This window comes from Halosimplex marinum, assembly GCF_051414075.1.
GTDB classification, from domain to species: Archaea; Halobacteriota; Halobacteria; order Halobacteriales; family Haloarculaceae; genus Halosimplex; species Halosimplex marinum.
Genome location: NZ_JBLKNY010000004.1, coordinates 392329 through 507671 on the forward strand (window position 1 = coordinate 392329; position 115343 = coordinate 507671).

Below are 115343 nucleotides of genomic sequence, written 5' to 3' on the forward strand. Positions count from 1 at the left end.
TCGAGCGACTGCTGTCGGAGTACGTCGCCCGCCTCGTCGACGACCAGCGAGCGGACGAGGAGAACCGCCTCCCGGAGAACCAGCTCAAGGCGCAGTTCGCGCAACTGGAAGCCCTCGCGCGTGCAGAGCGCCTCACGACCGACGAGAGGGCTTCGAATCTCGAACCACTGATACAGATGCCACCGCATACACAGACGGCCGACGACCTCGACGACGAGATCCCCCCCGAGGACCGGGCCGAACTCGAGGGCGAACCCCGGGCACGGTACCGCGAGTACCGGCTCAACCGATTCCTCGCCGAACGGCCGGCGCTCGACCCCGAGACCAACCCGACCCGAAGCGCCGCGTTCCTCGCGGGCGTGTTCGTCGGACAGATCGGGTACTACCAGGCTGACACGCGCGACATGAACCGAACCGCTCTCCAGCAGTACCCGACCGAACAGATGACCGGGCGCCGGATCGACCGTCTGGTGCCCGAGCTCGTCGACAAGGCGAACGCGTACGCGATGGAGAACGAGCACAAGGGCGCGTCGCTGTTCCCGGAACTCGAGGACCTGCTCTCGACGACGCTCACCGCCGTCAACGGGGACTGGGACATCGGTACCGACGACCTGCGCTTTCACTACGCGCTCGGACAGCTCTACGGCAAGCGCGCCGGCTACCGCGCGTATCAACTCAAACAGCGACTCGAACAGGACGTAGCGACCGAGGCCGCCGATTCCGACCAATGACAGACACTACCGACACCGTCACGAACCGCTCCGAGATCGTGTTCATCACCGACGCACAGGACTGCAACCCCAACGGGAACCCGCTGGGCGAGGACCGTCCCCGACGCGACCCGGTGACCGACCAGGGCGTCGTCACGGACGTTCGGCTCAAGCGGTATCTCCGCGACCAGCTCGTCGACGACGGCCACGGGGTGTTCGTGAAAAAGACCGGCGACGGCACGAGCGGCAGCCGCGCGGCGCTCGCGCTCGACGTACTCGGCGACGTGAGCAGCGAGGAAGACCTCGAAGCGATGGACGACATCGCGGGCGAGTTCCTCGCCAACGCGCTCGACGTGCGGTATTTCGGCGCGACGCTCAGTTTCAATCGCGATCCCGAAAACGACGTACACGCGGCGCTCGTCGAGCACTTCGACGGCGGGAACTACACGGGCCCGGTACAGTTCAGCCCCGCGCGCTCGCTGAACGCCGTCGAGATGAACGAGGAGTCGAACTCGCTGACCAGCGTCATCTCCACGACCGACGACAACGAGACCGGCGGGTTCGGCCTCGACGACCACCGGATCAAGTACGGTCTCTTCCCGTTTCACGGGCTCGTCGACGAGCACGGCGCGGCCGAGACCGGCCTCACCGACGCCGACATCGAGCGTCTCGACACGCTCTGTTGGCGCGCGCTGAAAAACCAGACGATCAGCCGTTCGAAGGTGGGCCAGGAGCCCCGGCTCTACCTCCGCGTGGAGTACGACACGGAGGGCTTCCACGACGGCGGGCTCCACAACGCGGTCGAGCTGGACCGCGAGCTGGCGAGCGACACCGACGAGCCGATGAGCGACGACGAACTCCGGAACGTCTCGGACGTCTGTCTCGACGTGACGGTGTTGTGTGACCGTCTGGAGGAGCTCGCCGACCGCATCGAGACGGTGACGGTCGTCGGGAGTCCGTACCTCACGGTGAGCTACGACGGGGAGGTACTCGGCGGAGCCGACGACCTGCCGGCAGAACTCGACCGTCGCGGCGTGCCGGTTCGCACGGTGGACGTGTACGAGGAGTTCGAGGCGACCCTCCCGGACGCCTAATGGCTCGTCGAGATAGCGAGGGTGCGTACCGGGGTGACACGGTCACCGCGACGGACCCACCGGAGGTCACCGAGGGCGTCCCCTCGAAGTGTCTGACCTTCACGCTCAGCGGCGACTGGGGGCACTTCCGGCGCATCGACCGAACGGTGACCAAACAGACCTATCGCGTTCCGCCCCGGACGACCCTCGCGGGCCTGTTGGCCGCCGTCGTCGGCGTCGGTCGCGACGGCTACTACGACATCTTCGAGCGAGAGTCGTCCGCCATCGCCGTCGAACTGCTGAACAGGCCGCGAACCGCGACGCTTCCGACGCTGGGACTGGGGACGAACCCGAGCGAGACCTTCGATAGCGCCGGTGGAACCGGTAACAAGACCGTGAAGGCGCGCTATCCGGACAGCACGGACGCTCGGCAGTTGCACAGCTACCACTACCTGGTCGACCCGGCGTATCGGATCTCCGTCGCCGTGGAGGACCCGACGTTCTACGGAACGCTCCGGGACCGGCTGGAGACCGGTCGGTCGTACTACCCGCCAACCCTCGGGCTCTCCGAGTTGCACGCGACACTCGGATACGGGGACGACCGACACACCGGTGAATTCGACGTGGCGCGCGCCGCCGTCGGCGGTGAAACGACCGTCGACGGCATCGTCCCCGACGGTATCGACGCGATCCGTCCCGGTTCCGGGGTGACCTACGCCGTCGAGCGCGTCCCGGGGACCATGACTGCTGACGAGACGGCACGGACGACCACCTCCTACGTCGACTACGCCTTCCGGGAAGATACCGAGGGCCTCACCGTCGACGGGTCGAAGCTCCCGGTTGCCGACGTTGACGGCCGACGGCTGGTGTTCGCCTGAATGTACGACACCGTCGTCTCTCGCCTCGGTGAGGACGGGGTGGAAGAACTCCGAGACCACGGGGAAGCTGTCGGCACGTTCGCGCCGACCCTCGCCGGGGACGGAATCGGGTCGGTCCTGTCGACTGCCGGCTGGCTCCACGACCTGGGGAAAGCGACGACCTATTTCCAGCGGTACATCCGCCCCGACGGCTACGTCGAGCACAAGACCTACACGTACCACGCTCGGCTCGGCGCCTTCGCCGCGTTTCACGTCCTCACGGTCCGCAACGTGAGTGACCGCGACCGCCTCGCCGGCCTCCTCGCCGTCTTGAGCCACCACGGACAGCTGCCCGACACGGCCGAGAAGCTAGTCGACGTTATCACCTCCGAACGGCGCGGGACAGCGAACGCGTACGTCGGTGCCCAGTGCGAGGATATCCGGGAGTACGCCGCTGGGAGGTCAGTCGCGGACGCGCTACTGCGCCGCGCGTCGGGGGGCGAAACCGACTGGGCGACGTTCGAGTCGGCGCTCGAAGGCGGCGCTCTCTACGACGAACTGCTCGACCTGACGACCTCGGTCGAGAACGAGGCGCTCACGCTCGACAGCGACGTCGGCGACCCCGACCCGGATCAGTTACCCGAGCGTCTCTACGACAGAGCGCTACGGGTCTGGAGCGGGCTGACCCTCGCGGACAAGACTTGCGCGGCCGGACTCGAAGACGACGAGCGGTTGCGTCCCGAGTCGCTCCAGCTGTCGGATCTCGAGGCGTGGATCGAAACCGAGCGAGACGACGCCGGGTTGACCGACGACCCCGAGATCACCGACACCGATTCCCTGGACGTCGACGTCACCGACGAGGCGTCGCTCAATCAGCTCCGCGAGGGTCTACGACGCCGCGTCCGGGAAAACGCGGGAGCGCTGACCCGCTCGGAGGCGAACGTGGCGACGCTCACACTCCCGACGGGACTCGGGAAGACGTTCACCGGACTCACCGCGGCCTACACCGTCCGCGAGGAGCTCGAACGCGAGGCCTCCGGTGAGGCGGCCCAGCCCCGGGTCGTGTACGCGCTCCCCTACACGTCGATCATCGAACAGATACGCGGCGAGTTCGAGGCGGTGTTCGATGCCGACCCCCGCGGCCGCGCGCTCACCGTCCATCACTACCTGACGGATACCGTCATCTACCCCACGGTCGAAGGCGACCGCGGGGACGACACGCTCGACGACGGCAGTCATTTCGACGCGAGCCACTTCGGCGAAGCGTGGCGATCCGGGACCGTCCTGACGACGTTCGTCCAGTTGTTCGAGAGCCTGACGGGACCGACGAACGCCCAGGGACTCAAGCTGCCGGCTCTGGAGGACGCCATCGTGATCCTCGACGAACCGCAGACGCTCCCGACGGAATGGTGGCCGGCGATCCGATACCTCACTCGGTTGCTCGTGACGGAGTACGACGCACACGTCGTCTCGATGACGGCCACCCAACCGTCGCTGTTCACGGACGCGGAGTTCGAGACCGCGTCGCTTCTCTCGGATTCGGGGACCGAAACCACCGAACTCACGCGTGCGTGTTTCGAGGCGGTCGAACGAACGCGGTACCGGATCGACCCGTCGCTTCGAGAGTACCCCGACGAGGACCGCCTCGTCCCACACGCGCGGGCCGGCCGGCGACTGGCCGAGGCGGTCACCGGAGACGCCGCGGACCACACCTCGACGCTCGCCGTCTGTAACACCATCGCCAGCGCGGTCGAACTCGCCACGGAGACGAGAGACGCGCTGGAATCCGACGGCGTCGCCGTCGATCACCTGGGCGAGCGCTATCGCGAGGTGTTGCACGAACGAGGCCACGGGGCCTCGTTCGAAGACCGGCCGACGACGGACGAACTCGCTCGGGAGCTGTTGAACCGACTGGGGTTCGAGGTCGGCGAGTACGATCCGGAGACGCCGCTCGTCGAACAGGACTGGACGCGAGCGGACGGCTCAGAAGCGATACTCGTCGGCGAGTTCTCCTCGCGGTATCGTCCCCGCGACCGCCGAGTGCTCGTGACGGTCGCCACGATCCTCGCTCGGCGCGACCACCCGTTCGTCCTCGTTTCGACGCAGGCGGTCGAGGCCGGCGTCGACATCAGCTTCGGCTCCGTCTACCGGTCCGTCGCCCCGATCGACAGCGTCGTGCAGGCGGCGGGGCGCTGTAACCGGTCGTTCGAATGGGGCGAGCGAGGCGGAGACGTGACCGTGTGGGCGCTGGCTCCGACAGAGGGTGCCGAGACGTGTCCCGCACGGCAGGTGTATCGACCCGCGACGCGGCTCGAAACGGCGACGACGATCTTGACGGATCTCGCCGCCGAGAGCGAGACGGACTGGGTACCCGACAGCACTATCGCGACCGAAGCGGTCCCGGCGTACTTCGAGTGGATCGAGGGCGCCGATCTGGGGGGCCGCGACCTCGTTCGGGCACTCCGCGACTGCGACGGGGACGAGCTACGCGACGCCAGTTTGATCGACGACAGCTACGATACGTGCGACGTTATCGTCGCGCACACGCCAGCCGAGAACGCGGAGGTACAACGAGTGTCGGACCTCCTGTCGAGCGCAGACCCGACCGACCGAGCGGAGGGGTTCGAACGCCTACAGGGACTCAGCGACCTACGGGTGTCGGTTCCCGTCTCGGAGATCGAGGATGTCGCCGCGAGTTTCTCGCGCCTGGACAAGACCGCCCGCGCCGACGCCGACGGGGTCGGCGTTCTCCAGACAACTCGATGCGGTCGCGGCCAACATTACGACCTCTCCGACGGAGGGCTCCGCGTGACCGACGTCATCGACGACCGATTCTCACTGTGACACTCCATCGACCCCCCGGGGAGTCACCCAGAATTGAGGGTCGATGAAAATACTTGTGTGGATGCCGACGATAGCACTACTCAGGCCAGCGAACCGGCCATAGTTACAGCAGGACCGTAGACGGGTTGAAGCAAATCCGCTGTGACGGTCGCGAGGCGGCGTCTCGCGAGTTACAGCAGGACCGTAGACGGGTTGAAGCCCGCCGCCGGTGTAGCCCGTCGCGCTGGGTTTGAACTCGTTACAGCAGGACCGTAGACGGGTTGAAGCACGTTTACCCACCTCTTCGAGAACGTCGCCAGCGGTTACAGCAGGACCGTAGACGGGTTGAAGCGTCCCGCTCTTCCAGTTCAGCGAGCGCCTCGCTCAGGTTACAGCAGGACCGTAGACGGGTTGAAGCTGGGACGACGCGCAGTCCGAGCGCGGCCCCGGCGCGGTTACAGCAGGACCGTAGACGGGTTGAAGCACCGAAGTTCATCACATCGACGGGGATGCGCTGAAGTTACAGCAGGACCGTAGACGGGTTGAAGCAAAGTACTCAAACAATCCAATCATCTCCGCCAGCGAGTTACAGCAGGACCGTAGACGGGTTGAAGCGCGCTGGGGCTGTTCCTCGTCGGCCTCGTCGCGACGTTACAGCAGGACCGTAGACGGGTTGAAGCAGTCGGCCAGCAGGACCGATCAGCGCACTGATCTGGTTACAGCAGGACCGTAGACGGGTTGAAGCAACGCCGCGAAGATAGAGGTGGGCGACGACCAGGAGTTACAGCAGGACCGTAGACGGGTTGAAGCGTCACGCTCCGCTGCTGGCCGCACCCCGACGTAGACGTTACAGCAGGACCGTAGACGGGTTGAAGCGAGCTCCGAGACGGGACCTTGACCCTTGACCTACGGTTACAGCAGGACCGTAGACGGGTTGAAGCACGGAGAAGACCATCCAGGCCGATAGTCTGTGGCGTTACAGCAGGACCGTAGACGGGTTGAAGCTACGATGAAGATGCTAGCGAACTTAGAGCAGAGGAGGGTTACAGCAGGACCGTAGACGGGTTGAAGCGGCCTCTCGCTGGTCGACAAGCTCTCGCGCGCGCTGGTTACAGCAGGACCGTAGACGGGTTGAAGCGCCTCGACCGTCGAAACCTTCCGGTCCTCCGAGCAGTTACAGCAGGACCGTAGACGGGTTGAAGCGTCCTGCTGACTCCACGGGCCGGAGATGATACTGGTTACAGCAGGACCGTAGACGGGTTGAAGCACGGAAGTCAGCAACGGGGGGGACGACCGATGAGCGTTACAGCAGGACCGTAGACGGGTTGAAGCAGATGGCCGGCTCAGTGTCTGAGACGTGCGAACAGCGTTACAGCAGGACCGTAGACGGGTTGAAGCACGCAGTACGTCGGCGACCGCGGGATGCGCCTCAAGCGTTACAGCAGGACCGTAGACGGGTTGAAGCGATATCGTGGTTCCCGCCCATACTCATGCCGGCCGTGTTACAGCAGGACCGTAGACGGGTTGAAGCAGGTAATCGCCCGACACCACCATCGGTCCGCCGGAGTTACAGCAGGACCGTAGACGGGTTGAAGCGCCTTCCCGCTGGACCTGTTCGCGACGCGGACCGACCGCAAGTTACAGCAGGACCGTAGACGGGTTGAAGCGCGGCGGTGCCCGACGAGGAGGGCCAGCAGGCCACGGTTACAGCAGGACCGTAGACGGGTTGAAGCAGTCGAACGTTGCTCGCGTCCGGGTCGACCTCGTGTTACAGCAGGACCGTAGACGGGTTGAAGCTGCTTGAGCCACACGCCGATCGACACCAGGGGCGAGTTACAGCAGGACCGTAGACGGGTTGAAGCATATCACCCCAGGACTGGCCGTCGCCGGCGCCGGCGGTTACAGCAGGACCGTAGACGGGTTGAAGCACCACGAACGTCGAGATCATCAACAGCGGCGGCGGGTTACAGCAGGACCGTAGACGGGTTGAAGCGCGCCGCTGGGTGGGTGACTGTCGGAAAACCGGTCACGTTACAGCAGGACCGTAGACGGGTTGAAGCAGCGTCTCGCTGGAGTATACCGACGTGACCCCGGGTTACAGCAGGACCGTAGACGGGTTGAAGCAGTCTTCGAGAGGACGAAACAAGTGGTAAAGGAAATCGTTACAGCAGGACCGTAGACGGGTTGAAGCGAGCAGCTCGTCGACGACGACACGATCGGGATCATGTTACAGCAGGACCGTAGACGGGTTGAAGCGCGATGTCCCACACCGGCATCGACACCGAGCGCGGTTACAGCAGGACCGTAGACGGGTTGAAGCCCCCGCGATGGTCGCCGGGTCCTACTCCCCGAACAGTTACAGCAGGACCGTAGACGGGTTGAAGCTACTATGGTGGCCGTCAGCAGGTTTCTGGTTGCGTTACAGCAGGACCGTAGACGGGTTGAAGCACCAAGCGAGCGTCCTGGCTCTCGCTGCTCGCGCTGTTACAGCAGGACCGTAGACGGGTTGAAGCCCAGCATCTCCCGCGCCTCGTCGCGGACGGGAGCCCGTTACAGCAGGACCGTAGACGGGTTGAAGCACGGGCGTCTCTCGCGTCGAAATTGAGAGTGCCAGTTACAGCAGGACCGTAGACGGGTTGAAGCTCCGGGCGCGGGACGCCGCCGGGACTTAAGCAGGCGAGTTACAGCAGGACCGTAGACGGGTTGAAGCTCCCCTCGGGGTCGGGGTACTCGTCTCCGTCGTCAGTGTTACAGCAGGACCGTAGACGGGTTGAAGCTCCCCTCGGGGTCGGGGTACTCGTCTCCGTCGTCAGTGTTACAGCAGGACCGTAGACGGGTTGAAGCGACGCCCCGATGATGACCCCGAGGGCGAGGATGATCGTTACAGCAGGACCGTAGACGGGTTGAAGCTCCGTGACGAGCGGGCTGCCGTCGTCACCCTGCACCTGTTACAGCAGGACCGTAGACGGGTTGAAGCAAGGTCACGACCGACGAGCGTCCGGTGACCGTCACCGTTACAGCAGGACCGTAGACGGGTTGAAGCTTTGTCGAAACCGCGCGCGCCAAAGTGAGCGCCGAGTTACAGCAGGACCGTAGACGGGTTGAAGCGGTCCTCAATCCCCCGGCGAGCGACTGTGCCTCGTTACAGCAGGACCGTAGACGGGTTGAAGCACGAGTATCACGAAACCGTCGAGTATCCGCAGGGTTACAGCAGGACCGTAGACGGGTTGAAGCTCCGTGGTGACGGCGTTGGCGTCGAAGTCCACGTGTTACAGCAGGACCGTAGACGGGTTGAAGCCCCATCGACGACGCCGACCCGGCGTCGGTCGCCTTCGTTACAGCAGGACCGTAGACGGGTTGAAGCTTCCCCGCTTCCAGTTGAAGCGTGGGGGACCCACCCGTTACAGCAGGACCGTAGACGGGTTGAAGCGACGATCCCGAGTGGATAGAGACGCTCGCTGACCACGGTTACAGCAGGACCGTAGACGGGTTGAAGCGACCCCGTGACTGTATTTGGATAGCGAACACACGCCGGTTACAGCAGGACCGTAGACGGGTTGAAGCACCTGAAGTGGGAAGCGATCTACATCGGGAAGGGAGAGTTACAGCAGGACCGTAGACGGGTTGAAGCGCGTCCGCGTCGAAGTGGTCGTTGAAGGCTCCGTGTTACAGCAGGACCGTAGACGGGTTGAAGCAAGCTACGGCGCGACGGTGACGGGGACGAGGTGGCCGGTTACAGCAGGACCGTAGACGGGTTGAAGCTCGGAGACCTTCCGGATACCCGGCGAGACCTCGTTCGCGTTACAGCAGGACCGTAGACGGGTTGAAGCGTCCCGAGCGGCCGCGGTATTCAGATTCGGAAAATGGTTACAGCAGGACCGTAGACGGGTTGAAGCCCGCAATTCGGGCACTCGGGCGGCCCCCTCATCGGGTTACAGCAGGACCGTAGACGGGTTGAAGCGAGTCTTCCATCCGCCGTGTGCCCGGTGGGCGGACGTTACAGCAGGACCGTAGACGGGTTGAAGCGAACCGCAACCCGTTCGTCCCGGGCTCCTCGGGGTGTTACAGCAGGACCGTAGACGGGTTGAAGCAGCTCGGTCGCGCGGACGAGGTCGGCCGCCATCTCGTTACAGCAGGACCGTAGACGGGTTGAAGCATCGCCGTCGACGGGCAGATGACTGCCCGAGCGCTTGTTACAGCAGGACCGTAGACGGGTTGAAGCTTCTGCTCGGAAGACTGCAAGAAGGAAGCACAGTAGTTACAGCAGGACCGTAGACGGGTTGAAGCGACGACGGCATGTTCTGGTTCAAGCCAGCGAACTTCGTTACAGCAGGACCGTAGACGGGTTGAAGCTGACGGACGCCGCGGCTCGCGATCTCGCAGTGGAGAGTTACAGCAGGACCGTAGACGGGTTGAAGCCGGCGCCACAGCTTCCGTTCCTCGGGGTCGAGGACCTGTTACAGCAGGACCGTAGACGGGTTGAAGCCACCGGAACACGATTTCATCGAATATCAAACCATTAGCGTTACAGCAGGACCGTAGACGGGTTGAAGCTCGAATTCCGGACCAGCGGTAGCATCACCGCCTCCGGTTACAGCAGGACCGTAGACGGGTTGAAGCAAGCGCGACCTGGGCGACGACTACCGCCTGACCGCCGGTTACAGCAGGACCGTAGACGGGTTGAAGCTGCGACCAGTGCTCGCTCGCGCGCGGCGACGGCCGCCAGTTACAGCAGGACCGTAGACGGGTTGAAGCGTCCTGCGGAAAGCCCGTGAGAAGGGGATTCGCCTCGTTACAGCAGGACCGTAGACGGGTTGAAGCAACACCAGCAACAGACCCAGATGCAGGTCCAGCGGGCGTTACAGCAGGACCGTAGACGGGTTGAAGCTGCCTGAAGAAGTGGTCGAAAAAGGCCCCGAGTGCGTTACAGCAGGACCGTAGACGGGTTGAAGCTCGCTGTCGTCGCCCTCCGCGGCGTCCTCCACGTGTTACAGCAGGACCGTAGACGGGTTGAAGCAGGTGGGGGAAGTGGCATGAGCGACACCCTGCCCTGCGTTACAGCAGGACCGTAGACGGGTTGAAGGCACGACCACGACCGACGACGGCGGTCCCGAGCCGTTACAGCAGGACCGTAGACGGGTTGAAGCTGGGGCCAGGTGGTGATCTCGCTCGTGTTGGCGGTGTTACAGCAGGACGTAACGGACTGGAGGTGGATCTGAACATCCTTTCTGATCGTCTCGGTCGACGTTACGGAACGGATGTCGACAGGGTGAAGGTAGCACATCGCTGTCGGGGGCACAACAGGGACATCGTACAGAAGGGCCGAAGCGAATCCCGGCAATTACAGCAGATTCCCGACCACCCGGCCCACACGGCGATCGAGGGCGTGTGAAGAGACTCCACGATAGGGACGATTCGACAATCGAACCGAACTGATAGCCTCGAAGAACGGCCGGGAGAACTCTCGATGCCGTTCAACCGGTTAACGATCGGGTTTCGGCGGGGTCCAGCACGTACGTCCCGGCCGCGGTGAGGACCGCCACGAACGCCGCGAGCGTGAGCGCCCGGGAGTTCGGGAGGGAGAAAGCTCCGACGGTGACGGCGAGGGTGAGGAGGAAGGTGACGCCGTAGGCGCCGACGGCGACGGCGACCCGGCGCGACCGGGTCGGGACCCTGTCGCCGCTCCCGACGAGGACCAGCGCGGCGGCGGTCACGCCGGCGACGAACCCGACCGGCAGGCCGACGAACAGCGAGAACCCGATCCACCGGAGGGCGAACTCGGTGACCGCCGCTCCGACGGCGAGGAAGGTGGCGAGCCCGGCCGCCAGCGCGACCGCGAGCGTGCGAGCGTGCATACCCGGTCTTCTCGCGGCCGCGTGAAATAGCTCGGGCGGGGACGGTCACTCCGGGGGCGGGCGGCTAGTCGTCGAAGGCCGACTCGGCGCCCGGGGGGAGGTCCTCGGGGCGCATCACGACGTTGCCCCGGCCCACGTCGACCTTGACGATGCTGTCCTCGTCCTCCATCGCCGAGAGGACGCGGCTCACCTTCGACTTCGACCAGTCGGTCTCCTCGACGATGTCGGCCTGGCGCATCCGGCCGTCGTGGTCGTCGAGCAGCGTGAACACCACCTCCTCGTCGGAGAGGAACTCCGTCGGCACCTCGTCGTCGGTCGCGGCCGACTCGCTCTCGCCCCCGGCCGCGCCGGTGTCACTGCCGGCACCGGCGCCGTCGCTGGAGACAGCGGTCGCGGCCGGGGCGTCGGGCCGGTCGCTCCCGTCGGTGTCGGACTCGGATCGGTCGGTCCCGAGCGTCCGGCGGAGACGGCCGAGCGGCGCGTAGCCGGCCCACGCGAGCAGCGCGAGCACCGCGACGGCGGCGACGCCGACGCCGACGAGGCCGGCGACCGCGAGCGACAGCCGGTCGGCGGCGGTGTCGACCTCGCGGGGGTCGGGGACGCCGTCGTCGTCGGTGTCGGGGTCGGTCGGGTCCGTCTCGTAGCGGTTGACCTCCGGGCCGTCCTCGAGGCCGTCGCCGTCCGTGTCGGGGTTCGTCGGGTTGGTGTCGTAGGTGTTGACCTCGGCGCCGTCTTCGAGTCCGTCGTCGTCGGTGTCGGGGTCGGTCGGGTCCGTCTCGTAGCGGTTGACCTCCGGGCCGTCCTCCAGGCCGTCCCCGTCCGTGTCGACCTGGTTGGGGTCGGTGTCGTAGGTGTTGACCTCGAGGTTGTCGTCGAGGCCGTCGCCGTCCGTGTCTGCCTCGGTGGGGTTCGTCTCGTACTCGTTGATCTCGGCGCCGTCGTCGAGGCCGTCGCCGTCCGTGTCGGGGTCGGTCGGGTCCGTCTCGTAGGTGTTGACCTCCTTTCCGTCGGGGACGCCGTCGCCGTCCGTGTCGGCCTTGTTGGGGTTGGTCCCCAGTTCGAGCTCGCGCGGGTCGGGCAGGCCGTCGTCGTCCGTGTCGACCTTCGTGGGGTCGGTCTGATAGCGCTCGATCTCCGCGTAGTCGCTGAGGCCGTCGCCGTCCGTGTCGGGGTTCGTAGGCGAGGTCTCGTAGGTGTTGACCTCGGCGCCGTCCTCGAGGCCGTCGCCGTCCGTGTCGTTCGACCGGAGGTCGGTCTCCAGCGCGGCCTCGCGCTCGTTCGTGAGGCCGTCGTCGTCGAGGTCGCCCTGGCGGGTGATCACGGTGACGGGGTAGGTCTCGGTGTCCAGCGGCGTCGACGCGTTGGCCGCGGTGACCGACACCCGGAGCCGCTGGTCCCCGGTGAAGTTGGCCGGCCACGAGCCGACCTCGACGGTAGCCGTCTGGTTCCCGCCGGCCGGCACCATGACGGACTGACAGCCGAGTTCGCGGTCGGTGCCGTCGACGACGACGCACGTCGAGCCCCCGTCGACCCCGGCGTCGCTGGCGACCGTGACCGCGAAGCGGTGGGCGCCGGACTGCCAGAGCGTGAGGCCCTCGCCGACGCCGGTCACCGCCCCGTCGCCCTCGTACTCCGTGGCCGTGATACGCGCGTCCGGGTCCGCCGTCGCGGTCGCGTCCGTCGCCGTCGAGACCGCCGGCGCCGCGGTACCGGCCAGTACGAGCGCCGCGAGGATCCAGACGTGGAGGTTCCGTGCCATGGAGTCGTGGATTGCCTGCCGTCGCCGCTACGTCGGGGCCGCCCCCGTGCCCGACGCCGGTGACAGATCGTCCCTTGTTGGGTGGCTGGCGTTAGGAACCTTACGCCCCCGCCGGAAGGGTATGGCCACCTTTCCGCGGTCAATCGCCGCTTTCTCTCCCGCCGCGCACCCGGTCGCGCCGGTAGGGACCTGTTACGACAGCCGGCCGCTTCCGGTCGCCGGGCCCGTGCCGCCGCTCGACGGACCGTCGGTGCCGGACCCCCCGTTCGTCTCCTCGTCGGCGACGCTCTCGCTCGTCCCCTCGCCGTCCAGGGTCCCGAGAACCCGTCCCCCGTCCCGGGTCCCGCCGCGGTCCGCCCACGGCTCGCTGACCGAGAGCTTCATCTCCTCGGAGAGCCGGACGGTCCCGGAGCGCGGGTCGTACGCGAGGACGCCGAAGTCGTCGAGTTTCGAGAGGTGGGCACAGCCGAGGCGCCGCCGGACGCGGTCGACGACCGTCTCGTCCGCCGGGGCCGGCCGCTCGTGGCCGCGCCACCACCCGACGAGGTGCGCCGCCAGCGCCTCGACCGACGACCGACCGCCGACCTCCTGCAGGTGATAGAGGATCGCCCGCCGTTCCCAGTCGGAGAAGATGTCGTGCATGGTCTGGATACCCGTCGAGCCGGACCGTCGGCTGTCCCCTGCCGGTGCCGCGCGTGAGTGCGTGTCTGACATGGTTCGTGAGCGGGGCTCCGGGCCGGTGCCGCCGACGCCGGTGGTCCACTGCGCCCCGTGTCAGGTCGGACGCTCGACAGTGGCAAAGAACCGCAAACACGTCCCGCCAGTTGCCACCGTTTACCGACGTTCCGTCGCTCCGGGCGCCGCGAAATCGGGACATAGCGGCCCGATCGGAACGCAACGTCCGGCGGACCGAAACGGTTGCAACGATCGCTCGAACCGCAGAAACAGTCGAAACGGTCGGATCCCATACCGTTTCGAGGGCGGACGATCACCCCCGGATCCGACCGCTCGTCGACCGGCGGGTCCGAGCGGTGGGCGAGGGAGCGGCTGCTCGTCGAGGGCGATCAGCCGGCGAGAGTGAGGGACGGCCGCCCGGGAAACGGACGGAGCCGACGGCCGTCAGTCGACGAGCGCGGCGAGCAGGTCGGCGGCCAGGTCCTTCTCCAGCGGGTCGTTGGCGTTGCCGCAGTGGGGCGACTGGACGCAGGCCGGACAGCCCGACTCGCAGGGGCAGTCCCGGAGCATCCCCAGCGTCCGCTCCACGAGGTCGACGACCGTCTCGTAGGCCCGCTCTGTCAGCCCGACGCCGCCGGGGTAGCCGTCGTAGACGAAGACCGTCGCGCAGTCGGTGTGGGGATGCTGCGGCGTCGAGAGTCCGCCCACGTCCCGGCGGTCACAGAGGAAGGACAGGGGGAACAGCGAGATCATCCCGTGTTCGGCGGCGTGGATCGCCCCCGGGAACGCGTCGTGGCCGTCGCCCGCCGCCCGAATCTCGGTCTCAACTTCCCCGGGAACCGTGAAGTAGACGGCCTCGGTCTCGAGCGTCGTCTCGGGCAAGTCCAGCGGCTCCCGCCCGATCGGCTCCCCGCTCTGTCGGTCGTAGCGCTCGAATCCCGTGATCTGCTTGCGCATACTCACGTCCGCGAACCGGACCGTCACCTCGGGGTGGGTGGGCAGGGTCTGCTCGCCCCGATCCGCCTCGACGGTGATCGTCTTGTCGTGGAGCACCTGCGTGTAGTAGTCCGGGCGCACCGGCGCCAGCTCCGCCACGTCCGCTCGCAGGTCCAGGTCCACGACCTCGTAGTCCTGACCCTGGTGATGGTAGACGGCGCCCTCGTGGGCGTCCCGGAGCGCGTCGGCGAAGGGGAGTTCGGCGATCCGGTCCCCGTCGCGGCGGTCGCGAAGCTGGACCTCGCGGTCGCCGACGGTCCGCAGGCTCATCTCGTGCTGTGGGCTACCCTCCCCCGAGTACAGCCAGCGCAGGCCCGCGTCGGTCGACCGGCGGTCGAGGTCGCCGGCCTCGGTCAGGTCCGCGACGACGTCGGGAAACGGCTCGCCGAAGTGGCGGTCGTCGTCGGGCCGCAGCCACGTCTCGCGTGCGGCCGCGAGGGCGTGGTCGGGCAGGAGGTGTTCGTTCTCGGGGTTGGAGATAGCCTCTTCCGGTTCCTCGTCGAAGAAATCGCGCGGGTGGGCCATCAGGTACTGGTCGAGCTGGTCCTCGCCGGCGACCATCGCCACCAGCGACGGGTCGGTCCCGCGGCCGGCGCGGCCGCCCTGCTGGAACGCGGCCATCCGCGTCCCGGGGTAACCGTCGAGCAGGACCGCGTCGAGGCCGCCGATGTCGACGCCGAGTTCGAGCGCGTTCGTCGACCAGACACCACGCACGTTTCCGGAGTCGAGGCCGTCTTCGATCTCGCCGCGGCGCTCGTCGGTGAGCGCGGCCTGGTAGGCCTCGACGGATCGGGCCAGATCGTGCTCGCCCCGCTCGCGCAGGTCGCTCGCGCTGTCGGTCGCGTAGCGCTCCGCGACCTGCCGGGACTGCGTGAAGACGACGGTCTGGTGGCCCTTCGTCACGAGGTCGACGAACAGCCGCTTGGTCTCGACGTGGTTCGACCGCCGCCGGCCGCTCCCGAACTCCTCACCGTCGTCGTACTCCGGGGGATTCCAGAACAGCCAGTGGGTCGGCCCCGTCGCGCTCGTGTCCTCGTCGACGAGTTCGAACGAGTCGGGCGACTGGCCGGTGACCGTCGCCGCGTGGTCGACCGGGTTGCCGATCGTCGCCGAGCAGCAGACCCAGTCGGGGGCGGCGTCGAAGCGTTCGCAGAGCCGGGCCAGTCGCCGGAAGACGAGCGAGACGTGACTGCCGAACACGCCGCGGTACTCGTGGACCTCGTCGACGACGACGGTCTCCAGGCGCTCGAAGAACCAGTCCCACAGCCGGTGCCCGTGGGGCATGATCCCGTAGTGGAGCATGTCCGGGGTCGTCAGTAGCACCGTCGGCTGGCGGTCGCGGATGGCCTCCTTCTCCGTGCGGTCCTGGCGGCCGGTGTACTGCGCCACGGAGACGCCCGACCCGAAGCCGAGCCCGTGGGCCAGCTCCGACAGCGTCTCCTCCTGGTCGTTGATGAGCGCGACCTGCGGGGCGATATAGAGGGTCGTCGCCCGCTCGTCGAGCGCCCGCTCGAAGGCCGGCACCGTGTAGCCGACCGACTTCCCGCTGGCCGTCGGCGTCGCCAGCACGACGTTGTCACCCCCTCGAACAGCCGAGACGGCCCGCGCCTGGTGGTCGTACAGCCGGTCGATCCCCTTCGACTCCAGCGCGCTCGCGAGCCGCGAGTCCAGGTCCACGTCGCCGAAGGTCGCCTCGCGGCCGGGGGTCGTCCGCCGCTCGGTGATCTGACCCTCGTAGTAGGGGCGGCCCTGCAGCCACCGGATCGTCTCGTCCACGTTACTCTCTCTGGGCGACGGCGCGGGAAATCCGTTGCGCCTCACGCGTTCCCGCGGCCGGCACTCGGGGCTCCCGCGACTGACACCCACCGGGTCCCGTCGCGTGATCGGCGGTATCGCCGAACGAGCAGCCCCAGCGCGAAGCCGATCGTCGGGTAGATCAGCACCTCCGGCGGATGGCTAGTGAGGAACAGCGGTCGGAAGCCGGCGGCGATCGAGGCGTCCGACCACTCGACCGATTCCTCCGGGATCACGGGGAGTCCGGTCGGGTAGAACACGGCGTCGCCGAACCGGAGCGCGCTCGCCAGGACGAGCGTCGGGAGGTAGCCGCGGTTCAGCGCGGCGTGGCCGGCTGCGATCCCGATCACCAGCAGGTAGCCGGCGGGCGAACCCAGGGCGAAGACGTGGGCGAGTTCGGTCGCGAGGTGGAGACCGGGCCGACCGCTGACGACCGCCTGCAGGGCGAGGTAGTCGACCGCGGCGCTCGTCGCGAACAGGGCGGCCGCCAGGGCGAGCGCGCCCGCCGTCCGCCGGCGGCTGTCGCCAACGAGAAACGCCCGGGGGTTCCCGGTCCGGCCGAGGCCGCGGTCGGTACTCGTCGCCATCGTTCGCTGGTCGCCCGCGGGTGCGAAAAAAGTGCGGTCGAAAGGGGTCGTCCCGCTACCGCTCGGTCACTCCTCCGTGCGGAGCCTGTTGCCCGCGAGGACGACCATCGAGAGGCCCATCATCGCGAAGAAGGGCACGGGGAACAGCGGCGACCGGGACATCGTTTCCAGCGCGGTGGCGTCGCCGGCCGCCATGTTGCCCGCACCGCCCTCGGGCGTCGGGGTCGGCGTGTCGACGTCGGCGTTGTCGGGGAACGCCTTGGAAGCGCCGTCGTCGAGTTCGCCTGCGGTGAACCGCAGTTCCGTCTGCCCCGCGGCGCAGGGCTCGCTCGCCGAGCGCTCGCCGGTCACTTCCGTCCCCTCGCCGGCCTCGATCTCCCCGGGACTCCCGGAGACCTCGTAGAGGCCGCCGCCGGCCTGGTGGACGACCGAGACCGGCGCGGGACCGCTCCCGCCCTCGTCGTACTCGGCCGCGACCGGCTCGTCGTCGTCGTTCTCCGCGACGTCCGAGAAGATGATCACCCGTCGCTCGGTCTGGTCAGAGTCGAAACAGAACGCGACGAAGTCGATACTCTCCTCGGCGGCCTCCGGCGTCTCCGTCGGCGTCTCAGTGGGCGTCGGCGTATCGGTGGGCGTGTCGGTGGGCGTTGCCGTCGGCGTCTCGGTGGGAGTAGGCGTTTCCGTTGGCGTGTCGGTCGGCGTCTGGGTCGGCGTATCGGTCGGCGTCGGCGTGGCCGTCGGAGTTTCCGTCGGCGTCTCGGTCGGCGTATCGGTGGGAGTAGGGGTCTCCGTCGGCGTATCGGTCGGCGTCGGCGTGGCCGTCGGAGTTTCCGTCGGCGTCGCGGTCGGCGTCGCCGTCGGCGTATCGGTGGGAGTAGGGGTCCCCGTCGGCGTCGCGGTCGGCGTTTCAGTGGGCGTCTCCGTCGGCGTGTCGGTCGGCTCGGCGGCCTCGCAGTCGCTGATGACGGCGTAGGCGGCGCCCGCGTTCGTCCGGTTCAGCGAGTCGTTGAACGGCGCGCCGACGACCACGTCGGCGAAGCCGTCGCCGTCGAAGTCGCCGGCCCCGACCGCGTTGCCGGCGCGGTTGCCCGGCCCGGCGCCGACGAACGTCGTCGACGCGTCCGAGAGATTCGACTCGGCCGGCAGCGTCTCGTTGCCGGCGACCAGGTACGCGGCGCCGGCGTTCGGCCCCGTCGAGTCGTTCAGCGGCGCGCCGACCAGCACGTCGGCGACGCCGTCGCAGGTCACGCCCGCCTCGCCGGTGTCGGAGACCGACCAGCCGGCGCGGTCCTGCGTCTCGGCGCCGGCCAGGCGCACGTCAGCGTCGGCTAGCGACGACTCCTCGGGGAGGTCCTCGTCGCCGTAGACGACGTAGGCCGCGCCCGCGTTCGTCAGGTTCTGCGAGTCATTGTACGGCGCGCCGACGACGAGGTCCGCGACGCTGTCGTTGTTCACGTCGCCGGCCGTCGAGACGGCGTAGCCCGCGCGGTCGCCCGCGGACTCGCCGACGAAGGTAGCCGTCGCGTCCGCGAGCGAGGTAGTCCCCTCCGCGGAGCCGTTCACGACGTAGGCCGCGCCCGAGCGGTTGGCCCACTCGTCGTCCGCCTCCTCGTCGGCGCTGGCGTTGTACAGCGGCGCGCCGACGGCGACCTCGGCGACGCCGTCGTCGTTCACGTCACCCGCCGGCGCGACCGACCAGCCGGCGTTGCTCCCCGCTCGCTCGCCGACGAAGGCGGCCCTCGCGTCCGAGAGGTTCACCTCGCCCGGCGCGTCGTCGAGCGACTCGCCGTCGACGACGTACGCCGCGCCGGCGTCGGCCCCGTCGTCGGCGTCGACCCCGGGCGCGCCGACGAGGACCGCGCTCGCGTTCGTCGCGTCGGTCTCCGCTTCGTCGGTCTCGTCGTCGACCTCTTCCTCGTCGGCGTCGTCGTCCTCGGCGTCGCTGCTCGCGTTCGCCGGTTCGAGCGCCGACACGTCGTAGCCGGCGAAGGCGTTGGCCTCGGTGCCGGTCAGGACCGCGTCGGCGTCGGTGAGGTTCATCGTCGCCGGCATCGACTCGTCGCCGTAGATCACGTACGCGGCGCCCGCGTTGACGGCGGTGCTGTCGTTGTACGGCGCGCCGACGACCACGTCGGCGTAGCCGTCGTCGTTCACGTCGCCGGCGGTCGACACCGACCAGCCCGCCAGGTCGTTGTTGTCGGCGCCGCGCAACACCACGTCGGCCTGGCTGAGGTTCACGGTCGACTCGTTCGCGGGGCCGAAGACGATGTAGGCCGCGCCGGTGTTCGTCCCGGCGGAGGCGTTGCGCGGCGCCCCGACGATCAGGTCCCCGACGCCGTCGCCGTTCACGTCGCCGGCGGAGGCGACCGACCAGCCGGCCGTGTCGTTGGCCGCCTCGCCGCGGAGCGTCAGGTTCGCCGTCGAGAGGTTCACCGTCTCCGGGTAGGCGTCGGGCGACTCCTGGACCGCCGCGGGCGAGTCGCCGTCCGTCCGGTCGGGCACGAGCGCCGCCGCGCCGACCGCGACGGTGCTCGCGAGCACTACCACTCCGATCGCGACCACGAGGACGCGCCCCCGTGTCGATTCGGCTCCGAGTAACGAGTCGGACATACCACCGGACGAACGGCCACGCCGCTCGTTGTTATTCAGCGGCCACCGCGAGTAACCCGGATCCCGTGCGGGAACAACGCCGCGTTACCCCTACCCCGAGCGCTCGCCGTCGCCGGTGTCGCGCGCCGACAGGTCAGTTCGCGGAGCACCGCCGACGCCGACGTGCGCGCGTCGCCCGGCCGCGGCGGTAGGCCGACACGGCGCACCGAAAGACGATATTTGTCGGCGCCGTCCCGCGATTACGGTCCGGAGCGGCCGGCCGCCGTCGGCCCCGGACGGCGCCGGCAACCCCGGCTTTTCGACCGACCGCGCGGCGACCTGTCGGGCTTACCGGCACGGGTCGGTACCCGGTGTGGTTCCGGGGATCGGCAGTCGCCGAAGGCTTACGGGTCCCTCGGTCGAGGCGTTCGTATGGGCTATCACGTCGTCGACCCCGACGGACTGGAGCCGGAGCCGGACCGCCCGTCCGAGATGCGCTACGTGAGCGAGGCCGCGGGGTTGGAGCGGCTGGGCCTGCGGACCTACGCCGTCGAACCGGGCGAGGAGATCCCCCTCTCGGGGATGCACTACCACGACGAACAGGAGGAGGCCTTCTACGTGATTTCGGGGACGCTCAGCGTCGAGACGCCCGAGGAGACCTACCGCGTCGAGGCCGACCAGTTCTTCGTCGCCGAGCCGGGGAGCCCCCACCGGGCCCACGTCGCCGGCGACGCCGACGGGCCGGCCAGGGTCGTCGGCATCGGCGCCCCGCCGGTCAGCGACGGCCACACCTTCGAGGGGGAGTGACGAGGTCGGCGCCCACCGCAACTCACCGAGCGGTGCCGGTCGCCGGTTCGAACCGGGGGGACCCGTTCAGACGCGCGCGGCCTCGACGGACAGCTCCTCGTCGACGAGGAGTTCGAGCGTCTCGTCGCCGCAGGGGATCGCGAGTTCGACCGCCCAGGGGTCGGTCGAGCGGACGGTGAGGTGCCGATCGGTCATCGCCCACTCGAACTCCCAGTGGGGGCGGCTCGTCACGTCGACGCCGTGGTCGTGGAAGAACGAGACGACGGCGGGGTGATAGAGGACCGCGAGGCCGACCGACATGTAGTGGCTGGCGCCGCAGTTGTCGCAGTCGGTGCCGAGGAAGGCGTCGAACCGGTCGCTCCCCTCGCTCCAGACGGCCTCGCCGGGGACGAACTCGGTCTCCAGGGGGTTGACGCAGGTCGGGCAGACGCCGCGGGCGTAGGCGAGCATCTCGTGGCGGGTGTACTGGTCGACGCGTTCGAGCACGTCGCGCCTGTCGCCCGTCTCGACGGCGCTGGGGGGCACCTGCGTGTGCGAGTAGACGTGGTCACAGCCCGGACAGCGAAGCTCGAACGTGCCCTCGTCGTAGTACCCCTCGACCGGAGTCGTGCAGAAGTAGCAGTCGAGCCCGATCTCGAACGGGTCGAGGGAGGCGCGACGGTTGGCGCTCCCCGCGCGGACGAGGCGATAGAGGGCGAGCCCCTCCGAGCGGAGGGTGTAGCCGCCTTCGCCGCGGTCGACGAACTCGCCGGTCAGCTGCGAGAGGTGGTAGTTGAACTGCCCGCTGTCGATCTCCGGGTCGACGCGCTCGCGTAGCTCCGAGAAGGCGACCTCCTCGTGGGGCCGCTCGCCGAGCGCGCGGAGGATCGCTGCGCGCGTCTCGTTGCCGACCAGCGCGAAGGCGTCCTCCGGCGCGGCGTCGGTCGGTTCGGCGTCGTCGTCGGGCATACACGGCACTATCCCGCTCTCCGCGAAATAGGTTCGGACCGCTCACGAGCGGGTCGCGTCGACCGACAGGTCCTCGTCGACGAGGAGTTCGAGCCGTTCGCCGTCACGGTCGAGCGTCAGGGCGACCTCCCAGGGGTCGGTCGAGCGGACCGTCGTGTATCGGTCGGTCATGGCGAACTCCAGGGCCCAGATCCGGGTCGCGGTCACGTCGACGCCGCGGTCGTCGAAGAAGGCGATCAGCGTCGGGTGGTAGACCTGCGAGAGCCCGACGGTCATGTAGTGCATCCGGCCGCAGTGGGTGCACTCGTGGACGACGAACGCGTCGACCCGCTCGGCACCGTCCATCCAGACGTCGTCGGGCGCCCGGAACTCGGTCGTGACCGGGTTCACGCACAGCGGACAGACCCCCTCGGCGTAGGCGAGGACCTGGTGGCGGTTGTACCGGTCGATCCGGTCGAGGAGGTCGGTCTCCCCGCCGGCCTCGACCGCGCTGGGCGGCGCCCGCGTGTGCGCGTAGAGGTGCCCGCAGTCCGCGTCGGGACAGCGCACCCGGAACGCGCCGTCGTCGTAGGTCGCCTCCGCGGGCGTCCCGCAGAAGTGGCAGTCGAACCCCGCGTCGAACGGGTCGACGGCGGCCTGGCGGGTGAACGTCCCGGCGCGGATCGTCCGGTAGAGCGTCCGGCCCTCGGGCCGGAGGCGATAGCCGCCGTCGGACCGGTCGACGAAGCGGTCGACCAGTTTCGAGAGGTGGTAGTTGAACTGCCCGCTGTCCATCTCGGGGCCGACCCGCTCGCGCAGCTCCGAGAACGGCACGTCGTCGTGAGGGGTCTCCCCGAGCGCGCGGAGGATCGCCGCGCGCGTCTCGTTGCCGACCAGCGCGAAGGCGTCCTCCGGCGCGGCGTCGGCCGGTGGAGCGGACTCGTCGTCCGTCATATTCGACTGTTCCCGAGTCGCGGCGAAATAGGTTGGGGGCCGCGTCGGCCGACGGACCGACCGGGCGCGGTGCGAAGGGGAACCATCGGCCGGATCGGCCACCTTTTTCGCCCGAGCGGCCGTCCGCTCGGGTATGGACACGCGCGAGTTCGGCTCGACCGGCTGGACGGTTACGGAGATCGGCCTCGGGACCTGGAACGTCGGTCCGTCGTGGGGCGACGTGACCGACGAGCAGGCCAGGGAGGCCATCCGCACGGCGCTGGACGACGGCGTCAACTTCGTCGACACCGCCGAGGTGTACGGGCAGGGCCGCGCCGAGCGGCTCATCGGCGAGGTGCTCGACGAGCGCGACCCCGATAGGGAGGTCTACGTCCCCACGAAGGCCGCGCCGGACGAGGGCGGCGGCCACTCCGAGGAGGGCCTGCGCTCGTCGGTCGAAGGCTCGCTCGACCGGCTCGGCGTCGACTCGCTGGACCTGGTCCAGCTGCACTGCCCCGAGACGGAGGCGTTCTACGACCCGGAGAACTTCCGGGTGCTGGAGGAGCTCAAGGCGGAGGGGCTGATCGACCACGCGGGCGTCAGCGTCGAGAAGGTCGAGGAGGCCGACAAGGCCATCGAGTACGACGTCGTCGAGTCGGTGCAGATCATCTTCAACCCGCTACGCCAGCGCCCGGCCGAGCGGTTCTTCGAGCGAGCGGCCGGCGAGGACATCGGGGTCATCGTGCGCGTCCCGCTCGCGTCGGGCCTGCTCGCCGACGCCTTCGAGGGGCCGGAGGACTTCGGCGAGGGCGACCACCGGCGGACTGCCGCCGAGGAGGGCGTCGACGCCGGCGTCGGCCGCAAGGGCGGCGAGACGTTCGCGGGCGTCCCCTTCGAGGACGGCCTGGCCGCCGTCGACGACCTGCGCCCGTTCGTCCCCGACGACGCGACGATGGCGCAGTTCACGCTCCGGTGGATCCTCGACCACGACGCCGTCTCGACGGTGATCCCGGGGTCGACCTCGCCCGACCACGTCGCCGAGAACGACGCCGCGGCGGATCTGGACTTCCTCTCCCACCAGACCCACGGCGCGGTCCGGGACATCTACGAGGAGCACGTCGCCGACTACGTCCACCACCGCTGGTGACGGGCCGTCGGCGTCGCCGGCACCGCGTCGCAGACGCCGCACCGCCGCGACTGCGCCGCTCCGAAATCTTCTTGAGGGTGCCCGTCCCCGTCGTCTCCCGTCGGGTGGGGAGCACTCGGGAGCGCTCCGTGGGTGCGTTTCAGCCGGAGATCGCGGCCGGCCAGCCCCTGCGCTGTCGGACGGATCTCCACCCGAAAACGGCGGGTTCGTTGCTCGGGGTTTCTCCGCCGCGCGGTCAGTCGGCGCTCGCGTGTTCGGTCCGGTCGGCCCTGCCGACCGCATCGTCGTTCCCGTCCGCTCCGCGACCCAGGAGGTACAGCGGGAACCCGAACGCGACGGTCGCGGCGGCCCACGGGACGGTAGTGAAGACGGACAGCAGGACGCCCAACAGCGGCGAGGCCGACGGCGCGTAGATGACGGCGGCGCCGAACGGCGCCACCAGTAGCGCGAGCACGACGAACGCGGTCACCCATCGGTCGCGTCCGCGAGCGCGGCCGAGCGGGAACCAGAGCGCGGCGGGGACTGACAGCAGCGCGGTCTGGAAAGCGACGACCGAGACGGTGCTCGCGGCGAGGGCGACGAGCGCCGACGCGCCGAGCGTCCACGCGAGCGCGACGCGCGCGGACGGGCGATCCAGAACTATCGCACCCGCGGCGACGAGCGCGTACAGCGCGGCGAAGGTGGCGACGGTCGCGGCGACCGCGGCGTCGAGGAGCACGGAACCGGCCAGCGCCGCGCCGGCGAACAGCGCGACGACCGCACCACTACCGGCGATCCACTTCGCGAGGGGCGACGGATCGACGGCCGGCAACTCGTCGCCCCAGCGCCGGACCGCCAGCAACAGGGCGCCCAGAAGAATCGCGGGTGCGACGCCGAGAACGAGCGCGCTGGGCTCGGCGAGTCCGACCCCGAAGGCGACGAACCCGACAGTGGTCAGCCCGCGAGCCGCGGGACCGTCCGTCGGTGCGAACGCCAGCCGCGTGTCGCCCCACAGTCCCGGCCGCTCGTCGTCCGCGCGCCAGACGACTCCCCCGTCCTCGACGGTCGCGCTCGGCGGCGCGCGGCTCACGACGGTCCCGTTCGGCCCCTCGATCCGGAGCCGGTCGGCTTCGAAGTCGAGCCCGGCGCGGCGAGCCCGCGGGTCGAGCAGGTCCACGAGGACGACCCCGCCGAGGCTCCCGCGGGCCACACCGGGTTGGTCGAAGGTGACGACCAGCGTGTCGTTCGCGACTGCCGCGTGCAGGTTCCGGGGGTCGTCGACGACGGTGCGACGGTCGAGACTCGCGCGGACGACGCGCTCGCGGAGCGTCGCGTTCGCGGCGAGGCGGTCGGCCGCGCGGTCGTCGACCCGGACGCGAGCGTGCCAGCGGCCGCTCCCGTCCTCGCGGACGCTGATCGTCGCCGTCCCGCGCTCGACGGTGAGCGGGAGCCCTTCGCGCTCGGCGGCGTCGGCGAGCCCGTCGCCGCAGACGCCGCAGACTGCCTCGGGCGGCGGCGCCGCGGTCGCGGGCCCGACCGCGACCGCCGCGAGCGGCGTACAGACCAGAAGGGCGGCGACCGCGACGAGGCGGGCGGAGGGACTGGCTGTCATCGTTTACCCGCACATTCGCCGGTCCCAAGTCGGTTCCGGAGGGTCAGCCGGTCGTTTCACCTATTCGTACTCGTAGAACCCCCGGCCGGTCTTCTTCCCGAGGTCGCCGGCCTCGACCTTGCGCTTGAGGAGGTAGGCGGGCCTGTAGCGGTCGCCCAGTTCCTCGTGGAGCGTCTCGGAGGCGTGCAGGCACACGTCGAGGCCGATGTGGTCGGCGAGTTCGAGCGGCCCCATCGGGACGTTCGTGCCGAGTTCCATCCCGCGGTCGATGTCCTCCCTGGCGGCGACGCCCTCGTCGTAGGCGCGGATCCCCTCGTTGATCCACGGCATCAGGATCCGGTTGGTCACGAACCCCGGCTTGTCGTCGGCCTCCCAGGTCTCCTTGCCCAGCGCCTCCGCGAACGCGTGGGCGAACTCAACGACCGCGGGGTCGGTCTTCTCGCCGACGACTACCTCGACGCCCTTCATCACCGGGACGGGGTTCATGAAGTGCAGGCCGACCACGTTCGCCGGCCGGTCGGTGGCGGCGGCGATGGTCGTGATCGAGAGCGTGCTCGTGTTCGTGGCCAGCACCACGTCGTCGTCGGTCACCTCGTCGAGGTCGGCGAACACGTCGCGTTTCACGTCGATGTCTTCGACGACCGCCTCGACCACCAGGTCCGCGTCGGCGAGGTCGGCCAGATCCGTCGTGCCGGTCACCCGGTCGCGCATCGTCTCGGCTTCCGCTTCATCGATCGTCCCCTTCTCGACGAGGCGGTCGAGCCCCTCGGTCAGGCTCTCGATCCCCTCGTCGACGAGGTCCGGCTCGATGTCCCTGAGGACGACCTCGTAGCCGGACTGGGTGGCGACCTGTGCGATCCCGCTGCCCATGGTGCCGGCGCCGACGACGCCGACGGTGTCGACCGCATCGAGTCCGCGCATACCCCACCTCCGCCCGCCGCCGGCGTAAGCCTACTCCCGGCCGTCCCGACGCGTCGACTTCCCGTCTTTCCCGGTGCCATGGTACGTGCCGGATTGCACTCGGATACTTGCCACTTCATTCGACCGCTCCCCGCGGATTTCCGGGATCGCCCGATTTCGGGGCCACGAACGATTGTGAACGTCACGCACGCCCGAATCGTTTACTCGGGCGGTAGTAAATAGTGTCAGAAAGAAGATATATACGTGCGGTCCGTGTACGGGTATCCGTAATGCGACCCATCGCAGACGCTCCGGTCACGCGGGACGGGAAGGTACTCGTTTTGGCGTACGACCACGGTATCGAGCACGGGCCGGTCGACTTCGACCCCCAGCCCGAGAGCGCGGACCCGGAACACGTCTTCGATGTGGCCACACACCCCGCCGTCACCTCGCTCGCCGTCGGCAAGGGCGTCGCCGAGGCCTACTACCCCTCCTACGAGGACGACGTGTCGCTGCTCGCCAAGCTCAACGGTACCTCGAACCTCTGGATGGGCGAGCCCGACAGCGCCGTCAACTGCTCGGTGGAGTACGCCGCCGAGGAACTGGGCGCCGAGGCCATCGGCTTCACCGTCTACCCCGGTGTCAACGGCGAGGTCGAGATGTTCGAGGAGTTCCGCGAGGTCCAGGAGAAGGCACGGGAGTACGACCTCCCCGTCGTGATGTGGTCGTACGCCCGCGGCCAGGCGGTCAAGAACGACTCCAGCGAGGAGGTCGTCGCCTACGCCGCCCGCCTGGGGCTCGAACTCGGCGCCGACATCGCGAAGGTCAAGTATCCCGGCAGCCAGGAGGCCATGGAGACGGTCACCCGGATGGCCGGGCCGACGAAGGTGCTGATGTCCGGCGGCTCGAAGACCAGCGACCGCGAGTTCCTCGAGAGCGTCAAGAGTGTCATCGACGCCGGCGGCGCCGGCCTCGCCGTCGGCCGCAACGTCTGGCAGCGCGAGAACCCCCGGCGCATCCTCGACGCGCTGGAGCAGGTCATCTTCGAGGAGGCCTCCGTCGACCAGGCCCTCGACGCGGCGGCCCCCAAACCATGAGCCAGCAACTCCCGCCGTCGGCCGACTGGGTCGGCCATCCGACCGTCGACGCCGTCTTCGACGTAGTGCGCGACACCGCCGCCGAGGTCCGCGAGGCGCTGCCCGAGCGCCGCGCGTACGTCGAGGGCCACAACCCCAGCGGCGAGAAGGTCCGGGCTGCCGACGAGTACGCCGACGAGCTGTTCGCCGAGCGCCTGCTCGCGCTCGACTCCGTCGGGAGCTACGCCTCCGAGGAGCGCCAGTCCGCACGCGAGGCCGCCGACGGCGGCGAGTTCCACCTCGCTCTGGACCCGCTGGACGGCTCCTCGAACCTCACCTCGAACAACCCGATGGGCACCATCGTCAGCGTCTACGACGAGCCCGTCCCGACGACCGGCGACCGCCTCGTCGCCGCCGCGTTCGTCCTCTACGGCCCCAACACCACCATGGTCGTCTCCGACGGGGACAGCGTCGACGAGTACCTGATCGAGGACGGAGCCGGCGGCGACGCCGACACCGAGGGCGACGGCGAGGCCGACGAGGGCCGAAAACTCCTCCGCGAGGGGCTCACCCTGCCCGAGGACCCCACGGTCTACGCCTTCGGCGGCCGCCGGCCCGACTGGACCGATGACGTGACCGAAGCCGTCGAGGCGCTGGAGGACGACCGATTGAAACTCCGCTACGGCGGCGCGTTCATCGCCGACGTGATGCAGGTGCTCACCCACGGCGGGATCTTCGCCTACCCCGAACTGGCGGACACGCCGGAGGGCAAGCTCCGCCACTGCTTCGAGTGCGCCCCCGTCGGCTTCGTCGTCGAGGCCGCCGGCGGCCGCGTCTCCGACGGCTACGGCGACCTGTTTTCGACCGACCCCGACCGGCTCCACGAGCGCAGCCCGGTGTATCTCGGAAACGCGGACCTGGTCGACCGGGTCGAAGCGGCGCTGTCGTCCTGACGACGGGCGACCGCTCCGCCGGCGCAACGCCTATCATTCTGTGCTCACGACGTACACATATGGGGTCGAGCGACAAGCGGCGGGTCCAGTTCCGGGCCTCGGAGGACCTGGTCGAGCGCACGGACGCGCTGGCGACGGTGCTGGAGACCGACCGGACGGACGTGCTCACGACGGCGCTCCGGGAGTACCTCCGCGAGGCGAGTAGCGACGACGACCTCGTCCAGGAGATCGCCGACGCCTACTACGGCGGCGAGATCACCTTCGAGCAGCTACGCGGGCTGGTCGGCCACGAGGCAGCGGCGAACTTCCGCGTGCTCAAGGAGCGACTCGACGGGGAGTTCGTCGCGGCGACGGCGGACGAACTCGACGGATGACGCGGGTCGTCGCCGACACCTCCGCGCTGGTGAGTCTCGGCGTCGTCGCCGGCGACGCCCCGGACCCGCTCGCTGTCCTGCTCGACGCGGGAACCGTCCTCGTTCCCGAGACCGTCCTGACCGAACTCGAATCCGTCGCGGAGTACGACGACGCGTCGGCTTCAGCCGCTACGGCTGTCCTCGACGAGCGACCGGCGATGACGGTCGAGTCGGTCGCGCTGGACGACTCGTTTCCCCTCGACGACGGCGAGAACGCCGCGGTGACCCTGGCGAACGAGCGCGGGGCCGACCAGCTGCTCTGCGACGAGTTCAACGCGCTCGCGCTCGTCCACGCGTCGCTGGCGGACTCGCGGCTCGTAACGACGCCGCTCGTGCTCGCCGCGTTCGTCCGGAGCGGACGGATCGACGCCGACGAGGCCACCCGGCTGCTGGACCGTATCGCCGACGCCCGAAGCTGGGACGGGAACAGCTACGTCCGGCGGGCGCGCGAGACGCTCGACGCCGAGTCGTGATCAGCCGTTCGCGCTCTCGCCGCCGACCTTCCGGAGCACGAACCGCAACAGCACCACGACGAGTCCCAGTCCCAGCAGGCCGCCCAGGCCCATCCCGATGAGTCGCAGGGGGAGGAAGGACAGGACCGAGAGGAACGAGAGCAGCCCGCCGCCCCCGCCGACGACGACGGGGCCGGCCCGGGTGCCGTTGACCATCACGGTGTGGTTCCCGGTCGTCGAGAAGTTCGTGGTGAAGTTCACCCGCCGCTGTTCGCCGGCCGGCACCGCGACCGTCTCCGTGCCGACGAACGAGACGTTCGTGTCGTGGAGCGTCTGGAATCCGGCGGTGTAGGTGCCGTTTCCGTCGCCGCTGTTCGCGAGCGTGACGTTGACCGCGACGGACTCGTTGACCGCGACGGCGGTCCGGTTAACCGTGACGTTGCTGACGAAGATGGTCGCCTCGCCCGACGGCTCGCCGTCACCCGATTCCGTCCCGTTGGCGGCCGTCCCGTTCCCGCTCGTCCCGTTTGCGACGGTGCCGTTCCCGGCGGTTCCGTTCGCGACGGTGCCGTTCCCGGCGGTTCCGTTGCCCGTCGTTCCGTTCCCGGTCGCGTCGGCCAGCGCCGGGTCGGTCGACAGCGAGAACACCGACAGCCCCGGTGAGTCGACGCGGTAGCGGACCCGTGCGTCGTCGCTGTCGACGACGCTGGTCCCGACGGCCGACCAGTTGCCGTCCGAGAGCCGGTAGACGGTGAGGTTCGCCGGGTCGAGCCCCTGGGCGTCGAGGTACGGCCGGCGGACCGACAGGTCGTAGGTCACGCCGTCGACGGCGTCGGTGACGGAGTGCTGGACGGTGACGGTCGCGGCGGCCGTCGCGCCGTCGGGGCCGCTCAGCGCGCCGCCCGCCCGCTCGCGCGCGACGACCGTGGCCGTGAGGTTCGCGTCCGCGGCCGCGTCGATCCGCAGGCGCTCGACGGAGACGTTCGCCGTTGCGACGACGGGGCGGGACGCATTGGCCGGGACCGCGACGGTCGTCCCCGCGGCGGCCCGGCGGACCGTGACGGCAGAACTGGCCGTGCCGGCGCGACCGTCCTGCAGCGACTCGACGCTGACCGTCGGCCAGTCGGTCCCGTTGTCGCCGCCGTCCGCGTCGCCGTCGGATCCGGACCCGGGATCGCCGACGAACGTCTCGCGGGCGGCCCCGTCGACGACGAACTCCTTCGCGTGTTCGACGCCCTTCGCGTCCGTCGCGCGGACGATCACGGTCGTGCGGTTCGGGACGATGGCGACCTCGCGGTCGAACTCGACGCGCTGGCTGCGCGACCCCGAGTGGACGATCTGGTAGTCGACGGTCTCGCCGGTGGCGGCCGCTCTGGTCTCGACGACGAGCCGTTCGGTGACGCCCTCGAAGGCGGTCCCGGCGAGGAAGAGTCGGTCGTCGCCCAGGACGACGGTCCGGTCGCGGTCGACCGCGATGGTCGGCGCCACGTCGCGCTCCGACTGGGGAACCCGCTCCAGTTCGACCGTCCGCGTCGTCGTCTTCCCGGTCGCGTCCGTGACCGAGATCGTCGCCTCGTAGGTGCCGGGGTAGAGAGTGTACAGCGACTCGTTGAACGACACCGAGAGTCGGTCGGGGTCGAGCCCCCGCGAGCGCTCGGCGGCGATCGTCTCCTCGCCGGTGACGTTGCCGTCGGGACCGCGCAGTGTGAGGTTGGCCGACCGGACCCGCACGTCGTCGGCGACGGTCCCGGCGAGGAAGACGCGGTTGCGCGCCGTCTCGTTCGGGAACGGTTCGACCGAGATCGACGGAGCGCTCCGGTCCTCGACGGCGACCTCGAAGGCGTAGACCCGGACGTTGCCGAACTCGTCGGTCGCGGTGAGTTTGAACTCGTTGGTCTCGTTGCCGTCCTCGGCGTATCCGAGCAGCATCTCGACCGAGAAGTTCTCGCCCACGTCGCGGATCACCCGCGTCGAGTGCTTGCCGTCGAAGGTGCGGGTGATCCGCAGTTTCTCCACGCCGGTGGACTCGATGACGTTCCCGGCGATCGTGACCCGCGACCCGTTGGCGGTCCCGTCGTCGATGGACTTCCACGGCGCCGTGTCGTAGGGGCTCGTCAGGAAGACGTGGGGCGCCTCGGCGTCCTTCCGGACGGTGAACGTCGTCGCGTTGACCGCCCCCGCGTCGTCGGTGACGATGACCCGCACCGAGTTCTCGCCGTTCGACAGCGACGGCTCGACCGTCTCCGTGACGCTCGTCCCGTTGACGTCGATCGACTCGGCGAGCTCGCCGTTGACCCGGACGACGACCTCCGAGAGCTCGGTCCCCTCGCCGGCGGCGTCGCCGACGCTCGCGTCGATCGTCATATCCACGTCCGTCCCGGTCTCGTAGGTGTCCCCCTCGGCGATGTCGGTCGAGCGGATCGTGACGTCGACCGCCGGCTTCGCGCCGGCGCCGCTCGTACCCGCGGCGACCGTCGGCGCGACGACCGACAGGACGACCAGCACCACCAGCGAGATCGACCGGAGACGCATTGCCGCGTCCTTCGCCGTTCACCTACTTACCCGTTCGTCCGCGGGTATCAACTTTGAAAGCCACCGCGGGACGCCCCGCGGCCGTTCGCGGCGGCGACTCGTCCGTCCGTCGGGGCGGCGATATTTTACCGCGGGCGCGCGAGGTGTGAGGTATGCGAGTTCGAATCGCCCAGGAGGCCAGCGTCGAGGAGGCCGAGGCGATCGCCTCGGCGCTCGAACGGACGGTCCCGGGGGACGGCCGCGTGGAGGTGTACGTCGGCGACGCCGACGAACCGGCCGTCGTCCGCGAGTTCGAGGGGGAGTCGTCGGCCGCGGCCTCGTCCGGCGGCGAGTCGGCGGGCGGGACTGCGGAGGAGGACCTCGGCCCGACGGCCCGCGAACGGGCGCTGCGCGAGGAGATCGCGGACATCCGGCGGGGCGGCCCCGAGAAGTACCGCGAGCGGCTGGCCGAGCAGGGGAAGCTGTTCGTCCGCGACCGGCTGGAGCTGTGGTTCGGCGACACCGACCCGGTGCCCGGCGAGCGCGACCCCACCGAGCGCGACGCCAGCGCCGACCCCTCGGGACTGCGCTTCGAGGACGGCACGTTCGCTAACTTCGACGCGTGGCACGCCGACTCGCCCGAGACCGGCGGTGACGGGACCGATTCAGGCGACGGGACCGGTTCGGGCGACGGGGAGGTCGGGAGTGGCGGCGACGACGGCGGTGACCGACTGCCCGCGGACGGTCTCATCACCGGCGCCGCGGCGTTCGAGGGCCGGGACGTGCACTTCATGGCCAACGACTTCACCGTGAAGGCGGGGTCGATGGCCGAACACGGCGTCGAGAAGTTCCTCCGGATGCAACAGCGCGCGCTGAAGACCGGCCGGCCCGTCCTCTACCTGATGGACTCCTCGGGCGGCCGCATCGACCGGCAGACGGGCTTTTTCGCCAACCGCGAGGGCATCGGCAAGTACTACTACAACCACTCGATGCTCTCGGGCCGGGTCCCGCAGATCTGCGTCCTCTACGGCCCCTGCATCGCCGGCGCGGCCTACACCCCGGTCTTCGCCGACTTCACCGTCATGGTCCGGGACATGTCCGCGATGGCCATCGCCAGCCCGCGGATGGTCGAGATGGTCACCGGCGAGCAGATCGACCTCGACGAGCTCGGCGGCCCCGACGTACACACTCGCCATTCGGGCTCGGCCGACCTCGTCGCGGAGGACGAGCACCACGCCCGCGACCTGGTCGCACAGCTGATATCCTACCTCCCGGACAACAGCGACGAGGACCCGCCCCAGACCGAGGGTCGTGCGCCCGCGAAGTCGCCCGAGGGCATCGACGGGGTCGTCCCCGAGGAGCCCAACCGCGGCTACGACATGGAGCGGCTGATCGAGCGGGTCGTCGACGCCGATTCGTTCTTCGAACTCCAGCCCGAATACGGCCCGGAGATCCTCACGGGGTTCGCCCGGATCGACGGCCGGCCGGTCGGCGTGGTCGCCAACCAGCCCGCCAAGCGGGCGGGGGCGATCTTCCCCGACGCCGCCCGCAAGGCCGCCGAGTTCGTCTGGAAGTGCGACGCCTTCGACGTGCCGCTGCTCTACCTCTGCGACACGCCGGGGTTCATGGCCGGCTCGGACGTCGAGAAGGAAGGAATCCTCGAAGCGGGCAAGAAGATGATCTACGCCACCTCCGCCGCCACCGTCCCCAAACAGTGCGTCGTCGTCCGGAAGGCCTACGGCGCCGGCATCTACGCGATGTCCGGGCCCGCCTACGACCCCGAGTCGACCATCGGGCTCCCGTCGGGCGAGATCGCCATCATGGGGCCCGAGGCGGCGATCAACGCGGTCTACGCGAACAAGCTCGACGACATCGACGACCCCGAGGAGCGCGAGCGCCGGGAGCGTGAGCTCCGCGAGGCGTACCGCGAGGACATCGACATCCACCGGATGGCCAGCGAGGTCGTCATCGACGAGATCGTCCCGCCGAGCGACCTGCGCGAGGAGCTGGCCGCCCGCTTCGCCTTCTACGAGTCCGTCGAGAAGGAGCGCCCGGACAAGAAACACGGGACGGTGCTGTGAGCGAGGGTGGACAGATCGGCGGTTTGACCGGCCGGTTTTCGGGCCTTCAGTGGCGAGCGTCGCGCCGGCGCTGTCGGTGGCCGCAGTGGTGACACTCGTAGAGGCGGCGCGGGGCGGCGGCGTCGTTCAGCGGCGTCCACTCGCGGTCCCGGCCGATGACCGGGCCGCGGGCGCCGCAGTTGCGACAGCGCATCGGCACGTTAGGCGCCACCCCCGTTCCCACCGTCCGGCCCGCGCACCCGCCGACGGACCCCCTCAACCGTTGCGAGTGCGAGCGGCGGTCGGGTGGCGTCGGCGACGACCCGGCCGGTCATCGCGCGGTGGTGACCGGCGGCTTTCAGGAGGCAGACCAGCCCGACCGGCGCGCCGACGACTGTCAGCGCCAGGAGGACGCCGACCAGTCCCCACGCGAACCGGGCGCGCCGGTTGCGCTCGGTGTCGGCGTCGTAGCCGCAGGCCCGACAGACCGTCGCGGCGGGGACCACTCGCCCGCAGTGGCGACAGCGGCCGAGTTCGCGGGTCACGTCGCGGTCACCTCCCGGCTGACGGCCGCCGGCTCTCCGGTTCGGTCCGTGCGCCGGCGCGCCGGTCGCGCCGGCACCGTCGTGCGGTCGTGTGTGCGTGACATGGTGGGCTCAGAGACGCCGGAGGCGTCTGTCCCACCGGAGGACCCTTACGGTCAAGAAACGGCGACTCGGTCAACTCCGATTAAGCCGAATTAGCGGCGAATTAGCGCCGGTATACTGTATTTCCGGATCGACGGAGATCAGTCGTCCGCGGGGTCGCCCAGCAGCCCCAGGTCCTCGGCCACCAGATCCTGGACCCGTTCGGCAAGTTCCGGGTCGACCTGCGCCACGTCCTCGCCGTCGTGGACCCCCTCGTTGTGTCGCTCGACCGCGTCGGCCACGTCGTCGATCGGGACCGCGGTCTCCGTCTCGCACTCCGGGCACACCACCGGCACCGTCGGGTCTGTCTCGTCTGCCATCGGTTCTCGACCCGGTATTGACCACCCACCGTCATACATCCCTCGGGTCGGACCGACGACCGGCTCCGACTACGCTTCCCGTCGCGCTGGATGTGGAATCGAAGCGGGCGGTGCGGTCGGCGCGCGCTGTCGCGCGCTCTCGTGCGCGCGACGGGAACCGCGCGAGGGATGAGCACCGCACGCCTGCGGCGTGCGGAGCGCAATCGGCTGGGGTGGGTCGTGGTCGTCTGCGGTGCCGTGCGGAGCGGTTGCGGTGCTGTTCCTGGTGGACTGAAAGGGCGAGGCGCGCTCGCGCTCGTGTAGTCGTCTGAGCGGGCACTATCCGCGCGGTGCGAGGCGCCGTGCGCCTCGAAGCGAACGGCTGTGCCGTGAGCGGGCGGTGCCGAGAGCGCGGATATCCCGCCTTGGTCCGAGAGAGCGAAGCTCTCTCGTCATCCTGAAAATCTTCGATTTTCAGAGACAGCGACCGCGAGCGCGTCGAGGGCTTTCACCGCACACCGTCGAGTGCGGTCGAGTTGAGTGCAGTCGGGCCGAGTGCGGTCGACTCGAATGTGGCGAGAGCATCGGACGCTCACATCGCTCCTCGCAGTCAGTACCGGGCCCCCTCCGCTGGCGACCCCCAGGGGCTTACGTCCGGCTCCCGATATCGGGGTATGCGACGCGTCATCGTCGACACGGACACGGCCGGCGACGACACCCAGGCGCTGGCGCTTTCGGTCCTGACCGACCGGCTGTCCGTCGAGGCCGTCACGGTCGTGGCCGGCAACGTCGCCTTCGACCGGCAGGTCGAGAACGCGAAGTACACCCTCTCGCTCGTCGACGCGAGCGATATCCCCGTCTACGAGGGCGCCCGCTCGCCGCTGGTCAAATCCCACGAACACGCCACCGAGATCCACGGCGAGGGCGGCCTCGGCGGCGACCTGTTCCCCGAGACGGGCATCGACTCCGCCGAGGGGTTCGCGCCCGACGAGATCGTCGCCCGCTGTCGCGAGTCGCCGGGCGAGGTCACCCTGCTCTGTATCGGCCCCCTGACGAACCTCGCGCTCGCGCACGCCCGCGAGGAGTCGCTCCCGGAACTGATCGACGAGGTGTGGGTCATGGGGGGCGCAGTCGAGTGCCGGGGGAACGTCACGCCCGCCGCCGAGTTCAACGTCTGGGCCGACCCCGACGCGGCGAAGCGGGTCGTCGACGCCTTCGACGTGACGCTCGTCGACTGGGGGCTGTGCCTGCGGACCGCGCTCGGGCCCGACATCCTCGACGAGATCGACGCGATGGACACCGACCTGGCCGACTTTTTCCGCGAAGTGACCACGGTCGTCCGCGAGCGGGGCGAAGCCGGCGGCCTCGACGGGATCACCCAGCCCGACGGCCTGACCGCGGCGCTGCTGGCCTATCCCGAACTCCGCGAGCGCGTCGAATCGTACCCCGTGGCCGTGGACGACCGCGAGGGCCTCACCCGGGGGTACACGAGCGTCGATTTCGAGGGCGTGACGGGCGAGCCTGCGGACACTCGGGTCGTCGAAGCCGCCGACTCGGAAGGGTTCGCCGACGCGGTCCTGGCGATGCTCCGCGACCGCGACCCCGACGCTGCCTTCGAGTGACGCCTCGCTCGACGGACGCGTCGCTCACGAACGTGCTTCAGTAGAAGTGGGTTGGGGCGGATTTGAACCGCCGGCCTCCTCCATGTCAAGGAGGTGTCATAACCAACCTAGACCACCAACCCTCGCGTGCTCACCTGCCGCATCTACGCGTTGACGGCAGGGATAATTGAAGGTTTCGAAGACGGGACGCCGATCGGGGTCGATCCGCGCGACGGCACCGGCTTCCAGTTCACCTGCTCGGCAGGCGAGGCCCAACAGGGTTGGCCGGAGCGGTCGACACCGCTCAGAACGAGAAGTCGTCGTCCTCCTCGCGCATCCCGGGGTCCTCGGCGGTGTCCCACATGTCGTCGGCGAACTCGTCGGCCATGTCGGTCTCGGCGACCTCCTCGCCGGTGTCGCGGGTGTAGGCGTCCAGTCCCATCGAGAGCAGTTCCTCGACCGCGGCCTCGCGGCTGACGAACTCCTCCTCGGTCATGCGTTCGAGCTTCGTGAATACGTCCTCCGGGAGTGATACTTCGACTGTGGGCATGGGTTGTCGGTTTACACTCGGGAGTCAAGTGTTTTGAGTATTTGGGCTGTGCGGGGCACCGCCCGTGCCCGACCGCCGGTCTCGGTCGAGTTACTCGGCAGCCGTGATCGACAGCTCCACCGTCGCGGTCGCGCCGCTCGCACCGCCCCCGGAGTCGGTCGACTCCGAGTCGCCGCTCATCGTTTCGGTCTCCATCGAGTCCGTCGCCGTCGAGTCCGCCGCGGTCGCGTTCCCGCTCGTCGCGTCCGTCGGCTCCGGGGTCGCGGTCGGCGTCGCGGTCGGCGTCGGTTCGGGCGTCGGCGGCTTGGCACGCCCCATCTCGGAGTTGTCGAAGGTCAGGTAGTACGTCCCCTCGCTGATGTCGGCCGACGAGGACCCCTCCATGTTCTCCTGGATCGTGTGCGCGGAGTTGTAGTTGACCTGGTAGCCCTGCTCGAAGTAGCTGAACTCCCCGTCGCGGATCATCAACACGTCGATCGCCGGGCCGCTCGTGACGGTGAACTCGTATTTGAGCGCGCCGCCGTTCGGGAACGAGAACTGATACGCCTTGTGCTCCCCCGCGGGGATCTCGATGGTCTCGTCGATCTCCTCGACGATCTCGGTCACGTCGGTGTGGTTCGGAAACGGCCCGGAGTTGCCGCCGCCACCGCCGCCACCGCCGCCGCCGCCACCGCCGCCGCCACCGCCACCACCACCGCCGCCACCGCTCGAGCCACCGTTTCCGCACCCTGCCAGTGCCGTGAGACTTGCCGCACCCATCGCCAGGACTGCACGACGTGTTCGAGCCATGGGGCCAGGTACCGCCTTCCACTACAAATATGTGTCGACCGCTAACACACGTGTTAGCGGACGCGAGCGGACGCTCACCGGCGGAAGTAGTCTCGTGCTACCCGCGCCCGCGCCGATCCGTCGGCCGGCGGACGACCATCGGTTCGTGTCCCCATCCGGCCCGATCGGAACGAAAACAGTCACTAATTTATGTTTTGGAGTAAATATTAACGTCATTTCGGTTCTGACAGGGGTGTTCGGCAGTTTCACGGGCGTTATCAGATCGGATTACTGCCGTTCAACGGGGCCTTGAACGGCGAAACCCCGGGTTGAATCGGCGATTTCGGGAAAACGCAGTCCCGGGTTTATGTGGGTAAGCGGAAACTACTCGGATAGCATCTCGCAGGGGTGTGCGTGTCAGCGCGCCACAGAGATGCGGTGAACACACATGGACATCAAGCAACTCTTCGACGACGACGACGCGGTGTCGCCGGTCATCGGCGTCATCCTGATGGTCGCGATCACGGTGATCCTCGCGGCCGTCATCGCGTCGTTCGTCCTCGGTCTCGGGAATCAGGCACAGCAGGGCGCACCGACTGCAACCATCGGCTTCGACTACGAACAGGACAGTGACTTGGACGATGGACCGGCTGGAAATCTGACCATCTCACACGACGGGGGAGACACCATCCGGGCCAGCGAACTGTACATCCGCGGCTCCGGTTTTAACGACGACTACAACGAGAGTGCTGGTGGTGTCAGTTACGAGGTAGACCGCGACTCCGCGGGCTCGTGGGCCCGGACCGCAGATGACGGACCGAACCCCAATTACGGGCCTGAGTCCGAGATCACGTCCGGTAACCGTATCGTCGTTGCCGTCGAGAGCAACTACGAGATCGACGTCGTCTACCAGGCGCAGGAAGGCGACACGTCCTCGACGCTGAACAGCGACGAAGGCCCCGACGCCTAATCCGCGTCACTTCTTTCCGCTTTATCGCCACCGGGTAGCGACGGCTCTCGCGGTCGGAGATTCCGTCCCCGCTGTCGCGCCGTTCCAACCCCCGCCTGAACGGCGGACACGTCGGCTTGAACGGCGAGGAACGCGGAAACGACGGGGTGAACTTATGTGGGTAACCTGGGGGCGTGCGGGTAACACTGCGCAACTACGTGGGTGCTGGTGGACAGTGAACATCAACGGGTTACTCCTGGACGACGACGCGGTGTCGCCGGTCGTCGGCGTCATCCTGGTGATCGCGATCACGGTGCTCCTCGCGGCCGTCATGGCGTCGTTCGTCCTCGGGTACGGGAACCAGACCGGGCCGGACACACCGACGACGACCTTCGAAGACCGATTCACGCCGGCCCCCGACCACGAGGAGTCGGGCTACGCGACGATCGCCCACCAGGGCGGCGACGCCGTCGCGGCCGACACGCTGTACGTCCGCGGGTCGGGGTTCAACGCCTCCGACACCGCCCACGGGAACCGGCAGTCGTCGGACTCGCTGGACGTGCAGGACGAGTTCTACGAGAACGGACGGACAGTGCGGCTCCACCTCAACGGGACCGGGTTCTGGCCCGCCGACCGCACCTCCGGCGAGGAGAGCCGGATCGTCACCGAGGACTCGATCAACGTCCCCGTCGACCGCGACTACGAGCTGTTGCTGGTGTATCGCTCGCCCCAGAACGGGACCTCGTCGATCCTCTACACGGCCGACGGTTCGGGCGTCTGACCGTCTCTGTCGACGGCAGTTCTGGTTCGGAAGGGGACGCGGATCGGTCGCTCCCCGTCGGCTGACGAGCGTGTAGAAACTGAGTGGGCCAACGCGGATTTGAACCGCGGACCTCCCGGTTATCAGCCGAGCGCTCAACCTAACTGAGCTATTGGCCCGTGCTCGGCGCATCCATACGTTCCCGATGGGGGACTTTAACAGTTACCCTTCGGCATCGACAGCCGCGCCGTGTGGCGGTTCTGTGGTACCGTTCCACAGGCCCGGTGTCGCGCTGTGGGTGGTGCCGACCGCTCGGTCGAAGCCGCGCCGGTGGTCGGTTAGTCGAAGCCGCGGCGGTCGTCGGAGTCGTCGTCTTCGAAGTCGATGTCGTAGGCCTCCTCGTCGAGGTCGTAGGCGTCGCCGTCGGAGGGGCCGGCGGGGCCGGGACCCTGCCCGCCGGCGTTGGGACCCTGGCCGCCGACGTTGGGGCCGCCCTCGCCGCCGAACGGGAAGCCGCCGATGTAGACGTTGCCGGTGGCGAACCCGCCGCTCTTCTTGTCCATGTAGGGGACGAGGATCTTCTCGCGGACGACCCAGCGGACCGGAGCCCGGGTGAACGGGACGAGCAGCAGGATGCCGATGGCGTCCGTCACGAGCCCGGGCGTGAGCGTCAGCGCGCCGGCGACCAGCAGGAACGCGCCGTCGAGCAGTTCGTTCGTCGGGAGTTCGCCGGCGGCGAGTTTCTGTTGTATCTTGCGGATGGTGTGGCGACTCTCCGCGCGGACGAGCAGCAGGCCGAGGAGGGCGGTCAACACGACGAGGAGGATCGTCAGCGGGGCGCCGATCTGGGTCGCCACGAAGACGAGAAACAGCGAATCCAGTAGCGGCACCAGCAACAGCAACCCCACGTACCGGAGCATACCCCGACTTGTCACCGACGCCTCAAACACTTTTCGAGGCGGTCGATCCGGACTTCGAGGTCCAGTCTCACCGTGTTCTCCTGTCTCAGTTGTGATTACTGCACTCGACGGTGAGCGATGAAAGCCCTCGGCGCGCTTGCTCTGATCCGACTCGACCGCGCTCGATAGCAAGCGATGAAAGCCCTCGGCGCGCCCGCTCTGATCCGACTCGACCGCGCTCGCTAGCAAGCGATGAAAGCCCTCGGCCCGCTCGCGGTCGCTGAGGCGGGATATCCGCGCTCTCCGCACCGCTCGCGCGGATAGTGCCCGCTCAGACGACTACACGAGCGCGAGCGCGCCTCGCCCTTTCAGTCCACCAGGACAGCACTGCACCAGCAACCACACCGCAACCGCACAGCACCGCAGACGGCCACGACCCTCCCCAGCCGATTGCGCTCCGCACGCCGCAGGCGTGCGGTGCTCATCCCTCGCGCGGCTACGTCGCGCGCATGAAAGCGCGCGACAGCGCGCGCCACGGCAGACGGATGTCCCGTGGCGCGTCTCTCTCGGGGTATCCCGCCCCGTTTCGACGCGACACTCGGTCCCGGGCTACCGCTCGCGGAGAGTCACTTCGAGCGGCTCCTGGGGCTGGAGAGTGATCTGCATCGAGAGGTCGAGCGGCGGCTCGGTGACCGACTCGAACGCGAACCGGCCGGCGAGCGTCGCGAGCACGAGCTTGGCCTCCATGAGCGCGAAGCGCATCCCGATGCAGTGGCGCGGGCCGCCGCCGAAGGGGTAGTAGGCGTACTCCGGCAGGGACTCGCGGAACGCGTCGGTCCACCGCTCCGGGCGGAAGGCGTCGGGATCGTCATACCACCGGTCGTCGCGGTGGACGACCCACTGGGGCATCGAGATGGTCGACCCTTCCGGGATCCGGTACCCGCCGAGTTCCACGTCGCGCGTGGGCTCGCGGAAGACCGTGTAGGCCGGCGGGTAGAGCCGCAGCGCCTCGTCGACGACCCGGTCGAGGTAGTCCAGTTCGAACAGATCCGCGGCCCCGGGCCGCTCGGCGTCGGCGGCGCTGCCCTCGCTCCCGTCGCCCAGCACCGAATCGAGTTCCTCGTGCAGGCGGGCCTGCCGCTCGGGGTCGTTCGCGAGCAGGGTGATGGCGTACGAGAGCGTGAGCGCGGTGGTCTCGTGGCCGGCGAACAGGAAGGTAAAGAGGTGGTCGCGGATCTGTTGCTCGGAGAGCCCGCTCCCGTCGGCGGGCTCGCCGGTTCCGTCGTCGGGGTCGATGGACAGCAGGATGGAGAGGAGGTCGTCGAACTCGTCGTCGCTGGCGCGGCGGGCGGCGACGATGTCGGAGATAGCGTCGTCGAACTGGGCGACGGCTCGCCGGCAGCGGCGGTTGGCGGGCGTGGGGACCCACAGCGGGAGCAGCGCGGAGAGCGAGCCGGCGTCGAACCGGTCGGAGATGGCCGCGGCGGCGTCGCGGATGGCCGACTCCCGGCCGCGGATGTCCACGTCGAGCAACGTCTTCGCGAGGATCTCGAGGGTGAGCGTCCGCATCTCCTCGCTGACGGCCAGCGGGCCGGCCTCGGAGTCGCGGTCGGCCCAGGCGTCGGCGCGCTCGTCGGCGAAGCGGGCCATCATGTCGGCGTAGGACTCGACGCGGTCGCGGTAGAAGGAGGGCTGGAGGGCACTGCGGTGGGCCTGCCAGGCCTCGCCCTCCATCAGGAAGAGGCCGCCGTCGGCGACCTGTCCGAGCGAGTCGCGGATGATCGAGGCGCGGCGGTAGTCGGCGTCGTCGGTGACGAGCACCCGCTCGATGTCGGCGGGATGTTTGAGCATGACGCCGTCGCTCGTGGCGACGCGATAGGTGACCACGTCGTCCTCGTAGGCGGCGCAGCGCGCGTAGAACGCGAGCGGGTCCCGGAGGAACTGGACGGTGTTGCCGACCACCGGAACGCCGTCGGGACCGGGCGGCCGGTCGCCGGCCGTGGACTGCCGGAGCGTTTCGGCGTCCGTCCCTCCGGTTCCGTCGGCGGCGTCGTGGGTTGCCATCGAGCGGAGATAGGTGCTCCAGCGGTATCGTCCTTCGGCCGAGTACGCTCGACCGTTTAAACGCGGGGGTCGTGGCGAGGCGGTGAGCGCGGGACGGACAACGCAGTCCTTATGCGGGCCGTTCCAGTACATCCGGCGATGACAGTCATCGGGATCGTCGGGCTGCCCGGTAGCGGGAAGAGCGAGGCTGCGGCGGTCGCGCGGGAGGCGGGCGTCCCAGTCGTCACGATGGGCGACGTGATCCGTCAGGCCTGCCGCGACCGCGGGCTCGACCCCGCCACTCACCACGGCGAGATGGCGCGGACCCTCCGCGAGGAGAACGGCCCCGACGCCATCGCCCGGGAGTCGCTCCCGCTCATCGAGGACCACCTCGAAGACGCGGACACCGTCGTCGTCGACGGTATCCGCTCGGACGTTGAGGTCGAGCGCTTCGTCGAAGCGTTCGGCGAGGAGTTCACGCTCGTCGAGGTCCACGCGCCCGCCCAACTGCGCGCCGAGCGCCTCGACCTGCGCGGCCGCGACGCCTCCGCGGAGGAGGGCGGCGAGTCCCTCGAAGAGCGCGACGAGCGCGAACTCGGCTTCGGGATGGGCGAGGCGATGGCGATGGCCGACGTGACCGTCGAGAACGACGGGAGCCTCGCGGAGTTCCAGGCCGCCGTCGAGCGCCTGCTCGCCGACGGTCCCGGGGCCGTAGCGGACGACGCGAACGAGGGCGACACGGACGAGGCCGACACCGACGAATGACCACACGGGAGACACAGCCATGAGCACCGTCTACTCCGTCGACGTACAGATCACCGCGCCGGTCAACGACACCGAGGTCACCGACAGGGTCGCCGACGCGGTCACGAACCTCTTCCCCGGCGCGGAACTCGACCACCAGCACGGCGAACTCGTCGGGACGGTCCACGACCTGGAACACCTCTCGGAGTCGCTGCACCGCCAGGAGATCCTCGACACCGCTCGGGGGGTCTTCTTCGAGAACCTACGGGGCGACACCTTCTCGTTCGACCTGAAGAAGCAGGCGGCCTTCGAGGGCGTCGTCAACTTCGCCGTCGGCGACCCGAGCGAGCTCGGCGACATCCACGTCCGCGTTCGCGTGAACGAACCGGACGCCGAGTCGTACATCGACCACGTCGCCCCGCCCACCGAGGACGGCAGACCGGTCGATACCGGGGAGTAGCACCGATGGCGGCGGTCTTCTTCGACGTGGACGGGACGCTCGTCCGCTGGCGCGGCGACTACGCGGACGTGCTCGCCGACGCCTTCGAGCGGGCCGCGGGCGAATCCCGTGACGCGTGGCTCGACGGCTACGACGAGCGGTTCTTCCACCACTTCGGCGCGTTCGCCGACGATCCCTACCGCCGCGCGTTCGCGGACGTGTGCGACGACCACGAGGTCGACGCCGAACCCCGAGACCTGGCCGAGGCGCTCGTCGTCGCGGAGTTTGACGCGGTCGAACCCGTCCCGGGCGTCGAGTCCGCCGTCGAGGCCCTCGCCGACCGCCACACGCTCGGAATTCTGACCAACGGCATCCCCGACGTGCAGTTCGGGAAGGTCGCCGAGATCGGCCTGCTGGAGCACTTCGACGCCCGCGTCGCCTCCCACGACCCGGAAGTCGAGGCGACCAAGCCCGACCGCGACATCTACGAGGCGGCGAAGGCACGGGTCGACGCCGAGCGGTACGTGATGGTCGGCGACGACCGCGAGCCGGACATCGACGGCGCCCGCGAACACGGCTTCGAGACGGTCCACGTCGACGCGACCGCCGCGGACCTGTCGGCCCCCGACTTCCGGACCCTCGCGACGCTGCTCTGACTCGTCCGTTCTCTCGCCTTCGCCGACGGCGATCAGCCGTCGTACCAGCTGACGAAGACGGCGATCCACTCGCCGAGTTCGCGCCGGCGGGTCACGCGGACCGACTCGACCCACTTGACCCACTGGAAGCCGCGGCGCCCGGGCGCGACCAGCCGTAGCGGCGCGCCGTGGCCGTGGCTGAGTCGCTCGCCGTCGACGTGGGTCGCCAGCAGCGCGTCTTCGGCCTCCGAGAGCGGGAGGCTCCAGCGGTAACCCGTCACCGAGCGGAACTGCACCCAGGTCGCTCCCTCCTCGGGGTCGGCGGCGTCGAGGAGGTCGCCGACGCGGATCCCCCGCCAGTCGTGCTCGGAGTACCAGCCGCTCGTGCAATCGAGGAGGGCGCGCCGCTCCGTGGGGTCGACCGTCGACCTCGGGTCCTCCCCGCCGGTCACGTCGTCGTCGGACAGTTCCAGCGACTCGCTCACCCGACCGTCGACGGTCAGCGACCACGCCCCGCGGTCGACGGGGTCGGGGTCGTCGGCGACCCACGAGGTGACGGGGAAGCCGTTGCCGTCGTCGCTGCCCCGCTCGCGCGAGCCGGTGAACCGACGCTCGGCCCCGGCGGTGTCGAAGACGCGGTTGGCGACCTCCTGGGCCTGCCACGCGACGGCGCCCGACCCGACCAGCGCGGCGTACCGCAGGGCGTTGCGCCGGTCGGAAACGGACTCCCGCGTCGGCAGCGCGAACCGCTGGCGGAGGTGGACGAGCAACAGGAGGGGGACGAGCAGTCCCAGTCCGATGTGGAGGTTCAACAGCCCCCACGGACCCAGGTCGAGTCGCCCGCCGAACACCCACCAGACGCCGGTCGCCAGCGCCGCCGTCGCGGCGACGCCCAGAAGCGCCGACAGCAGCCGCGTCGCGTCGAGGGCGCCCGGGCGGAGCCGGCGGCGCACCCGCCGGAGTTTCCAGCCCAGCAGGACCACCGTCGTCAGCCCCGCCACCGCGTGTACGTCGAACACCCAGGCGCCCGCGGGCCGACCGGAGACGAGACTCACCGCGCCCGTCGCGAGCAGCAGGACCACCGCCGCGAGCAGCGACGCGTCGACGATCCGTGGCGGCGGTTCGATCCGCGGCAGCCGGCTCATCGGTCGCCGTTAGGACTCCATCGGCTTGACTGGCGGGGTCGGCTTGACCGGACTCGACGGTGTGCGGTGAAAGCCCTCGGCGCGCTCGCTAGGAGTGACCGTGATCGCTCTCGACAGCAGGCACTGAAAGCCCTCGGTGCGCTCGCGGTCGCTGAGCGGGATATCCGCGCTCTCCGCACCGCCCGCTCACGGCACAGCCGTTCGCTTCGAGGCGCACGGCGCCTCGCACCGCGCGGATAGTGGCCCGCTCAGACGACTGAACTGGACGCGAGCGCGCCTCGCCCTTTCAGTCCACCAGGACTGCGACCGCAACAGCACCGCAACCGCCCCGCACGGTACCGCAACCGCCCCGCACGGCACCGCAGACGGCCACGAGCCTCCCCAACCGATTGCGCTCCGCGCGCCTACGGCGTGCGGTGCTCATCCCTCGCGCGACTGTTTCGAGCGGCCCGCCCAGAGGCGGGCACGCTCGACAGCACGCGCCGACCGCACTGCCACCGCAACCGCGCCGCAACCGCACCGCCACGGAAACTATCAACCACTGGCCGTCGGCCTCGTAGCGCCCACATTCTCAAGAGGGATCCGGTCGAACGGGCGACACGATGCTTCGCCCGCCCGCGGTCACGGAACTGATGGAGGAGGCGGAGACGGCGCCGACCGACGAGTCCGCGCTGGCGGTCGCGCGGCGGCTCGACGAGCCCGGCGTCGAGGCGGTCGTGGTCGTCGACGCCGGCGAAGTCGTCGGCATCGTTACCGAGTCGGACGTTGTCGCGCTGGTCGCCGACGAGCGGGATCCGCAAGGGCTGACGGCCGCAGACGTGCTGTCGAGTCCGGTCCACACCGCCGCGCCCGACGAGTCGGTCGTCGACGCCGCCGAGCGCCTCCGCGCTCACGGGATCGGAGTCCTGCCGGTGGTCGACGGCGGGGAACTCATCGGCGTGGTCACGACGGCGCTGTGCTCGCAGTACCTCCCGCACGTCCGCCGGGCCGCGCCGGAAACGGGGGGCGACGGCGACCGTGTCCGCGAGACCGAGCGCGCCGACACCGCCTACGAGAAGGCCGACTGGTCGTTCGAGTACGTCGGCCACCCCGACAGCATCGAGGTGGGCGACGTGGTGCGGTTCTCGAAGCCGCTCGACGAGGCGGAGGTCGAGGCGTTCGCCGACGCCAGCGGCGACACGAACCGCCTGCACCTCGACGACGAGTACGCCCGCGGCACTCGCTTCGGCCGGCGGATCGTCCACGGCACGCTCGTCGCCGGCGTCGTCAGCGCCGCGCTCGCCCGACTCCCGGGCCTCGTCGTCTACCTCTCCCAGGAGGTCAGCTACTTGGGTCCGGTCGACATCGGCGACCGGGTCACCGCCGCCTGCGAGGTGGTCGAGGAGGTCGGCGAAGACCGATACCGTCTCACGACGACAGTCACCGACGGCGACGACGAGACGGTCGTCGACGGGGAGGCCGTCGTCCTCGCCGACCCGATCCCGGAGACGGCCTGAGCGGGAGCCGGCGGTTCCCGGTCGCACTCTTGCTCATTCGCCCGGATCACCCAGCGCGTAGACGGTTCCCGCCGCGTCCCCGACGAAGACGCGTCCGTCGACGACGGCGGGGTCGCTCTGGACTGCGCCCTCGGCTTCGAACCGCCAGCGCACGTCCCCGGTCTCGGCGTCGAGCGCGAGCACCGACCCGGCGTCGGTCCCGACGTAGACGCGACCGCCGACGACGGCCGGCGAGGACTTCACGGGGGCGCCGGCCTCGTGGCGCCACCGCTCGCTCCCGTCGGCCGCATCGAGCGCGAGCACCGACCCGGCGTCGGTGCCGACGAAGAGCGTCCCGTCCGCGACGGCCGGCGAGGAGAAGACCGTTCCGTCCGTCTCCCGGACCCAGCGCTCGATCCCGGCGAGCGCGTCGACGGCCGCGACACCGCCGGGGCTGGCGCCCGCGTAGACGACGCCATCAGCGACCGTGGGACCGGACCACGTCCGGGTCCTCCCCGGCCCGGCATAGGTCCACTCCTCGCGTCCGGTTCCGGCGTCGACGGCACAGAGGCGCCCGGCGTAACTCCCGGCGAACACCCGGCCGTCGGCGAGCGCGACCGGCGTGACGACGCCGAGGAACCCCCCCGCGTCGAACCGCCAGCGCTCGGCCCCGTCGGCGGTGTCGACGGCGTAGACCCGCCCGTCCGTCGCGCCGAAATAGGCGGTGTCGTCCGCGACGGCCGGGCCGCTCCGCACCGCCGTCGGCCCCGCTCGGTCCCCCGCGACCGAAAACGACCACCGCTCGCTCCCGTCGGCCGCGTCCAGCGCTGTCAGCGTTCCCTGCTCGTCGCCGCAGTAGACGACGCCGCCCGCGACCGTCGGCGTCGCGCGCACCGCGTCCCCCGCGTCGTGGGTCCACCGGGTCGCGGCCGCCCCGGCCGACTCGGCCGCCCTCGTCACCGTCCGCGGGGCACCGGCCCCCGCCGCGCCGGGCCCCGCCGCGGACAGCGCGGTCACCGCCCCCGCTTCGCTCCCGGCGTAGGCGACCCCGTCGGCCACCGCGACCGACCCCCGGACCGCGCCGCCGAGGGCGACCGACCACGCGGGCTCGGCGGACACCGTAGCCTCGACGATGGGGCCCGTCCCCTCGGGCCGCCACCCCGTCCGCGCGTCGTCGCCCTGGGCCACCGGCCACCCCTCCGGCGGGGGCGTCGCCGTCCGCGTCCCGGTCTCGGTCCCACGCTCCGGGGTCCGGTCGACCCCGTCACGCGGCGTCCGCGGCGCCGGCGATACGGGGTCGGTTGCGGTGTCCGTGGCCCCTCCGTCGACCGGCATGGGCGAGACGGTCGGCTCGTCGCCGGCCGCTCCGAAGAGGGAACAGCCGCTCAGCGCGCCTGCACCGACCGCGAGACTCCACCGGAGCAGGGACCGCCGCGTCCGCTCGCCGCCGGCGTCGCCGTCCGCCCCTCGAACCATGTGGTGGGTCTCGCGGCCCGTCGGCAAAAAGTCGCGGGACGCGCGAGCGGTCCGCCGGCGACCGCTGGCGGGGACGGCGGTCCGACCCGAGCGGCGGCCACGCGGTCAGACCTCACCGGCGGTTACGCGGTCATACTTGCCTTGCGGTCACGCGGCCGACCGGAACGGCGGCTGCGCCGTCCGGCTGGAGCGACGGCTCCGCCGTTCGGCCGAAGCGGCGGCTACGCGGCGTCGAAAATCGCAGAAGAGCCGGTCGCAGTTACAGCAGCCCCGTCTTCTGGAGCTTCATCAGGTCCTCGGTGTCGAGGGTCTCGCCTTCCTTGAACTTCTGGTAGATCTCCTCGGCCTCCTCGCGGGCGGCCTCCTCCTTCTCCTGGCGGGCCTCGCGCTCCTCTTCCTCTTCCTTCTTGTCGAGCTCGCGCAGGCGCTTCTGGACGCGCACGAAGTCCTCGTGGTGCTGGTCGGCGGCCTCCTGGGCCTCCACGAACTTCTCGTGCATCTCGTCGGCCTCGTCGCGGATGTCGTCGGCCTCGCGGTAGGCCTCGATCATCTGGTTGTGGTGCTCCTGGGCCTCGTCCGCGAGTTCGGTGACCTTCTGGTGGTGCTTGGAGGCCTCAGAGCGGATCTCCTCGGCTTCCTCCTTGATCTCCTCGAGGTCGCCGCCCTGGTTGAGCTTCTCCTTCTTCTCGGCGAGCTTCTCGCGCTTCTCCTCGATCTTCTCGATGAGCTCGCGCTCGTCCTCGGCCGAGAGGACCTCGGTCTGCTGTTTGAACTCCAGGTCCTCGATCTCCTCTTCGAGCTGTTCGATGTCCTTGCCCTCGTCGAGCTCGAGCTCGTCCCGCTGCTCTTCGACCTCGTCGAACAGCTCGTTGGCCTCGGCGTTGAGCTCGTTGCGCTTCTCCTTGTGTTCCTGGACCTGCTGGTTGAGCTCGTCGCGCTTCTCGCGGTGCTCCTGGGCCTCGTCGACCTTCTCGCGGGTCTTCGCGTTCAGGTCGTCGCGCTCGGAGGCCCGCTCGGAGGCCATCTGGTTGAGTTCGTTCCGTCGATCCCGGAGCTGTCCCGCGAGCTTGATGAGCTCGCCCTTGGACTTGTTCTCGAGATCGTCGTCTGTCACCGATACGTTCTTGGATTCGTCTATCGAGTCTGCCATAATTGAACCTCTATGCCATACCCGCTCCGGCGCGTGACAGGCTCACCGCTACGGAGTGGCTGACGCCGACAACAAGAGTGTCCTGTCATGCTGGTCGTGGTCGAATGCGATACAGCCGGAACGCCGGAGACGTTCTGGTACCCGGATATTGCGCCTCCCCCTGTTTAAATATTCCGGTGGCCTATGTGGCTGTTTCACACCCCGACGCGCCCGAGAACGGCACGTCAGGGCTTACCACACGGTAGGAACGACCTATAAACGATAGGTGTTCTCGACGCCGGCGTCGCCGACCCGGAGTGAGAGGTCGACCGATGAGGCCGACTCCGGGACGGAGACGGTGCCGACGGCCGCCCGCGCGCCCGCGTCGACGGTCGCCTCCAGTTCGCCGGAGTCGTCGCCGGCCTCCCAGCGCACGGTTCCGGAGATAGCCTCGGGGGCGTCGTTGGCGACGACGACCTCGCACTCGCCGGGGGAGGCGCCCACGAGGAACGCCTGGACCGGCTCGAACGCCGCCGCGAGGCTGTCGGCCGCCTCCTTCGGGGTGCCGTCGCGGGCGTAGACGCCCATCCCGGCGTCGCCGGCGTCCCGGAGCGCGTTCGCGACGACGACCGGCGCGCCGTCGGTCCGCAGCCGCTCGGTGATCCCCCTGACCAGTTCGGCCTGGTAGGCCTGGGAGGCCTCGGGGTCGTCGCTCCCCACGACCGCGTCGTGTTTCGCCCGGTCGAACCCCGCGAGGTCGGGCCCGCTCGCCTCGTCCGCCTCGGTCGGGTCGACGCCCTCGGGGAGCGACTCCGCACCGAACTCGCCGACGGCGCCGTCGAGGTCGTAGCGCTCGCGGACCCACTCCAGGTCGTCGACACCGCCGTAGTCCCAGCCCGGGTACAGCGCCGCCGCGTCGGGGTCCGTGCCGGGCTCGCCGACGACGGGGTACACCGCGACGCCGTCGGGGACGGCCCCGGCGACTTCCTCGGCGGCGCCGCGGTCGTAGTCGGCCCGCCACACCCGGTAGCGGAAGCGCAACCGGTCGACCAGTCCGGATCCGACCCGCTCGGCGAAGGTGTCGGTCGGCCCGTCGTGGACGCCGACCGCCGCGAGGCTCGGGTGGTGGGCGTAGGTGCCGACCAGCCGCTCGGCCAGGTCCTTCCCGCGCGCGATGTCGAACACGCCGGGGCCGGTCAGCGGCAGGTCCTGCCAGACGAGCAGGCCCGCCTCGTCGCAGGCGTCGTACACCGCCTCGGGCAGCGCGTGAGCGTGCGCCCGCACGAGGTTCGCGTTCACCTCGACGGCCCGCTCGGCGTCGGCGACCGCCGCGTCCGCCAGCGCGACCCCGCGGACGGGCACGTCCTCGCCGTTGACGCGCAGGCCGCCCGCCTCGGTCCCCTTGACGGTCGCGATCCCGGTCGTGCTCGTCCGCGCGGCGTCGCCGAGCTTCGCGCGCACCTCGTAGCGGTGCTGGCGCCCCATCCCGCGGGGCCACCACAGCGACGGGTCCCGGATCTCGATGGACTTCTCGACGACCGCCCGCTCGCCGGCTGCCGCCGAGACGCTCGCACGGTCCATCATCCCGCGACCCCTGCGGTCGCCGGCGGGCTTGGTGGTGAGCGTCAGCCGGTCGTCGAACGGCTCGCCGGCGTACACCTCGACGGCGGCGTCGATGGCCGCCCCCTCGTCGGTCGCGCGCGGCCGCAGGTCCACGTCGACGACGAACGGGTCGGGGTGGGCCGTCACGTCGACGCCCCACCAGATCCCCGGAACCGACCGGTCGGCGGGGACCCGGTCGGTGTCGTGGATCCCGCCGAACCGATCCTCGGGCGCCCGGCACTCGACGACGAGTTCGTTCTCCGCCTCGGGCTCGAAGGGCACCCGCACGGGCTCGAAGACGGCGTCGGGCTCGGCGACCAGCTCGTCGTTGAGCCAGACCTCGGCGGCGGCGTAACAGCCCCGCAGTTCCAGCAGCGCGAGGTCGTCGTCGGGGTCGCGCGGGTCGTCGAAGACGGTCCGGTAGGCGACCCGGTCCTCGCCGGCGAACGCGGCCGGGCGGCCCGGGACCTCGACCGACCGCCACTCCCCGGGCGCCGGCTTGCCGCCGCCGGGGTCGACCGCCGCACCGCTCCACTCACTCGGCATACCAACGTCCGCGTCCCCCGGTGGTATATCAGTTACGTCGCGCCCCGACAGCGCACCCGCGCCGGTCCACGATCCCCCCGCGGGCTCACGATCCTCCCGCGGGTTCGCGAACCTCGCATCCGGGACTGACCGCTCCCGGTCGACTTCCGTCGGGTCCGCGGCCCCGACGGCCGACCGGCGGGACACCCCCGCGGGCGCGCGGACCGTCTCATACGGATTCTTGCAAGCGTTTCCCGGGTCGACCGCACGCAGTCGTGCGGTCGATCCCGGAATGTCTCGTAATCCGTATCAGGCCTTCCCGTAGTTGCCGCCCTCCGCCTGGCCGTCCCCGCCCGAGCGGATCAACCAGAGGCCGTACTTGCCGACGTTCGTGGCCGCGTCCTTGGCGACCTCGCCGACCCACTCCGGGTACGAATCCGCCCACCGGTTCGGGTGGACGAGCAGGTACAGCCGCGGGTGTCGCCGGCTCTCGACGAGGTCGATCAGGTCCTCGGTCGACTCGACCTGCTCCGGTTTCGCCGACGGCCCGACGGGCCAGTCGTTGACCATCGTCTTCTCGTCGTACCAGGTCCGGTTCGTGTCCGAGAAGTACACGACCTCCGTGAAGTCGACCGAGAGGTACACCTCGCCGGCGAGGTCGTACTCGTCGAACGCCGCGTCCTCCCAGAGGTCCCGGTTGTCGTACGGCGTCAGCGGATTCCCGTGCATCGACACCGTGTCGACGTCGACGTGGTCGCGGAACGCCCGCAGGTTCTCGGCGAACGACTCGCGGGCGGCGTCGATGTCCCCCTCCACCGCGTCGACGTCCTCGTAGTGGTACCCGACCTCGTGGCCCAGCTTGGAGACCTTCCGCATCAGCTCCGGCTCGAAGGTCTTGTCGATAGCCCTGAAGTAGTAGCTCGCGGAGACGCCCGCCTCGGCTTCGAGCCGGGCCAGGTCGAGCGCGTTCTCCGGCTTCCGGTCGATGTCGTGGCGCATGACGAGGAACCGCTCGGGGAGCGTCTCGCTGTCGACGTACTCCCGGACGGTCAGCGTCCGGTAGTCGTTGGCGACGACCGCGTCGAGCAACCGCTCGTAGATGTCGTACGTGAAGTCTCGATCCATAGCTGTCGGTCACCCCGAGGTGGCGCGCAGTTCGAGTTAAGTATAGAGCGCTTTCGGAGCCTGCGGCCCGCCTCCCCCGGATTTATCGTTCCCCTTCGGCGTCTGACGCCCGCCACCGCTTCCCCTTCCGCCCCGCCGCAGCGCCCACCCGGCGGGCGCTCGCTCGCCCGTCCCGGCCGGGCGACCACTTCCGCTTCGAGGACCGCGGTACGGGAGCGGGTACCCCGTCGATGTCCGGCGATTATACTTTCACTCAGGGTACGGCTCGGGTTGATATGTCACCGGGTCCAACCTCGGGGTATGTTGAGCGAGATAGCCTGCCGGTGCGAGGCGGCGAACTGCTCGCGGAAGCTCACCGACGGCGACTGTATGCTCGTCTTCCGGACCGAGGGCGGCGAGCGCCGCGCATACGAGTGCGCGTGCGGACACGTCACGGTCACCGTCGCCGCCCCGAGCGAGTGACTCCGGCCGGTCGAGTCCGACTCCCTGAAGTGACCTCGTCCGAACCCTCGGGTATGAGCGACGACACCGCCGCCGATCCCTCGAGCGACGCCGACGACGCCTTCACGGAGGTCGTCCGCGCCCGCGGCCACGAGAACGTCAGCGCCGAGCACGCCAGCACGCTGGAGTTCACCAGCGACGACTACCTCACGCCGGCCGGCGACTGCATCCTCGCCGTCGAGGCCGACCGCGTCCCCGCGGACTTCGACGAGGCGTTCGTCGACGCCTGCCGGTCACACGAGGCGACGATCACGGCGACTATCGAGGCCGCGGGCCACAGCCACGAGGTGACCGGCCGCGGCCACCCCGACCTGTCCTTCGAGAACGAGCGCAGCCACGTCATCCGGACGAGCGACTACGTCGACGACCGGACCGTCGCGGTGGACGCGTCGGGCGCGGCCGCCGACGTGGACCGGGACCTCGTGGCGGCGCTGGCCGACGGGGCAACGGCGACGCTCCGGTTGCGGGTCGACCCGGCCTGAGCGGGCCGACCCGAACGCGGGACGCGGGACGGTTATGGGGGTCCGGCCCCGACTTTCCCTCATGAGCGACGGAGCGGCCGACGGAGACGGGGACCCGGAACCCGCGGAGAACATCAGCGGCGGCGCGGCCGGCGGCGGCGAGGCCGCGGCCTTCGACCCCGGCGACGCCGAGACCCGGGCGGAGGCCGTCGTCGACCGCCTCGGGGAGATGTACTGGCAGAAGGCCTACGGCGGCCGGGACGGCTTCGAGTGTCTCGTCCGCACGATCCTGAGTCAGAACACCTCCGACGTGGCGAGCCAGCCCGCCCACGACGCGCTGATGGATCGGTACGGACCGGACGGCGAGGCGGGCGACGACTCGGCGGGCGGCGACCTCGCGGAGTCGCTCGCGGAAGCGGACCAGCAGACTCTCGCCGAGACCATCTCCTCGGCGGGGCTGTACAACCAGAAGTCGGAGCGCATCGTCGCGCTGGCCGAGCGGGTCCGCGAGGAGTACGGCGGCGCCGACGGCTTCGACGAGTTCGTCAAGACGGGCGACCCGGGCGAGGTCCGCGAGACGCTACTCGATATGAACGGCGTCGGCCCGAAGACCGCCGACTGCGTCCTCCTCTTCTCGGGCGGCCGCGGCGGCGTCTTTCCCGTCGACACGCACGTCCACCGGATCGCCCGGCGGATGGGGCTGGCGCCCGCCGACGCCGACCACGAGGGCGTCCGCGAGGCGCTCGAACGGGCGGTTCCCGGGGAGAAGTGCGGCTTCGGCCACACCGCGATGATCCAGTTCGGCCGGGAGTACTGCTCGGCGCGGGAGCCCGCCTGTCTCGACGACCCCGAGGCCTGCCCGCTCGCGGATCGCTGCGACCGCGTGGGCGTCTCGCCGGCGACCGGCGAGGTCGTCGACCCGGCGGACGCCGCCGGGGACTGAGCGGCGGCGGCCGGCGGAACTGGGAGAGCGCCAGCGGGCCGACCCGGCGAAGTCGGCGGAGCGGGAGGGCGAAGCGTCGGCGGGACGGCCGCGTGGCGCCAGCGGGGACGGTCGCGTGGCGGTCGAGACGGACCGGGACCGGGTGAGGGGTCCGTCAGCCGTCGGCGAGCGCGACCGTGGCGTTGCCGGCAGTCGCGTTGCCGGCGGTGGCGTTACCAGCGGTCGCGTTACCGGCAGTGACGTTCCCGGCAGTCGCGTTACCGGCGGTGGCGTTACCGGCAGTCGTGTTGCCAGCGGTCGCGTTGCCAGCGGTCGCGTTACCGGCAGTCGTGTTGCCGGCGGTGGCACCGGCAGTGACGGTCCCGGCAGTCGCGTTGCCGGCGGTGGCGTTGCGGGCGGTCGCTATCGGGTCGTCGACGTACCAGATCTGCATCGTCCGGTAGGCCGACGCGGCCGCGGGGCGGTCGGGCGCGTCGCCGCGGTAGAGGTACGCCCGCAGTCGGACGGCCGACCCGTTGTCGGGCGGTCGCGGGTCGAACTCGACGAGCGTCCGGGCGCCGTCGCGGAGGGTCACCTGGCGACGGGCGCGCTCGGTCGCGTCGCGGACGGTCGTCTGATTGCCCTCGGCGGTGACCGTCTCGCGGACGAAGACGACCGTGTAGTCGGTCCGCGACCCCTCGCCGTTGACGACCCGGACGTACAGCGGGCGGTCGGTCTCGACGGCGTCGGTGTAGTTGGCGGTGACGTACTCGCCGGTCCCGTTGGCGGTCAGCGCGAGGAACTCGGTGAACTCCTCGTCGGTGCCGGCCCGGTCCGTGTCGGTCGTGGCGAGGACGGCCGTCGCGCCGACGGCGGTGGCGACGAGCAGCAGGCCGAGCACGAACGTCGCCGAGAGCCGCGGGCGGAACGCGCGGGCGACCGACCGCGACGGGAGCGAGGGGCCGTAGCGCAGCGGGGCAGGCACGCGCCGGCGGCGGACGGCGGCGGCCGCGACCGCGAGTAGCGTCGCGGCGGTCAGGCCGGCGAGCATCGGGACCGTCCGGATCGGCCACGGGCTCGCGTTGACGGCGAGGGCGACCCCGGCGACTGTCACGACGCTGAGGACGACCGAGAGCCCGAGGCGCGCGGCCGAACCGAGCGGGTCGACGGACCGGCCTCCGCCGTGAGAGTCGGCCGCCCGCAGCCGTTCGGGGTCGGTCCGACCGCCGCGCGGGTAGAGCGCGACCGCGAGGGCGTAGCCGGGCGCCAGCAGGAGCACGGGCAGGCCGAGCGCGACGCGGAGCGGGGCGAAGTCGACCGGCAGGACGACGGCGGCGTCGAAGGCGACGACCAGGGCGACGACCGCCGCGAGGTCGAGCCAGCCGTGCCGTCCCGAGTCTGCGTGGTAGCTCATACTGTCAGGTCCCCGGTCGAGTGCAGAGTTCGGCGTTCTGGTTGTCGTAGACGCGGTTGCTGCCGACGGGGCAGATCTGGTCGCGGTCGACCTGCCGGGTCACCGCGAACCCGCCCTCGGTGACGAACATGGGCGCCCCCGTGGACTGGTAGTCGCGGTAGACGACCCGGTCGTAGGGTGGGTCCGTCCCGTCGACGCGGGAGAGGTTGACGGTGTCGCTGAAGAAGGCGCCGCTGCTCTTGAACGCGGTCCGCCACGGGTGGTCGGTGTACACCACCTCCTCGCTGGCGGGCGTGGTCGCGCCGATGGTCTCCATGGCGGCGATCTCCGACTCCGTGTAGGCGTACTTCGACCACTGCTCGTCGAACGTCGGGTCGTCCAGCGTCGCCTTCTTCGCGGTCACCATGGCGAACGGGAAGACGGCCAGGAGGACGACGAGCGCGGCGGTCGCCGCCCGCGCCGAGAACTGCAGTCCGAGGTACCGCAGGCCGGCGGCGCCCGCGATGGCCATCAGCGCGTAGGCGAACGCGAACCACCGGCCGGGCAGGAACGTGCGGATGCCGAACAGCGGGAGCCCGAGCGCGAAGAACAGCATCGCGCCGATGCCCACCACGACCGTGTGCGACGCCTGCGGCGAGCGGTGGCGCCGGACGAGCACGAGGCTCCCGAGCACCGCCACGAACAGCATGAGGAGGAACCCGACGGCGTCGAGGTACGTCGCTACCCTGGCCATCAGCGTCGTCGTCGGCCCGCCCCCGCCGGCGGCGCTCGCGCCGGCGGTGCCCTCCGGCCCGGCGAGGTTCAGGAACCCCGCGGAGGTGCGGATCGTCCGCAGCAGGAGGGCGGTCATCCGGCTGATGAACGACGTGCCGGCCGTCGGCGTGACCGCCCAGACGCCGCCGGTGAACAGCGCGTGGAAGACGAAGACGCCGTGCAGCGGGACCACGCTGGAGACGGTCCCGGAGGCGCCGTCGGTGATCGGGTCGCCCGACTCGGCGACGGTCGTCGACCCGGTCACCCCGCGGGACGGCGTCGCCCAGTCGACGTGCCCGACGAGCACCTGCGCGACCACGGCCGACCCGACGAACACCAGCGAGACGAACGACGACACCTGGTGAGTGAGCGTGATGGCGACGACGCAGCCGAGCAGGACCGCCCAGTCGGCGAGCCCGGTCTCGGCGTGGAGGAGCCGGGTCGTCGCGAAGACGATCGCCAGGAAGAAGACGAGCCCGAGGCTGGTGGGGATGACGTGCATCCCCCACCGGATCGCCTGGTCGGTCATCGCGAACGCGGCGGTCGCGAACAGCGCCCAGCGGGCGTCCACGAAGTAACGGGCGGTCCCGTAGACGAGCAGCACCGAGAGGACGACGACGCTCCCGAGGACGAGATACAGGCTCAGGCGCAGCGGGACGCCCAGCAGCTCCGACCCGGTGACGTTCACGAGGTGGTGGACCGGCGCGAAGAAGTACTTCTCGCCGGCGATGGCCCCGAGCGACCCGGCCTCCCGGACCGACGCGGCGAACTGCAGGGTGTGCTCCCAGCTGTCGACGCCGACGAAGCCGGGCGTCGTGAACATACCGGTGAACCGCACCGCGAACGCGTGGGCGACGACCTGGGCGAGCACGAGCCGCTCGTCGAGCGCGTCGTCGGCGAGGAAGGCGATCTGAAGCAGGATCGCGGCGCCGACCGCTCCGCTCAGGACGAGCACGCCGAGGGTCCGGGTGCCCTCGAGGACCGCCAGGGTGACAACCGCGATCAGCCCGATCCCGGTCAGCTCGGCGGCCGCGAGGCCGCTCGCGTCGAGCGTCCACCGGCGCCGGTCGGCGGCCAGGTCCCTGCGGACCGAGAACAGGTACGTCCCGCAGGCCAGCCCGAGGACGACCGGGACCGTCCGCACGTAGACCGAGGAGGTCAGCACGGCGAGCGGGAGCAGTCCCAGCGCGAGGACGAGCCCGGCGACGGCGACGACGAGGTCGAACCGGCCGGTCGGGAGCCAGGCGGTCGGACGGCGGTTCACGCCGCCGTCACCCCCCCGTCGAGCGCGCTGTCGTAGACGGACAGGAGCCGCTCGCCCATCCGGTCGAGACCGAACGCCCGCGCCCGCTCGCGGCCGGTGGGCTCGTCGGCGTCGGCGAGGGCCGCGACGAGCCCCTCGGCCAGCTCCGCGTCGGTGGCGCCGACCCGCGAGCAGTCGGCGCCGTCGAGCAGGTCGGGGACGTCCCCGACCGGCGTCGCGACGACCGGCAGGTTACAGGCGAGCGCCTCCTTGACGGCGTTGGGCGACCCCTCGCGCTCGGAGGTCAACAACAAGGCGTCCGCGGCGTTCATGTACGTCGGGACGGTCTCGTGGGGGACGCCCGACACCGCGTGGAGTTCGACCCGGTCGTCGACCGCCTCGCGCGCCCGCTCGACCACCCGTTCGGCCCGGGGGTAGTCCTTCTCCTCGCGGCCGGTGTCGTACGGGAAGAGGACGTGTTTCGCGTCCCCGTCCCACCCGACCGCCTCGCGGGCTTCGCCCTGCGGTTCCGGCGCGAATCGGTCCGTGTCGATCCCGTGGGGGACCACGGCGGCGTCGCCGTCGAGCGCCGCGGCCATCTCGTCGGACATGACGACGACCTCGTCGGCGAAGCGGGCGCAGCGCTCGCTGACGGGGCCGTAGTTGCCTAGGAGATCCGAGCCCCACAGCGACAGCACGACCGGCCGGACGGGCTGTGCGAGCGCCGCCGGGGCGGTCAACCCGTAGTTGGCGTGGACGAGGTCGAACTCCCGCCCGGACGCGGCCCGCAGCACCCGGCTGTAGAAGCGGACGTAGTCGGCGACCGAGCGGCCGTGGCTGTCGCCCGGCACCGCCACGACGGTACAGGAGACGCCGTTGCGTTCGAGCACCTCGACCTGCTGCTCGAAGAAGGGCCGCCGCGACGTGACCAGCTGGAGCGTTCGGACCATCTATCGTACCACCGGCCGTTGGGCGCCGCTCGCGGGTCGCGCCGACGCGGACGGGCGGCCGACCTCGGCGCTCGGCCCGCCCGGGTCGCTCGAACCCCTCGGGTGTGTGATGATATCGGTCCCGTTCACATCCCCACTCACCCCCCAATCTCCCATTGTAATGATGCGGCTACGCCGTTCGAACCCGAACGTACCGCCGCGTCGCACCCAGAGCGGTCCCGAGTCTCGCCCGGAAAAGAGTGTATAACGGCCGCGAGACGTCGATTCGGGTCGACAGAACGTCCCACCGACCGATATCTGTCGGGCGGTCGACGAAAGGCGAGAGGGAGACCGAACCGGCGGGGCGGACGGGGGCGCCGCCCCGCGTCGGGCATCTTCGACGCCGCCGCCCGTCACCGCCGTCACGACAGCGACCCGGTCACGTCCTCGACGACGCCGCGCATCTCCAGGCGGATCCCGTCGTTCGCGAGCAGGAGGGCCGCGTAGATGGCGACGCCCGCGGCGACGCCGAGGGCGACGCGCTGCCAGCCGCCCGGGAGGTGCGGGCGCAGGGCGTAGACGGACAGCCCCATGACCGTCGCCGCGGCGGTGCTCCAGGCGATCCGGCCCCAGGGGACGACCACGTCGACGAACCGGGTGACGTAGGTGAGCGCGACCGCCGCGGCGGTCGCCGCCGAGAGCGTGGTCGCGACGGCGGCCCCGAGGATGCCGAACTGCGGCACCAGGGCGAGGTTCAGCACGAGGTTCACCACGATCGCGGCCATGCTCCCGCGGTAGCCGAGGCTGGGCTTGTCCATCGCGAACAGCGACGGGCCGAGCACGAGCTGGACCGACCGCAGGATCTTCTCGGTCATGAAGACGACCAGGACGGGGTAGGCGACCACCGTCTCGGGACCGAACAGGCTCCCGAGCACGTCGCGGCCGAGCACGACCGCGCCGGCGAACGCGGGGATGGTCATGTACAGCGGGATCTGGAGCCACTTCCGGAAGGCGGACTCGATCTCGTCGATGCGGTCCTCGGAGTGCCACTGGGAGATCTGGGGGAACAGCGACGTGCGGATCGCCTGGGTGAGCATCATCGCGACGCTGGCGACGCGCCAGGCGATCTCGTAGGCGCCGACGAGGTCGACCCCGACGAACAGCCGGAGGATCGCCACGTCCATCCACTGGTAGACGAAGCCGCCGACGTTCCCGATGAACACGTACCGGCCGAAGTCGACGAGGCTCCGCGCCCGAGCGAAGCTCGGCAGCCCGACCGACAGATCCATCCGGACGAGCGCGCCCAGCGCCGTCGCGAACCGCCCGGCGACGTAGGCGACGATGAGCGCCTTCGCGCCCCAGCCCTGCTCGACGAGCGCGACGCCGACGGCCACCCAGGTGAGCTTGCCGAGCACCTTCAGCGCGGCGTTCTTGTCGACGCGCATCTCTCCCGCGAGCAGCCGCAGCGACAGGCCGCGGCTCTGGGCGGCGACGAGCCCGACCACGACCAGCGGGACGGCCCCCTGGACGCTGACGTAGGACTCGACGTGGGGCGTCAGCAGGACCAGCGCGGCGATCCACGGGAGCATCAGCGCCACCTTCGTGAGGGCGGCGGTGGTCAGCACCTCGCCGGTCGGCGCCTCCGCCGAGAGCTGTTTCTCGCTGGCCTTCGAGATGCCCAGGTCGATCGGGATGCCGAGCATCCCGACGACCGCCTGGAAGACGAAACACGACCCCATCGGGCCGGTCCCGAGCCGTTGCGTGAACCAGGCGATGGCGGCGAACTCGACGAGCGCGAGGACGATACTGCCGGAGAACAGCTTCAGGATGGAGTCACGCAGGTTCATGAGCTACGTCGGGGCGACCGCGGCGGACCGCCGCCGCGCCTCGCGGACGCGGCGACGCCGCCCGGTCCGACGGGCGACGGGGACCTGTCGACGCTGTCCGACCGACTCGCGCGGGCGCCGGCGGCCCGATCGGACCACCGGCCGGAGGATGGGCCGGCCGAGGGTCGGCCGACTCGCGCGGAGGTGAGTCATCACTCCCCCGTCCGGAACCGCTCCCCCTTGTTAAACGGCCGTTACCGGCGAGTAAGACGCGCGTATCGGAGCATTACGGCCATCATAGCTATTGGTGCGAGTCCGGTCGGACCGCGTATGGACAGGGATCGGCCCAACGTGTTGTTCGTCTGTATCGACGCGCTTCGCAGTGACTTCGCCTTCGGGGACTACGGGGCCGAGAAACCCCTCTTCGAGTTCCTCGAACGCGAGGGGACGGCGTTCGACACGATGGTCGCCGCGGCGTCGTCGACGACCCCCTGCGTCGCCAGCTACATGACCGGCACGTACCCGCCGGCCCACGGCGTCCTCTCGCTGCGTGACTTCTCGCTCGCCGACGGGGCGACGACGCTCGCCGAGCGGTTCGATGCCGCCGGCTACGACACCGCCGCGTCGGTCACCGGCCCGATCACCAGCGACACCGACCTCGACAGGGGGTTCGACCGCTACGACTACCGCGAGCGGGACACCACCGTCTACACCGACTGGTTCGACGAGTACCGGCGGGAGCTCGCGGACGCGGACGACCCCTGGTTCCGGTACCTCCACCTCTGGGAGGCCCACATCCAGCGGGACCTCCCGCCGGACGCCGACGACGACGCCGTCGACTACGACGAGAGCGTCCGCGGCGTCGCCGAGGAGCTCCAGCGGCTGCTGGAGGTCGTCGACCTGACGGAGACGGTCGTGGCCGTCACCGGCGACCACGGCGAGGCCATCGCCGACGGGACCTACCGCCACCGCGCCTCGATCATCGGGTTCAACCAGGTCCCGATCCCCTTCACCGACAAGCGCGTCCGCAACGTCCGCAGCGACGTGTACGACCAGTACCTCCGCCCGCGCGGCATCGAGACGGAGGACCTCTACAACTCCCTGCGGACGTTCAGCGCCGTCGAGTTCCCCAACGCCTTCCACCGCGTCGGCCACGGCTACCACGTCTACGACTTCCTGACGCGCGTCCCGTTCGCCGTCGCCGGCCCGGGCGTGCCCTCGGCGGGCCGCGTCGGCGACCAGGTGCGCTCGGTCGACATCTACCCGACGTTGCTGTCGGCGGCGGGGCTGGAGCCGTCCGACGAGGTGTCCGGGCAGGACATCCTCTCGGGCGAGATCGAGCACCGCCCGGCCCACGCGCGGGCGGTCGGCGCCTCCGGCGAGCGCGAGCGGTGGCTCGACGCCGTCCGCTACGACGGCTGGAAGTACGTCCAGGGCCGCAGCCGCGAGCTGTGCCAGCTGTTCGACCTCGACTCGGACCCGAAGGAACTGGAGAACGTCGCCGACGACCACCCCGAGGTGGTCGAGCGACTGCGCGGCATCGTCGAGGACCACGTGGCCCGCGAGGCCGAGCTGGGCTCGGACGACATCTCCGAACAGGCCGAACAGCGGATGACCAGCCGCCTGGAGGAACTCGGGTACCTGTAACCGTCACGGCGCGTGGCCCGGCGGCGAGCCGGGCGCGGAGAATCCCGTCGGCGCCGCCGAGCGGCGCCGGTCCCGACCTGAGTCAGTCTGACAGTACCCGGTCGGGCGGTGCGTGGAGGGCCGGGTCAGGGGGTGACGCTCCTGGATCAGCTATCGCGGACAGCCGATATCGTCCGACTGCGGTTCGTCCGGCCCGTAGTGGTTGTCCGACAGTTCGACGTTCGTGAACTCATCCAGGTGCGGCTGGATGACCGACTCCGTGCCGCGTCCCGGGGCCGGCTTCGTCGGGTTGTGGAACCAGTTGTGGTGGATGTCGGCCACGTCCTCGGGCGCCCCGCGGATGCTGACGTGCGATTCGGGGTCTTCCCCGGAGTTCATGTGCTTCGTGGCGACGAACGTGTTGTGGTGGATCTTGAGCGTGGTGCCGCCGGGGCGGTGGGTCCCGACCTGGTAGGCGACGGCCTTGTCGCCGAAGTGGTTGTAGCGGACCTCGTAGCCCATCTCGCCGCGGTTGGCGACCGAGTGGCGGTTGAGGTTGAAGCGGTTGTACTCCACGAGCGTCCCGCCGCCGGTGCCGTTGCAGCAGACGCCGTAGCCGAGGCCGTCCATCGCGTTCGAGTGGATGTGCGAGTGGTGGACGTAGGCCCACTCGGCGAGCTTGACGCCGCAGTAGGTGAACCCGGAGATCTCGACGTTGTCGATCTCGCAGCCGGGGCCCTTGACCGCGAGGCCGCTGTGGACCGGCTCGTCGTGTTCGACGTACTCGGGGTTGGGGCCGGTGACGCGCACGCCCGTGACCCGCACGTTCGCCTGCGGGATGAGCGGCCCCTCGCCGTAGACCTCGTCGACCGTGATCTCCCCGCCGGGGGCGCCGTCGATGCCCCGGTTCGAGGCGAGCGTCACGCCCGAGGGGACCGTCAATTCACGCTGACCGACGTTGATCGTAGCGTCGCCGTCGACGTAGACCACGTCGCCGCTGGACGCGCTTGACAGCGCCGACTCCAGCTCGTCGACGTTCGCGACGACCACGTCGGCGGCCGACTTCGGGACCGTCCGCGGGTACCCCTCGCCGCCGCCGAGCAGGTCCTTCGCCGCCGGCAGCTTCGCGACCGTCCCCTCCTTCGCGAGCGTCGTCGGGTCCAGCTCGATGCCGTCGACGCGGACCACGAACGGTCCCTGCGTCGGCGTGAACGACGTGATCCGACCCTCGAACGTGTAGGCGTCGCGACCCAGACCGACGACCGTGCCGCTCGCGGTCCAGGTGCCGTCGTCGTTCTCGGCGACCGCGTCGTTGCCCTCGGTCGCGCCCTTGACCCGCGAGATCTGCCCGGTGGTCGTCAGCTCGTAGTCGACCGCCCCGCCGCCGGTGCTCGCGACCTCGATCCGCCGCCGGGTCGACCCCGTTCCGTTCCCGTCCCCGCTCTCCTGGGCCCGCCCCGCCCGGGCGAGCAGCGGCGCCGCGGCGACCCCCGCCGCGGCCGTCAGGAACGACCGCCGGCCGAGCCCCCCCGAACTGTCCGGTAAGCTCCGGTTACGGTCGGTTCGCGTGTCGTCGCCGTCTGTGCCATCCTGGCTACCTTGCGCCATATCTCGGTAAGCCCCAGCTTCCGAATTAAGGCTACCTGCGCCCCCGGTACCGGACGGTCGGGTTTCGTCGCCGGTTGCGTACCGATACGCGCCCGATAGTTGCGGGTTGGGGCGTCCCGGCGTAAGCGGCTCCTACCCGACGGCGGGTCCTCCGGGACTGTGGGCCCGCTGGCGTCGATTCGCGGACCGGCGCGCCCGAGCGTGAGAAACGGCCGATTACCGGCGCCGTCGATCCGATGGGGCTGATTACCGACGTTCCGATCGGGCAGGACTGATCCCTCTCGCGCACGCGAGACAGAGAAAAGAGAAGACAGGGAAGGAGAGGAGGCAGAGGGAGACGGAGCCGAGGGAGGAGAAACTGGACCGAGGCCGGCCGTCCTCAGGGACAGCCGATGTCGTCCGACGGCGGCTCGTCGGAGCCGTAGTGGTTGTCGCTCAGCTCGACGTTCTGGAACTCGTCCTCGACGTGGGGCTGGATGACCGACTCCGTCCCGCGGCCGGGGTCGGGCTCCACCGGACTGTAGAACCAGTTGTGGTGGATGTCGGCCACGTCCTCGGGGACGCCGCGGATGCTGACGTGCGATTCGGGGTCCTCCCCGGAGTTGAGGTGTAGCGTCGGGACGAACGTGTTGTGGTGGATCTCGAGCGTGGTGCCGCCGGGGCGGTGGGTCCCGACCTGGTAGGCGACGGCGTCCTCGTCGAAGTGGTTGTACCGCACCGTGTAGCCGGCCTCGCCGCGGTTGGCGACGGAGTGGCGGTTGAGGTTGAAGCGGTTGTACTCGACCAGGGTGTGACCGCCGGTGCCGTTACAGCAGATCCCGTAGCCGAGCCCGCCCATCGCGTTCGAGTGGATGTGCGAGTGGTGGACGTAGGCGGCCTCCTGGAGCTTGACGCCGCAGTAGGTGAACCCGGAGATCTCGACGTTGTCGATCTCGCAGTCGGTGCCCTTGACCGTGATCCCGCTGTGGACCGGCCGCCGGTACTCGATGTACTCGGGGTTCGGGCCGGTGACGCGCACGCCCGTGACCCGCACGTCGTCGCGGATCTGGAGCGGGCCCTCGCCGTAGACCACGTCGACGGTGATCTCCCCGCCGTCGGAGCCGTCGATCCCGCGGTCGGAGGCCAGCGTCACGCCCGAGGGGACGGTGAGTTCCTGCGCGCCGACGTCGATGGTCGCGTTCCCGTCGACGTAGACCACGTCGCCGCTGGACGCGTCCGCGAGTGCGCGCTCGAACTCGCCGCGCGTGGACACCACGAAGTCGGCCTCGGACTCGGGGATCGTGCCCGAGTAGCCGTCGCCGCCCCCGACGAGGGGGCTCGTCGACTGCGTCTCGTAGTCGCTCATGTCGACGACCTCCCCGTCGATCAGCACGTCGGCGTGGTCGACGACCGGTCCGAACGACTCCAGCGAACCCCTGAACGTGAACACGTCGCTGGCGCCGTTGCCGGTGTAGCCGTCGACGGTCCAGGTGCCGTCGTCGTTCTGGGTGACCGAGTCGTTGGCCTCCGCCTGGTCGGGGTCTTTCGTGACCTCGCCGGTGGTCGTGAAGGTGTAGTCGATCTCCGAGGGGTCCTCGGTCGTGCGGATCTCGATCGTCTTCGGCTCCGGGCGGTACTGCTCCAGGTCGACGGGTTCGCCGTCGACGCGGACCTCGACGAACTCCTCGACCGGGCCGAACGACGCCAGTTCGCCCCGGAAGTAGTAGGAGTCGCCGTCGCCGTTGCCGGTGTAGCCGTCGGCGGTCCACGTGCCGTCGGCGTTCTGGGAGATAGAGTCGTTGTTGCCCGCCGAGAGGTTCCCGTTGTCGGTGTCGCGGGTGATCTCCCCGGTCGTCGTCAGCCGGTAGTCGATCTCCGAGGGGTCCTCCGTCGTCACCACCTCGACGTGGTGGCGGTCGGGCGTGAACCGGCTCAGGTCGATGGCCTCGCCGTCGACGCGGACCTCGACGAACTCCTCGACCGGGCCGAAGTCGGCGATCTCGCCCTCGAAGAAGTAGGAGTCGCCGTCGCCGTTGCCGGTGTAGCCGTCGGCGGTCCAGGTGCCGTCGTCGTTCTGGGAGATGGAGTCGTTGTTGCCCGCCGAGAGGTTGCCGTTGTCGGTGTCGCGGGTGATCTCCCCGGTCGTCGTCAGCGTGTAGTCCAGTTCGGAGGGGTCCTCGGTGGTGACGACCTCGACGTGGCGGCGCTGGGGCTCGAACTGGCCCAGGTCGATAACCCGGCCGTCGACGCGGATCTCGACGAAGTCCTCGACCGGACCGAACTCAGTGAGCTCCCCGTCGAAGAAGTAGGAGTCGCCGTCGCCGTTGCCGGTGTAGCCGTCGGCGGTCCAGGTGCCGTCGTCGTTCTGGGAGACGGAGTCGTTGTTCCCGGCCGAGAGGTTCCCGTTGTCGGTGTTTCGGGCGATCTCGCCGGTGGTCGTGAAGGTGTAGTCCAGCTCGGAGGGGTCCTCCGTCGTCACCACCTCGATCGCGTGTTCGTACTCGGAGACGAGCTCGTCGGCCGTCACCGTCTCGCCGTCGAGACGGAGTTCGAACGACCCCGACGCCGTGAACTCGGTCACGCGCCCCCGGACCGTGTAGGCGTCACCGAACCCGTTGCCGGTCTTGCCCGTCGCGGTCCAGGTGCCGTCGTCGTTCTCGGTGACCGAGTCGTTGCGCTCGGCGGAGTTGCGGCCGTTGTCCGTGTCCGGGGTGATCTCGCCCGTGGCGGTGAACTCGTAGTTCACCGAGAGGTCCCCGATCTCGGACGGCGCCTCCGTCGAGATGATCTCGAGCGTCCGCGTCGTCGGCGCCCCGGAGGCCTGTCCGGCCACCAGTGACCCCGCCGCGGCCGTCCCGGTCAGCTTCAGGAACGACCGCCGTCCGACCGGCCCGGTGCCCGACCGATCCCGGTCGGGTAAGTCCTCGATACTGTCCCGTTCGTTCTGGTTCCCGCTCACCATACTCTCCGGTAAGACAAAGCTACCGAGAAAAGGGTACCTGCGGGGAGACTACCCGATACGGCCGGATCGTCGGGGGTTGGATACGATTGCGTACTGGGTGGTTACCAGATAATCGCCGGGGCGGGACGCTCGGTCACGCGGTCGCGGCCCCGAAACCGGGCGACCGTCGGACCGAACGGCCGCCGCCGTCTCGGGAAGCCCCGCCCGGACGGCGACTGGGAAGGGAACACTTACTCCCCGTAAGCGGTCGTTACCGGGCACGAGCGAGCGGACCGCCCGGCGAACCACCGGTCGCCAGTTACAACCGACCGTATCAGTCGTCCGCCGCGGGCTCGGCGCCGTCCGGCGCCGGCGCCTCGATGGTGAGGTTCTGTCGGTTGACGGACGCGTTTCGCGTCCGGATCGGGTCGCCGGTCACCTGGATGGTGGAGTCCGCGATGAGACAGTCCTGGGAGTCCCTGAGCACGATCCCTCGGCGGTCGCTGCCGGACTGTTCGATCCGGCAGTTCCGGACGACCGACTCGGGGCGGTCGGCGAGCCGGATGGCCGCGCCCTCCGCGGCGGAGCCGGTGATGGTGACGTTCTCGAACCGGAGGGGCTTCTCGGTGCCGCCCCGACTCGAGTCGGTCGCGTCGATGGCGTTGTACCCGTCCCTGTCGACCCGGATCTCGGTGTCCCGGACCGTCGAACTGCCGTGCATCGGGTGGTAGGAGATGGCGCCGAACCCCGTGCCGGCGTCCTCGCCGATCCTGATCGTGCAGTTCTCGACCAGCTGGTCGCTCCGGACGCGCAGGCGGATCCCGCGGACGTTCAGGCGTCGCTGGGACGGCGCCGGGGGGACCTTGTCGACGACGACGGTCACGTCCTTGACGGTCGACCCCGTCGAGCCGATGCGGACGTTCGAGATGTTGTTGTTCTCGTAGCGGCCGCCGCGGACGTGGACGGTGCCGTTGTTCCCGGTGTAGCCGTCGATGGTCTGACCGGGCGCCGACGCGTAGAGGCCGTTGTTCGGGAAGTTCGCGATCTCGCAGTCCCGGAACGTCAGCGTGCCCGCGTGGGCCTTGCCGACGAAGATGCCGACGCCGTTGCCGCCGTCGTGGCCGCCGTCCCTGGCGACGATCCGCTCGACCAGCCCCTTCGCCTTCGGGTCCCCGACCTCGAACCGGTAGACGACGTGTTTGTCCTCCTTGTTCCGGTCGGGCAGCGGGCCGTGTGTCCGGAGGTCCCGTGCGACGACGTTCCCCTCGGCGATGACCCGGACGGCGCCGCCGTACCCCGACTCGGTGAAGTCGAACTGCAGCCCGTCGAGCAGGATGTCGTCGACCCCGACGAAGTCGATGAAGTGGTTCCCGATCTCCTCGACCGGGCCGGACGGGACGATGACGCTCTCCTCGTGAGGGATCGAGACGAACCCGAACCGGCTGGTGTCCTCGATCTCCAGGTAGTCGAGGCTGTACCGGCCGGCCGGGAAGTACACGAGCGTGTCGTCCTCGACCACGTCGGTGAGCACGTCGTTGATCGGCTCCGATCCCGTGTTGTCCGCGCCGGCGTCGGCGATGTTGACGATCCTGTCGAACTGGTCCCCGTACTCGGCGACGACCTCGGGGATGGGCGTCGCCGTCGGGGTCCCCGTGGGCGTCGGGCTGTCGGTGGGGGTGGGAGCGGCCGTCTCCGTCCGGGGGTCGACGCGCGTCCCGGGCCCGTCGTCCGTTCCGGTCGCGGTCTCCCGGTCGTTCGAACCACATCCCGCCGCGCCCGCCGCGAGCGCGGCCGCCGCTGTCCCCCTGAGGAACTCTCGCCGTGACAACCGATCTGACGCCATTTGCTCGTTGTTCCGCCCGGGAGTCATTTGTTATGTCTCGTGTATCCGACGTAGGTAGTCTATACCGCGGCGGACCGGGACGGAGAAGAGCGCCGCGCCGGACCGGCTATCCGGCCGCTACTGGCGCTCCGCGAGGGGGTGGGCGACGCCGCGGTCCGCGTCGCCCGCCCGCCCGGCCGCGTCCCCCACCTGCGAGAGGATGACCTCCGTCGTGTCGACGCGCTCGGCCAGCACGCGCTCGCGGCGCTCGGCCCAGTCGGTCTCGTCGTACCCGGCGAGGATGGCGCTCGCGCGTTCGAGCGCCTCGGCCTGGGGGTTGTCGCCCCCGGTCGTGAAGACGAGCCCGTACTCGGCTTCGAGTTCGTCCAGGTAGCCCAGCGTGAGCGAGGAGGCGAACACCGCCGGCGTCCCGAGGACGGCCGACTCGCTGGCCATCGTCGCGCTCTCGCCGACGAACAGGTCGGCGTAGTACAGCAGGTCGTGCATCCGCTCGGGCGCGACGGTGGCGTCGCGGTCCGCGAGCTCCGGCGGCAGGTCGGCCTCGGCGGTGATGCGTACTGTCGCGCCGTGGCGCTCCAGCTCCGCGACGACCTCGCGGGCGTCGCCGAATCCCGCGCCGCCCACGTCGTGGACGGCGTCCCACGCGACCAGCCGGAGGACGACCAGCCGCTCGTCGCGGTCGACGCCCACGTCGTCGAGGACGGACGGGTCGGGGTCGAACCGGTCGGGGTGGAGGTAGGCGAGTTCGTGGTAGCCGGGGTACCTGACCTGCTTGTCGCCGATCTCGTCCGTGTAACACTCCGGCGTGCAGACCCGGTCGGCGAAGGGGAAGGCGAGGCCGTTCTCCAGGGTCGCGTGCTCGGTGTCGCAAAAGAGGACCGACCGGCAGTCCAGCAGCGTCGAGACGTGGGTGATCGCCGGCTCGGAGATCGCCGTTAGCACGTCGGGATCCTCCCGCCAGGCCCGCCGTAGCAGCGCCAGCTCGTACTGCAACTGCGAGCGCGCGAGCGACGGGAGCGAGTCGCTGGCCGGCGCCAGCACCTCGTAGTCGATGCCGTAGGCGTCCAGCAGCTCGGGCGCGACCGCCACGTCGCGGACGAACACCGACACAGCGTGGCCCTCGGCCTCCAGCTCCGCGATCGCGTTGCGGAAGAAGTGGACGTGCGCCGGGTGCTGGATCGTCACGAAGACCTTCATACTCGACCGACGCCCTCGTAGCGGAGCCCCGCCGCCTCGACGGCCTCGGCGTCGAACACGTCCCGGCCGTCGACGACGGCGGAGACGCCCAGCGCCGCGAACCGCTCGGGGTCGAGGCCGTCGAACTCGTCGTGGTCGGTCACGACGACGACCGCGTCGGCCGACTGATACGGCGAGTCGACCGACCGCTCCGCCTCCAGGACCGGGTCGTAGGTCTCGACGTCGACGTCGTACTCGGCGAGCGACTCCCTGAGCGGGAAGTACGGGCTGTTGCGGTCGTCGGCGATGTCGGGCTTGAACGCGCGGCCGAGCAGCAGGACCTCGGCGTCCTGCGGGAAGACGCGCTCGCGGGTGAGCGCGTCGACGGTCAGGTCCGCGACGTACTCCGGCATCTGGTTGTTGATCGTCCGGGCGACGGTCAGCAGTTCGTGGGTGAACCCGGCGTCCTCGGCCTCGCCGATGAGGAGGTGGGGGTCGACCGGGATGCAGTGGCCGCCGACGCCGGCGCCGGGCTCGAACGCCATGAACCCGAAGGGCTTGGTGTCGGCCGCCTCGATGGCCGACCCCGCGTCGATCCCCAGCGAGTCCAGCGAGACCGCGATCTCGTTGGCGAAGGCGATGTTGATGTCGCGGAAGGCGTTCTCGATGATCTTCGACACCTCGGCGATCTCGACGCTGTCGACGGGGTGGACCTCGGCGTCGAGCAGGCCGTCGTAGAACGCCTCGATCCGGTCGCGCCCCCCGTCGGTGAGCGCGCCGACCACGCGCGGGATGCGCTCGAGCGGCCACGCGTCGTTGCCGGGGTCGACCCGCTCGGGCGCGGCCCCGAGGTAGTAGTCGGTCCCGGCGGTCAGCCCGTAGGTGTCGAAGACCTCGGCCAGTTCCCGGCGGACCGTCCCCGGCGGGACGGTCGACTCGACGACGACGAGACAGGGCTCGGACGCCTCGCGGCTCCGCAGCCCCTCGCCGATGGTCTCGGCGGCGGCCCGCAGCGGCGTCAGGTCGACCCGCCGCGCGTCGTCCAGCGGCGTCGGGACCGTGACGATGCAGGTGTCGGCCTCGCTCGCGACCGCGGCCCCGTCCGTGGTCGCGGACACGGACGACCAGTCCTCGACCGCGAGGTACTCCTCCGACTCGATCCGCTCGACGACCTCGGGGTCGATGTCGACGCAGGTCACCGACCGGCCCCGGTCGGCGGCGAGTTCGGCGACTTCCTTCCCGACGAACCCGACGCCGTAGATGCCGATGCTCATACGCCACCCCACCGGGTCGCCCGGGAATGTTATTATCAGCCTACGGACGGGTCTGCGCGGGCGGCGGGCGGCGAGCGGTCGGTATAGCGTCTCTAGAGGCGCCGGCTCGGTCGGTCGGGTTGCGGGTCCGCTCGCGATCGGGCGCGCCCGGGCGGACCGGCGGCTCGGAGACGAGCGCCGCTATTGAGGCCGTTGTCGGGAAGTGGGATCCCCGGGGCAGTGCCGGACATCGGCGGCTCGCCGCGGGCGCGCGGGTTACTCGGCTCTTACTTATTGGGACCGGCGTGGTTCCCTCGGTCGATGCCAGGTATCGCGACATCTCTGACACGCTTCTCGGGTCGGACCCGACGCAGTACTCGGCGCCGCGCGGCCCCGTCCGGCGCCCGTGGGACGGGCGAGCGCGACAGATGAGTTCCCGGTCCCCGAGCACGAGTCGGCGTTCGGTACTGTTCGTCCACCACCGGGAGATCTCCTCGCCGTACAGCGCGACGGTGCCCCACTACCTCGCGCGGGAGGTCTCGCGGTCCCACGCCGTCCACGTCCTCAGCCGCCGCCGGTCGGGCGACGACGAGCACGACGAGTTCCCCGACGACGTGGTCCACCACGAGGTCGCCACCGGGAGCGTCCCGATCCTCTCGGGGCTACTGTTCGTCGCCGTCTCGACGCTGTACGCGGCGGTGCTGGGCGCCCGCTACCGCTACGACGCCGTCTACGCCTTCCAGCAGACGATCATCCAGGGGTGGGCGGCGGCGCGGGCGGGGTCGTCCCGACTCGTCGTCGGCCTCCAGTCGGTGCCGGTGCGACAGAAGCGCGACCTCTCGAACGCGGCCCACGAGCACCGCTCGGTCAGCCGGCGGGTCCGGGTAGTGATGAAGTCCCAGTACGCACGGGCGGTCGGGCTGTTGCTCGGCCGGGCCGACGAGGTCGTCTGTCTCACCGACGGCATCCGCGAGCTGACCGAGCGGGAGTACGGGGTCGACCTCTCGGAGGCCCACGTCATCGGGATGGGCGTCGACACCGAGCGCTTCGACATCGACGCCGACCGCGAGCGCGCTCGCGGGCCCGACGACACGTGGGTGGTGACCTACGTCGGCTCGGTCGGGCCGCCCCGCGGCCTGGAGCACGTCCTCGACGCCCTCGCCGAGACCGACCGCGACGTGGCGCTCCGCGTCGCCGGCGGCGGCGACGACGACTACATGGCCTCGCTGCGCGAGCGGGCCCGCGACCTCGGAGTCGACGACCGGGTCACCTGGCTGGGGATCGTCCCCCACGAGGAGGTGCCGGAGCTCCTCGCGGAGACCGACGTGGCCGTCTCGTCGCTGGCCGACATCGAGTCCTACCGGGTCAGCTTCCCCGCGAAGCTCCTGGAGTACATGGCCGCCGGCTCGACCGTGGTCGCCACGGACATCCCGGCCCACCGCCGGCTGGTCGAACCGGGCGAGAACGGCCTGCTGTACGACGGGACCGCGGCGGGACTCGCCGACGCGCTCGACGACGTGGTCGGCGGGGCGGTCGACCCCCGGGCGCTCGGGCGCGCGGCGCGAGCCACCGCAGAGGCCCACGACTGGGACGCCGTCGTCGCCGAACACGAGGCGGTGCTGTTCGACCGGACCGTCCGGCGACCGCGAACGCGGTCAGTACCCGCGTAGGCGCTCCCCGACCCGTTCGTGCCCCGGGCGGTCGCCCGCCGGAGCGCGAGCGGGCCCGGCGGGTTGGGTCCCCGCTCGCGAGTCGTTCCGGACGCCCTGCCCTCTCCCAGAAGATCGTTAGTCGAGCGCGAACGAACATAGCGGATGCATACTTTACATCGCTCGGCCGCTGGTACGGTGCGTGCTCCGAACTGCCGCATCCGCAATTCTCGCCACGATCGGGGACGCCGGCGACGCGACGGGCTCCGGCCGCGACTCCCGGACGCCGGTCGTCGAGGTCGACTCGGTGACCGCCGACGGCCCCCGCGTCGAGGCGACCCTCTCCTACAGCGACGAGCTGCGGCCGTTCTTCGACGAGTCTCCGTTCTACGTCGAGTACGGCGTCGACGTCTCGGATCTGCCCGAGTCGGTCCTGACGATCCCGGTGCTGGCGCAGGTCTGTCCGGTCGCCTGGACGGTCGGCGCGGACGTGCGCGCCCCGGCGGTCGACCGGCGGTTCCTCGACTCGCTGGAGACCGTCGGCCGGACGCTCTCGGAGATGTACTCCTTCGTCGAGGGCGGCCGGGTCGTCGTCGAGCGGGCGCCCGAGTGGGCCGACGCGGCGCCGGCCGACCGCCGGACGGCCGACGACACCGGGATGCTGTTCACGGGCGGCGTCGACTCCCTGGCGACGTACGTCCGCCACCGCGAGGCCGAACCCACGCTGATCACGGTCCAGGGGTGGGTGGTGGGCGTCGACGAGCCCGACCGCTGGCGGGGGATGCGCGACCGCACGGAGTCGTTCGCCGAGCGGTTCGGCGTCGACGCGCGGTTCGTCCGGTCGAACATGCTGGAGTTTCTCGACACGGCGATGCTCGACGCCAGGTATCGCTCGCGCCACGACGGCGCCTGGTACAGCGCCGTCGGCTGCGGTCTCGGCCTGCTCGGCCTCTGCGCGCCGCTGGCGGTCGCGGAGGGGCTGGGCGAGATCTACGTCGCGGCCTCCGTCTGGGAGGGGATGGAGCCGCCGCCGGTCGTCGACGACTGGGACGGCCGCGCGATGCCCTGGGGTACCCACCCGGACATCGACAACGAGATCGCCTGGGCCGACTCGACGGGCGTCCACGACCTCTTCGAGCTGGAGCGCCAGGAGCGCATCGAGGTGGTCGCCGACCACGTCCGGTCCCGCGACCCGGACCTGCCGGTGTACTCCTGTTCGGCCTCGGAGGCCGCCGACAACTGCGGGCGCTGCGAGAAGTGCGTCCGGACGGCGCTGGGGCTCGCGCTCGCGGGACTGGACCCGGGCGACCACGGCTTCGACGTCGACCGGGCGTCGTTCGAACACGCCGTCGAGCGCTTCGAGGCCGGCGCGTGGCTGAACGACCAGCACGCCCCGTACCACTGGCAGATCTTCCAGGAGCGGATCCCCGAGGGCGCGGACCTGCCCGTGGAGGGGTCCGACGACTTCCTCGCGTGGCTCCGCCGGGCCGACTTCGAGTCGATGGCCGGCCCGCCCGCCCGCGAGCGGCTCGTCCGCACCGCGGCGCGGCACACGCCGTATCCGGTCTACGAGCGGGTCGCGCCGCTCTACGGGACCGTCCGAGAACGGCTCGGTTGACCGTCGAACGGCCCGATTCTCGAACTCCGAGGATGGGGCCGTAACCGGGTTGTACCGCCCGAAAAGTGGACCATAACAATCGGACCGACCGTGGTACACTGTGGCGAACCGCCGCCCCTCGGGGCGGCGTCCACCTACCATGAGTGTGCCACCACGCAGACGACCGCGTCGCCAACACGGACTGTCGCTCGCGAACCGCGCCCCGTCGGTCCGGCGCCGCCCGGAGGGGTCCGCCGGTCCCCGCCCGCCGGCGGAGAGACGATGACGCTCGGCGGAACCACCGTCGTCGAGGAGGTCGTCCGGGACGGCTCCTACGTCAGCGACTTCCGGTTCGACCCCCCGAAGCTGGCCGCGCTGGCCGACCGGGTCGACGACCTGTCGTTCGTCGACCTGCTCGACGTGGGGCCGGGGACCGGGTTCGGGACGACGACCCCCGAACCGCACCCGCCCGACGCCGAGCACCTCCGGACCGTCGCGGAGGCCGTCTCCGACACCGGGCTCACGACGCTGTTGCTGCCGGGCGTCGCCGGCCCGGAGCAGGTGGAGCTGGTCGCCGCCTACGAGTCGGCGTTCGACCTCGTCCGCGTCGGCGTCGACGCCGACGACCCCGTCGCCGCGCGCCCGCTGCTCCGCGAGCTGGCCGACCTCGACACGCGGCTGAGTCTCAACCTGCTGAAGACGTACCTCGTCTCGCCGGCGGAGGCGGCCGACGCCGCCCGCGTCGGGGTCCAGTACGGCGCCGACACCGTCTACGTCGTCGACTCCGCCGGCGGGTTCACGCCCGCGGACGTGGAGGACTACGTGACCGCGATGGCCGACGTGGAGGCCGCAGTCGGCTACCACGGCCACGACAACATCGGGTTCGGGCTGGCCAACGCCCAGCGCGCCGTCGACTGCGGGGCCAGCTACGTCGACGCGTCGCTCCAGGGGGTCGGCCGCAGCGCCGGCAACACCCAGACCGAACTGCTCGCCGGCCGCTACCTCGAGGACGTGTCCCGCGCCGACTGGCGGCGGCTCCGGGAGATCGAGGAGCTGCTGGCGGACGTGTATCCCGACGCCGCTGGCGTCGCCGTCGACGACGTGCTCTACGGGCTCGCCGACTTCCACTCGTCGTTCTCGGACCAGTTGCGCGCGCTCGCCGCCGAGTTCGACGCCTCGTTCGTCGACCTGCTCGTGTTCGCCGCCGAACACGACTGCGCCACCGTCGAGGACGTGCGGAGCGCCTACGAGCGCACCGACGAATCGGCGACCCGCCCGACGGGACTCCAGGAGAGACAGCGCAACTGACCGACCCGGTCGAACGACCGGGGCCGCGTTTTCAGCCCAGCTCGTTCAGCAGGTCGCGGACGAACGGCCGCGGGTCGTCGGCCCGCAGGTAGTCGAACCGGGGATGCTCGCGCAGCGACGCCGCGACCGCGGCGAACGCCTCGCGTCGGTCCGGCCGCTCGACCAGTTCCTCGTCGTCGAACAGGACGCTGTGGAGATAGGAGAGTTCCCCGCGGACGAGGTGACCCGCGGTGCCGACCTCGTAGTCGTCGACGATGCGGTCGCGCTCCCCCCGGGCCAGCAGCCAGTAGTCGTGGGGGAAGTCCGCGCCCGCCCGGACCGAGAACGGCAGCGACGACCACAGCCGCGGGTTGATCTCCATCAGCCGGAACTCGCCGTCGTCGTCGCGCAGGAACTCCACCATCGCCAGCCCGTGCCACTCCAGCTCGTCCAGCAGCGCCCGGCCCGCCTCGCCGAGCTCGGGGATCGACACCGACTCCCGGAAGGAGCTCGGCCCGCCGGCGTAGTTGTACGCGCGGACCTGGCGGTGCTGGAAGGTCCTGACCGGCTCGCCCCCGTCGTACAGCGCGAAGAAGGCGTACTCGTCGGTGGCGGGCAGGAACTCCTGGACGATCGGCGTGTGGCCGTTGTGGCGGCGGATCGTCTCCACGTCGGGCCTGTCGCCGTTGAGGTACTGCGTCGCGGGCGGGTCACGCGAGCGCCCGGGCGGGATGTCGTCGACGTAGGCGTCCGTCAGCAGGGTGTAGCGACCCTTGACGACCCACTCGCGGTCCCAGTCATCGACCTCGTCGAGCAGGCGGGTGTCGGGGACGGCGACGCCGGCCCGCTCGGCTGCGTCGAACAGCTCGACCCGATCCTGGACCCGCCGTAGCCCCTCGGCGGTCGGCCACAGCGTCTCGACGTGGGGTTCGAACTCCTCGCGGTACTGCGCGAGGACGTACACGTCCTCCTCGCGGACGGGCAGTATCGTCAGCACGTCCGGCCGCATCGCCAGGGCGAGCAGGGCGTCCTTGTAGGCGACCAGGTCCTCGCCCGGGTCCGGGACGACGACCGTCTCGCCGGCGTAGCGCGACCGGAAGGCCGCGGCCTCGGCGTCCTCGGAGACGACGACGGTGTGGACCCCGCGCTTCCCGAGCGAGCGGACGCAGGCGACGCTGCTCGGTGCGGCGATGGCCGGGACGACGACCGCGGCGGGCCCGTCGGCTGGGTCGATGCTCATCTGCCCGTCCGTTGTCGAGGGCGTACCGTTAGTATTCACCGCCGGACGCCGAGAAATGGGCGCCTACTCCCCGGAACGGCTCCGTTCAGAACGGCCGCCGTCCGGCGCTCACCCGCTCACTTCCGCCCGAACAGGCTGGTCGCCGCGTTCGCGAGCAGTCGGGTCGACCGCTCGAACCCGTCCCCCCCGTCGCCCACGCCGATGCGGTGGCGCTCGACGCGCTCGTAGGCCCAGCTGGCGGCGTCGTACAGCAGCGGGTTGCTGTGGATCCGGTAGCTGGTCTCCAGTCGCGGGTCGAACTTCGCCTTGTACTCGTTGATCCGCTCGTCGCCGGCGCCGACCATGTCGTAGCGGTCGCGGCCGTCGGCCAGCGCGTCGGTCATCACCGTCCAGTCGAGCAGGTCGTTGACCGGCAGGTCCACGTCGCCGTCGGGGCGGACGCCGCCGAGCCAGCGGTAGGCGGTGTCGTCGTCCGCGACCGCGAGGATGCCGCCGACGAACTCCCCGTCGACCCGACAGACGTACGGATGCACTGACTCCGCCGGCAGCGCCGCGGCCAGCCCCTCGATGAACTCGACGGGCAGCGACACCGGCCGGTCCTGCTCGCGGTAGCGGCGCTGGACCTGGTCGAGGATCGCCGCCACCGCGTCGTCCTCCCGCCGCACGACGTAGTCGGCGTCGTGGTCGGCGGTGACGTTCGACCGGGCGTCGCTGCTGAACCGGCCGAGCAGGTCCTCCTCGTCGGTCAAGTCGACGACGTAGGTGTACTGGGGCTCGGTCGCGTAGCCGTCCCACTGGAACGGGCGCACGTCGTCGTAGCCGGGGCCGGTGTCCAGCCGCGTCAGCGCGGGGTCGACCGTCTCCGCGACGTACTCGAAGCAGCCGTCGAGGAACCGCCGGTGGCGCCGCTCGGCCTTCCGCCGGGAGAGTTTCGCCATGTTCAGCCGCGCCGGGCCGAGGTACTCGACCCACGTGGTCGGCGGCGGGGAGAACGCCGCCCGCACCGGCCCCTTCTCCAGCTCGAACACCGGGAGGATCCCGACCGGCTCCTGGCCCTTGTAGCCGACCAGCGGGTGGAGCTCGGCGCCGGTGTGGTCGGCCAGCCCCTCGACCACCGCCGACCGGTGGAACACCGTCGCCTCCGGAGACCGGTCGACACAGCGGTCCCACTCGTCGAACTCGTCGGCGCCGAGGCGCGTCACGTCGATACTCATCGTCCCTCGATGTACCCCAGGTCTTCGAGTCGCGACTGGACCGCCCCCTCGCGGGTCGGGGCGTCGACCGGTTCCACGTCGGCGTACTCGCGGACGCCCGCCGGCTCGACGACCGGCAGGACGCCGCCGTCCATCCGCTCGGCCCGCGGCAGGTCGAACAGCGCCAAGAGCGTCGGCGCCACGTCGTAGATGTGCGCGCCCGACAGCGACGCCGCAGTGTCGACGCCCTCGCCCGCCACCGCGACGACCCCCTCGCGCTTGTGGTTCCACGGTTCGGACGGCTCACCGAAGGCGTCGTCGGCCAGCCGCGCCGAGAGGAGCTGTTCGAACTCGTGGGGGACGAGAACGATGTCGACCGCCGCCTCGGCAGCGGGCCCCTCGAAGTACGCCTCCCGGGGCTCGACCGCCTCGAAGACGGGGTCGCCGTCGGGCGTCTCCACGCCCGAGAGCAGGTCGATCAGCTCCGAGCGGACCCGATCGTACTCCTCCGGCGGGACCGTCCCCTCGGGTTCACGCCCCTCGACGTTGATCCGGACGCCGAGTTCGCTCCGCGAGCGGACGAACGCCGTCGAGGCGGGGAAGTCGACCTGTTCGGCGCCGGACTCGGCGACCGACGACGGGACGACCCGGCCCACCGCCCCGGTCAGCCCGAGTGCGTCGAGGACGCGGACGACTCGCTGGGTGGTCACGCCGGCGCGGGCCAGCCCGGCCATCGCGGCGTCGAGGGCGCTCCGGTCCACGTCGCCGGTCTCGCCGCGGCGTAGCTTCGAGTCGCGGACGGTCGCCCACGTCGGCATCCCCTCGCCGCCGCGTCTCGTCTCGACGTAGCCGGCCTCGCGGAGGAACTCGTTGACGCGGAACTCGTAGTCGTCGTACTCGCCCATGCCGTGGTCGCTGACGACGACGACGGTGTCGGGGTCGACCCGGTCCAGGACCCGGTCGAGCTGTTCGTCGGCGGCCTCGTAGACGGCCTCGACGGCTTCCCACTCGTCGGGGAAGCGGTGGAAGACGGTGTCGACGACCTGGAACTGGAGGAAGCCGAACTCGGGGTCGAACCGGTCGGCCAGGTAGGTCAAGGCGTCGCCGCGCATTCGGACGACCTCGCGGTGGGCGGCGTAGTCGGTGTCGGCGCCGTCGCCCTCGGCGTCGGGGTATACCCGGTAGTCCCCGACGGCGTCGCGCACGTCGTCGAGCAATCCCTCCGGGTGACAGGGCGGGTCCTCGGGCGCGGTGTAGCCGGGGATCAGCGCGCCGTCGAACGACCGGGGCGGGTGGGTCACCGGGACGTTGACGACGACGCTCCGGTGGCCGGCCGCCGAGAGGTACTCCCAGACCGCCCGCTCGCGCAGGTGCGTGGCGTCGACCACGTCCCACTCGTAGCCGTCGAACGCGAGGAAGTCGAAGAGTCCGTGCTTGCCGGGGTTCGTCCCGGTGTACAGCGAGGGCCACGCGCTGGGCGTCCACGGCGGAATTCCCGACCGCAGCGACCCGCTGGTCCCCCTGTCGAACAGCGATTCGAGTGTCGGCACCTGTCCCTCCTCGAACAGCGGCGCCAGGACCCGCCGGCACGCCGCGTCGAGACCGACGACCAGGCAGTCCATGCCATCCCGATCTGCGACCATATCCCCCCGTTGACAGTAGCCCGGAATTGTAATTGAGTGGGTATCGGTCGCGTCGGGGAAATATCCGGTTTCTTCCGCCCGGGCGGTGCGGAAATCACGCCGCCGGGTCCGTTCGGCCGTGTCCGCGTCCGGTCGGACCTCGGAGCCCGGTCCGACCGGGTAGGCGAATGATATCCTCGTTCAGTTCAGGTTACCGCGGTCCCAGGGGAGGGTCGGCGCCCGCGCGAGTGCGGTCGAGCGGCGCAGCTTCCGCGGTCAGGCCTCGGTCGCCGCGTCGATGCGGTCCCACTGGTCGTCGGACAGCGAGACCTCGATGGCGTCGAGGTTTTCGTCGAGCTGGTCGACGGTGCGGGCCCCGATGATCGGGACGCAGGTGAACCGCTCGTGGTCCATCAGCCAGCGCAGCGACACCTGCGCGGGCGTGGCGTCGACCTCCTCGGCCACGGCCCGGATCTCGTCGAGCACGTCCCAGGCCTGGTCGTCGAGGTACCAGTCGGTGAAATGGTCGTCGAGGTCGCCCCGGGAGCCGTCCGGCGTCTTCACCTCGCCGTCGCCGACGCGCTCGTACTTGCCGGTGAGGAAGCCGCCGTGCAGCGGCGAGTACGGGCAGACCGCGATGTCCTGGTCGGCGCAGACGTCCAGGTACTCCGAGACGGGGTCCCGATACGTCGCCGAGTACTGCGGCTGGGTGACGGAGAAGGCCTCGTAGTTGTTCACGTCGGCCTTCCAGAGGCCCTTCGCGAGCTTCCAGGCGTCGCACGTCGAGATGCCGACGTAGTGGACCTTCCCCTCGCTGATCAGGTCGTCGACGGCCCGCAGCGTGTGCTCGATGGGCGTCTCGTCGTCGAAGCGGTGCAGGTAGAGGATGTCGAGGTAGTCCGTGCCGAGTTTCTCCAGCGACCCCTCGACCTCCGCGCGGACGTTCTTCCTCGAGAGGTTCTCCTGGAACCGGGAGACGTCCGCCCAGTAGCACTTCGAGGCGATGACGTAGTCCTCGCGGTCCCTGTCTTCGAGCCACTCGCCGATCCACTTCTCCGAGCGGCCGCCGCCGTAGCCGTTGGCGGTGTCGATGAAGTTGCCCCCGCGCTCGTCCAGCGCGTCGAGCAGTTCGTGGGCCTGTTCGCGGTCGGTCTCCATCACGCCGCTGTCCTCGTGTTCGAGCCCGAACCGCCAGGTGCCGAGGCAGATGGGCGATACCTCCAGTCCCGTCGAGCCGAGTCGGACGTACTCCATACCGTACCGTGTGACGGCCGCGCCGTAACCGCTTGGGTCCCGGAAGCCCCTTCCGGTCAGGTCCGACCGTTCACACGGATCGCAGGCCCGCGCCGCACCCGTCAACCGAGGACCCGTTGACGGCCGTTCCGAGACGGGGGGGTTTTTCTATCGGAAAATCCTACGTCCGCCCGATGCAGAGTGGGGAGACGGAGTCACTCGACGGGTCCCCGGGCGACGACCCGACCACGATCCTCGTGGTCGACGACGAGGAGGTGGTCCGCGAGTCGTTCGCGCTGTACCTCGAACCGCTGGGCTACGCGGTCCGGACGGTCGACAGCGGCGAGGCCGCGCTGTCGGCCGTCGACGACGACGTCGACATCGTCCTGCTGGACCGGCGGATGCCCGACCGCTCGGGCGACGAGGTGTTAGAGGAGATCCGCGCCCGGAACGTCGACTGTCAGATCGCCCTGGTCACGGCGGTCGACCCGGACTTCGACATCGTCACGATCGACTGCGACGACTACCTGGTCAAGCCGGTCGACCGCGACGACCTGGTCGAGACGGTCGAACGGCTCGAACTGCTCGACGAGTACGACGAGGCCCGGCGCGAACTCAGCACGCTCCGGGTGAAACGCAACGTCCTCGAGGTCGAGAAACACCCCTCGGCGCTCGAGGACAGCGCCGAGTTCCGCCGCCTCCAGGACCGCATCGACGAGCTGGAGGCCGAACTCGACGAGCTCGAGTCCGAGTTCGACGACCAGCTCGGCTACGAGGACCCGAGCTGACCCCGGCGCGGCGCGTCTTCGCGCGGTCCCGTCGTCACTCGGTTCGTCGTAACCAGCCGTGCCGTCACCTGACCGTGTCGTCACCCGGCCTCGCTGTCACCGTTTCACGTCCGCAGGTTCGGACCGTCACCAGTCGCCGACGGACAGCCACGCGACCACCGTCGTGACCAGCGCGAACGCGACCAGCGAGAGGTTCGGGATCGTCAGCCCGACCACGCGCAGTTGCACCGTCGCGCAGCCGCCGAACGCGCAGCGGCCGCCCCCGGCGATCTGCAGCCAGGAGTGGTACGCCGCCAGGGCCGTCCCCAGCGTCGACAGCGGGAGCACCGTGCGGGCGACGCCGGGGCGGCGCTCGACCAGCGCGACGCCGAAAACGACCACCAGCGGGTACATCAGGATTCGCTGGTACCAGCACAGCTCGCAGGGCACGAGTCCGAGCCCCTCGGAGAGGTAGAGGCTCCCGGCCGTCGCGGCGAGGGCGACGAGGGTCCCGGCGGCGAGCGGATACCTGGCGTCGAGGCTGTCGAGACGGGCGAGGGAGGCGCTCACGGACGGCGATGGGCGGGGCAAGGCAAAGTGCGGTTCGGTTCGGCGGACGCGACAGCGGTTCGATCCGGCGGCGCGGCCGGTCGTCGAGCGGCCTCAGACGAACCGGAAGGTCTCGAGGTTCTTCGGGGCGAAGGTGCGCATGTCGAACTCGTGGTACAGCGCCGACGACAGGTCCTGGGTGGAGGACTCGTCGCCGTGGACGCACAGCACCTTCTCGGGGCGGGGGTTCATCGTGCGGACGAAGTTCTCCAGGCCCTGGCGGTCGGCGTGGCCGGAGAAGCCGTCGACCGTCTCGACGTCCATGTTCAGCGAGAGGGTGTCGCCGCGGCCGCCGCCGTCGTTGACGGGGATCTCGTCCCAGCCGTTCTGGATGCGGCGACCGAGCGTGCCCTGGGCCTGGTAACCGACGAATATCATGGTGCCGTCGTCCTGGCCGCCGACGTGGCGGAGCCAGGACATGATGGGGCCGCCCTCGACCATCCCGGAGGTCGAGAGGACGATGCAGGGACCGCCGTCGGCGATCTCCCGGCGCTCGTCCTCGCCGCCGTCGATGTGGTTGAACTGGTCGGCGAGGAACGGGTTCTCGTCCTCGTGGAAGATCCGGTCGCGCAGGTCGTCGCGGAGGTACTCGGGGTAGGTGGTGTGGATGGCGGTGGCCTCCCAGATCATCCCGTCGAGGTGGACCGGCACCTCGGGGATCTCGCCCTCCCGCATCGCCTCCTCCAGGACGAGCATGATCTCCTGGGAGCGCCCGACGGCGAAGGCGGGGATGAGGACCTTCCCGTCGCGCTCGACGGTGTTCCTGATGACCTCCTTGAGCTTGCGCTCGGAGTCGGCCTGGTCGGTCTGGTAGTCGTTGCGCCCGCCGTAGGTCGACTCCATGACGAGCGTCTCGACGCGGGGGAACTCGTTGACGGCGCCGTTGAACAGGCGGGTGTCCTCGTAGTGGATGTCCCCGGAGAAGGCGACGTTGTAGAGGCCGTCGCCGATGTGGAAGTGTGAGATGGCCGACCCGAGGATGTGGCCGGCGTTGTGGAAGGTGAGCTTGATGTCCGGAGCGATGTCGGTCACGTCGCCGTATTCGAGGGGAATGGTGTGTTTGATCGCCTCGCGGACCATCTCGGACTCGTAGGGCGGGGTCCGGCCCTCCTTGGCGGCCACGTCGAGGTAGTCAAGCGTGAGCAGGCCCATCAGGTCCCGCGTGGGTTCCGTGCAGTAGATCGGGCCGTCGTAGCCGTACTTGAACAGGAGGGGGACGAGCGCCGAGTGGTCGAGGTGGGCGTGGGTGAGCACGACCGCGTCGAGCGAACTCGGGCCCGAGCCGAGCGCCTCGGGCACCTGGAGGTAGGGCACCTCGTCCTCGGCGCCGGGCTTGTCGCCGCAGTCGATGAGCACGCGGGTCTCCGGCGTCGAGAGGACGAAGGCGGCGCGGCCGACCTCGCGACAGCAACCGAGCGTCGAGATACGGACCCACTCGTCGTCGGACATCTCCTCGCGGTGGATCTGGCGGCCGATCCGTTCGAGGATGTCCCGGCGGTCGTCGCGTTCCTGCTTGAGGAAGTTGCGGACGTTCTCGACCGTCGAGGACTCGATGGGCGGCGTGCGGACCACCTCGGGCGTCCAGCCGACCTCCTGGGTGATCTCCCGGAGCGTCGAGCCGTGGCGGCCGATGACCACGCCGGGCTTCTGGGCCTCGACGACGACCTCGCCGGTGTCGTGGTGGAAGTCCAGGTCGGTGACGCCGGCCTCCTCGGGGATGATGCTCTCGATGGTCGCCCTGGCGTCGTCGGGCTCGGAGAGTTCGGAGGGGTCGGGCCGGACGGTGATGCGCTTGCGGAGCTTCGAGGCGAGCTTCCGGATCAGGTCGCCGTTGCTCGCGAACTTCTTCGGGTCGCGCGTGTAGACGACCAGCTCCGGCCCCTCGTAGGCGACCTCCGTGATGGAGATGTCGACCGGGACTTCCTGTTCGATCTCTGCTCTGATATCGTCGAGTTGCTTGTCTACTTGACTCATAGCTGCGAAAACAGGGTCGGACCGGCCGGTCGCCGGGCGGCGCCGGCGACTGTCCGCTCGTCGTCGCGCGCGCCACGGCGTGCCTGCCGGGGTCTGAGAGCAATACTCATAGGTCGGTTTTCCTGCTGGGGGAATCCACTCCGGACCCTAGACGGAAGTGTCCGGAAAACCGGCTTACTCCCCCCTAACCTCCCGTCGTTATAAAAGCCTTCGCAAACGAGTAGGCGATCCGACGCGAGAGAGTCGATATGCGAATCACACCGGACGCCGTCGCCGACCAGCACGAGTGGGTGCGCGAACGCGACGCCGTCGTCGTCGCGCTGATCAACGCGACCCGCGCGGACCTGGGCGACCGCTTCGACACCGAGGTCGACGAGGTGACTGCCGAGCAGTACCGCCGGGCCGTCGACGAGGTGTTCGCCGACGGCGACCGCGCCGTCAACGTCGCCGCACTCGTCGCCGTCCTCCGGGACCTCGACGTGCAGGGGGATTACCCCGGGTTCGTCGTCGACGAACTGCTCGGCCGGGAACTCGCGGGAATGATCGCGGGGGACCAGCCGCTGCGCCTGCTCGGCGAGGCCACCTTCCACTACGCCGACGTGGCCATCGAAGACACGGAAACGGCCGGCGAGGAGGCCGGCGGATCCGGCGGCGTCGACGACGGCGACCCCGCCGGCCTCGACGATCTCGACGCCGCACTCGCGGCGGGGTTCCAGACGCGACTCCCCGGGTGGGAGTGGCGGGAGGGCGAGAGCCCGTTCGCGGTCGACCCGTAGTCGACCGCCGTCACGGACGCGAGCGCACGTAGAAGAACGACCAGAAGGAGACGCCGAACAGGAACCCGACCGCGCCGAGCGGGTACTTCGTCCAGTCGGGCACCGGGTTCTGGAGGTACGGCGACAGCGTCGCCACGAGACCGGAGGTACCCGCCGGGCTGTACAGGACGGCGCCGGTGGTGGCGACGACCAGCCCGAGCGTCGCGGTCCACGACACGCGGTGGGCGAAGTAGCGCGCGTCGAAGGACACCCCGGCCAGCGTCAGGAAGAAGACGCCGATCCAGAACCGCTCGAGCGCCTCGGCCACGCTCCCGTCGCCGACGACGAAGACGGCGACCATGCTCGACGCGGTGTAGGCCGCGATGACGCCGACCGCGGCGAACAGCTTCGCCTTGTCGAGCAGCCGCGAGACGAGGTAGTCGACCCCCGATCGGAGGAGGGCGGCGACCGAGTCCCCGCGACCGCCCTCCCCGCTCCCGTCCAGGACGAACCCGAGCACCTTCTGGACGATCCGCGCGGTGATCGCGCCCTGGACGCACCGGCCACAGACGAACACGGACAGCGCGAACAGCAGCGCCAGTTCCCGGCGGACGACCGTGACGTACGTCGCGCCGGCGACGCTCGCGGCGAACAGCGCCGCCGCCGCGAACCCGAAGGGTCGGGAGTACGACCGCCACCCCCCGAGAGCGTTCGCCAGGAGGCGGTCGAACAGCCCCGCGAGGAGCAGGAGGAACCCCCCGGCGACGGCCGCCGTCGGGAGCCACGGCGGGATGACCTCCAGCGCGGCCGCGAGTTGGAGCGACGTCCCCGTCACGTCTCGTCGACCACGTACCTGATCGCGATGATGCTCACTGCGATCGGCGCGGCGAAGCCGACGAGTGTCAGCCCCCACCGGAGCGCCGCCCCCGCCGGCGGGACCGCCAGGAGGACCGCGACCGCACCGACGCACCCGACCGCGACGCCGAGGCGCGCCCGTCGACCGTAGCCGACCCTGACGGTCGCCATCAGCGCGACCGGGAGGGCGGCGAGGACGAACGCCGTCGGCCACGCGACCGCGACGAGCGACCGGAGCGACACGGTCACTCCACCTGCCGTTCCCACGTGACGACGATGAGGACCGCCACGACGGCCACGCCGAAGACGACCAGCGCCTCCGTCGAGAGCAGGCCCGCGACCACCGCCGTCAGCGCGCCCCCGACCGACTTCGTCGCCGTCGACGGCGCGGGACTCGCCCCCGCCCTGGACAACGCGGGCGAACCGCGTGCGGAGCCCTCCGACGGCGCGGCCGTCGACCCGCCGGTTCTCGACCCGGGTGTTCCCGGCCCCGTCGCGCCCGCGTCGGCGGTCGGGGGCTGCGTCCCCGCGGGGGAGGGCGTCGGTTCCGCGACCGACACCGAGGCCGTCGCCGACGCCGACGCGCCGTCGTCGTCGGTCACGGTGAGTTCGACGCCGTACGTTCCGGCCGACTCGAATGTGTGCGTGACGGACCGGCCGTTCGCGTCCGTCGTCCCGTCGCCGTTCAGGTCCCACTCGTAGGTCGAGACCGACCCGTCGGGGTCGGTCGAGGCCGACGCGTCCAGCGTGACCTGCCGGCCGGCGCGGGGGGTCGACGGGCTGACCGCGATCTCCGGCGACGGCGGCTCGTTCGGTTCGCGGACGGCGACCGACGTGCGGAGAGTGTCGGTCGCGCCCCCGGCGTCCGTAACGGTGAGGACCACGGCGTGGGTGCCGGGCTCCGAGAACTCGACGGTCGCCGTCTCGCCGGTCGCGTCGACGGTCCCGTCGTCCCCGAGGTCCCACTCGTAGCGCTCGATCGCGTTCTCGGGGTCGGTCGAGGCCGACGCGTCGAGGGTCACCGCCTCGCCGACGAGCGGTTCCGCCGGTTCGACGCTCGCGTCCGCGACGGGCGGGTCGTTGTCCGGGACGAGCGCGCGGATCTCGGCACCGCCGTGCAGATACACCGACTCCCCCGCGATCGCGGGGGTTTGCGTGCCCGGATACTCGTCGTCGGTGTCGTATTCGGCGGTCCACAGCTCCGTGCCGTCCGCGGCGTCGAACGCTCTCAGCCGCAGCGTGCTCTCTGACCCACTCGCGACGTACACCGTCTCGCCGTCCGTGGCCGGGCCTCTCGAAGAGACGCCGTCCTCCGCAGTCCAGACCTCGTCGCCGGTCTCGGCGTCGAACGCGTACAGCTCGTCGGCCGACACGATCACCCTGTCGCCGACGACGACGGGACTCCGATGCGGTCTGTGTCCGCTGTCGCTCCCCAGCGTCGCCTGCCAGACCCCGGTTTGCTCGGCGATGTCGACCCCGACGACGCGGTACTCGTCGCCCTGGAAACTGCCCACGTACACGCGGCCGTCCGCGACGACCGGGGAGGTCACGCCGCCGGCGTCGTAGTGCCACTTCTCGGTCCCGTCGCTTCGGTCGAGGGCCGTCAGACCGCCGACGTACACGGTGTCCTCGGTGACCGCCGGCGCGGGGCCCTCCTCGTAGGCGGTGGCGGCGTCGACCTTCCACTCGTGTTCGCCCGAACTCACGTCGACAGCGTGCGTGTTGGAGCCCCCGTAGACGTACGCCGTCCCGTCGGCGACGGTCACCGGGACCGAGATCGGGTCGATCCCCACCTCGTGGACCCAGCGTTCGCTCCCGTCGGCGGCGTTGACGCCGTACAGCTTCGCGCTCGTGTCCTCGAACTGCACGCTGCAGACGACGCCGCTGTCGACCGCCGGCGTGCTGTACCCCCACCCCTCACCGACGCCGAACTCCCACTGTTTCACGCCCATCTCCCGGTCGAACGCATACAACCCGTCCGCGGCTACGTACACGGTGTCCCCGTCGACGACCGGTGCCCGTCGCCACCCGGCGGCGCTGTCCGTGTCGAACGACCACGACTGCGCGACGCCGCCGCGGAGCGCCGACACCGGCGGAACCCGGCCGGTGTTCCGGGGGTCCCGCTGGTACTGCGGCCACGTCGTGCCGTCCGCCCGTCCCGCGTCGTCCGACGGCCTCGACGCCGCGTCGCCGTCCCGTCCCCGTTCGCCGACCCGGGATCCCGCTCCACCGATCGAGGTCGCCGCGGCGGCGCCCGCAGACGCCAGTAGCTCGCGTCGTAACATTACTGAAGCCACGTGGTAACTACGTTGTGCGGATACCACACGGAAACAAGTAGGTTGTGGAACCGGAGCGGCGGTCTCGACCGCGAGATGTCGTCAGCGGCGGGATCGCCGACCGGGGCGATCGCCTCCTTCAGTCTCGCAACAGCGCGTCGCCGTGGCGCTCGCGCAGCCGCCGGAGGCCCTCGCGCTGGCGGGCCAGGTGGTCGGGCACCTCGTCGTACACCTCGGAGAAGAGGTCGTCCGGGTCGGGCGCGGCCTCGGCTTCGGCCGCCTCGATGGCGTCGGCGACGCGCTCCTCGACGCGGGAGCCGATAGCGTCGACGCCCGCCTCGTCCAGCCGGCCGGTCTCGACGAGGAACGTCTCCAGGCGGTCGATCGGGTCCCGCTCGCGCCAGTACTCGACCTCCCCGTCGTCGCGGTACACGTCGGGGTCGTCGGCGGTCGTGTGGGCGCCGTAGCGGTACTCGACGGACTCGATCAGCGTCGGCCGCAGGTCCTCCGGGTCGGGGTCGAGGGCCTTCTCGCGGGCGTAGCGGACGACGGAGTAGACGGCGAGCGGGTCCATGCCGTCGACGCGGATCCCCTCGAACCCGTAGGCGTCGGCCTTCTGTGACAGGGTTGCGCTCGCCGTTTGGCGCCGCCGGGGGACGGAGATGGCCCACTGGTTGTTGTGACAGAGGAAGACGGCGGGCGCGTCGAACACGCCGGCGACGTTCAGCGCCTCGTGGAAGTCGCCCTCCGAGGTGGCCCCGTCGCCGAAGTGCGCGAGCGCGACGGACTCGTCGCCGCGGTGGCGAGCCGCCATCGCCGCGCCGGTCGCGTGGGGGAGCTGGGTCGCGATGGGGATCGCCTCGGGCGCGACGGTCGGTCCGTCCGCGGAACCGCAGGGCAACTCCGCGCCCATCAGCCCGCGGAGGATCTCGGGGAGGTCGAACCCCGCGACCAGCCGGACGGCGTGTTCGCGGTAGGTCGGGAACACCCAGTCGTCGCCGGCGAGCGCGAGCGTGCTCGCGACCTGGCCGGCCTCCTGGCCGCTCATCGGCGCGTAGGTCGCCAGCCGACCCTGTCGCTGCCAGCTGACCGCCCGCTCGTCGAAGTGCCGGGCCGCCCGCATCGCCTCGTACATCGTCACCAGCGCCTCGTCGGAGAGGTCGGGCTCGGTCGCGCCGGGGAGGAGCCGGCCGTCCGGGTCGAGGACCCGCACCTCGCCGCTGTCGTCGGCGTAGTCGTTCGTCCGTATCAGGTCCGTGTCTCGTATCGTGCTCATGGTGTCGTTGTCCGCTCGTCCGCAGTGTCGCCTGTCGAAGGTACGGAGCGTCGACCGGCGACGGCACCGCAGGGGGCGCCGTCGAACTGCGCTATCCTGTCGCGAAAGACTCCGCCAGCGGTGTCGGGAAGCGTCGGTCCGCGGTGTCGCGTCGGTCGCGCAGCGAAGCGGACGCCGTCCGCGCCGGGCTGGCGGAGGACATACGTGTACGGAAGCGCGGTTTATACTTAATTATTGTGTGGTATTCCGAACCACACCGCACGAACGTCCGGCTTTGCGGCCGTCTACGGCCAGATCAAGAGACGACAGGTCTGATCGGTCGGCGTCGGAGACGGCCGTTCGCTGACGGATCTGTCCGTGCGGCGACGGTGCCGGTCGACCGTCGCCGGGGCTGTCGGCGGCGCCGGCGGTTCGGGAGTCCGAACCGGGGCTTCGTCAGGTCGCTTCAACCGCGCGAGCGTCCAACTGGAACTCGGGGACACCGCCGCGCTCGGGGATGGTCCGGTGACAGTTTATATATCTACGGGAGCGGTGCCGGTCGGCAGAACGCAGTCGGTTTAACACAGCGCGGTCTGAGTAGCTATCAATGAGTGGCGAACAAGAGCTCGGCATCACCGAGAGCAAGGAGCATTCGACGGGCGAGTGGTACGCCGAAGTCGTGCAGAAGGCGGAGCTGGCCGACTACGCGCCCATGGGCGGGTTCATCGTCACCCGCCCCCGCGGGTACGCGGTCTGGGAGCGCATCCAGGACCACCTCGACGGCTGGTTCAAGGACACCGGGGTCGACAACGCCTACTTCCCGATGTTCATCCCCGAGAGCTACCTCGAACGGGAGAAGGACATCGTCGAGGGCTTCGACCCCGAGGTCGCGTGGGTGACCCACGGCGGCTACGAGGAACTCGAAGAGCGCCTCGCCGTCCGCCCCACCAGCGAGTCCATCATCACCCCCTTCATCGCGGACTGGGTCCGCTCGCACCGCGACCTGCCCATGCGGCTCAACCAGTGGTGTTCGGTCGTGCGGTGGGAGGCCACCGAGACCAAGCCGTTCTTCCGCACGAAGGAGTTCCTCTGGCAGGAGGGCCACACCGCCCACGCCGACGAGGACGGCGCCTGGGACGAGACGATGACCCGCCTCGACCAGTACGAGCGCCTCTACGAGGACGTGATGGCCATGCCCGCGCTGAAGGGCCGCAAGCCCGAACACGACAAGTTCCCCGGCGCCCACACCACCACGACCATCGAGACGCTCATGCCCGACGGCAAGAGCGTCCAGGCCGCCACCTCCCACTACCTGGGCACCTCCTTCGCCGAGGCGTTCGACATCACCTACGCCGACGAGGACGAGGAGGAACAGACCGCACACACGACCTCCTGGGGCCTCTCGTGGCGCTCGATGGGCGCGCTCATCATGCTCCACTCCGACGACCAGGGACTCGTGCTCCCGCCCACGCTCGCGCCCACGCAGGTCGTGATCGTCCCCATCTGGCAGGAGGACAACAAGGAGGAGGTACTGGAGTACGCTGCCGACGCCGCCGCCGAACTCGACGAGGCCGGCGTCCGGGTCAATCTCGACGACCGCGACAACCGCAACCCCGGCTTCAAGTACAACGAGTGGGAGCTCAAGGGCGTCCCCCTCCGCATCGAGGTCGGCCCCAACGAGGTCGACGACGGGGAACTCACGCTCGTCCACCGCCCCGACGGCGAGAACAGCGTCGAGAGCCGCGACGACATCGCCGCCACCGTCGAGGGGCACCTCGACACCGTCTACGCCAAGCTCTACGCCAGCGCCGAGGAGACGCTGGAAGGCGAGATCCGCGAGGCCGACTCCCGCGAAGAGATCCTCGGTACCATCGGCCAGCACGGCGGCTACGTCAAGTCCGGCTGGTGCGGCGACGAGGACTGCGAGGACCCCATCAAGGACGCGCTGGCCGCCGAGATCGTCATGGTCCCCCTCGACCGCGACGAGGAGCCCGTCCACGACGACTGCGCCATCTGCGGCGACGAGGCCGAGGAGACCGCCTACTGGGCGAAGACCTACTGAGGCCATCTTTTTCGCCGGGGGAGGGGTTTTCCTCGCTCGCTTCGCTCGCTGCGGGAACCCCCCGGCCCAAAACATGAGTGAAAAAGCCGCATCTCGGCCTTCGGCCTCGATGCGGTGAACCGGCGCCGAAGGAGTCGGATGCTAACTACAGACCATGGACTTGCCACGCCGGCATCCGCGAGCGAAGCGAGCGGTTCACCGGACGCGAGGGAGCACAGCGACCGAGTCGTCCGGCATTTTTCCCCACGTTTTTCCGGCGGAGGACCCCCGCAGCGGTCCCACGGGCCGCGAGGAGCTCTCCGCCGGAAAAAGTGGGAAGCGAACGCTGAAATGGGCCGGCGTCGTGGCCCCGGGTATGAGTCTCGTCGCCGACGAACTGGCGGGCGTGGTCGACCTGTTCGGGGGGTTGACCCGCGAGGAACTCCACCGCGGGCTCGAAGAGCTGGCGTACAAGCGCGGCGAGGAGCCCGACGCCGACGCCGTCGCCGCGGCCGTCGACGCCGCCGTCGAGAGCTACCACCTCGTCCCCGTCGAGCGCGACGACGCGACGCTGCTCGTCGCCGGCCCGACTGCGTTCCCGACGCTGCCCGAACGCGCGGAGGATCTCCCGCACATCATGGACGTGGAGGAGCGGGCGGTCGACCGCGAGACCGCCGCGGCCGCCGCCCGGGACCGGCTCGACGCCGAGGCGGTCGCGGTCGCCAAGACGGGCGACGCCGACCGCGCCGACGCGCTCGTCGAGGTCTGTTACGACCTGGAGACGTGGGCCGCCGTCGACACCGCCGACCTGCGCGAGCGACTCGACGACGTGTCAGTGACCCACGACTGAAGTCGTGGGCTTGTCAGTGGACTCCCCCTCTGCCGTCGAATCAACGGAGGCGTGGAACTCGCCGTTCAGGTTCAGCGTCCCTGACGTGAGCGCACACTGACAGGGTGCGCCTCCACCCGAAGACGTCTGCCCCGAGTGGAGTTTCTTGAGAAGTTTGCGAGCGATGTTCTTACTCGCGTTGTAATCCGCATTCAGTTCGTACTCACACTTCTGACACACGAACTGGTGTTTCGACCGTCGATTGCTCTCGTGCGTAAATCCGCACGAGGAACACCGTTGAGACGTGTACGCAGGACTCACCTGCGCAACCCCAATACCGACCATCTCGGCTTTGTACTCGACATACTCGACCAAGCGTCGGAATGCCCATGCGTGGAATCGCTTCGCATCAGCCATCCGCTTGCGAATATCGGTCAGATTCTCGAAGGCGATGTGCGTACAGTCGTGGTCGCGGGCTTCTTCTAGGATCTGGTTCGAGGCGCAATGTAGTTCGTCCTGCATCCAACGGTGTTCGCGGTCCTCCATCGACTGAATCGATAAGTGCGCCGACCGCGTCCCTGCCTGTTGCATCGACCCGCGAGTCTTCTCGAACTCGCGGCGGCGATGATTCATCTCGTCGGCGTTCCCGATGAACGCACCTGTGGAAGTCACGGCAAGCGAACCATCCACGTTCAGGTCAACACCGAGGACTGTTCTGTGCTCGGGGTTGGGAGACTCAGTCGTGGACTGTTCGTCGTCTGTGCTTCGGCGCATCCGTGCGTGGAGGTAGAACGACTCCGTGGGGCGGTCGTACTGGAGGGTGGACGTGCGGAACTCGTAGTCCTCGTTCAGCAGGTACTCACCAATCGGTGTTCCCTCGGCGTCGTCGGGAATCACGTAGTCGCACTCGACGCGACCGTTTACCGCCGAGAGCGATACGTGGTCGCGGTGGAACGTCGCACTTCGCTTGTCGTAGACGACGCTCCACGCATCGAAGTGTGGTTGACTCGTATTGTCGCCGTTCTTGAGTCGTGCGACCCCGCTTTTCGTGGCCTCGATGGCGCGTCGAATCCCCTTCTGGACGAGGTTCGCGGTCAACTCCGTTTCGGTGCGAAGTTGATCGTAGAGGGCGGTCTCGGCTTTCTGTTTCGAGGTTATGCAGTAGTCGTTCGGGTGTCTCCACGCCCACGCTGCGGTCGTGTTCGCACAGTGGAGGAACTGGTCTTTGGTCTGATGGAGGTCGTCGCACCGTTCGTCGGGCACGTCGAGTTTGACTTTGACGGTGCGAATCACCTCCATCGATAGTTCACATATCGAACAGATTTTTTATAAATTATACGGTTGCCATGGGGGGGTCGGCCTGCTATCGTTCGTGGTTTGAGTCGAGGCTTGGCGGATTCCTCCCACGGCTAAAGCCGTGGGCTTCCTCCTCGAACCACTGTGATACGGATTATTGCAAGTCATTCCGGGATCGACTGCACGCAGTCGTGCGGTCGCCCCGGTAAACGCTTGCAGTAATCCGTATGAGTCCCCCGCCGGCGACTCGCCGACCGAGTCGCGTCACGGTTCGTCGGTCCGACCGCCGTTCCTTCGAGGGTAACCCGCCAGTTAAGACGACCCGGGCCGTTCGGCCGGGTATGGACCTGTCGCGGGTGCGGGAGCGCGACCCGGTCGAGCTGACGGCCGAGGGGTCGCGAGCGGAGGGGAGCGACCGCCTCACCGGCGAGGAGCGCGAGGCGGCGGTCCTGGCGCCGGTCGTCACCCGCGACGGCGCAGACCACGTCCTGTTCACGAAGCGGGCCGACCACCTCAGCGACCACCCCGGACAGATGAGCTTCCCCGGCGGCGGCCGCGAACCCGAGGACGCGGACCTGCTCGCGACCGCGCTCCGGGAGGCTGGCGAGGAGATCGGGCTCCGCGCGGAGGAGGCCGAGGCCGTCGGACGCCTCGACGACATCCGGACGATCACCGACTACCTCGTCCGGCCGTTCGTCGCCCGCGTCGCCGACCGCGAGTACCGACCCGGCGACGAGGAGGTCGCCGAGGTGGCCGTCCTCCCCGTCGAGGGGCTCACCGACCCGGACAACTACGAGAGTGAGCGCCGCGACCACCCCCAGTACGGGGAGATCCGACTGCACTTCTTCCGCGTCGACGGCGTCACCGTCTGGGGCGCCACCGCCAATATGCTCGTCCAGCTACTCGAACTCGCGACCGACTGGGAACTGCCGCCCGAACCCGACCGGACCGTCGACGCCGACGCCGACCTCCCCGGCTGAACGCGGGGCCGCGTCCGGACTGCGCTCCGTCCCCTCATCCGACCGCTCCGGAGAGCCGCTTCGGTCGAAGCGTCGGGACTGACGGCGCGAAAGAACGGAGCGAACTCGGACGGCCGGGTCGGTGCGTGACCGAAACGACGAGTCGAACCCGCGGTCAGCCGCTTACTGCGGCGGTTCGAAGTCGGTGTCGGTGCTGGCCTGGGCGATGCCGCCGAGCACGAGCACGTCCTCGATACCGAACGAGCGCTCGTAGTCGAACGCGCGGGCCGAGGGGTCCGGCCAGTCGAAGTCGCGGACGTCGCCGAACGACCCCATCAGGTACTGGTGGAAGACGAAGTGCGGGACGTAGAAGTTGTAGTACTTCGCGCAGGTGCGGTACAGTTCCTGGAGTTCCTCCTCGCTGTTCCCGGGCGCGCGGATCTGGTTGACGGTCTCGACGAGGTTGACCTCGGTCGCGTTGTCGAGGTCGGGCGACTTGCCGGCCTCGTCGGGCGCCTCGAAGGCGCCTGGCTCGTTGGGCACGTCCTGGACGATCGGCTTGCCCTGGGTGTCGACCTCGTCCTCGGGGTCGGCGTCGAAGGGGTTGCCGGTCGGGCTGCCGGCGACAAGGCCCAGGTCCCACCACGCGCCGCGGTCGTGGTAGTACTGGAAGACGTACGGGTCGCCGTGCCAGAACATGGTCGAGTCGTAGTTGAGCCCCTCGCTCGGGTTGATCGAGGCCGACCAGTTGCTCCAGCCCATCGTGGTGAAGTTCACGCCGAAGCCCCAGTTGGCGAGGTTCGCGCGGATGGTCTGGGCGCCCTGGACGTTAGCGGGGCTGCTCGACCGCGAGGAGAGGTCGATCGACGCGGGGTTGCCGTTGGGGTCGACCCACTGGCCGCCCTGCTTGCTGTAGCCCGCCCGCCGCATGTACTCGTTGGCGTTCTCCTTGTTCGAGGACCGCGAGTAGAGGTGCAGGCTATCGAGGAAGTCCTCGGAGAAGGTGCTCTCGGACTGGGCGTCCAGCAGGAAGGTGTCGTGCTGGGTGACCTGGGAGGCGTCCTCGCCCCAGCCGTTCGCGGAGACGGCGTTCCAGTCGATGGCCTCGATGAGCGCGCGGCGCACCCAGAGGTTCTGGAGGTGCTCGTTCTGCCAGTTGAGCTGCCAGACGTCGCCGCCCGTCGCGCGCAGCCACCGGGTGAACTCCTGCATGTAGTCGGGCAGCGACGAGCGGGTGGTCGCCCCGCTGTCGGTGACGGCCCCGTCGTCGAGGTCGAGCACGCCCTCGTTGATGAGCGTCTGGCGCCGGTCGCCCTCCGCCCAGTAGATGGAGAGCTTCTCGATGTTGGTGTTCTCCGCGTTCGGGTGATCGGGGTTCAACCGGAGGAGCATCCGCTCGGAGCCCACGTCGTCCATCGACTCCAGCCGGTAGGGGCCGGACCCGGCGAGCATCTCGTCGGTGCCGCCCTCCATGGCGATCCGGTCGAGGCTGATCCGGTCGCTGACGAGTTCGTCCGTGATCGAGCTGACCTGGTCCGAGTTGCCCGCGTCCCGGTACCGTTCAAGGTACGGCTCGGTGAAGTCCGGGTGGATCGGCGGGTTGCCGTCGACCGGGCCGGCGTTCGATTCGAGCACGACCCGCGCCGTCGGGTTGGGCTCCTGCTCGGGGACCGACCCCTTCGCCTGCCACTGGTGGAGCGTCCACTGCTCTTCGGCTCGCTGGTTGAACGTGGTGCCCTCGGTGAACTTGTTCCCGTCCTGGAACCAGTGGACGTGGTTGTGTTTCTCGCGGGCGACCGCGTCGTGGGGGTCACCGTTCCAGTAGGTCGAGCGGTCGTCGTGGTGGTCGTACCAGTCGTACGGCGGCTCGACCTCGTAGCCCGAGATCCACGTCATGATCTCGACCTCCTCGTGGTCGGGCTTGTGCGGTGTCGGCACCGTCGTCCCGCTGTAGGAGTTGTTCGTCGTGTGGACGTTCCGCAGCCCGTGGAGGTCCGTCATCCACAGGTCCGGCCCCGTGTTGCTCTGTGGCGTCCAGGGGTTCCAGTCGAACACGTCCGGCGAGTTGCCGACTGCCCAGTTGATCTGGCGGGTCACCGGCTCTCGCTCGGTCGCGGTGGCGCTGTCGGTCTCGGTGTTACCACCGTCGCCGCCGTCGCCACCGTCGCCGCTGGGCGTCGGTGTCGGGGTGTCCTCCGAACCGGGTGTGTCGGTGGATCCACCGTCGCTCCCACAGCCAGCCACGCCTGCGGCTCCCATTCCAGCCAGTATCTGCGCGTACCGGCGTCGCGATAACTCCTTGTCACGGATGCTGCCAGGCTTCCGCATATTCCACCAAATTGACGGCTGCCATATAAATTCAACTATCGTTATAAAAACAAATTGGCCGGACCGTCGCCGGCGTGGGCGGTAGCAGCGGGTCCGGTGGCGACGAGTCGCGCCGCGAGCGGCGGCCGCCGGTCGGGAGGCAGATCCCTCGTACAAATATTCAAGGACCAACCACCCCGAGTGGGAAGTATGAACGAGGAGGCGGGGATCTACGCGCGCGAGTCGTCGTATCTCGACCGGCACGTCCAGTTCGGGGCGGCACAGGGGCGGGTGCTCTCGGTGAGTTTCCCGGAAAGTCCGGACGACGAGGCGGTCGACGACCACGCATTGCTCGACCGGATCGAGGAGTACCTCGCCGGCGCCGAGGACGACTTCGCCGACGTGACCGTCGCGCTGACGGTCCCGACCGACCGGCGCGCGGTGCTGGAGGCGGTCCGGGAGATCCCATACGGCGAGCAGGTGAGCGTCGACCGGCTCGTCCGGATGACGCCCGACGGCGACCCGGACGACGAGGAGGACGTGCGCACCGCCCGGAGCGCGCTGGCCGACAACCCCGCGCCGCTGCTGATCCCGGACCACCGGGTCCGCGACGGGCCCAGCGCCGCCCCCGCGGAGGTCGAGCAGCGCCTGCGCTCGCTCGAAGGGCTGTAGTCAGGCCGCGGTCCCGTCCGCGTCTTCGGCCCCGTCCGAGAGGATCAGCAACATCGCGGCGAAGGTGGCGAGGTCTCCCAGGAGCGAGAGCGTCCCCGTCCCGACCGCGAACCACGCGACGCCGGCAGGTATCGGCCCGGCGACGACCGCCGACAGCACGAGCGCGGTCCCGCCGACGACGAGCAGTCCGCCGGCGAGCAGGCGCGCCTGCGCGTCCGTCCCGGCGACGGCCACCGCGCCGACGCCCCCGAGGACGAGCGCCAGCCCGACCGCGAGGTCGGTCGGTGGAAACGCCAGGCCGCCCGTCGAGTCGGTCACGGCCACCGCGAGCCACGCCAGCGCGAGCAGCACCCACCCCGCGAGCGTCGCTCGGCGGACCAAGGCGTCGTCGACGTTCATGCGCGACCGTTCGACCGGTTGTCACTAAACGGCAACGCTCCGCTTACGACCAGACGGGGTCGGGCAGGCCGAGCCCCTCGTGGACGAGAAACTCCAGGGCGTTGACGAGGTAGTGGGCGACGACCACCACGAGGAGGCTCTCGGTGAGGACGAACCCGGCTGCGAGCGCGAAGCCGAGGCCGCCGGTGACGAGGACGCCCACGCGGCCCTGGGCGCCGTGGCCGAGCGCGAACGCGACCGACGAGACCACCGCCAGCAGCCACGGCGAGGCGTCCAGCGCGGGCGTCACCGCGCCGACGACCGCCGCCCGGAAGATGAACTCCTCGACGACCGCGATGGTCGGCAGCGTCGCCCCCAGCAACAGTCCCCAGCCCCGGACGCCCTCCGGCGCGAGCAACTCGCGCAACCCCTCGTCGTAGTCGGCGCCCGAGGCCGCCGCCAGCCCGGAGGCGAGTTCGTTGCCGACCCAGAGGACGACCCCGAACGCCACGCCGACGGCCACCGCCGGGAGTCCCGTCGAGAGCGGGTCGCCGCTGACGCCCAGCGCGTCGAGCGGGACGCCGAAGTACCAGGCTCCGCCCGCGAGGATGGCGCCGAACAGCCCCTGCGTGAGCGCCACGTTCAACAGGAGCACTCCGGGCGACATCGCCGGTCCCTCCCGGGCGTTGTGCGCGACCGCGGGTTCGAGCGGCTCCCGCACCCGGTCCGCCTCGGCGGCGCCGGGTCGATCCGCGTCCTCGGTCGGGCCCACCGCCCCGTCGGGCGCCAGCGGGTGCGCGACCGGCGAGGACCCGGGAGCGTCCCCCGCCTCGTCGCCGTCGCTGTTCCCTGCCGCGTCCCGTCCGGTCGCGTTCGGGTCCCGTTCGGCCGCGTTCGGGCCCCGCTCGCCCGCGGCAGGGTCGCGTCCGTCGAACCCAGACCGTCCCGACGGTCGCGGCTGCTTCGGGTCCGCCGCCTCGTCGTCCCCGTCGCCGTCGACGACGCCCTGCGAGAGCCGCGCGAGGATCAGAAAGCCCGCGAGGACGGCGGCGACGAGCCAGGCGAACCCCGCGAGATCCGTCTCGGGGGCGGTCTGGAGGGCGGGGCCGACGGCCGGCGAGAGCGTCACACCCGGAGTTGGGACTCGGCGGTCGAAAGTCGTTTCGGAGCCGAAAGAAGCGAGAACGCGGTCCGAACGGGTGCGGCGTCGCGGCGGCGACGCGCGGTTACTGCGGGCTCGGGGAGCCGCCGGTCTGCCCGACCTCGCGCTGTTCGAGCGCCTTGCCCGTGATGGACTTGAGGCGGTCGACCAGCGAGTCCTTCTCGGGCTCGCCGGCCAGCGCGACCTCCAGCACCTCGGAGATGTGCTGGACCGGGATGATCTCGATCTCGTCTTTGAACTCGTCCTCGATCATCACGTCCTGCTCGTTGGCCTTCGGGATGATGACCGTGTCGAGCCCGGACTTGGCGGCGGCCTCGATCTTGTGGGTGACGCCGCCGACCGGGAGCACGTCGCCCCGGACGGACAGCGAGCCGGTCATCGCGAGGTTCTGCTCGACGGGCACGTCCTCCAGCGCGGAGATGACTGCGGTCGCGACCGTGATCGAGGCGGAGTCGCCGTCGACGCCGCTCTCGCCGGCCTGGACGAACTGGATGTGGACGTCCTTCTCGGAGATGTCCTCGTCGCTGAACTTCTTGATGATGGCCGAGACGTTCTGGACCGCCTCCTCGGCCATCTCCTGGAGCTGGCCGGTGGCGATCACTTCGCCGGGACCCTGTGAGGGCGTGACCTCGGCCATGACGGGGAGGACGATACCGGAGTCCTCGCCCATGACCGCGAGGCCGTTGACGCGGCCGACCACGTCGCCCTCGTTGACGGTCAGCTCGTAGTCCTTGCGCCGTTCGATGTAGTTGTCCGCGAGCTGTTGCTCGATCGAGCGCGACCGGCGCTTGGCCTGGAGCACGTCCGCCCGTTCGGTGAACTCCTTGTCCTCGGCGCGGGCGATGTCGCCCGCGACGCGGACAAGCCCGCCGATGTCACGTAGCTTCAGCGAGAGGTGACCCTTGCGGCCGGACCGGCGGCGGGCCTCGAGGATGACCTCCTCGACGGCCTCCTCGTCGAAGTGGGGCAGGCGGCCGTCCTTCTCGACCTCCTGGGCGACGAAGCGGGCGTACTTGCGGCGCATCTCGGGGTCGTCGTCGATGGTGTCGTCCATGTACACCTCGTACCCGTAGCCCTTGATACGCGAGCGCAGGGCCGGGTGCATGTTCTCCATGGCGTCGAGGTTCCCGGCTGCGACCATGATGAAGTCCGTCGGGACGGGCTCGGTCTGGACCATCGCGCCCGAGGAGCGCTCGGACTGGCCGGTGATCGAGAACTCGCCCTCCTGGATGGCCGTCATCAGCTTCTGCTGTGAGCGGATGTCGAGCGTGTTGATCTCGTCGACGAACAGCACGCCCTTGTTGGCCTTGTGGATGGCCCCGGCCTCGACGCGGTCGTGGCTCGGCGTCTCCATGCCGCCGGACTGGAACGGGTCGTGGCGGACGTCGCCCAGCAGCGCGCCGGCGTGGGCGCCGGTGGCGTTCTCGAACGGCGCGACCTGCTGGTTGGCGTTGTTGACCAGCAGGTTCGGGATCATCGCGTCGTTGCCCCGCGAGCCGTAGCGGAAGGCGAGATAGACGACGCCGGCCGCGAGGATGCCCAAGAGTACGGAGCCCTGGATGAGCAGCGCGTACCCGATGATGATCGCGATGATGATCCACATCAGGAACGACCGCATCTGGTTGCGCTTGCGCGCCTCCTCCTTGTGCGCGTCGACGATCTGTTCGCCCTTCCCCGCCGGCACGGTGCGGATCTTCGGCTCGTTGCCGTCGTCGGGGTTGTGGTAGACGAGCACGTCCTGCAGCTCCTCCTTGGGGAGCAGCTGGCTCATCGCATTCGCCAGCATCGACTTGCCCGTCCCGGGCGAGCCGATCATCATCACGTGGCGGCGCTGCTTGGCCGCCTTCATCACCACGTCGCGGGCGTGGTCCTGTCCGATTACCTGGTCGACCTTGCGGTCGGGGACCTCGATCTCGGCGGTCGTCTCGATGTCGAGCCCGCCGAGCAGGTCCTCGTCGGCGTTCTCGACGACCGCCTCGTCGGCGTCGATCTCGACGGCGCTCCCGAGGTCGTCGCCGGTCGGAACGGCCCTCTCGCCGTCCCCGGACCCGTCGGCGTCCGACTCGTCGCCGCCCTCGGCGTCGCCCGGCGACCCCGGCTCTCCCCCTCGCTCGTCGGGAGTCGAGTCCGGCGCCTCGTCGGCCACGCCGACCTCCTCGGTCTCGTCCGCCTCGTCGGCGGACGGATCGTCGGTGTCGATATTTTCACTCATATAAGCGATTCTGACATCAGAAGCCAAGGGCTGTTTATTGATATACTTTCTCCCCTCTGGAGATCGGATAACGCCCTCAAATCGACGGACACGAGCGGTTTCGGCACGCTCGGAGTACACGGCTCCTACCGGTCACCTCGGAAAAAACAGGGGGTGTCTAGCCGCGACACGCGGCGGGTGACCGTCGCGCGGTCGGTACCGCGAGTCGCCGTCGAACGGATACCGGCCGCGCCCGCGGACCGCCGGGCGAGACACGGGGGTTAATGTGGTCGCTCCGCACACGGTGGCGTATGACGCGCGGGTTCTACATCGGGCGCTTCCAGCCGTTCCACAACGGCCACCGGGCGATGGTCGACCACATCGTCGACGAGGTGGACGAGCTCGTCCTCGGCATCGGCAGCGCGGACGCCTCGCACACCGTCCGCAACCCCTTCACTGCGGGCGAACGCGTGATGATGGTGAGCAAGGCCGTCCAGGACGTGGACGTGCCGACCTACGTCGTCCCCATCGAGGACATCGACCGCAACGCCGTCTGGGTCAGCCACATCCAGAGCATGTCCCCCAGCTTCGACGTGGCCTACTCGAACAACCCCCTGGTCGTCCAGCTGTTCGAGGAGCGGGGCATCGAGGTGCGCCAGTCGCCGATGTTCGACCGCGAGCGCCTGGAGGGTAGCGACATCCGACGGCGGATGCTCGCCGACGACACCTGGACCGACCGCGTCCCCGACGTGGTCGCCGACGTGATCGACGAGTTCAGCGGCGTCCAGCGCCTCCAGACCGTCGCCAAGGACGACGTGTCCGAACGGTGGGAAGCCGAGGAAGACGACTGAATCGGTGGCTCCGGGGCCTCGACCTACGGCGTCGGCTGCAGCCCGTTTTCCTCGCGGTGTTCCTTCATCGCGATCTCCGCGCAGGCGCGCAGCCGCAGGTCCGAGCGGGGCTTGGCGACGCAGGTGAGCGCGAACCCCGCCTCCGCGTCGATGTCGTAGTACCGCTTCGCGTCGCTGTGGTCCAGGTCGCCGTCCAGCACCTCGGCCGCGCAGGTCGTACACCACCCCTGCTGGCAGAACGCCGGCAACCAGATCCCCCGGTCGCGGGCGGCCGCCAGGACGTACTCCGACTCGTCGACGTCGACGGTAACGCTCCCGCCGGGGTCGACGCCCTCGATGTCGTGCTCGTCCGGCACCTCGATCTCGACCGAATAGGTGGTCACGGGCACGGTTGGGCCCGCACGCCGTTGAGCGTGGCGGCCGCCGCGAAGGGGCGGAAACCGGAGCCGGTCGGCCGCTCAGGCGCTGTCGTTGATCCGGCGGTTCGTCGAGTAGGGCGCGTCGCCGGGCTCGCCCCGGACGAAGTGGCCGGCGGGGTTGATCTCGCCGTCGCGCTCCATCGAGAGGAGCTCGACGAACCACGCCTCGTGTTCGATCTCCTCCTGGAGGATCCGCTGGGCCATGTCGAAGGTCCGGCGGTCCTTGCCCTCGGTCATGTCGCAGATCTCCGACCAGGTCCGGATGGCACAGCGCTCCGCTTCGAGCAGGACTTCGAGGGTGTCCTCGGCCGTCAGGTCCTCCGTGTCCGGGATGTCGCCCTCGTAGGGGACCGGGAGTTCGGCGTCCGGACAGGAGGCCCCGTTCGCGAACTCCCGGATGTCGTTGGGCAGGGCCCCGCCGAGTTCGTATATCCGCGGCGCGACGAGTTCGAAGTGCGCCCGGTCCTCCAGGCGGGCGTCCTCGGTGATCTCCTTGTAGTCCTCGTGGCCGGCGAGGTGCATCCGCAGGTTCGTGTAGTAGTAGTAGGTCGTGAACTCGGCGCCGGCGGCGGCTTTCAGCTTGTCGATCAGTTCGTCCACGTCGAGGCCGCGCTCTTCGAGGCTCGTCACGCCCACTCGCTGTGAGGTGTCTCCGGGTTCGATGCTTCCGCCGGCGTGGGGTTTGTCGTCGGACATACACGTCCCCACTCGAAGCGGCGCCACTTGGGTCGGTGTCCGGCGTTCGCAACCCGCTCTTAGGCGGCCCGGTCGTGACGCCGGCGCCGTCGATCCGGCCGGGGAGTGCCCGGCGGTCAGACGATGTCGGGGCCGACCGACTCGACCTCCTCCTCGATGGCGTCCCGTTCGAAGTAGAGCAGTTCGACGGTGACGGCGACGACCGAGACGGCGACCACGACGTAGAACGTGTGGCGCTGGTTCGTGTAGAGGTGCCAGAAGAGGAGCGGCAGGAACGCGGCGGTGCCGACCAGTCCGACCGCGGGCGGGAGTGGGTTGACCCGGTCGTGGTCCCGTTCCCGGAGCGCGAGGTAGCTCATCGACCCGAAGACGACGATGAACGCGACCGACGCGAAGGAGGTGATCCCGCCGAGGCTCCCGACCGCCGCGAACGCAGCGGTGACGACGCCCAGGAGCAGTAGCGTCCGGGTCGGGATCCCCTCGGCGGCCGAGTCGCCGATCCGGTCGGGCAGCAGGTCGTCGGAGAGCATCCCCTTCGCGAAGTGGCCCGTCGAGAACAGCGTCGCGTTGATGGCCGAGCCCGTCGAGAACAGCGCCGACAGCGAGATGGCGAACGTCCCCGCCCGGCGCAGGCCCAGCGGGTCCGCGATCGCGCCGGCGGCGTCGGCCAGCGCCGTGTGGGGGTGGGTGCGTAGCGCCTCGGGCGCCAGCGCGATGGTGACGACCGCGACCAGCGCGTAGATGGCCACCGCGAGCGGGACGGAGACGTACACCGCCTTCCTGATCGTCTCGACGGGCTCGGCGATGCTCTCCTGGTCGTAGAAGAGCAACTGCCACCCCTGGAAGGCGACGAACGAGACCGCCGCGGCGACGACCGGGCCGAAGGAGGTGAGCCGGGAGAGGCCCAGCGAGAGCGTCGCGCCGTCGGCGCCGGTGGCGACGTAGGCGACGCCGCCGACGCCGAACGCGACGAGGACGCCCACCTTCGCCGCGACGAGGACGTTCTCGGCGCCCCCGGTCGCCTGGGCGCCCAGCAGGTTCAGCCCGACGAACCCCGCGACGGCGAGCACGGAGACGACCGGGCGGAGCGGGACCGCCGCGACCGAGTCGGGCACTCCCTCCAGCGCGACGGTGAACTCGCCGAAGGCGAAGGCGTACATCGCCATCGACCCGACGTAGCCGAAGAGGAGCGTCCAGCCGACCATCCCCGCGAGCGTCGAGTTGCCGACGAACGACTGGACGAACGAGACGGAACCGCCCTGGTTGTCATCGTCGATGTCGTTGAGCGCGTTGTAGGAGTAGCCCGCACAGCCGGCCACCAGGCCCGCCAGCGCGAACGACGCCCACGTCGCGGGGCCGGTGATCCCCGTGACGACGCCGAGGACGGCGTAGATGCCGCCGCCGATCATCCCGCCCAGCGCCATCGACACGCTCTCTTTCAGCCCGAGTTGTGCTCCGGACACGACTGGGTCGGTGTTCGGCCCTCGCCCGGTTGAAGGTGGCGCCGGCGAACCGCCCCGGGTTGGACGACGGACCGCAGCGGCGACAGACAACGGGGCGCGGCCGGCAGGTGCGCCGCTGTCCGGACGGGGTGGGAAAAATCGGGGAGTGCGCGTTCGGAAGCCCGACAGGGGGTCGCGTTAGCTCGCCTCGGATCTCGGCGAGTTATGCGCTCGCGACGAGACGCTCTCGTTAGCTCGCCGAGATGACGTCGTCGATGCGGACGATCATCGTCGCGGCCTCGGCGGCGGACTCGACGGCCTCGTGCTTGACGGCGACGGGGTCGAGCACGCCCAGTTCGACGGGGTCGTCGATGACGCCGGTCTGACCCTCGGAGATGATGCCGGCGATCCCCTCGCTCTCGTACTCGGCGCGGAGGTCGACCAGCGCGTCGATCGGGTCCATACCCGTGTTCTCAGCGAGCGTGCGCGGGAGCACGTCGACGGCGTCGGCGAAGGCCTCGACGGCGAGCTGCTTGCGGCCCTCGACGCTGGCGGCCTCGCTGCGGATGTGGTCGGCGATCGCGATCTCGGCGGCGCCGGCGCCGGGGACGACGCCGCCCTGGTCGAGCGCCGCGGTCACCACGTCCAGCGCGTCGCCGAGGACGCGCTCCAGTTCGTCGGTGACGTGCTCGGTGCCGCCGCGGGCGAAGACGGTGACCGACTGACCGGCCGCGCCGTCCTCGACGAAGGTGACGTACTCGTCGCCGAACTTCTCGACGCCGATGGAGCCGGCCGAGCCCAGGTCGTCGGCCGCCAGCTCCTGGACGCCGGCGGCCCGCGAGAGGCCGGTCGCGTGAGCGAGCTCCTCGCCCTCGTCGTCGCCGACCTCGAAGGCGGCGACGCCGTTCTTCGCGAGGATGGCGGCGACCTGGTCGGCCACGTCGCCGTCGACGAACAGCACGTCGACGCCCAGGTCGATGACGTGCTCGGCGTAGCCGCGGAGTTCGTTCTCCTCGGCCTCGATGGCGGTGTTGAGGTCGTCGACGCTGGAGACGTTGTACTCGGCGTCGATGGAGGCCTCGCGGACCTCGATGTCGTCGTTGACGAAGGCGATCTGCGGGTCCTCGAAGCTGGTCGGCATGTTGTCGTGGACCGGCTCCTCGTCGACGAGGACGCCGTCGACCAGCCGCGTGGCCGAGGAGGAGGAACCCGTCTGCGTGTAGACGGTGATGTTGTCGCGGACGACGCCGCCGTCGCCGGCGACCCGGCGGACGGCGTCGACGACGACCTCGGCGAGCCGGTCGGCGGAGACGTCGCCGGTGCCCTTGCCCGTCATCGACGAGCGGGCGACCGTCTCGAGGAGCTCGTCGTCGAGTTCCTCGTCGAGCTTGATCTCGTCGACGGCCTCGTGGGCCATCGAGAGCGCCTCGTAGTACCCCTCGACGATGGTCGTCGGGTGTACGTCGTCGTCGAGCAGGTCCTCGGCCTGGCTGAGCAGCTCGCCGGCGAGCACCGCGGCGGTGGTGGTGCCGTCCCCGACCTCGGACTCCTGGGTCTCGGCGACCTCGGAGATCATCTGGGCGGCCGGGTGCTCGATGTCCATCTCGTCCAGGATGGTCGCGCCGTCGTTCGTGATGACGACGTCGCCGCTGTCCGAGACGAGCATCTTGTCCATGCCGCGCGGACCGAGTGTGGTCCGGACGGACTCGCTGACGGCCTTCCCGGCCGTGATGTTGGAGCTCTGGGCGTCTTTCCCTTGCGTGCGTTCACTGTCCTCGTTGAGGATGAACATCGGCTGTCCACCCATGCGTCGCTGGCCAGATGACATGGTTGAGTTTCATCTATTCATCGTTAGCGGTTCTATATAAATTTTTCCAAGCCTCCCCCGCAACCACCGCCAGCGGTGTGTGAGGAGTCACCATTCGCCCGCCCGGGAAGCGTTTATATACGATGAATCTCGGCGGGGCGATGCCACCGGATTCGGGCGTGGGGAACCGGGGAGGCGGTGCGGTCGGCGCGCGCTGGAGCGCGCGTTCATGCGCGCGACAACAGCCGCGCGAGGGATGAGCCATCGCAGGCCGGAGGCCGAGAAGCGCAATCGGCTGGGGAGGTTCGTGGCCCTCTGCGGTGTTGTGCGGTCCCTGGTGGACTGAACGGGCGAGGCGCGCTCGCGTCCAGTTCAGTCGCCTGAGCGACCCCTATCCGCGCGGGCGGTGCCGAGAGCGCGGATATGTCGCTCAGCGACCGCGAGCGCGTCGAGGGCGTTCGGCGGTTGCTGTCCACGGCAGTCGATCCGGTTCAGAGCGAGCGCGGCGAGGGCGTTCACCGTTCGTCGTCGAATGCGGTCGCTCCGACAACCGTTTTAACCACCTCCACACATGGTAGGGTGAATGCTGGAGCTGGAGCACGGGTTCCGGGTGGTCGACGTACACGCGCGGCTGGAGCCGGACGAGGACCGGCGCCAGCGGGCGGGGCTGGGCGACCCCGAGCGGCTGGAGCGGGAGATGCACCAGGCCGGCGTCGTGCGGTCGCTGGTGTTCCCGAGCGCCCGCGAGGGCAACTACCTGCCGGCGAACAACGCCGTCGCGCGGATGAGCGTCGGCCGGCCGTTCGTCGCGGTCGCCCGGATCAACGGCGCCCGCGACCCCGCGGACACGACCGCCGCGAAACTCCGGAACCTCACCGCGAGCCGCCGCGACCACCACACCTCCCCCGGCGACGTGGAGCAGTACGCCTACGACGATCGGTTCGTCGGCTTCAAGCTCCACCCCGCCCGCGACGGCCTCCCCGACGAGGAGGTCCTCGAAGGGCTGGCCGACGTGGGCCTGCCGACCATCGTCCACGGCGGCCGCGAGTTCCCGCCGGAGGCCGTCGAGGCGACGCTGCTGGAGTACGACTTCCCGGTCGTGCTCGCCCACTTCGGCGGCCACCCGCTCGACCGGGAGCTGATGGAGCGCAGCATCGACATGCTGGACTACTCCGGGTCGCTGTACCTGGACACGAGCTTCGTCCGCTACCGCGACCCGCTGGAGCGGGCGATCATGGAACACCCCGACCGGGTCTGCTTCGGCAGCGGCTCGCCCGCCGCCCACCCCAACGTCGCCGTCATGGAGGTCCTCACCCTCGACGTACCCGAGGACGCCATGCGCAAAGTCTTCTCGAACAACCCCGGCCGCGTCTTCGACGCGCTCGCACCCGCCGGCGACGGATAGGGAGTTCTCGGCTCAGATGTCTGGGACAGGCCCGGTGGACTGTCCGTCGCGACACCTCCAGTCGAGAGCGAACGGTGAACGCTCTGCTCGAACTCCCTCTAAACCGGCTCCACTCCCGTGGACGGCAACCGCTGAACGCCCTCGACGCGCTCGCGGTCGCTGAGCGACATATCCTCGCTCCGCTCGGGTAGCGGTCGCTCAGACGACTACATGAACGCGAGCGCGTCTCGCCCGTTCAGTCCGCCAGGACCGCAACAGCACCGCAACCGCAGACGGCCACATACCTCCCCAGCCGATTCGCTCCTGTCGTCGCTCATCCCTCGCGCGGTGTTGTCGCGCGCATGAACGCGCGCTCCAGCGCGCGCCGACCGCACCGCATCCGCTACTCTCACCGGCAGCGTTCGTCAGAAGTGCCTGCACAGGTCGTTCGGACACTCGCTATTCGGAGTTCGAGAGTGAATCGGTCAGCGACGGTCGTAGACGGCGACGGCCCGGTCCGAGCGGGCCGAGCGGCCGTAGGGGTTGCGGCGGTCCGAGCGGTCGAGCAGGCGCGCCCAGGCGCCGTCCTTGGCGCCGACGGCCAGCCCGGAGAGCACGTCGCGGCCGGTGGTGAGCCAGTTCGAGGGCGTGCCGTCGCCGCGGGCCACGTCCCGCAGGGAGTCCAGTGCGTCGCGGCCGGCGTGGGTCACCATCCGCGCGGCCACCCGTGGGCGGACGCCGTAGTTCTTGACGAGGCGGTAGGAAAGCGAGCGGTACTTCCAGCCGGGGTCGCTCGTCGGCCCGCCGCCGTCGGCGCCGACCTCGCGGGCGACGCCCATCTCGGACTGCCAGGAGACGGCGTAGTCGAGGTTCGCGAGCCGGTGGGCGCCGTCGCGGGCGCTACCGATCTCGAGGTACTCGTCGAAGCCGTCCAGCGCGTCGAGCGCTCCCCGCGAGAAGGCGACGTTGCCGCCGTTGAAGTAGGTGATCTCGCGGCCGGCGAGCGCGTCGGACTCGACCGCCTCCGTGGTCATCCCCCCGCGCAGTCGCTCGTGGACGGGACCGGACACCACGTCGGCCCCGTCCAGGCCGGCGACCAGCGCGTCGTGCCACTCGTCGGTCACGGCCAGCCCCTGGTCGACCAGCGCGACGACGTCGCCGGTGGCCTGTTCGATGCCGGCGTTGCGCGCGGCGGTGACGGTGCGGTCGGCGACCTCGACGAGCACGTCCACGTCGTCGCGCTCGCGGACCATCCCGGTCGTCCCGTCGGTCGACGGCCCGTTGACGACCACCACCTCGGCCGCCGGGACGTGTTCGGCCAGCGCGTCCAGCGTCCGTGCGAGTTGCTCCCGGCCGTCGAGCGTCGGAACCACCACCGAGAGCTGCATACTGTCCGTAGCAGCCTCGACGCGTATAAAAGCCGTGGGACGACCGGCCCCCGCGACGGCGAGACGCAGTGCGAGAACCGGGCGACTGCGAGCCGGGAGCGTCCGAGCGGGGGCGGGGAGCGGCGGGCGGCCGCGCTACTCGACGGTGGCGTCCCAGTAGGAGATCGACGCGAGGCTGTCGCCCAGCGGCGTGCGGTCGAGCCCCTCCTCGACGCGGCGGAAGGCCTTCGCGACGCCGCCGGGGAGCTTGCGGTAGAGGCCGAACGGGACGACGAACTCGTGGGTCTCGTCGGTCAGCCGCAGGTCGGCGGCCGCGAGCATCCCGTCGACCTCCCGGCGGGAGTACAGCCGCGACCCCATCGGGAGCGCCCAGTTGTACAGCGACCGCCCGGAGAATCGGTTGTACGTCTCGAAGACGACCTGGTCGCTCGAGACGCGGGCGAGTTCGCGGAGGTACTCGGCGGGCTCGTCGACGAGGTGGAAAAAGCGGATGGCGAACACGGAGTCGAAGTGGTCGTCCGGGAAGGGGAGACGGGCCGCGTCCCCGCGCAGGAACTCGAGGTGGTCGTCGACGCCGGCCCGGTGGGCCTTCCGGCGGCCCTCGCCGAGCATCGGCGCCGAGATGTCGAGCCCGACCACGTCCGCGCCCTGCCGGGCGAGCATCACCGAGAACCGGCCGGTGCCGCAGGCGATCTCGAGTATCTTCCTGCCCTCGACGGGCGCGAGCGCCTCGCCGACCGCCTCCTTCTCCAGCCGGTCGGTGAGCCGACCCCCACCGCGGGAGAAGCGCTTGTCCTCGTAGGACTCGACGACAGTTTCCTGCTGGTACCACTCCTGACCCTTCACGATACCCGAATTTCCCGCCGCGGGGGGCAAAAGAGTACTGAAAGCGGTCGGGGGCGACACGCGCCGTCGGGCGTCGGTCGCCGACCGCCGGTGCTCTCCCCAGGGTCGCTACGAGACGTCCGACGCGAACACCTCGTCCGGCCGGATCTCCACGATCACTCTCGGGCCGGGGTCGTCGTCGTAGCCGGGGTAGGTGTCCACCCCCAGGTACCGGGACGCGAGCTCGTCGATGTGGGCCTCCGCGCCCTCCTCGGTCAGCGTAGTCACCTCACCGACCACCGACAGGTAGCGGTACGCGTCGTCGGGGTCGACCATGCTCACGCCGACACGGGGGTCCTCGCGCACGTTGCGCTCCTTCCGGCGGCTCCGCGCCGTGTTGACCAGGACCCGGTCGGCGTCGGGGTCGTAGTCGATCCAGACGGGCGTGACGTGCGGGAACCCCTCCGGCGTCAGCGTCGCGAAGTGCGCGTAGGTCTCCTTGTCGAACAGTTCGTGATACGACTCCGGGATCGACGCCATACCGGAGCGTCGGCCCACAGCGACGAAAAGGTGTGTTCGGGGGCGACCGCGTCCGCTTTTCCGCGGCGGATCCGGCCGAAACCGCCGCCTACCGGCGACGTATTCGACGAACGGGCAGAAATAATAGGTCACCTTATATGGTTTGCACTGTATGGTCACCCATATAGCCAACTTTTACCAGTACCCTCGCGAGACGAGGTGACATGAGCACGACGATAGACGAGGCCGCAGCGGAGGAGGCGCTGGGTGAGGCGGAGTTCCGCGAGCGGCTCCGCGAGCTCCCCCCGAGCGCGAAGCTAGTGGCGAAGGTACTGGAGACGGACGCACCGCTCTCGCAGGGGCAACTGGCCGAGGAGTCGCTGCTGCCCGACCGGACCGTCCGCTACGCCCTCAATCGCCTCGAAGAGTCCGGCCTCGTGGGCTCGCGGTACAGCTTCCACGACGCCCGGAAACAGGTCTACTTCCTCAACAACTAGGCCGCCGCGGCCGCTCGCGTCCGTTTCGAAAACGGGTGGGTCGCGGGGCCGGCGCGTTCGCGTTCTCGCTCGCTACTCGGCCAGCGCCGCGGCGGTGTCGTCGAACCCCTCGATGTCGACGCCCTCGGCGGTGACCTCGGCGACGTAGACGCCGTTGCCCGAGCCGGTGTCGCGCTCGCTGGCGGCCTCGACCGCCCGCACCGCAAGGTCCCGCGCCTCGGCGAGGCTCATCTCGCGGTCGTACTCGCCCTCGATGGCCCCGTGTGCGAGTTGCATCCCCGAGCCGGTGACGGTGTAGTCGTCGGCCATGACGCCGCCGGCGGGGTCGATGCTGTAGACGTGGCTCCCCTCCTCGTCGACGCCCGCGAGGATCGGGTTGATGGCGAACCACGGCCCGCCGCGGGCGAAGTTGCCCGCCAGCGTCGCCAGCGCGTGGATGCCGATCGACTCGCCCTTGCGGACCTCGTAGAGGTCGGCCTCCGAGCGGAGCGTCCGGATGAACGACTGTGCACCACCCACGGAACCGACGAGCGTCAGCACGCCCGTCGGGTGGATCTGCTCGACCTTCTGGACGGACTTGTTCGAGACGAACCGCCCGCCCAGCGAGGCGCGCATGTCCGTCGCGACGACGACGCCGTCCTCCGTGGCGATACCGACCGTCGTCGTCCCGGTCTTGTTGACCGACTCCTCGTCGCGGGCCCGGGCGTTCCCGGTCCCGTTCCCGGATCCGCCCGCTCCGCTTCCGCCGCCGGAGTGGCTGTCGCCGAACCCGTCGCCGAGTTCGGGCGCGGTCGGGTCGCCGACGGCGTCGGCGCCGGTCAGCGGGTCGGTGAACTTACTCATCGGCCTCACCTTCCAGGTCCAGTTCGGCGAGGTGGCTCTCGATCGCCTCGGGGTCGAGCGAGCGCACCCGGTGGGTCTCGGTGTCGACCACGGTCACCTCGACCGCCTCGGAGTCGACCGTCCCGTCCTCGTCGCCCTCCCCGATCGCCTCCAGCGCGAGGGCGACCCCGGCGTCGAGGTCCATCCCGTCGCGGTACTCGTCTTCGAGGAAGCCCATGAGCCGCTCGCGGTTCCCGCCGATGGCGGTCGCCTGCCACTCGTAGGGCGTCCCCGAGGGGTCGGTCTCGAAGAGCCGCGGCGTCCCGTCGGGGTCGACGCCGCCGATGGCCAGCGCCACGCCGAACGGGCGGACGCCGCCGCTCTGGGTGTAGCGCTGGATGTAGTCGGTGACCTCCTTCGCCAGCGACTCCACGCCGATCGGTTCGTCGTAGCGCAGTCGGTTGACCTGTGCCTGCTCGCGGGCGTAGTCGACGAGCTGGCGCGCGTCCGCGACGTGGCCCGCGCTCGCGACCGCGATGTGGTCGTCGACGCGGTGGAGTTTCTCGATGCTCCCCTCCTCGACGAGCGGCGACCGGACCTGCCTGTCCGCGGCGAGCACCGCCCCGTCGGCGGTGCGAACCCCGACGCTGGCGGTGCCGCGCTTGATCGCTTCCCGAGCGTACTCGACCTGATAGAGGCGTCCGTCCGGCGAGAAGATCGAGGTCCCGCGGTCGTACGCCTGCTGGTTCTGATCCTGCATAGTGCGTCACTGAGTCGTCGTGACTAACCTGGGGTTAGGGATTGTAGTATAAAAACGCTTGCCGGTTGTGCGAGTCGATCGACCGACCGCGACGCCGTAGTCGCGTGTTTTCAGTACAGCGAGAGGTCGCCGGTCACCTTGTCGACGAGGTCGTCGCGCGCGGGGCCGACGGCCAGGGCGCTGGCGGTGCCCGGTTCGAGTTGCGTGTGGCCGGCGTCGCGGACGACGGCGTGGGGGAGCCCTTCGCGCTCGGCTTTGTCGGCGAGTTCGAACAGTTCGGACTCGCTGTCGGCCTGCAGGACGACCTTCTTCTGACCGCTGCCCTTCCACTCGCTGGCGGCCCCCCGGTCGGCGTCCTCGTAGGCCATGAGCGAGGCGTGGGCGACCTGCGCGGCGAGTTTCCCCTCGCCCATCCCGAGGTCGGCGCGGGCGACGATGGCCTGCTTCATGGTCGCCCCGAGGCAGGGGGCGCGTAACTGCCTTTCCATCCCCGCCGGACGCCCGGGCGACCGCGAGGCTCCGCAGGAGTTACGGCCCGCGGCGGCGAGCGCTGTGGTATGCCGTCCAACCCCGTCCTGCCCGGCTTCCACCCCGACCCGTCGGTCTGCCGGGCCGGCGAGACGTTCTACCTGGCGACGAGTTCCTTCGAGTACTTCCCCGGCCTGCCGCTCTACCGGAGCGGGAACCTGGCCGACTGGGAACCCATCGGCCACGCGCTCACCCGCGAATCGCAACTGGACACCTGCGACGCCCGGATTTCGGGCGGGATCTTCGCGCCGACGATCCGGGAGCACGACGGCACGTTCTACCTGACCTCGACGAACACCAGCGGCGGCGGCCACTTCGTCGTCACCGCCGACGACCCCGCCGGCGAGTGGTCCGACCCCGTCTACATCGACGCGCCCGGCATCGATCCGGACCTCTTCTGGGACGGTGACACCGCCTACTTCACCTACTTCACGACCGACACCGACCGCGGGATCGAGCAGGCCGAGATCGACCCGGAGACGGGCGAACTGGGTGAGTCGCGGACCGTCTGGACCGGCCACGAGGACCCCCACGCCGAGGCGCCCCACATCTACGAGCGGGCGGAGACCTACTACCTCGTCGCCGCGGAGGGCGGTACCCACACCGGCCACTCGGTGACGGTCGGCCGGAGCGACGACCCGACGGGGCCGTTCGAGCCCCACCCCGAGAACCCGGTCCTCACCCACCGCGACGACTTCTACCGGGACGTACACGCGACGGGCCACGCCGACCTGGTGACCGACGCCGACGGGAACTGGTGGCTGGTCTGCCTGGGGATCCGCCCGCGCGGCGGCTTCCCCGGCTGGCACCACCTCGGCCGCGAGACGTTCCTCGCACCCGTCGCCTGGGAGGACGGCTGGCCGGTCGTCGACGGCGAGGAGGTCCCGGCCGAGATCGACGCCGCCGACCTGCCGGGTGACGCTGACCCAGTGGACGCCGGCCCGAACCCCGTCGAACACACGGACACCGACTTCTCGGAGGGGCGGAGCCACGAGTGGATCTACCGGCGGACGCCCGACCGCGACCGCTACGACTTCACCGGCGACGGGCTCGTCCTCCGCGGGGGCCCCGAGGCCCTCGACGAGAAGGGGACGACCTTCCTCGCGCGTCGGCAGACGAACTTCGACTGTCGGATCCGAACCGACGTCGCCTTCGACCCCGACCCCGGCGAGGAGGCCGGACTGGCGCTCGTCATGGACGAACAGCACCACTACGAGGTCGGCATCGTCGGCGGGGACGACAGTGGCGCCGACCGCGGCGAGGCCGGCCGCGGTGACGCCGGCGACGGCGAGGCCGTCGTCCGCGTCACCGTCGGCGACGCGACCGACGTGCTCGCGCGCGAATCGGTCGGCGAGCGAGTGACGCTCGGGGTCGACGCCGTCGCCGAGTCCTACGAGTTCCTGGTCGACGGCGAGGTCGTCGCCGAGGCGCGCCCGAAGTACCTCTCGACGGAGGTCGCGGGCGGGTTCACCGGCGTCGTGGTCGGCCCCTACGCCGTCGCCGAGGGCGGACCGGCCGAGGCGACGCCCGCCCGCGTCGAGCGGTTCGTCTACGAACCCGCCGAGCGGTAGCCGGCGCTGTGGCCCGCGTCTCGCCCCCGCCGTGTCGATCCCGTCGGACCCCTGCGGTCGCATGAAGAAGATTTTCAAGGGAGGGAGGTGTCAGCCACGCTATCGATGGTCCTCCGCCGCTCCAGCGTCCGCGACGCCCTCTCCGAGCCCCTCCCCGACGACGCGGGGGCGCGCGACGCCGCTCTCCTCTTCCTGGTCGCGCTCGCCCTGCGCTCGTGGGTGTGGGCCGACATGGGCACCCACGTCGTCCGCGACGGCACCCGCTACCTGACGTGGTGTAGCGACCTCTCCGTCGGGACCCTGCTCGGGACCCGCGCGGTCGCCTACTCGGGCTACTGGCTACCCTACTGCGGCTGGCTGAAGGCGACCGGCGAGTGGGTCCACGGCTGGGTCGGCGTCCAGGTCGTCCTCTCGGCGCTGGCGCCCGTCCTCGTCTACGCGGCAGGGCGCCACCTCGTCGGTCGCTCCGCGGGGCTCGTCGCCGGCGGCGCGCTCGCGCTCCAGTGGGAAGTCTACCGGTGGGCGGCCCGCCCGCAGTCGGAGTTCGTGCTCACGTTCGCGCTCGCGCTCGCGCTGTGGCGGCTGGCCCACTACCACACGACGCCGACGACCCGCAACCGTCTGCTCGCGCTCGGGTCGCTGGGTTTCGTCGCGCTCGCCCGCCCGAACGGTCTCCCCATCGTCGGCGCGTACCTCCTCTACGACCTCCTGCCGGCGGACAGCGACCACCGGCTGAACCTCGGGTTCCCGGCGAAGGTCAACCTCGGTATCGTCGGCGCGCTCGCCGCAGGGATCGCCTATCGCCTCCAGTTCGGCTGGGCCAAGGGGTCGATGCTGTACCACTGGCGCGAGGGGATCATCGTCACGCCCGAGC

At 70.0% G+C, this 115343-nt stretch carries 93 protein-coding genes, 2 tRNA genes and 1 CRISPR repeat array (2 of these 96 only partly in view); of the genes, 36 read left to right on the top strand and 59 right to left on the bottom strand.

Features of this window, described 5'->3' with window-relative positions:
- The 4 genes in view from ACMGFI_RS10110 to ACMGFI_RS10125 are tightly spaced (each overlapping or abutting the next) and all read left to right on the top strand, a layout consistent with a single transcriptional unit that may run on beyond the window.
- Positions 1-731, top strand: partial view of a TM1802 family CRISPR-associated protein gene (locus tag ACMGFI_RS10110; RefSeq protein ID WP_436909373.1) — the 3' end only. 1450 nt of this gene lie to the left of the window's left edge; 731 of the gene's 2181 nt are visible here — the last part of the coding sequence; its start codon lies off the left edge, out of view; its stop codon occupies positions 729-731.
- Positions 728-1804, top strand: coding sequence for a type I-B CRISPR-associated protein Cas7/Csh2 (cas7b, locus tag ACMGFI_RS10115; protein WP_436909374.1), 1077 nt, complete (start codon positions 728-730; stop codon positions 1802-1804). Before ACMGFI_RS10110 ends, cas7b begins: the two co-directional genes overlap by 4 nt.
- On the top strand, positions 1804-2661 hold the full coding sequence (cas5b, locus tag ACMGFI_RS10120) for a type I-B CRISPR-associated protein Cas5b (RefSeq protein WP_436909376.1): 858 nt from the start codon (positions 1804-1806) through the stop codon (positions 2659-2661). The genes cas7b and cas5b overlap by 1 nt, the downstream gene beginning before the upstream one ends.
- Complete coding sequence (locus tag ACMGFI_RS10125; RefSeq protein WP_436909378.1) at positions 2662-5484, top strand: CRISPR-associated endonuclease Cas3''; 2823 nt, start codon at positions 2662-2664, stop codon at positions 5482-5484.
- Positions 5485-5586: 102 nt separating this feature from the next.
- A CRISPR array of direct repeats spans positions 5587-10610; the repeat unit is 30 nt; unit sequence GTTACAGCAGGACCGTAGACGGGTTGAAGC.
- 327 nt (positions 10611-10937) lie between these two features.
- Here the strand turns inward: ACMGFI_RS10125 and ACMGFI_RS10130 are convergent.
- From ACMGFI_RS10130 to ACMGFI_RS10155, 6 genes are all read right to left on the bottom strand, one after another.
- The gene (locus ACMGFI_RS10130; protein ID WP_436909379.1) at positions 10938-11318 is read right to left on the bottom strand and encodes a DUF8147 domain-containing protein; all 381 of its coding nucleotides are present in this window, start codon (positions 11316-11318) and stop codon (positions 10938-10940) included.
- Between the two features lie 64 nt (positions 11319-11382).
- The gene (locus ACMGFI_RS10135; RefSeq protein ID WP_436909380.1) at positions 11383-13077 is read right to left on the bottom strand and encodes a helix-turn-helix transcriptional regulator; all 1695 of its coding nucleotides are present in this window, start codon (positions 13075-13077) and stop codon (positions 11383-11385) included.
- A 192-nt stretch (positions 13078-13269) separates the two neighbouring features.
- Positions 13270-13719: a DUF7344 domain-containing protein gene (locus ACMGFI_RS10140; protein WP_436909382.1), complete on the bottom strand. Its 450-nt coding sequence runs from the start codon at positions 13717-13719 to the stop codon at positions 13270-13272.
- A gap of 477 nt (positions 13720-14196) precedes the next feature.
- Positions 14197-16524, bottom strand: a complete 2328-nt coding sequence (locus tag ACMGFI_RS10145) for a DEAD/DEAH box helicase (RefSeq protein ID WP_436909383.1) — start codon at positions 16522-16524, stop codon at positions 14197-14199.
- 41 nt (positions 16525-16565) lie between these two features.
- Positions 16566-17129, bottom strand: a complete 564-nt coding sequence (locus tag ACMGFI_RS10150; protein ID WP_436909384.1) for a hypothetical protein — start codon at positions 17127-17129, stop codon at positions 16566-16568.
- A gap of 66 nt (positions 17130-17195) precedes the next feature.
- Complete coding sequence (locus tag ACMGFI_RS10155) at positions 17196-19670, bottom strand: integrin alpha (protein WP_436909385.1); 2475 nt, start codon at positions 19668-19670, stop codon at positions 17196-17198.
- Between the two features lie 480 nt (positions 19671-20150).
- On the opposite strand from ACMGFI_RS10155, the gene ACMGFI_RS10160 reads away from it, so the two are divergent.
- Entirely contained in the window at positions 20151-20525 is a 375-nt protein-coding gene (locus ACMGFI_RS10160; protein ID WP_436909387.1) for a cupin domain-containing protein, read from the top strand.
- A 66-nt stretch (positions 20526-20591) separates the two neighbouring features.
- Here ACMGFI_RS10160 and ACMGFI_RS10165 read toward each other — a convergent pair whose 3' ends face one another.
- Together ACMGFI_RS10165 and ACMGFI_RS10170 are read right to left on the bottom strand one after the other, a co-directional pair.
- A complete protein-coding gene (locus ACMGFI_RS10165; protein WP_436909388.1) occupies positions 20592-21473 on the bottom strand; it encodes a winged helix-turn-helix domain-containing protein in 882 nt (293 codons plus the stop codon).
- Positions 21474-21515: 42 nt separating this feature from the next.
- Positions 21516-22406: a winged helix-turn-helix domain-containing protein gene (locus ACMGFI_RS10170; RefSeq protein WP_436909390.1), complete on the bottom strand. Its 891-nt coding sequence runs from the start codon at positions 22404-22406 to the stop codon at positions 21516-21518.
- Positions 22407-22539: 133 nt separating this feature from the next.
- On the opposite strand from ACMGFI_RS10170, the gene ACMGFI_RS10175 reads away from it, so the two are divergent.
- On the top strand, positions 22540-23532 hold the full coding sequence (locus tag ACMGFI_RS10175) for an aldo/keto reductase (protein ID WP_436909391.1): 993 nt from the start codon (positions 22540-22542) through the stop codon (positions 23530-23532).
- A 235-nt stretch (positions 23533-23767) separates the two neighbouring features.
- Here the strand turns inward: ACMGFI_RS10175 and ACMGFI_RS10180 are convergent, their stop codons facing one another.
- Both ACMGFI_RS10180 and ACMGFI_RS10185 read right to left on the bottom strand, forming a co-directional pair.
- Positions 23768-25123, bottom strand: a complete 1356-nt coding sequence (locus ACMGFI_RS10180; protein ID WP_436909393.1) for a hypothetical protein — start codon at positions 25121-25123, stop codon at positions 23768-23770.
- Positions 25124-25183: 60 nt separating this feature from the next.
- Positions 25184-26044 carry a 3-hydroxyacyl-CoA dehydrogenase family protein gene (locus ACMGFI_RS10185; protein ID WP_436909394.1) on the bottom strand — a complete coding sequence of 287 codons (861 nt, stop codon included), beginning with the start codon at positions 26042-26044 and terminating at the stop codon, positions 25184-25186.
- A gap of 269 nt (positions 26045-26313) precedes the next feature.
- Here ACMGFI_RS10185 and ACMGFI_RS10190 point away from each other — a divergent pair, with 269 nt between their 5' ends.
- The 4 genes from ACMGFI_RS10190 to ACMGFI_RS10205 are packed head-to-tail and all read left to right on the top strand — an operon-like array spanning position 26314 to position 28938.
- A complete protein-coding gene (locus ACMGFI_RS10190; RefSeq protein WP_436909396.1) occupies positions 26314-27120 on the top strand; it encodes a class I fructose-bisphosphate aldolase in 807 nt (268 codons plus the stop codon).
- A complete protein-coding gene (locus ACMGFI_RS10195; protein WP_436909397.1) occupies positions 27117-28052 on the top strand; it encodes a class 1 fructose-bisphosphatase in 936 nt (311 codons plus the stop codon). The genes ACMGFI_RS10190 and ACMGFI_RS10195 overlap by 4 nt, the downstream gene beginning before the upstream one ends.
- 59 nt (positions 28053-28111) lie before the next feature.
- The gene (locus ACMGFI_RS10200) at positions 28112-28426 is read left to right on the top strand and encodes a hypothetical protein (protein ID WP_436909398.1); all 315 of its coding nucleotides are present in this window, start codon (positions 28112-28114) and stop codon (positions 28424-28426) included.
- Positions 28423-28938 (top strand): PIN domain-containing protein, encoded by a 516-nt coding sequence (locus ACMGFI_RS10205; RefSeq protein WP_436909400.1) that lies wholly within the window; start codon positions 28423-28425, stop codon positions 28936-28938. The genes ACMGFI_RS10200 and ACMGFI_RS10205 overlap by 4 nt, the downstream gene beginning before the upstream one ends.
- Here ACMGFI_RS10205 and ACMGFI_RS10210 read toward each other — a convergent pair whose 3' ends face one another.
- The gene (locus ACMGFI_RS10210; RefSeq protein WP_436909401.1) at positions 28939-31449 is read right to left on the bottom strand and encodes a hypothetical protein; all 2511 of its coding nucleotides are present in this window, start codon (positions 31447-31449) and stop codon (positions 28939-28941) included.
- Between the two features lie 152 nt (positions 31450-31601).
- Between ACMGFI_RS10210 and ACMGFI_RS10215 the strand changes: the two genes are divergently transcribed.
- Positions 31602-33509 (top strand): acyl-CoA carboxylase subunit beta, encoded by a 1908-nt coding sequence (locus tag ACMGFI_RS10215; protein WP_436909403.1) that lies wholly within the window; start codon positions 31602-31604, stop codon positions 33507-33509.
- Between the two features lie 46 nt (positions 33510-33555).
- Here the strand turns inward: ACMGFI_RS10215 and ACMGFI_RS10220 are convergent, their stop codons facing one another.
- The 3 genes from ACMGFI_RS10220 to ACMGFI_RS10230 all read right to left on the bottom strand — a co-directional run bounded on the left by ACMGFI_RS10220 (position 33556) and on the right by ACMGFI_RS10230 (position 34494).
- Positions 33556-33708 (bottom strand): hypothetical protein, encoded by a 153-nt coding sequence (locus ACMGFI_RS10220; protein ID WP_436909404.1) that lies wholly within the window; start codon positions 33706-33708, stop codon positions 33556-33558.
- A 1-nt stretch (position 33709) separates the two neighbouring features.
- Positions 33710-34033: a hypothetical protein gene (locus ACMGFI_RS10225; protein ID WP_436909405.1), complete on the bottom strand. Its 324-nt coding sequence runs from the start codon at positions 34031-34033 to the stop codon at positions 33710-33712.
- Between the two features lie 242 nt (positions 34034-34275).
- Complete coding sequence (locus tag ACMGFI_RS10230; RefSeq protein ID WP_436909406.1) at positions 34276-34494, bottom strand: DUF8149 family protein; 219 nt, start codon at positions 34492-34494, stop codon at positions 34276-34278.
- A gap of 653 nt (positions 34495-35147) precedes the next feature.
- On the opposite strand from ACMGFI_RS10230, the gene ACMGFI_RS10235 reads away from it, so the two are divergent.
- Positions 35148-36095, top strand: coding sequence for a nucleoside hydrolase (locus tag ACMGFI_RS10235; RefSeq protein WP_436909407.1), 948 nt, complete (start codon positions 35148-35150; stop codon positions 36093-36095).
- A 47-nt stretch (positions 36096-36142) separates the two neighbouring features.
- On the opposite strand, the gene ACMGFI_RS10240 is transcribed toward ACMGFI_RS10235, so the two are convergent.
- The 3 genes from ACMGFI_RS10240 to ACMGFI_RS10250 all read right to left on the bottom strand — a co-directional run bounded on the left by ACMGFI_RS10240 (position 36143) and on the right by ACMGFI_RS10250 (position 37413).
- Positions 36143-36217, bottom strand: a tRNA-Val gene (locus ACMGFI_RS10240).
- A gap of 161 nt (positions 36218-36378) precedes the next feature.
- Positions 36379-36624, bottom strand: a complete 246-nt coding sequence (locus ACMGFI_RS10245) for a DUF7120 family protein (protein WP_006885692.1) — start codon at positions 36622-36624, stop codon at positions 36379-36381.
- Between the two features lie 90 nt (positions 36625-36714).
- Positions 36715-37413, bottom strand: a complete 699-nt coding sequence (locus ACMGFI_RS10250) for a hypothetical protein (RefSeq protein ID WP_436909408.1) — start codon at positions 37411-37413, stop codon at positions 36715-36717.
- Positions 37414-37840: 427 nt separating this feature from the next.
- On the opposite strand from ACMGFI_RS10250, the gene ACMGFI_RS10255 reads away from it, so the two are divergent.
- Both ACMGFI_RS10255 and ACMGFI_RS10260 read left to right on the top strand, forming a co-directional pair.
- The gene (locus ACMGFI_RS10255) at positions 37841-38362 is read left to right on the top strand and encodes a type IV pilin domain-containing protein (protein ID WP_436909409.1); all 522 of its coding nucleotides are present in this window, start codon (positions 37841-37843) and stop codon (positions 38360-38362) included.
- Between the two features lie 214 nt (positions 38363-38576).
- Positions 38577-39122, top strand: coding sequence for a type IV pilin domain-containing protein (locus ACMGFI_RS10260; protein ID WP_436909410.1), 546 nt, complete (start codon positions 38577-38579; stop codon positions 39120-39122).
- 84 nt (positions 39123-39206) lie between these two features.
- On the opposite strand, the gene ACMGFI_RS10265 is transcribed toward ACMGFI_RS10260, so the two are convergent.
- The 3 genes from ACMGFI_RS10265 to ACMGFI_RS10275 form a co-directional block, all read right to left on the bottom strand.
- Positions 39207-39280: transfer RNA gene (locus ACMGFI_RS10265), tRNA-Ile, on the bottom strand.
- A gap of 159 nt (positions 39281-39439) precedes the next feature.
- A complete protein-coding gene (locus tag ACMGFI_RS10270; protein ID WP_436909411.1) occupies positions 39440-40021 on the bottom strand; it encodes an FxsA family protein in 582 nt (193 codons plus the stop codon).
- 588 nt (positions 40022-40609) lie between these two features.
- Positions 40610-42064: a cytochrome P450 gene (locus ACMGFI_RS10275; protein ID WP_436909412.1), complete on the bottom strand. Its 1455-nt coding sequence runs from the start codon at positions 42062-42064 to the stop codon at positions 40610-40612.
- 138 nt (positions 42065-42202) lie between these two features.
- Between ACMGFI_RS10275 and ACMGFI_RS10280 the strand changes: the two genes are divergently transcribed.
- Genes ACMGFI_RS10280 through ACMGFI_RS10290 form a run of 3 tightly spaced genes read left to right on the top strand, consistent with a single transcriptional unit; the run spans position 42203 to position 43882 of the window.
- Positions 42203-42808, top strand: a complete 606-nt coding sequence (locus ACMGFI_RS10280; RefSeq protein WP_436909414.1) for an AAA family ATPase — start codon at positions 42203-42205, stop codon at positions 42806-42808.
- A 19-nt stretch (positions 42809-42827) separates the two neighbouring features.
- The gene (locus ACMGFI_RS10285; protein ID WP_436909415.1) at positions 42828-43247 is read left to right on the top strand and encodes an RNA-binding domain-containing protein; all 420 of its coding nucleotides are present in this window, start codon (positions 42828-42830) and stop codon (positions 43245-43247) included.
- 5 nt (positions 43248-43252) lie between these two features.
- The gene (locus tag ACMGFI_RS10290) at positions 43253-43882 is read left to right on the top strand and encodes an HAD family hydrolase (protein ID WP_436909417.1); all 630 of its coding nucleotides are present in this window, start codon (positions 43253-43255) and stop codon (positions 43880-43882) included.
- 32 nt (positions 43883-43914) lie between these two features.
- Here the strand turns inward: ACMGFI_RS10290 and ACMGFI_RS10295 are convergent, their stop codons facing one another.
- Positions 43915-45006, bottom strand: coding sequence for a molybdopterin-dependent oxidoreductase (locus ACMGFI_RS10295; protein WP_436909418.1), 1092 nt, complete (start codon positions 45004-45006; stop codon positions 43915-43917).
- A 602-nt stretch (positions 45007-45608) separates the two neighbouring features.
- On the opposite strand from ACMGFI_RS10295, the gene ACMGFI_RS10300 reads away from it, so the two are divergent.
- Positions 45609-46502 (top strand): MaoC/PaaZ C-terminal domain-containing protein, encoded by an 894-nt coding sequence (locus ACMGFI_RS10300; protein WP_436909419.1) that lies wholly within the window; start codon positions 45609-45611, stop codon positions 46500-46502.
- Positions 46503-46535: 33 nt separating this feature from the next.
- Here the strand turns inward: ACMGFI_RS10300 and ACMGFI_RS10305 are convergent, their stop codons facing one another.
- From ACMGFI_RS10305 to ACMGFI_RS10320, 4 genes are all read right to left on the bottom strand, one after another.
- Positions 46536-47957 (bottom strand): outer membrane protein assembly factor BamB family protein, encoded by a 1422-nt coding sequence (locus tag ACMGFI_RS10305; protein ID WP_436909420.1) that lies wholly within the window; start codon positions 47955-47957, stop codon positions 46536-46538.
- A 259-nt stretch (positions 47958-48216) separates the two neighbouring features.
- Entirely contained in the window at positions 48217-49107 is an 891-nt protein-coding gene (locus ACMGFI_RS10310; RefSeq protein WP_436909421.1) for a coiled-coil protein, read from the bottom strand.
- A gap of 252 nt (positions 49108-49359) precedes the next feature.
- Complete coding sequence (locus ACMGFI_RS10315) at positions 49360-51234, bottom strand: glycoside hydrolase family 2 protein (RefSeq protein ID WP_436909423.1); 1875 nt, start codon at positions 51232-51234, stop codon at positions 49360-49362.
- A 288-nt stretch (positions 51235-51522) separates the two neighbouring features.
- Positions 51523-52338 carry a polysaccharide deacetylase family protein gene (locus ACMGFI_RS10320; protein ID WP_436909424.1) on the bottom strand — a complete coding sequence of 272 codons (816 nt, stop codon included), beginning with the start codon at positions 52336-52338 and terminating at the stop codon, positions 51523-51525.
- 300 nt (positions 52339-52638) lie between these two features.
- Between ACMGFI_RS10320 and ACMGFI_RS10325 the strand changes: the two genes are divergently transcribed.
- The 3 genes from ACMGFI_RS10325 (at position 52639) to ACMGFI_RS10335 (ending at position 54243) form a co-directional block, all read left to right on the top strand.
- On the top strand, positions 52639-52800 hold the full coding sequence (locus tag ACMGFI_RS10325; protein ID WP_179917728.1) for a hypothetical protein: 162 nt from the start codon (positions 52639-52641) through the stop codon (positions 52798-52800).
- Positions 52801-52853: 53 nt separating this feature from the next.
- The gene (locus tag ACMGFI_RS10330) at positions 52854-53321 is read left to right on the top strand and encodes a DUF371 domain-containing protein (protein WP_436909425.1); all 468 of its coding nucleotides are present in this window, start codon (positions 52854-52856) and stop codon (positions 53319-53321) included.
- A gap of 61 nt (positions 53322-53382) precedes the next feature.
- The gene (locus ACMGFI_RS10335) at positions 53383-54243 is read left to right on the top strand and encodes an endonuclease III domain-containing protein (protein ID WP_436909426.1); all 861 of its coding nucleotides are present in this window, start codon (positions 53383-53385) and stop codon (positions 54241-54243) included.
- Positions 54244-54397: 154 nt separating this feature from the next.
- Here ACMGFI_RS10335 and ACMGFI_RS10340 read toward each other — a convergent pair whose 3' ends face one another.
- The 4 genes from ACMGFI_RS10340 to ACMGFI_RS10355 all read right to left on the bottom strand — a co-directional run bounded on the left by ACMGFI_RS10340 (position 54398) and on the right by ACMGFI_RS10355 (position 60408).
- On the bottom strand, positions 54398-55636 hold the full coding sequence (locus tag ACMGFI_RS10340; protein ID WP_436909427.1) for a DUF8471 domain-containing protein: 1239 nt from the start codon (positions 55634-55636) through the stop codon (positions 54398-54400).
- 4 nt (positions 55637-55640) lie between these two features.
- Positions 55641-57653, bottom strand: coding sequence for a hypothetical protein (locus ACMGFI_RS10345; RefSeq protein ID WP_436909429.1), 2013 nt, complete (start codon positions 57651-57653; stop codon positions 55641-55643).
- Positions 57650-58582: a glycosyltransferase gene (locus ACMGFI_RS10350; protein ID WP_436909430.1), complete on the bottom strand. Its 933-nt coding sequence runs from the start codon at positions 58580-58582 to the stop codon at positions 57650-57652. The genes ACMGFI_RS10345 and ACMGFI_RS10350 overlap by 4 nt, the downstream gene beginning before the upstream one ends.
- A gap of 401 nt (positions 58583-58983) precedes the next feature.
- Entirely contained in the window at positions 58984-60408 is a 1425-nt protein-coding gene (locus tag ACMGFI_RS10355) for an oligosaccharide flippase family protein (RefSeq protein WP_436909431.1), read from the bottom strand.
- A 309-nt stretch (positions 60409-60717) separates the two neighbouring features.
- On the opposite strand from ACMGFI_RS10355, the gene ACMGFI_RS10360 reads away from it, so the two are divergent.
- Entirely contained in the window at positions 60718-62034 is a 1317-nt protein-coding gene (locus ACMGFI_RS10360) for a sulfatase family protein (protein WP_436909432.1), read from the top strand.
- Between the two features lie 150 nt (positions 62035-62184).
- On the opposite strand, the gene ACMGFI_RS10365 is transcribed toward ACMGFI_RS10360, so the two are convergent.
- The 5 genes from ACMGFI_RS10365 to ACMGFI_RS10385 form a co-directional block, all read right to left on the bottom strand.
- Positions 62185-63621, bottom strand: coding sequence for a right-handed parallel beta-helix repeat-containing protein (locus tag ACMGFI_RS10365; protein ID WP_436909433.1), 1437 nt, complete (start codon positions 63619-63621; stop codon positions 62185-62187).
- 379 nt (positions 63622-64000) lie between these two features.
- Positions 64001-66562 (bottom strand): hypothetical protein, encoded by a 2562-nt coding sequence (locus tag ACMGFI_RS10370; RefSeq protein ID WP_436909434.1) that lies wholly within the window; start codon positions 66560-66562, stop codon positions 64001-64003.
- Positions 66563-66875: 313 nt separating this feature from the next.
- Positions 66876-68384, bottom strand: coding sequence for a right-handed parallel beta-helix repeat-containing protein (locus tag ACMGFI_RS10375; protein ID WP_436909436.1), 1509 nt, complete (start codon positions 68382-68384; stop codon positions 66876-66878).
- Positions 68385-68501: 117 nt separating this feature from the next.
- The gene (locus ACMGFI_RS10380; protein WP_436909437.1) at positions 68502-69581 is read right to left on the bottom strand and encodes a DUF354 domain-containing protein; all 1080 of its coding nucleotides are present in this window, start codon (positions 69579-69581) and stop codon (positions 68502-68504) included.
- Positions 69578-70834: a nucleotide sugar dehydrogenase gene (locus ACMGFI_RS10385; RefSeq protein ID WP_436909438.1), complete on the bottom strand. Its 1257-nt coding sequence runs from the start codon at positions 70832-70834 to the stop codon at positions 69578-69580. The genes ACMGFI_RS10380 and ACMGFI_RS10385 overlap by 4 nt, the downstream gene beginning before the upstream one ends.
- 407 nt (positions 70835-71241) lie before the next feature.
- Here ACMGFI_RS10385 and ACMGFI_RS10390 point away from each other — a divergent pair, with 407 nt between their 5' ends.
- The 3 genes from ACMGFI_RS10390 (at position 71242) to ACMGFI_RS10400 (ending at position 75367) form a co-directional block, all read left to right on the top strand.
- Positions 71242-72483 (top strand): glycosyltransferase family 4 protein, encoded by a 1242-nt coding sequence (locus ACMGFI_RS10390; RefSeq protein ID WP_436909439.1) that lies wholly within the window; start codon positions 71242-71244, stop codon positions 72481-72483.
- Between the two features lie 181 nt (positions 72484-72664).
- Complete coding sequence (locus ACMGFI_RS10395) at positions 72665-74080, top strand: hypothetical protein (protein WP_436909440.1); 1416 nt, start codon at positions 72665-72667, stop codon at positions 74078-74080.
- Positions 74081-74341: 261 nt separating this feature from the next.
- A complete protein-coding gene (locus ACMGFI_RS10400; protein WP_436909441.1) occupies positions 74342-75367 on the top strand; it encodes a hydroxymethylglutaryl-CoA lyase-like TIM-barrel protein in 1026 nt (341 codons plus the stop codon).
- A 31-nt stretch (positions 75368-75398) separates the two neighbouring features.
- Here ACMGFI_RS10400 and ACMGFI_RS10405 read toward each other — a convergent pair whose 3' ends face one another.
- The 4 genes from ACMGFI_RS10405 to ACMGFI_RS10420 form a co-directional block, all read right to left on the bottom strand.
- A complete protein-coding gene (locus ACMGFI_RS10405) occupies positions 75399-76586 on the bottom strand; it encodes a carboxylate--amine ligase (protein WP_436909442.1) in 1188 nt (395 codons plus the stop codon).
- Between the two features lie 116 nt (positions 76587-76702).
- Complete coding sequence (locus ACMGFI_RS10410) at positions 76703-77800, bottom strand: GNAT family N-acetyltransferase (RefSeq protein WP_436909443.1); 1098 nt, start codon at positions 77798-77800, stop codon at positions 76703-76705.
- A complete protein-coding gene (locus tag ACMGFI_RS10415; RefSeq protein WP_436909444.1) occupies positions 77797-79422 on the bottom strand; it encodes an alkaline phosphatase family protein in 1626 nt (541 codons plus the stop codon). The genes ACMGFI_RS10410 and ACMGFI_RS10415 overlap by 4 nt, the downstream gene beginning before the upstream one ends.
- Before the next feature lie 255 nt (positions 79423-79677).
- Entirely contained in the window at positions 79678-80655 is a 978-nt protein-coding gene (locus ACMGFI_RS10420) for an aldo/keto reductase (protein WP_436909445.1), read from the bottom strand.
- A gap of 173 nt (positions 80656-80828) precedes the next feature.
- On the opposite strand from ACMGFI_RS10420, the gene ACMGFI_RS10425 reads away from it, so the two are divergent.
- Positions 80829-81422 carry a response regulator gene (locus ACMGFI_RS10425; RefSeq protein WP_436909446.1) on the top strand — a complete coding sequence of 198 codons (594 nt, stop codon included), beginning with the start codon at positions 80829-80831 and terminating at the stop codon, positions 81420-81422.
- Between the two features lie 126 nt (positions 81423-81548).
- Here the strand turns inward: ACMGFI_RS10425 and ACMGFI_RS10430 are convergent, their stop codons facing one another.
- Together ACMGFI_RS10430 and ACMGFI_RS10435 are read right to left on the bottom strand one after the other, a co-directional pair.
- Positions 81549-81971, bottom strand: coding sequence for a disulfide bond formation protein B (locus tag ACMGFI_RS10430; protein ID WP_436909448.1), 423 nt, complete (start codon positions 81969-81971; stop codon positions 81549-81551).
- Positions 81972-82064: 93 nt separating this feature from the next.
- Positions 82065-83984, bottom strand: coding sequence for a beta-CASP ribonuclease aCPSF1 (locus ACMGFI_RS10435; protein ID WP_436909450.1), 1920 nt, complete (start codon positions 83982-83984; stop codon positions 82065-82067).
- Positions 83985-84232: 248 nt separating this feature from the next.
- Between ACMGFI_RS10435 and ACMGFI_RS10440 the strand changes: the two genes are divergently transcribed.
- A complete protein-coding gene (locus tag ACMGFI_RS10440) occupies positions 84233-84760 on the top strand; it encodes a DUF7984 family protein (RefSeq protein ID WP_436909451.1) in 528 nt (175 codons plus the stop codon).
- A 10-nt stretch (positions 84761-84770) separates the two neighbouring features.
- Here the strand turns inward: ACMGFI_RS10440 and ACMGFI_RS10445 are convergent, their stop codons facing one another.
- From ACMGFI_RS10445 to pdhA, 4 genes are all read right to left on the bottom strand, one after another.
- Positions 84771-85574, bottom strand: coding sequence for a hypothetical protein (locus ACMGFI_RS10445; protein WP_436909453.1), 804 nt, complete (start codon positions 85572-85574; stop codon positions 84771-84773).
- A complete protein-coding gene (locus tag ACMGFI_RS10450) occupies positions 85571-85837 on the bottom strand; it encodes a hypothetical protein (protein WP_436909454.1) in 267 nt (88 codons plus the stop codon). The genes ACMGFI_RS10445 and ACMGFI_RS10450 overlap by 4 nt, the downstream gene beginning before the upstream one ends.
- A gap of 2 nt (positions 85838-85839) precedes the next feature.
- The gene (locus tag ACMGFI_RS10455) at positions 85840-87879 is read right to left on the bottom strand and encodes an outer membrane protein assembly factor BamB family protein (RefSeq protein ID WP_436909456.1); all 2040 of its coding nucleotides are present in this window, start codon (positions 87877-87879) and stop codon (positions 85840-85842) included.
- A 130-nt stretch (positions 87880-88009) separates the two neighbouring features.
- Positions 88010-89146 carry a pyruvate dehydrogenase (acetyl-transferring) E1 component subunit alpha gene (gene pdhA / locus ACMGFI_RS10460; protein ID WP_436909457.1) on the bottom strand — a complete coding sequence of 379 codons (1137 nt, stop codon included), beginning with the start codon at positions 89144-89146 and terminating at the stop codon, positions 88010-88012.
- Between the two features lie 586 nt (positions 89147-89732).
- Here pdhA and proS point away from each other — a divergent pair.
- Together proS and ACMGFI_RS10470 are read left to right on the top strand one after the other, a co-directional pair.
- Positions 89733-91187, top strand: a complete 1455-nt coding sequence (proS, locus tag ACMGFI_RS10465; RefSeq protein WP_436909459.1) for a proline--tRNA ligase — start codon at positions 89733-89735, stop codon at positions 91185-91187.
- A 355-nt stretch (positions 91188-91542) separates the two neighbouring features.
- Entirely contained in the window at positions 91543-92016 is a 474-nt protein-coding gene (locus ACMGFI_RS10470) for a DUF7109 family protein (protein WP_436909461.1), read from the top strand.
- Here ACMGFI_RS10470 and ACMGFI_RS10475 read toward each other — a convergent pair.
- A complete protein-coding gene (locus ACMGFI_RS10475) occupies positions 91999-93294 on the bottom strand; it encodes an RNA-guided endonuclease InsQ/TnpB family protein (protein ID WP_436909464.1) in 1296 nt (431 codons plus the stop codon). The two genes, ACMGFI_RS10470 and ACMGFI_RS10475, sit on opposite strands and share 18 nt — an antisense overlap.
- A gap of 338 nt (positions 93295-93632) precedes the next feature.
- On the opposite strand from ACMGFI_RS10475, the gene ACMGFI_RS10480 reads away from it, so the two are divergent.
- On the top strand, positions 93633-94271 hold the full coding sequence (locus ACMGFI_RS10480) for an NUDIX hydrolase (RefSeq protein ID WP_436909465.1): 639 nt from the start codon (positions 93633-93635) through the stop codon (positions 94269-94271).
- A gap of 162 nt (positions 94272-94433) precedes the next feature.
- On the opposite strand, the gene ACMGFI_RS10485 is transcribed toward ACMGFI_RS10480, so the two are convergent.
- Positions 94434-96494 (bottom strand): ABC transporter substrate-binding protein, encoded by a 2061-nt coding sequence (locus ACMGFI_RS10485; RefSeq protein ID WP_436909467.1) that lies wholly within the window; start codon positions 96492-96494, stop codon positions 94434-94436.
- A 273-nt stretch (positions 96495-96767) separates the two neighbouring features.
- Here ACMGFI_RS10485 and ACMGFI_RS10490 point away from each other — a divergent pair, with 273 nt between their 5' ends.
- Positions 96768-97229: an MGMT family protein gene (locus tag ACMGFI_RS10490; protein WP_436909469.1), complete on the top strand. Its 462-nt coding sequence runs from the start codon at positions 96768-96770 to the stop codon at positions 97227-97229.
- On the opposite strand, the gene ACMGFI_RS10495 is transcribed toward ACMGFI_RS10490, so the two are convergent.
- From ACMGFI_RS10495 to lonB, 3 genes are all read right to left on the bottom strand, one after another.
- Positions 97230-97628 (bottom strand): hypothetical protein, encoded by a 399-nt coding sequence (locus ACMGFI_RS10495; RefSeq protein ID WP_436909470.1) that lies wholly within the window; start codon positions 97626-97628, stop codon positions 97230-97232. It abuts the gene before it with no gap.
- A 43-nt stretch (positions 97629-97671) separates the two neighbouring features.
- On the bottom strand, positions 97672-98736 hold the full coding sequence (locus ACMGFI_RS10500; protein ID WP_436909472.1) for a CPBP family intramembrane glutamic endopeptidase: 1065 nt from the start codon (positions 98734-98736) through the stop codon (positions 97672-97674).
- 97 nt (positions 98737-98833) lie between these two features.
- The gene (gene lonB / locus ACMGFI_RS10505; protein WP_436909474.1) at positions 98834-100981 is read right to left on the bottom strand and encodes an ATP-dependent protease LonB; all 2148 of its coding nucleotides are present in this window, start codon (positions 100979-100981) and stop codon (positions 98834-98836) included.
- 290 nt (positions 100982-101271) lie between these two features.
- On the opposite strand from lonB, the gene ACMGFI_RS10510 reads away from it, so the two are divergent.
- The gene (locus ACMGFI_RS10510; RefSeq protein WP_436909475.1) at positions 101272-101811 is read left to right on the top strand and encodes a nicotinamide-nucleotide adenylyltransferase; all 540 of its coding nucleotides are present in this window, start codon (positions 101272-101274) and stop codon (positions 101809-101811) included.
- 23 nt (positions 101812-101834) lie between these two features.
- Here the strand turns inward: ACMGFI_RS10510 and ACMGFI_RS10515 are convergent, their stop codons facing one another.
- The 4 genes from ACMGFI_RS10515 to thsA form a co-directional block, all read right to left on the bottom strand.
- Complete coding sequence (locus ACMGFI_RS10515; protein ID WP_436909477.1) at positions 101835-102194, bottom strand: 2Fe-2S iron-sulfur cluster binding domain-containing protein; 360 nt, start codon at positions 102192-102194, stop codon at positions 101835-101837.
- 75 nt (positions 102195-102269) lie between these two features.
- A complete protein-coding gene (gene dps, locus ACMGFI_RS10520; RefSeq protein ID WP_436909479.1) occupies positions 102270-102926 on the bottom strand; it encodes a DNA protection during starvation protein in 657 nt (218 codons plus the stop codon).
- A 116-nt stretch (positions 102927-103042) separates the two neighbouring features.
- Positions 103043-104389, bottom strand: coding sequence for an APC family permease (locus ACMGFI_RS10525; protein ID WP_436909481.1), 1347 nt, complete (start codon positions 104387-104389; stop codon positions 103043-103045).
- A 229-nt stretch (positions 104390-104618) separates the two neighbouring features.
- On the bottom strand, positions 104619-106160 hold the full coding sequence (gene thsA / locus ACMGFI_RS10530) for a thermosome subunit alpha (protein WP_436909483.1): 1542 nt from the start codon (positions 106158-106160) through the stop codon (positions 104619-104621).
- Between the two features lie 598 nt (positions 106161-106758).
- On the opposite strand from thsA, the gene ACMGFI_RS10535 reads away from it, so the two are divergent.
- Positions 106759-107580 (top strand): amidohydrolase family protein, encoded by an 822-nt coding sequence (locus tag ACMGFI_RS10535; protein ID WP_436909485.1) that lies wholly within the window; start codon positions 106759-106761, stop codon positions 107578-107580.
- 464 nt (positions 107581-108044) lie between these two features.
- Here the strand turns inward: ACMGFI_RS10535 and ACMGFI_RS10540 are convergent, their stop codons facing one another.
- From ACMGFI_RS10540 to ACMGFI_RS10550, 3 genes are all read right to left on the bottom strand, one after another.
- Positions 108045-108947 (bottom strand): glycosyltransferase family 2 protein, encoded by a 903-nt coding sequence (locus ACMGFI_RS10540; protein WP_436909486.1) that lies wholly within the window; start codon positions 108945-108947, stop codon positions 108045-108047.
- A gap of 135 nt (positions 108948-109082) precedes the next feature.
- The gene (locus tag ACMGFI_RS10545; RefSeq protein WP_436909488.1) at positions 109083-109793 is read right to left on the bottom strand and encodes a class I SAM-dependent methyltransferase; all 711 of its coding nucleotides are present in this window, start codon (positions 109791-109793) and stop codon (positions 109083-109085) included.
- A gap of 108 nt (positions 109794-109901) precedes the next feature.
- Positions 109902-110312: a pyridoxamine 5'-phosphate oxidase family protein gene (locus ACMGFI_RS10550; protein ID WP_436909489.1), complete on the bottom strand. Its 411-nt coding sequence runs from the start codon at positions 110310-110312 to the stop codon at positions 109902-109904.
- Between the two features lie 203 nt (positions 110313-110515).
- Here ACMGFI_RS10550 and ACMGFI_RS10555 point away from each other — a divergent pair, with 203 nt between their 5' ends.
- Positions 110516-110788 (top strand): MarR family transcriptional regulator, encoded by a 273-nt coding sequence (locus ACMGFI_RS10555; RefSeq protein WP_436909491.1) that lies wholly within the window; start codon positions 110516-110518, stop codon positions 110786-110788.
- 72 nt (positions 110789-110860) lie between these two features.
- On the opposite strand, the gene ACMGFI_RS10560 is transcribed toward ACMGFI_RS10555, so the two are convergent.
- From ACMGFI_RS10560 to pth2, 3 genes are all read right to left on the bottom strand, one after another.
- Complete coding sequence (locus tag ACMGFI_RS10560) at positions 110861-111631, bottom strand: archaeal proteasome endopeptidase complex subunit beta (RefSeq protein WP_436909493.1); 771 nt, start codon at positions 111629-111631, stop codon at positions 110861-110863.
- The gene (psmA, locus tag ACMGFI_RS10565; RefSeq protein ID WP_436909495.1) at positions 111624-112370 is read right to left on the bottom strand and encodes an archaeal proteasome endopeptidase complex subunit alpha; all 747 of its coding nucleotides are present in this window, start codon (positions 112368-112370) and stop codon (positions 111624-111626) included. The genes ACMGFI_RS10560 and psmA overlap by 8 nt, the downstream gene beginning before the upstream one ends.
- A gap of 110 nt (positions 112371-112480) precedes the next feature.
- Positions 112481-112819 (bottom strand): peptidyl-tRNA hydrolase Pth2, encoded by a 339-nt coding sequence (pth2, locus tag ACMGFI_RS10570; RefSeq protein ID WP_436909496.1) that lies wholly within the window; start codon positions 112817-112819, stop codon positions 112481-112483.
- Positions 112820-112927: 108 nt separating this feature from the next.
- On the opposite strand from pth2, the gene ACMGFI_RS10575 reads away from it, so the two are divergent.
- Positions 112928-114469, top strand: coding sequence for a glycoside hydrolase family 43 protein (locus ACMGFI_RS10575; protein WP_436909498.1), 1542 nt, complete (start codon positions 112928-112930; stop codon positions 114467-114469).
- A 105-nt stretch (positions 114470-114574) separates the two neighbouring features.
- Positions 114575-115343, top strand: partial view of a glycosyltransferase family 39 protein gene (locus ACMGFI_RS10580; protein WP_436909500.1) — the 5' portion only. It continues 407 nt past the right edge of the window; 769 of the gene's 1176 nt are visible here — the first part of the coding sequence; the start codon lies at positions 114575-114577; its stop codon lies off the right edge, out of view.

Excerpts from the sequence above, each read along its gene's own strand:
- ACMGFI_RS10135 (WP_436909380.1), bottom strand. The coding sequence starts at position 13,077 with ATGGCACGGAACCTCCACGTCTGGATCCTCGCGGCGCTCGTACTGGCC.
- ACMGFI_RS10185 (WP_436909394.1), bottom strand. The coding sequence starts at position 26,044 with ATGCGCGGACTCGATGCGGTCGACACCGTCGGCGTCGTCGGCGCCGGC.
- ACMGFI_RS10300 (WP_436909419.1), top strand. The coding sequence starts at position 45,609 with ATGCTTCGCCCGCCCGCGGTCACGGAACTGATGGAGGAGGCGGAGACG.
- ACMGFI_RS10390 (WP_436909439.1), top strand. The coding sequence starts at position 71,242 with ATGAGTTCCCGGTCCCCGAGCACGAGTCGGCGTTCGGTACTGTTCGTC.
- ACMGFI_RS10230 (WP_436909406.1), bottom strand. The coding sequence starts at position 34,494 with ATGGCAGACGAGACAGACCCGACGGTGCCGGTGGTGTGCCCGGAGTGC.
- ACMGFI_RS10205 (WP_436909400.1), top strand. The coding sequence starts at position 28,423 with ATGACGCGGGTCGTCGCCGACACCTCCGCGCTGGTGAGTCTCGGCGTC.
- ACMGFI_RS10550 (WP_436909489.1), bottom strand. The coding sequence starts at position 110,312 with ATGGCGTCGATCCCGGAGTCGTATCACGAACTGTTCGACAAGGAGACC.
- ACMGFI_RS10405 (WP_436909442.1), bottom strand. The coding sequence starts at position 76,586 with ATGAGCATCGACCCAGCCGACGGGCCCGCCGCGGTCGTCGTCCCGGCC.
- ACMGFI_RS10400 (WP_436909441.1), top strand. The coding sequence starts at position 74,342 with ATGACGCTCGGCGGAACCACCGTCGTCGAGGAGGTCGTCCGGGACGGC.
- ACMGFI_RS10475 (WP_436909464.1), bottom strand. The coding sequence starts at position 93,294 with ATGGAGGTGATTCGCACCGTCAAAGTCAAACTCGACGTGCCCGACGAA.
- ACMGFI_RS10360 (WP_436909432.1), top strand. The coding sequence starts at position 60,718 with ATGGACAGGGATCGGCCCAACGTGTTGTTCGTCTGTATCGACGCGCTT.
- ACMGFI_RS10410 (WP_436909443.1), bottom strand. The coding sequence starts at position 77,800 with ATGAGTATCGACGTGACGCGCCTCGGCGCCGACGAGTTCGACGAGTGG.
- ACMGFI_RS10210 (WP_436909401.1), bottom strand. The coding sequence starts at position 31,449 with ATGCGTCTCCGGTCGATCTCGCTGGTGGTGCTGGTCGTCCTGTCGGTC.
- ACMGFI_RS10560 (WP_436909493.1), bottom strand. The coding sequence starts at position 111,631 with ATGAGTAAGTTCACCGACCCGCTGACCGGCGCCGACGCCGTCGGCGAC.
- ACMGFI_RS10200 (WP_436909398.1), top strand. The coding sequence starts at position 28,112 with ATGGGGTCGAGCGACAAGCGGCGGGTCCAGTTCCGGGCCTCGGAGGAC.
- ACMGFI_RS10325 (WP_179917728.1), top strand. The coding sequence starts at position 52,639 with ATGTTGAGCGAGATAGCCTGCCGGTGCGAGGCGGCGAACTGCTCGCGG.
- ACMGFI_RS10535 (WP_436909485.1), top strand. The coding sequence starts at position 106,759 with ATGCTGGAGCTGGAGCACGGGTTCCGGGTGGTCGACGTACACGCGCGG.
- ACMGFI_RS10425 (WP_436909446.1), top strand. The coding sequence starts at position 80,829 with ATGCAGAGTGGGGAGACGGAGTCACTCGACGGGTCCCCGGGCGACGAC.
- proS (WP_436909459.1), top strand. The coding sequence starts at position 89,733 with ATGAGTGGCGAACAAGAGCTCGGCATCACCGAGAGCAAGGAGCATTCG.
- ACMGFI_RS10380 (WP_436909437.1), bottom strand. The coding sequence starts at position 69,581 with ATGAAGGTCTTCGTGACGATCCAGCACCCGGCGCACGTCCACTTCTTC.
- ACMGFI_RS10315 (WP_436909423.1), bottom strand. The coding sequence starts at position 51,234 with ATGCCGAGTGAGTGGAGCGGTGCGGCGGTCGACCCCGGCGGCGGCAAG.
- ACMGFI_RS10420 (WP_436909445.1), bottom strand. The coding sequence starts at position 80,655 with ATGGAGTACGTCCGACTCGGCTCGACGGGACTGGAGGTATCGCCCATC.
- ACMGFI_RS10340 (WP_436909427.1), bottom strand. The coding sequence starts at position 55,636 with ATGAGCTACCACGCAGACTCGGGACGGCACGGCTGGCTCGACCTCGCG.
- ACMGFI_RS10375 (WP_436909436.1), bottom strand. The coding sequence starts at position 68,384 with ATGGCGTCAGATCGGTTGTCACGGCGAGAGTTCCTCAGGGGGACAGCG.
- pth2 (WP_436909496.1), bottom strand. The coding sequence starts at position 112,819 with ATGAAGCAGGCCATCGTCGCCCGCGCCGACCTCGGGATGGGCGAGGGG.
- ACMGFI_RS10490 (WP_436909469.1), top strand. The coding sequence starts at position 96,768 with ATGAACGAGGAGGCGGGGATCTACGCGCGCGAGTCGTCGTATCTCGAC.
- ACMGFI_RS10250 (WP_436909408.1), bottom strand. The coding sequence starts at position 37,413 with ATGGCTCGAACACGTCGTGCAGTCCTGGCGATGGGTGCGGCAAGTCTC.
- ACMGFI_RS10280 (WP_436909414.1), top strand. The coding sequence starts at position 42,203 with ATGACAGTCATCGGGATCGTCGGGCTGCCCGGTAGCGGGAAGAGCGAG.
- ACMGFI_RS10370 (WP_436909434.1), bottom strand. The coding sequence starts at position 66,562 with ATGGTGAGCGGGAACCAGAACGAACGGGACAGTATCGAGGACTTACCC.
- ACMGFI_RS10435 (WP_436909450.1), bottom strand. The coding sequence starts at position 83,984 with ATGAGTCAAGTAGACAAGCAACTCGACGATATCAGAGCAGAGATCGAA.
- ACMGFI_RS10305 (WP_436909420.1), bottom strand. The coding sequence starts at position 47,957 with ATGGTTCGAGGGGCGGACGGCGACGCCGGCGGCGAGCGGACGCGGCGG.
- ACMGFI_RS10165 (WP_436909388.1), bottom strand. The coding sequence starts at position 21,473 with ATGCCCGACGACGACGCCGAACCGACCGACGCCGCGCCGGAGGACGCC.
- cas5b (WP_436909376.1), top strand. The coding sequence starts at position 1,804 with ATGGCTCGTCGAGATAGCGAGGGTGCGTACCGGGGTGACACGGTCACC.
- pdhA (WP_436909457.1), bottom strand. The coding sequence starts at position 89,146 with ATGAGCACGATACGAGACACGGACCTGATACGGACGAACGACTACGCC.
- ACMGFI_RS10470 (WP_436909461.1), top strand. The coding sequence starts at position 91,543 with ATGAGTCTCGTCGCCGACGAACTGGCGGGCGTGGTCGACCTGTTCGGG.
- ACMGFI_RS10255 (WP_436909409.1), top strand. The coding sequence starts at position 37,841 with ATGGACATCAAGCAACTCTTCGACGACGACGACGCGGTGTCGCCGGTC.
- ACMGFI_RS10495 (WP_436909470.1), bottom strand. The coding sequence starts at position 97,628 with ATGAACGTCGACGACGCCTTGGTCCGCCGAGCGACGCTCGCGGGGTGG.
- ACMGFI_RS10130 (WP_436909379.1), bottom strand. The coding sequence starts at position 11,318 with ATGCACGCTCGCACGCTCGCGGTCGCGCTGGCGGCCGGGCTCGCCACC.
- ACMGFI_RS10575 (WP_436909498.1), top strand. The coding sequence starts at position 112,928 with ATGCCGTCCAACCCCGTCCTGCCCGGCTTCCACCCCGACCCGTCGGTC.
- ACMGFI_RS10540 (WP_436909486.1), bottom strand. The coding sequence starts at position 108,947 with ATGCAGCTCTCGGTGGTGGTTCCGACGCTCGACGGCCGGGAGCAACTC.
- ACMGFI_RS10320 (WP_436909424.1), bottom strand. The coding sequence starts at position 52,338 with ATGGATCGAGACTTCACGTACGACATCTACGAGCGGTTGCTCGACGCG.
- ACMGFI_RS10235 (WP_436909407.1), top strand. The coding sequence starts at position 35,148 with ATGCGACGCGTCATCGTCGACACGGACACGGCCGGCGACGACACCCAG.
- ACMGFI_RS10355 (WP_436909431.1), bottom strand. The coding sequence starts at position 60,408 with ATGAACCTGCGTGACTCCATCCTGAAGCTGTTCTCCGGCAGTATCGTC.
- ACMGFI_RS10140 (WP_436909382.1), bottom strand. The coding sequence starts at position 13,719 with ATGCACGACATCTTCTCCGACTGGGAACGGCGGGCGATCCTCTATCAC.
- ACMGFI_RS10330 (WP_436909425.1), top strand. The coding sequence starts at position 52,854 with ATGAGCGACGACACCGCCGCCGATCCCTCGAGCGACGCCGACGACGCC.
- ACMGFI_RS10335 (WP_436909426.1), top strand. The coding sequence starts at position 53,383 with ATGAGCGACGGAGCGGCCGACGGAGACGGGGACCCGGAACCCGCGGAG.
- psmA (WP_436909495.1), bottom strand. The coding sequence starts at position 112,370 with ATGCAGGATCAGAACCAGCAGGCGTACGACCGCGGGACCTCGATCTTC.
- cas7b (WP_436909374.1), top strand. The coding sequence starts at position 728 with ATGACAGACACTACCGACACCGTCACGAACCGCTCCGAGATCGTGTTC.
- ACMGFI_RS10275 (WP_436909412.1), bottom strand. The coding sequence starts at position 42,064 with ATGGCAACCCACGACGCCGCCGACGGAACCGGAGGGACGGACGCCGAA.
- ACMGFI_RS10440 (WP_436909451.1), top strand. The coding sequence starts at position 84,233 with ATGCGAATCACACCGGACGCCGTCGCCGACCAGCACGAGTGGGTGCGC.
- ACMGFI_RS10150 (WP_436909384.1), bottom strand. The coding sequence starts at position 17,129 with ATGGCGACGAGTACCGACCGCGGCCTCGGCCGGACCGGGAACCCCCGG.
- ACMGFI_RS10215 (WP_436909403.1), top strand. The coding sequence starts at position 31,602 with ATGCGAGTTCGAATCGCCCAGGAGGCCAGCGTCGAGGAGGCCGAGGCG.
- lonB (WP_436909474.1), bottom strand. The coding sequence starts at position 100,981 with ATGAGTGAAAATATCGACACCGACGATCCGTCCGCCGACGAGGCGGAC.
- ACMGFI_RS10415 (WP_436909444.1), bottom strand. The coding sequence starts at position 79,422 with ATGGTCGCAGATCGGGATGGCATGGACTGCCTGGTCGTCGGTCTCGAC.
- ACMGFI_RS10510 (WP_436909475.1), top strand. The coding sequence starts at position 101,272 with ATGACGCGCGGGTTCTACATCGGGCGCTTCCAGCCGTTCCACAACGGC.
- ACMGFI_RS10365 (WP_436909433.1), bottom strand. The coding sequence starts at position 63,621 with ATGGCGCAAGGTAGCCAGGATGGCACAGACGGCGACGACACGCGAACC.
- ACMGFI_RS10480 (WP_436909465.1), top strand. The coding sequence starts at position 93,633 with ATGGACCTGTCGCGGGTGCGGGAGCGCGACCCGGTCGAGCTGACGGCC.
- ACMGFI_RS10385 (WP_436909438.1), bottom strand. The coding sequence starts at position 70,834 with ATGAGCATCGGCATCTACGGCGTCGGGTTCGTCGGGAAGGAAGTCGCC.
- ACMGFI_RS10175 (WP_436909391.1), top strand. The coding sequence starts at position 22,540 with ATGGACACGCGCGAGTTCGGCTCGACCGGCTGGACGGTTACGGAGATC.
- ACMGFI_RS10270 (WP_436909411.1), bottom strand. The coding sequence starts at position 40,021 with ATGCTCCGGTACGTGGGGTTGCTGTTGCTGGTGCCGCTACTGGATTCG.
- ACMGFI_RS10170 (WP_436909390.1), bottom strand. The coding sequence starts at position 22,406 with ATGACGGACGACGAGTCCGCTCCACCGGCCGACGCCGCGCCGGAGGAC.
- ACMGFI_RS10290 (WP_436909417.1), top strand. The coding sequence starts at position 43,253 with ATGGCGGCGGTCTTCTTCGACGTGGACGGGACGCTCGTCCGCTGGCGC.
- ACMGFI_RS10190 (WP_436909396.1), top strand. The coding sequence starts at position 26,314 with ATGCGACCCATCGCAGACGCTCCGGTCACGCGGGACGGGAAGGTACTC.
- thsA (WP_436909483.1), bottom strand. The coding sequence starts at position 106,160 with ATGTTCATCCTCAACGAGGACAGTGAACGCACGCAAGGGAAAGACGCC.
- ACMGFI_RS10245 (WP_006885692.1), bottom strand. The coding sequence starts at position 36,624 with ATGCCCACAGTCGAAGTATCACTCCCGGAGGACGTATTCACGAAGCTC.
- ACMGFI_RS10310 (WP_436909421.1), bottom strand. The coding sequence starts at position 49,107 with ATGGCAGACTCGATAGACGAATCCAAGAACGTATCGGTGACAGACGAC.
- ACMGFI_RS10180 (WP_436909393.1), bottom strand. The coding sequence starts at position 25,123 with ATGACAGCCAGTCCCTCCGCCCGCCTCGTCGCGGTCGCCGCCCTTCTG.
- ACMGFI_RS10555 (WP_436909491.1), top strand. The coding sequence starts at position 110,516 with ATGAGCACGACGATAGACGAGGCCGCAGCGGAGGAGGCGCTGGGTGAG.
- ACMGFI_RS10160 (WP_436909387.1), top strand. The coding sequence starts at position 20,151 with ATGGGCTATCACGTCGTCGACCCCGACGGACTGGAGCCGGAGCCGGAC.
- ACMGFI_RS10285 (WP_436909415.1), top strand. The coding sequence starts at position 42,828 with ATGAGCACCGTCTACTCCGTCGACGTACAGATCACCGCGCCGGTCAAC.
- dps (WP_436909479.1), bottom strand. The coding sequence starts at position 102,926 with ATGTCCGACGACAAACCCCACGCCGGCGGAAGCATCGAACCCGGAGAC.
- ACMGFI_RS10125 (WP_436909378.1), top strand. The coding sequence starts at position 2,662 with ATGTACGACACCGTCGTCTCTCGCCTCGGTGAGGACGGGGTGGAAGAA.
- ACMGFI_RS10350 (WP_436909430.1), bottom strand. The coding sequence starts at position 58,582 with ATGGTCCGAACGCTCCAGCTGGTCACGTCGCGGCGGCCCTTCTTCGAG.
- ACMGFI_RS10195 (WP_436909397.1), top strand. The coding sequence starts at position 27,117 with ATGAGCCAGCAACTCCCGCCGTCGGCCGACTGGGTCGGCCATCCGACC.
- ACMGFI_RS10295 (WP_436909418.1), bottom strand. The coding sequence starts at position 45,006 with ATGAGCCGGCTGCCGCGGATCGAACCGCCGCCACGGATCGTCGACGCG.
- ACMGFI_RS10455 (WP_436909456.1), bottom strand. The coding sequence starts at position 87,879 with ATGTTACGACGCGAGCTACTGGCGTCTGCGGGCGCCGCCGCGGCGACC.